We start from the raw sequence: 115343 nt of genomic DNA, 5'->3' as shown, positions 1-115343 counted from the left end.
GGCGCACGGCTAAATAAACTTCCACGGTGAAAATCCTCCGGCCCTCCCTGCTAAATCAGTGAGAGCAAAAGTGGACGACTTTTAAGCCGCCCGCACCAACACAATGCCGGCGCTACCGTGGCCTAATTTGCAACCGCCCTATACAGGACATGTAGCTTTAATCAGGCTTCCAGATCGTTTTGATCGTCGGGATGATGTTTGGGCGAGGGAACGAGCAGCGGAACCACGGCCAGGATCATCAGCACGATAAATGTCGATAGGACGGCAGTGGATTCCAACCCCAGACCTGCGACAACGCCAATGCCTGCGGTCGCCCAGATGCCCGCTGCGGTTGTCAGGCCCTGCACCTTTTGTTGCGCTGTGCGAACAATAATCGCACCAGCACCCAAAAAGCCGATCCCCTGAACGATCCCTTGCAAGACGCGGGACATATCGGAAAGGGGCATCCCGGCTTGTAATGGTCCAATGACAAAAAGAGCAGCGCCGACAGCGACGAGCATATGCGTTCTGACACCTGCACTTCTTGCCTTGAATTCGCGTTCATACGCTAAAGTCCCGCCGAGCGCCGCGTCAAGCTACGCATGGCTGAGCGCAGCGCTGTCGAATCCATACGTTGGTGACTGGTATCGACGGAAAGGCACGCACAAGGCGATCTGTCATACGGCGAAACAGAACTCCGTTGAACCCTTCGGCTATGAAAAGACGCCGATAATTCCGTAGGGTCTACTCACAGAAATAACAATCCGCCTCCACGCGCACATCAAGCGCGTGATGCCAAGCCCTGTTGAAGGTCAAAGCTTCAACCGTGGCCGCGTCGCTCAGATCATGCAGTTGCTGCAAGAGAAGCACGCCAACGACGATGTGCAAATCTCTCGAGGGGCGTCCCAAGCGATCATCAAAATGCAGCAACAATTCATCAATCGGAAGAGCATCGAGAAGGTGCTCTCAAAACACCCCGTCCAAATTCCCGCATAGCGCAGCGACGATATAGTCCATTTCGTAAGGGCTGGAATTGCAACTCCTTGGCTCAGCCGTTAATGGGTGGGGCAATAGTTCCTTTCCCGAGGGCAGGCGCTGATGCCACCAGAATCTACCAAGTCCACCTACTGGCAGGGTCTGCGCGCTGGCGCACCCTTTATCCTTGTGATTGCACCCTTCTCGATACTCTTCGGAGTCGTCGCGACAGAAGCCGGGTTTACCCTGCTAGAGACGTTTTCCTATTCGTTTTTTGTTGTGGCAGGCGCGTCGCAATTCACCGCCGTGCAACTCCTCTCTGAGCACGCGCCGACCGTGATAGTGATTGCAACATCGCTGGCTGTAAATTTGCGTATGGCGATGTATTCGGCGTCGCTGACGCCGCATCTGGGGAAGGCCCCTATAAGTATGCGGGCGCTGGTGGCTTATCTGATGGTCGATCAGGTCTATGCGAGCGCGATTCTGGCATATGAGAAACACCCCCAATGGAGCATTGCGCAAAAGCTGGCGTATTATTTCGGCGTGAGTTCGTCCATCATTCCGCTTTGGCTGGCTTTTACTATGGTCGGCGCGATCACCGGAAGCGCAATCCCAGCTGGATTCGCGCTCGATTTTGCGGTGCCGATCACATTTCTGGCGATGGTCGCGCCAATGTTGCGCAGCATTGCGCATGTTGCTGCGGCTTTTGTGGCCATAGCCGCCTCGCTGATGCTGACGTCTGCTCCCTATAGCCTTGGTTTGTTAATTGCGGGGGCGCTGGGTATGATTGTCGGCGCACAGGTCGAATTTTTGATGTCACGCAAGGCGGCGCTGGCATGAGGGATGTCGCCGCACTGGATATCTGGATCGTGCTGGTCTGCCTTGCCGTGGGCAGCTTTGCCCTGCGCTTTGTTTTTTTAGGGATTGTGGGGGATCGCGCAATGGCGCCGTGGGTGCTGCGGCACTTGCGCTATACGGCTGTTGCGGTGCTGCCTGCGCTCGTGGCTCCGATGGTGGCCTGGCCTCCGGCAATGGGCGGTGCGTTTGATGCGCCGCGTATGTTGGCGGCGGCAGCGACGCTTATCGCAGGCATTGTGACCCGTAATGTGCTGGCTGCGATCCTGTCAGGCGGGGTAACACTTTATCTGATGCTGTATCTGCTAGGATAAAGCCAATCGCCGCCGCGAAGCGGTGCCCCTTACGGCGCGCCTCCGGCCTGAAAAACAGCTCAGCCGATGGTAGCGGCTCTGAAGTATTCGTCGTTATAGGGCAGATAGCCGAGAGACCAAACGCTTTGAGAGCCGCATGCACACCGCAAAATTGCGCCATGTCGGTGCATCACCCGAGGACGTGGATTACAGATCCCGGCGCGGTCTCGACAAAACTCTGTTCCAACAAATGCTGACCAGTCGCTGGATCATGTGAACTCAGGCCGAAGCGCAATTTCTGTTTGTTCAGTTTATCTGAATCACGGCTCTCCTTCCATCAATTTTGCGCGGAAGACTTCGGCCGGTGTTTGATACCCCAGACACTTTCGCGGTGTTGCGTTAGGCGGTCGCAAATCGACCTTAAATATCGATTTGTGAACGCCGTGGGGTCGGCCTTGCGGGGGAGGTATAGGCGCAGGCGATTGTTGATGTTCTCGACCGTGCCCTTTTGCCACGGCGACTGAGGATCGCAGAACCACGGTTCAACGCCCAGACCATCTTTCAAATGCTGCCAGGCACTGAACTCTGTGCCACGGTCAAAGGTGATGCTGCGACATGCTTCAGCTGGCAGGGGAGAAAGGCTGTCGATCAGGCTTTCCATCACGAGTTTTGATTGCCTGTCCGGGGTTCTTCGAAACGACTGCAAAGCGACTGACACGCTCGACCAGCGATGGCGCAGCAGGCGATATGCCCCCTGAAGGGGACACTCAAACTGAATTTTGTCAGACATGATCGACATTAGTGCGGGGCTTGATCAGCGCGTTATTATTAAGAAATTCCTATGAGTAGGAGGCGCCGGTGAGCGGCAACACGGACAGGCCAAGGAGACAAGCACATGAATACTTCAGATGTTCAATTTGAGAAATTTGATAGCCAATTCGCTGAATGGAAGACGCAAGTTGCAAACCTTGAAGCCAAAGCTGCAGGTGCTTCTGAAGAGGCAAAGCCAGCTTATTTGCGCGATGTCGAAGATCTGAAGGAAAAATTCGCAAAAACCCAGAAGCAATATGATGATGTCTGCAAAATGCAAGAAGGCGCATCATCTGAGGCCATGGATAGCGTGAATTCTGCCTTGCATGATCTGGGCGTTGCCGTTGGGAAGGCGATGGCTCGTTTTAGCTAATTTTTGATCAGCCACCCTAGAAAATTTTTGAGGAAGGACTAAAACTCATGACCAACAGCGATACGAGTAAAAGCATCGAGAACCTTCAAACCGCGCTGTCGATGGAACTGACAGCGATACAGCAGTATCTGCTGCACACCCATGTTTTGGACGACTGGGGGCTTGACCGGTTGGCCAATAGGATGCGCGAAGAAATGGGCGAGGAACTTGGCCATGCTGGCCGTTTTATTGACCGGATTCTCTATCTTGAGGGATTACCCAAGGTAGAAGCTGCTAAGGCACCGACGCAGGCAAAAGGTCTCGACGCGCTGTTTCGCGCCGATCTTGGCGAGGAACGCGGCGCGGTGCAGTTCTACACACAGGCAGCCCAAGACGCGGCAAAGGACAATGACATCGGCACAGCGCGTCTGTTTGAGGACATAGCGATCGAAGAAGAAGGTCACGTTGATTGGCTGACCCGTCAGATAAGTATGCTCGAGAAAATGGGCGAGCCTACGTACATGCTTGCCCAGATGGAAGATCCACAGGCGGCTTGACCAACTACAGCTGTTTCAATGCCGCATGAACACAAACGATTGGCACTACGTTAGCATACTGCTTTTTCACCGTAGCGTTTCATCTGGTGAGCGATCCGTAGGGACGGAGCGTAATTTTGACCGCCGGACGAGACTCCCCTCATCCTGCTGCCGAACCAGTGGCGTTGTCTCCGGATTTACATTTGACCGGTTGTTGTTCGCCATTGGCGTCAGCACGTCCTTCGCGCCCGCTTTGACCAAAGACATCTTGGGCTACCCCCCTATCTTCACACGGCTCGCTTGTCCTCAAATCAAGAAGGAAATCGGAAAATGACTGCATTCACATCGAAAACCGCAAACAATTCCGCAGACGCCTCGGTGTCTCCGGCACTATTCGCAATGACCGACATGCTGCGTTATAATGCTTCCGCCAAGGGCGCGCGTTTTCCCCTCAAGGAACTTTTCTTTGATCCCGGGCAGGGTATTTTGCGATTTGTTGCTATCGACGTCGGCGGGTGGTTCGATAATCTCGAGGTGGTTGTTTCAACGCGTTTGATGGGCGAACCTGACAAAGGCAACCGCGAATGGCCAGTCGAAATCAGTCCCGACGCCATCAAGGCCGCACCGGAATGGTCTGACCCTAAGGTCTTGGGGCGCACGGCGATGGCGCCGATGCCGCCGATCATGTTTGGTCCAATAGGCGGGGGCTCTGCTGGTTTTACAGCTTTTGACCGGCATGAAGCGCAAGGCGATCCGGAGGGGCTCGGAAATCTGAAAGTGGACGGATTTGCGCGTCTAGGGGACTGGCTGGGCTTGCCCGTTTTCGGGCAGAAGGGCGAAGTCGGTACCCTGATCGATATCGTATTCGAACCTAAGACCGGAACCCTGGCGCATCTGGTGATCGATACCGGAGCGGCTATTTCTGCGCAGCAGATGGTCGTGCCATATGATCGGCTGCTTCATCTGGCCGAGGACGGCAGTCATGTGGTGATGGACGTGACTGAGAAGCTGCTACGCGAAGCGCCGCCGCTCGAGTACTTTGATATGCTCAATCGCTCGTGGCTGGACAACGTGCGGGCCTACTATCAGCTGGCGCCGAGGCTTTGAAGAGCGACGCTAAAACCCGCTTCGCCTTCATCGCGGCCTTGACGTTGAGTTCCCTCCAACCGAAAATGCACTCTTGTGCCGTTTCCTTGAGAGAATGAAATAGATTTCCCGCGTGCCGTATGGTCAGTGAATAAAAATGAAACCGAGTGACGGCTAGCTTGTTGAGATTCTGAAATAGGTTCCGAGAGGAAAGAAACAGACGAGTTTCCAATGACTTCAAGCGATTTCTGCCCATTACGAAGACCGGTAGGGTCGGCGATCGGGTAGCCCCTGACTGCCCCTTGAAACGAAGAGTTGAATCTAATCTCGTCGTCTGGATATCCGGTAGGAAAGACTGAAGGCCGGGAACCGACGCGGTCATCCTCGAAATTTGCGATAAGCGACGCGCACCCACTAAGCAACAGGGCGGATAGGATTGCAAAAAGTTGCATCGAAAACTCCTCTGAAGGGTGTGCTGCCGTGCGCATTTTGATGAGGGACGTAGCAAGCGTTCAATTGCCCGGGATTTTGGATTGGCGCGTGGAACGGTCGATAAGATGTGTGCGTATTCGGTTCCACCTGGTTATCGCCGGAGCCAGAAGGTTCGGCGGCCGACGCTCGAAGCATTTACCGATACAATAGACCAATGGCTACAGGATGATCAGAGCGGCCCGAAGAAGCAACGTCACACGGTGAAGCGGATCTTCGAACGGCTCCGGGACGAAGAAGGGTTCACTGGCGGTTATACGACCGTGAAGGACTATGTTCGGGGGCATCGTCAAAAGTCGCGGGAGATGTTTATACCACTCGCACATCCGCCGGGTCACGGGCAGGCCGGTAATCCCCCCCGAAAGTAAGGGGCTGCGGAAGTAGAATTTTCTCGGCAAGATGAACGAGGAGATTTTGAATGAAAATGACCAGATATAGCGAACCCCAGATCCTTGCGATCCTGCGCCAAGCCGAAGGTGGTGTGCCGGTGGCCGAGCTTTGCCGTGAACATGGCATGAGCAATGCGTCGTTTTACAAATGGCGTGCGAAGTATGGTGGCATGGATGCATCCATGGTCAGCCAGATGAAAGCCATGGAGGAAGAGAACCGCAGGCTGAAGCGGATGTATGCAGATCTGAGCATGCAGGCGGACTTATTGAAGGAAGCCCTCGGAAAAAAGTAACGGGGCCATCTCAGCGCCGCGAGATGGCCGAAACGGCGGTAGAGCGACGGGGCGTCAGCATCGCGCTGGCGTGCCGGGCCTTCGAGGTCAGCGAGACCTGCTATCGTTACAGCCCGAAGCTGAAAGACGAGAACGAGGTGATCGCCGATCTGCTGACAGGGCTGACGGATGCGCGCAAGACTTGGGGATTTGGCCTGTGTTTCCTGCATTTGCGCAACGTGAAGGGGCATCCGTGGAACCACAAGCGGGTCTACCGGATCTACTGTGAGCTGGAACTGAACCTGCGCATCAAGCCGCGCAAGCGGCTGAAACGGGAGAAGCCTGACGTTCTGGCGGTCCCGAACAGACCGAATGTGACCTGGTCCATGGACTTCATGGCGGATCGCCTCGGCGACGGCAGGGCTTTTCGGCTTTTGAATGTGTTGGACGACTTCAACCGCGAAGGGCTGGGGATCGAGGTTGATTTCTCGCTCCCTGCCGAACGGGTCATCCGCAGCCTTGATCGCATTATCGAATGGCGCGGAAAACCGGGCACGATCAGGGTCGACAATGGGCCGGAATATATCAGCGAAACACTGAGAAAATGGGCTGAGAAACATAGTGTTACGATCCAGCACATCCAACCCGGACAGCCCCAGCAGAACGCCTATGTCGAGCGCTACAACCGGACGGTTCGGCATGAATGGCTGGATCAATACATCATCGAAAGCATCGAGGAGGCTCAGGATCAGGCCACACAATGGCTCTGGACATATAACAACGACCGCCCGAACATGGGCATCGGCGGCATCACACCCGCTATGAAACTGAAAATGGCCGCGTAAGTTCTACAGATGCACCCCGTTAAAAAGGGGGCGATTACCGGCCGATTTCGGTGAGGCCGTTGTCATTCTCGGTGGCGTAGAACAGAAGATCCACTTCTTTGCCTTTGATCTTCCCTACAGCGATGCATGCTATGTGCGTGCTTATCATGCGGCGACAACAGAGGCTTGGATGGACGGCCACGTTCACGCCTTTGATTTCTTCGGGCGCGTACCGCTCTCGGTGGTATATGACAATGACAGCTGCCTTGTTGCGAAGATCGAAGCCGGCGGACGGCGTCGGCGCACACAGATGTTCACCGAGATGCTATCTCATTATCTCTTCGATGACCGTTACGGCCGCCCGGGCAAGGGGAATGATAAAGGGAACGTCGAAGGTCTGGTGGGGTGGTCGAGACGCAACCTGATGGTGCCGCTACCGGAGTTCCCGGATCTGGAAGGTTTTAACGCCTGGCTTGAAGAGCAATGTCGCGCGCGCCAGTCGGCAATCTTACATGGCCACCGAGAGACAATTGGGGAACGTCTGGAACGGGATCTGGCCGCAATGTCGCCCCTTCCCGCAACGCCTTACCAAGCCTGCCATAAGGCAACGGGCCGGGTGAGTTCTCAATCTCTGGTGCGCTATAGAACCAATGATTACTCTGTGCCGAGTACTTATGGCTTCTTATAACATGCAATGGATTCTGCGTGGTTGTAGCCAAAGCACCAAAGCATCCCGCGATCGCACCATTTTTGTGCCTCCTCGGAGTTTGTCGTGACCTTGCGTGTATGAGTTCCGAGGTTGAAATAGTCCATTTCGGGCATCCTTGTTGGGCGTCTTTATCTGGCGCGAGGATATAATATCGCGATCAATGGTAAAGCGAAGTATTATCAAGATGATTGTTAGAGAAAGTGCAGGAAGCTCCCGAATGCCCGCGTTGGCTTTGTAATATCCGCCGACAGGGGCCAAATATTAGATAAGACGCGAAATCATTGATAAATACTCATGCTAATACAACCTTAAAACCCGCGCCCCAACCAACAATCCGACGCAAGAGAGTGAGACACAAGATACGCAGAGAGACATCAAGACACAGCCCGCTCAATTTGGCGAAGGTCGTTGCAATTTCAGGCCGCATTCAGAAAGCGGGATCATATTGCCTGTCAGTTGTTCCGGCTTTGGCTTCTGCAATTCGATCAATAGCCCCTGGGCCAGTTTTTCACGTGGGTTATGTTTGCGGCTAATCATCACGATGTTGCGAACCGGCTGTGGGTTATCCAACGGAACAACTCTGATTTCGTCGCAGAAATCGTCAATGCCGCATGTTGACTTAGGTGCGATCGAGACGCCAAGCCCATGTCGGACAAGTTGCTCGACGGCCTCAAGGGAGTCGATTTCCACGCCGTCCTGAACCGAAATCTTCTGGCTTTGCAGGTAGCGCTGAATTTGGGATCCGGTCCAACTTGTGCGGTCATACCAAATATAGGGATGTGTCGACAGGATGGTCCGGACATCTCTGCCGAGCACGAAACTTGGCATCAGCAGGAACATGGGTTCAACACAAACCGGGTGGTATTCAAGGTCATCAATGAGATTGTCCGGCTCTGCGACGATGGCCACGTCCAATTCCTGCCGCCGCACGCGATCCGTCAAGTCCTTAGATCCGCCTTTGGTCAGCGAAATCGACAGCTTTGGGTGCACATGGCGTAACGATGCGAGGGCCGGTGGCACGAGGTTGATCAAGGCCGAGTGTATGACCCCGACAGTCAGCGACCCCATCAAGTTCTCTTGCGAGCTCAATCCCGAAATTTCGTCCAATATCGTCAGGAGTTTACGCGCATGAAGAACCAGTTCAACACCTTTTCCTGTAATCGTGGGCGGTCGGGATTTTCGATCAAACAAGAGTACTCCAAGCTCGTCTTCCAAGGCTTTGATGTGCAAACTTACTGCCGAATGGCTGAGTCCTATGACCTCGCCGGCCTCTACGAAGCTTCGGTTTTCAGATACGGCTACAAGCGTCTTTAGGTTCTGAATTTTCACAATCTCTTGCCCCCTGTAAAGATCGGTACCGGCACATATCCATATTTCCTAACGCTATACGTTACCAAATATCGCTTTCATTTAGAAATTACAACACTAGACTCTCCACAAGAACAGAGATGAAAGTATGAACATGAAGCCTTCCACTCCTCAGTCGTTCCCCGCGACTTAAGATGACGAAACCGTACAAACTTTATTACACGACAAAGACCTTCACCACTGAGTCAACCGGATTGATTCCACGGATCGCTCTTGAAGAGCTGGGGCTGCCCTATGAGGTGGAGGAGGTGGAGTTATCGCCTTCACCACCAGATTGGTATCTCGGTCTTAACCGACGGGGGCAAATTCCAACACTGGCGGTGGGCCACAACGATGGGCCTGTGGTGCATATCGCGCCGTCGCCAGCCATACTCCTCGCCTTGGCCGACAGGCATCCAGAAGGTGGCCTGCTTCCTGTAATTTGGGTGGAACGCGCAAAATGTTATGCGGCCTTGATTGATATGGTCGAAAATCTTCATGCGAGGTTCATGCCGCTGTTTACGCCTGAGCGATATTCAACCCAAGACACAGATGCCGGGTCCACTTCTCTCGCGAGCTGTAGGTCCATTTCTGCCTATTTCGCAGAAATGGACCAACGGCTGTCTCGACAGTCTTTTGTCGTTGGTACCGGGTATTCGCTTTGCGATATCTATTTCTATGTCATGGTGCGTTGGTACCTGGATATAAGCCCATCTGATGGTTTGACGCCCTTCGAAAGCTTCACCAACATTTCTGCATATTGCCGTCGCATAGAAGCACGCGGGGCAGTCCAAGCGTCTCTGCAAAAAGACGAAATTTCAAAAATTTCAACGCATGAATCATCGGAAATTCGCACCGGCACAGAGATTGATTTCACATGAGCGAAGACACCTTAAGACTAAGAGTATCAAAACACCTGTTTATTTAGCCTCTACGGCGGGTTCGAAAAAAGAGGCTACCAAATAGATAGGGAGATCTACATGACACGTCTCAAGTTCTTGAAATCAATTGCCACGCCATGCGGGCAGGGGGGAGGGATGGAGCGGCTTCGGCCATTGCACGCGCACGGGCAGGGGCGTTTGCGATCATATCGGGGATTGAAGCCGCTTCCGGCATGTTCTTCCAATATTTCTTTGGCATCTCCGATTGCATTGCTTTCACCATCAAGCGTGCGGGATTGAAAATGTTTTGAAAATAGGTGATCCAGAGCTGTTCAGCCGCGTCTTCGGGCAGGTCGGGCTTGGCGTGGCCTTTCTGAAACGACAGGGCCCCGTCTTCGAAAACCGCGGAAATATCGGGCGTAATGATGCGCCAATCCATATCGCCGAAACGCCGCACGAAAAAATCTGCTGTCGGCTCGACTGTGTGGTGGGTCGGCTCAAACCACGCGGCAAAGCTGCGTCGCCCGGCATCGGGTGCGCCGATTTCGCGGAAGCGGACGAACGCCTTCATCTTGTGCCGGCACCGCCGCACATTTTTCTCCATTTGACGTAATCGGGACAGATCCGCATCGCCGCGGTCCATCATCAAATGCGGCTTGTCTTTTAAGCGCCACAAGAACCCGTAAAGCCGCGCAAATCGTTCAGGGTCGCTGTGCCAGACAACGGTTTGCGCCATCGTGACAAAACCGCGCGGAACCGAGGACGCGCGCCCCGATCGCAGTGTAGTTTCACTGCCGAAAAGATCGGGTTCAGACGTGTGATCCCCCCACATAATCTGGTCCGGTGGCACATCGGCAGCAAGAAAGGCACGCGCCTGGTCCCGCCACGCTTTGGCGGCACCTATGGACGGTATATTCGCACGGTGCATCAGAACAGAACCAATTGCTCCGGTGGCGGGGTAAAGCGCGCACGCAGATCCGCGCTGTCGGTCAAGCCACGCGGGGACCATCCGACCGCCGTGACAAAGGCCCGTGCTTTCTTCATCGACGCGCCCATGCGCAATAAGTCTTCGTATCGCAGGGTCCGGTGTCGCCGCGTTGTCAGAATGCGGTTAACAGTTTTCACCCCGAACCCCGGCACCCGCAGCAGCATTTCACGGCTCGCACGGTTCACATCCAGTGGAAAAATCTCACGATGAACCAAGGCCCAGGCAAGTTTGGGGTCCACTTCCAGATCGAGATTGCCATCCTGCGTCACAGACGTAATTTCATCCAGCTGAAAATCGTAAAACCGCAACAGCCAATCCGCCTGATAAAGCCGATGTTCCCGCTGCAACGGCGGGCGGATCAGGGGCAGTTTCGACGATGCGTCCGGTATTGGCGAAAAGGCGGAATAATAGACCCGCTTCAGTTTATAGCTTGAATACAACCGCGTTGATTGACCCAAAACCGCAGCGTCGTTTGACCCGTCCGCACCAATAATCATCTGTGTCGATTGTCCGGCAGGCGCAAACCGTGGCGGACGTTTGCCGGTGAACGATGTGTCCCTGGCCGCGTCCTTGCGCATCCGGACGTCAGCCATCGCCTTGCGGATCTGTTCGGGCTTCTTCTCGGGTGCAAATTGTTGCACGGCAGAATCCGTCGGAAGTTCGACGTTGATCGAAAGGCGGTCAGCCAGCAATCCGGCCTCTGCAATCAGCTCGGGGGCCGCGTCGGGAATGGTTTTCAGGTGAATATAACCGCGAAAGTTTTCTTCGTGACGAAGCCTGCGAGCGATCTGCACCATATTGGACATCGTCGCATCAGGCGACTGGATCACGCCCGACGACAGAAACAGCCCTTCGATGTAATTGCGGCGATAGAATTCGATTGTCAGTTTTACAACCTCATCCACGCTGAAGCGTGCCCGCGTCACGTTGGACGACACGCGATTGATGCAATAACTGCAGTCGTAAATGCAGAAATTTGTCATCAGGATTTTCAACAGGCTGATACAACGCCCGTCAGGAGCATAGGCATGGCAGATGCCACTACCTTCGTTCGAGCCGAGCCCTTTTCCATCGCGAGAGTCGCGCCGTGTTGATCCCGACGATGCACAGGACGCATCGTATTTTGCCGCATCGCTGAGAATCGCCAGCTTCTGATCTAAAGTTTGCTTTGCCGTGCGTTCACTATATGTTCTCATGGCATGGTTGTCATCCACATAGGTTAAAGTGAATCACGTTTAGACATTATTTGCGATCGGTGCCCTCAAATAGCCCGGCTGACTGGGCGCACCTTTTGGTTTGTGCCGATGATCGAGACGCGGTTTGAAGCAACTTCCCGCCCACGACGCTTGGCGATTGGAACCGATCTTCCTCCGAGAGGTTAGTTTGACAGTAGCAACCACTGATGAAAGCGAGCTTAAAATGGATCATTCCAAGCACACACCACTGCGCCCTGAAGAACTTACGTCTGATGCCGTTGACGGTGCCAACGTCTACGGCCCCGGTGACAGCCATATCGGCGATGTTTCACATTTCCATGGCACCGGCCAGTCAGCGCAGGCTGTCGTAGACGTCGGCGGATTTCTGGGTCTTGGCGCAAAGCCGGTCTCACTACCGGTCTCCAACCTGAATTTCATGCGTGACGAGGCTGGCAAAGTTCATGCGACGACTGTTATGACAAAAGACCAATTGAAGGATTTGCCTGAACACAAGCACTGATCGCTTGTTGATAGGAATTTTCCGACGGCCGACGCATGTCACTGCGTCGGCCTTTTCCTTGGTCTTTATATATACCCATCTGCATCAAGCGGCATGAACGCATGGCAGGGCCAAATACAGCCGATTGAGGTGGAGGAAAACCGAGCCGCCTTGCTACCTCGACCGTGGCATCATAAAATTGCTCTCTGGGCAATGCCGAGAAGAGCCTGAAGGGAGCAAAGTAATGTATCTCAAGCTTTTGGGCAGCAGTGTTATGGTGATCCTTGTCGGTGCGCTATCATTTTATGGCGGGGTCAGCTATCAGGCCGCTCTCTACGACGACCTTTGCTTGGATCTGGGCGGGGGGCGGAACCCCGGCGATTATCCTATTTGCGTCATGGATGGTGCCGCAGAGGCCCTTTGGCTGGGCCCCATACGGGTGACCGCAGAGGACTTTAGCAGGGTCGAGACCGATCAAGCCACCGAAGGGCAGACGCAGGTTCACCTATCTCTAAATCCGGCGGTCGCAGCTGCTCTGAACGGGTTCACCGAACAGTCGGTGGGCGGGCAAATCGAAATCCGGATCGGGGGCGAGCTGATCAACACGGTTCGCATCGCCGAAGCAGTGACGACGAAAAACTTCACCATTGTGATGACCGATGCCCAGGCTGAACAGCTTGTCCTGTTGATCATGTCAGGCAATGGCTGACATAATGAAATTCAAATGGCTTAGTGTCCATAAATCCAATCAAGATTGAATAAGAGGTTATTATGAAAAACCGGCTTCGCGTTGCGGGTATTATCACCCTGATTATCGCTTCTTTGTTCTGGATGGCGGAAACGTTTTTTTATGGCGACATCAATGCCGAAGGTGTGCTTCAGGAGAGCCTTTTCCTGCCGTTCACGTTTCTTTTTGCGGTGGCTGGCATCGCCTTGCTGGCCGCGTCTTTCATCGTGCGCCACCGTCGGTAGAGTGGTTGCTACCCCTCGGACCCGTTCGCTGAAGTGCTCTGCCCGAAAAGAAATGACACTTTTCGCCTTCAATATAACCCTGGTGTTTTTGCAGCCACGCGATTGGGTGACACGATGAAACTCTCGTTTTTAACGGATGGGCAGCCCCAAACCGTCGTGACTGATACAATCACGATCCACCTGAACGATGGACGCATTCTGGAAATCGAAGAGGCGCCCGCCGGTCATTTCAGCAACGGGATAATGTTGCAGGTGCCTGTTGACCCCACAAACGACTGCCACGAGAGCCTTCTTTTACATCCGGGGGCGACAAATTTGGTCGTTATAGAAGTGCGTGAGGATAAAAGCCGGGATTGAAATCACCAGAAGCTGCGTCACAGAAGGCTGCTCAAAAGCGACCGTTTACTGAAGGCCCCGCCATTCCAGATCAGATGATTTCCACCTTTGGAACGACTACGTTCCCGACATGGCCGCCTGATTGTCGCGTACAGCGGCTATTGCTATCCATGTCTAACAACCTGGCACGATACCATCGTGGCCTGTGATTAAGAATTCGTTTGCACATTGACAGACGCACGCTTACCTACCTATTAGTCGGCAGATAGACGTGGCGCAGCCCAGATAGCCCGAGCGCCCAATCAATTTCAAGGCAGGGATGACCCATGAAAGCTGAACTTATCTACGTCACGGACGCGTATTGCATCTGGTGCTATGGCTTTGAAAAAGCCATCAACCAACTGGCAAAAGAATATGCCGCGTCCGTAACCATCCGCGTCGTGAACGGGGGCATGATCCCGTCGAACCTGCCTCTGGTCGATATGTTTAGCCGGTTCCCCGATCCAGTGGCGCTGCACCAGCATGTGACCGTTACATCCGGTCAGGCATTCGGGAAACGCTATCTCAGGGAAATCAAGGGCTACCGCACCTCGAAACGCATCCTCAACTCTTCGACACCGGCGCGCGCGATGACCGCGTTCAAACTGCTCGGCGTCAAGGACGAACTTGGTTTGGCCAGCGCCATTCAGCGCAAATACTATCTTGATGGCGATGATCTTCAGGATGTCGCAAGCTATCGGTCCATCGCTTCAGATTTTAACGTCGATTTTGGCGCGTTCAAAAAGGAGTTCAACACCCCTGCGGCCAAGCAAGGCGTGATAGAGGACCGCCGGTTTGTCGAAAAGCTTGGCGTTCAAGGCTTCCCTGCGGTTTTGCTCGGCACGCAAGACAACCGCTTTACCCCGATCGCCCGTGGCTTCATGCCATTCGACGGGATCAAAGCAAACCTCAACACCGCCCTCGCCCGGCATTTCCCTGATGCTTTGGCCGAAATGGATGGCCAGATGTGCGGCCTGGACGGTAAAGGCTGTTAACTTCCCCGTCAGAAATGCTGATACTGGGCCCAGGCGGGACAACCGCTTGGGCTTATGTACCTTTTACGGCGGGATAAATGGGCAATGATAAAACAAGGTCAGTCTGACACACGCGATTTGATCCTGAAACACGCAGAAACGCTTATCCGCACGCGCGGATATGCAGGGTTCAGCTATGCCGATCTGTCTGACTTGGTGAAGATCCGAAAGCCAAGCATCCACTACCACTTTGCCACGAAGGAGCAGCTCGTCGTTGCCACGTTGGACGTCTACTGCCAGCGCTACAAAGTGGCCTTTGTTCAGATATGCGCGCAGTATTCAAACGCGCTTGACCGCATTGACGCCTATAGCCGGATATATCTTGAGGGGCTAGATCAGGGGGTCGGCTGCCTTTGCGCCGCGCTGGCTGTTGAACGTGACATTATACCGCAAAGCCTGCGCGCGGCTCTTGCCAGCTTTCTCCGTGGCCACCTTGAATGGCTGCAATCGGTCTATGCCGATGGGCTGAAAAACGGTGAGGTATCAGCGGGGCGCGATCCGGCTGCCGCAGCGCAGCTTGTATTGTCTGCTTTGGAAGGATCACTGCTCGTGGCCCGCGCGCTGGATCAGCCGGGTGGCCTGAATTCCGTGCACGCGTCGCTACGCCATATGTTTCAGCCAGACCCGGATTTCTGACGTGGCATTGGGCGCCGACCTGCATCGGTTGGCCAATGTCTGCCGCAGCGCAGTTAGCCTAATCCTGTGTCTGGCGGGTTACCCGGTAATGTCGGGAAAGACATGCGTGCGCTTTACGACACCATAGACAAAACTGGTATCAATCGAACCGATCCCCCCGATGGGGTGCAGCCGTTCCCGGACAAAGCGCTCGTAGTCTTCCAGATCACTGACCACCACACGCAGCAAATAGTCCGACAACCCGCTCATCACGAAACATTCCAGTATCTCTGGAATTTCTTTCATCTGCGCTTCAAAGCGGCCCACCGAATCCTCGGTATGCCGCTCCAAGCTGATGCGTACCATCACGGTGACCGGTAGCCCGTAAATCTGTGCATCTACGTCTACGCTATAGCCGTGGATGGCACCGTTCAACTCTAATTGGCGCACCCGGCGCAGGCATGGCGACGGCGAAAGATTGACCTCCTGAGCAAGATCGAGATTCGTCATTCGACCGTTGCGCTGCAACGCTCTTAAGATTTTGCGATCGGCGGCGTCTAATTTGAGGTTCTTGGGCATAATATGCCAAACTTTCTGTATTTCACGCACAACATAGCAACTAAATGCCCATCGAAACAACAGATAATGCCTCGAGAGATAAAGGGGGCCACGATGAACAACAAACAGCAGGAATTTTCTACCCGCGCCATTCACCACGGGTACGATGCGCAATCACACCAAGGGGCGTTGAACCCGCCGGTCTACATGAGTTCGACCTTCACCTTTGACACCGCAGAAGCGGGCGGCGAGATGTTTGCCGGGGAAGCACAGGGGCATTTCTACTCACGTATTTCCAACCCTACGCTGGACCATTTGGAGCAACGGATTGCGAACCTAGAAGGGGCGCAGGCGGGGCTCTGTACGGCTTCTGGCATGGGGGCAATCACCTCGACCATGTGGACGTTTTTGCAAGCGGGCGATGAGGTGATCATCGACAAGACGCTTTATGGCTGCACCTTTGCCTTCATGACCCACGGGCTGCCGCGTTTTGGGGTAACGGTGACACTGGTCGATATGACCGACCCCGAAAACCTGCGCCAGGCGATCAGCGCCAGGACCAAAATTGTTTATTTCGAGACCCCGGCGAACCCAAACAACCGTCTGGTGGATATCGCCGCGGTTTCGCAGATCGCGCATCAGGCAGGGGCCAGGGTGGTGGTGGACAACACCTATGCCACGCCCGTGCTGACGCGGCCCATTGAACACGGCGCGGATATTGTTGTGCATTCGGCCACCAAATTCCTAAGCGGTCATGGCGATGTCGTGGCGGGCCTGATCGTGGGCCGCCAAGAGGACATGGCGCAGGTGCGCCTGGTCGGGCTAAAGGACATGACCGGCGCCGTGATGTCGCCGCTTACAGCGATGCTGCTGCTGCGCGGGATCAAGACGCTGGAACTGCGCATGGCGCGGCACTGCGAGACGGCGATGAAAGTCGCGCAAGCGCTTGAGGCGCATCCGGCGGTGTTGTCGGTCTGCTACCCCGGTCTGGACAGCTTCCCCCAAGCGGATCTGGCACGCCGTCAGATGGCGGATTTCGGCGGGATGATTCCGTTCGAGGTAAAGGGCGGCAAGGCGGGCGGCATCGCAATGATGAACCGGCTGAACCTGATCCAGCGCGCGGTCAGCCTGGGCGATGCCGAAAGTCTGATCCAGCATCCGGCCAGCATGACCCATTCCACCTACACCCCCGAAGAGCGTGCCGAACACGGCATCGCGGAAGGGTTGGTGCGATTGTCCGTCGGCCTCGAAGGGGTCCAGGACATCATAGACGATCTGTATGGCGCGCTTTCGGCGCATAACATGCAGGCTGCCTGACCTCCTCCTCCCTGGCAGACAAGGGCGCGCAGGATGGCAACCGTTTGCACCCTTTTTAATCCCACCCCATGCCGGAGCACCGCATGACCGATCATAAAATCCTGGGCGATACCGCCAGCAAGACGCCGAACCGCACCACCGGAGGCTGGCTGAATGATTTGAACCGGGCGCGCGGCGCCGGGCCGTTTCTGGCCGACCACCCCGCCCCCGGCACCGGCCTGTCGACCATGGCGGTTCATGCCGGCACCCATGACGACCCGCGCACAGGCGCTGTCGGCACGCCGATATATCAGGCCTCTACCTTTGTGTTGAATGACCACCAGTATCAATCCGTCGAAGACGGCTTTGCCCGGGATCGGTTCATCTATTCCCGCTACGGCAATCCCTCCCAATGGGCGGTCCAGGAAAAGCTGGCGGCCCTTGAGGGGGCCGAATCCGCGATTGTGTTCAGCTCTGGCATGGCGGCGATCACCAGCACCGTTTTGGCCCTGATGGACAAAGGTGCGCATGTGGTTGCATCAAGCGATCTGTATGGCGGTACGTTCAATCTGTTCAATCAGGAATTCCCGACATTGGGCATGTCCTGCACTATGGTGGATTCCTATGATTTCGCCGCAATTGAAGCCGCGATCCAACCGAATACTCAGCTGATGTATTTCGAGGCGATCACCAATCCGCTGCTCAAGATCATCGACATTCCGCGTCTTGCCGAGATTGCCAAACGCCGCAATGTGCGTCTGGTTGTGGATGCGACCTTTGCCCCGCCCATTGCCATGCGCACCCTTGAACATGGGGTCGATGTGGTGGTGCATTCCGCGTCAAAATACCTCAATGGCCATAGTGACTTGATTGCCGGTGTGGCAGCCGGCCCGCGCAAATTGATTGATATGATCTGGCCACGCCTGCTGAACTATGGCGGTTCGCTGGACCCGCATGCCTGTTTCCTTTTGGAGCGCGGATTGAAAACCCTCGCCGTGCGGATGCGCGCCCACGAAGAAAGCGCGCTGGCGCTGGCACAGTATCTGGAAAGCCACCCAAAGGTGAAAAAGGTGTTCTATCCATTCCTGCCAAGCCACCCGGATTACGCCACCGCCAAACGCCTGCTGAAAAACGGCACCGGCAATATCACCTTTGTGATCGAAGGTGGCGATGCGGCTGCGCTGCGTCTGGTGGATGCCCTGCGCATCCCGAAACAAGCGACCAGTCTTGGCGGGGTCGAAAGCCTGATCAGCCTGCCGTTCAACACCTCGCAGGCCACCTTTACCACCCGCCAGCGGGCAGATGTGGGGATTGATCCGGGCTGTGTGCGCCTGTCCGTCGGGATCGAGGACGCCGCCGATCTGATCGCAGATTTTAAAAATGCCCTTGGCGCCATCTATGCAACAAAGGAAAACGCACATGCGTAACAGCATCCCCACCGCCGCCCTTAGTGAATTTGTGAACGAAGTTGCGAACGCGCCCGAAGAGGCGCTGATGGACTATGGTATCGAAATCAACTGGGAAAGCGGCACCCGCTCGCGCACCGACACCAAGCCGATGAAGGTCGGGCCGCATCAGGTCAGCCGTTCGTTCAGCTGGAAGGCCGATGAGCCACGCCAGTTGATGGGCAACAACCACGGGCCGAACCCGCAGGAATTGCTGCTGTCGGGGCTCGGGTCATGCATGATGGTCAGCTTTATCGCCGGGGCCACCGCCGAGGGCATACAGCTTGAATCGGTAAAGATCGACTTCGACGCAACGCTCGACTTGCGCGGGTTCATGGGGCTGGGCACCAATTCGACCGTCGGGTTTCCCGAAATCCGCTACAAAATACACGTCACCGGTAACGCCACGCCGGACCAGTTTGCCGAACTGCACCGCAAATCCGTCGCGCACAGCCCAAATGCCCAAACCATCCTGAACCCGGTTGGCCTGAGCGGCGAAATCATCAGCACCCAAAGCCAAGGCTAGCACACGCTGCCATCCCGTCACGCCTTGCCCTCACAACCAGAAAGCCATCCCCATGTCCCAGATTGATCAAAGCCACCTCAAGACCATCGAACAGCGGCTGCTTTGGCTGTCGCATTGGATGATCCACAATGCCAACCACATCCGCCCCAAGGCGGACGGGATCAAGGTGGGTGGGCATCAGGCGTCTTCGGCCTCGATGGTGTCGATCATGACGGCACTCTATTATAGCGCGCTGCGCCCAGAGGACCGGGTGGCGGTGAAGCCCCATGCCTCGCCAATTTTCCACGCGATCCAGTACCTTATGGGCAATCAAACCCGTGACAAAATGGAAAACTTCCGTGGCTATCACGGCGTTCAAAGCTATCCCAGCCGGACCAAGGACATCGACGATGTGGATTTCTCTACTGGGTCGGTCGGGCTTGGGGTGGCGATCACGTCTTTTGCGTCAATCGTGCAGGATTACATTTCTGCTAAAAGCTGGGGCAATGATGTACCTTTGGGCCGTATGGTTGCCCTTGTCGGGGATGCCGAATTGGATGAGGGCAACATTTATGAAGCCCTGCAAGAAGGTTGGAAGAACGACCTGCGCAACACTTGGTGGATCATCGACTATAATCGCCAGTCGCTGGACGGTGTGGTGCGCGAAGGTCTGTTCAAACGCATCGAACAGATTTTTGATGCTTTCGGCTGGGACGTTGTCAAAGTCAAATACGGCGCGTTGCAGCGCAAGGCCTTCAAAGAGCCGGGCGGTGACAAGCTGCGCGATTGGATCGACAACTGCCCCAACCAGCTTTACTCGGCGCTGACCTTTATGGGCGGTGCGGTCTGGCGCAAACGCCTGATGGAAGCCTTGGGTGACCAAGGCGATGTGACCGCGTTGATCGACGCCCGTTCTGACGATGAATTAGCCGAGTTGATGGAGAACCTTGGCGGCAACTGTGTGCAGACCATGGCCGAAACCTTTGACGCCATCGACCATGACCGCCCGGTCTGCTTCCTTGCCTATACCATCAAGGGCTGGGGCACCCCGATTGCGGGTCACAAGGACAACCATGGCGGGCTGATGAACAAGACCCAGATGGCCCAGTGGCAGCGCCACATGGGGGTGGCCGAAGGTGAGGAATGGGAGAAATTCGCAACTGTCGCTGATCCGGCCGCATTGCAGGCCTTCCTTGATCAGACCGCATTCTTTTCAAAGGGCCGCCGCCGGTATTCCGACGATGTTATTGACGTCCCGGCGATTGAGCTGGCCACAGACCGCGAGATTTCAACACAAATGGCCTTTGGCAAGGTGTTGGATGATCTGTCCAAGGGCGATAGTGATCTGGCGGCGCGGATCGTCACCATGTCCCCTGACGTTACGGGCACCACCAACCTTGGCCCGTGGGTGAACCGGCGCAAGCTGTTTGCCCGCGAAGAACAGGCCGACACCTTTATCAACGAAAAGATCCCGTCGACAGCGAAATGGGAGTTCACCCCCGAAGGCCAGCATATCGAACTGGGCATTGCCGAGATGAACCTGTTCTTGCTGCTGGGCGCTGCCGGTCTATCCCATTCGTTGTGGGGCAAGCGGATTATTCCGATTGGCACGGTTTACGATCCGTTCGTTGCCCGTGGTCTGGATGCGCTGAACTATGCCTGCTATCAGGATGCGCGGTTCATGATCGTAGGCACGCCATCTGGAATAACATTGGCCCCCGAAGGCGGGGCGCATCAATCCATCGGCTCGCCCCTGATCGGGATGAGCCAGGACGGGCTGGCCAGCTTTGAACCCGCCTTTGCCGATGAGTTGGCCGTGATCATGAAATGGGCCTTTGAATATCTGCAAAAAGATGGCGAAGGCGACCCGGATGAACGCACATGGCTGCGCGATGAAACCGGCGGATCGGTTTATCTGCGCCTGACGACCAACCCGATCGAACAGCCCGGCAAACGCGTTGACGAAAATTTCCGCCAAGGCGCAATTGACGGTGCCTATTGGCTGCGCGAACCGGGGCCGAACTGTGAAATTGTAATTGCCTATCAAGGGTCTGTGGCCCCCGAGGCGATCAAGGCCGCAGGCATGATTTCCGAAGGGCGGCGCGATGTCGGCGTTCTTGCTGTGACCTCTGCCGACCGGCTGAACGCGGGCTGGACCGCTGCACAACGTGCCCGTTCACGGGGCAATGCAGCGGCAGAAAGCCACATCGAGACATTGCTGGGCGCATTGTCGCGCGACTGCAAGCTGGTTACAGTGATCGACGGCCATCCGGCAACCCTGTCTTGGCTTGGGTCGGTTAAAGGTCATCAAGCAGTGCCTTTGGGCGTTGAACATTTTGGCCAGACAGGCACCATTGCAAATCTTTACCGTCACTATGGGATTGATGCCCAGTCGATCGTCGAAAAGGTGCAGGGGCTGACACCAGGTCGCCAGATGCTGCACCGGGTGATAGGCTAAACGCCATTGCTGCATGATATGGCATTGCCAGGTTGTTAGACATGGATAGCAATAGCTGCTGTGTGCGACAGTCAGGCGGCCATGTCGGGAACGTAGTCGTTCCAAAGGTGGAAAGCATCTGATCTGAAATGGCGGCAGCTATAGTGTTTTCGATTGGCGGTCGGAGTTGCCGGGTTTTACCAATTTGCCGTTGTTGAACGCCAAACGCGTTCTTCAGGGTCCCAGATGCTGGCGACAGTACAGGGCGTCGGGTTGATGCCACCACAATCGGAACCGTGTACATCCGCAAGAAGCACGCGGTGCGGTCCAAATGTAACAACCTCCCAACCTTGATTGAGCAATGAATTCAGGTTTTCACCGATCAAAAAGTGCGACATGCAACCACCGGTCCCGCAATAGAGGGAGGCCGCATTCGAGCACGAGAACCCCGAATCGTTCAATATCCAGTCGCTTTGCAAGTCACCATCAAGGTCGGCCCGTTGCACGCTGCCCCAGTCCAGCGCAAATTCACCATTGTCGAATTCGGCGCAGGTTTGTGCCGCTTCATTGACGATCTTTTGCAGTGGCGCAGGGAGGTCCGATACGTCTGCTGACCAAGCCTGTACCGGAAGCACAAGCGCTATCAGCAAGACTGGCCTGGCCTGTAAAACACGCCAGTTGCGCAGATAAGAATAAGAGTTTGAAACCTTTTGGAATAATCGCATCTTTCGTACCTTTGTGCGTTGAAGCCGGTGATGCACCATACAAAGGTCTTGAAGAGGCCACCAGATCTCTTCAAGACCAATGAAGGTTAATCCTTCGATTCCAAAAACCACCGTCTTCGAATGGCTTAACTTATTCCGGAAACCAGGACTTTAGGCACCGCCCGAATGAACCGCCCCTTGTTTGCCGGAGAGCGTTTGTTTCGAATGTTAGGCTGCTTTTTCATTTGGGTTCAAGGTTGCATAGAACATCTCCTCTGCTTCATGCGGCGTGACATATCCGATGGCACTGTGCAGGCGCTTGGTGTTGTACCAATCGACCCATTTCAGCGTTTCCCATTCAAGCTGGCCCATTGATTTCCATGGGCCGAGCAACTTTGTAACCTCAGTTTTGAACAGGCCAATGATGCTTTCAGCGAGGGCATTATCGTAGGAATCTCCCACGGTTCCGACAGATGGATCGATCCCAGCGTCCGCCAATCGCTCAGTGTATTTAATGGACAAATATTGAGATCCGCGGTCGGAATGATGTATCAACCCGCCGCCTTTTTCAGGGCTGCGCTGACAGATCGCCTGGTTCAAGGCATCGAGCACAAAGGCTGTTGTCATCGATGTTGAGACCCGCCAGCCGACGATCCTTCGAGAGAAGACGTCGACAACAAATGCGACGTAAACCATGCCCTGCCATGTGGAAACATAAGTGAAGTCACTGACCCAGAGCTGGTTTGGGGATTGTGCTTTGAATTCGCGGTTCACTTTATCGTCCGGACACGGCTGAGAGGCATCGGGGTTCGTCGTGATGACTGGCTTGCCGCGAACAACGCCCTGTAATCCCATAACTTTCATCAAGCGTTCGACAGTGCATCGGGCGATGTCCTTGCTCTCACGGCGCAGTTGGTGCCAGACCTTTCTGGCGCCATAGCGGCCACGACTTTCATCGTGAACGCGCCGGATTTCCACGCTGTCCGTTACGTCTTGGCGCGCCCTGTTTGAGGCGAGCCGGGGATCTCGTCTGATCGCCGAATTTGCATAGTAGGACGATGGTGCGACCCGCAAAATCTTGCAGATCGACCCGACACCAAAGTCCGTGCGGTAATCTTCAATGAATGAAATCATTTCCTGAACGGGCGGTCGAGTTCCGCCTGAGCAAAATACGCAGAAGCCTTCTTCAGAATCTCATTTGCTTGGCGCAGTTCCCGAACCTCACGCTCAAGCTCTTTGATCCGGGCCTTCTCCTCACAGGTGGGACCGTTGCGGGCACCAGCATCGCGTTCAGACTGACGGCACCATCCCCGCAGGCTATCAGGAGCACAGCCCAGCTTGGGTGCAATTGCCTGATAAGCAGCATTGTCACTGCGATATTCCGAGCGTTGTTCATTGAAAAGCCGAACGCCGCGCGCGCGGAACTCAGCCGTATAAGACGGGATATGTTTGCGTTGTGTCATAAGGGTTATCCTTGGAGAGTTTTACTCTCCGGTAAACCCGGGGCGGTTCACGGTGGCTTTGGAGATCAGTTCAACACTAGACGTGCGCTTTATTCTGCGGACAAAAACCCTTGCCTTTTGGAACGGTCTTCTAGGCCCGTTCTGAGGGCTTTGTTGTCATTCAAAATTGGGTATACAGGGGCCATCACCAACTTTTAGCTATATCTCAATTGCGGCTCCTAATGAGCGCAATCAAGCGTTATAGGAGCAACATATAAACCGTGCGGGCCACGTGAAACGCACCCCAAATTAGAACCAACCCAATTATGATCCCTGCAAACCCAATTAGGGTTTCAATGGGGCTCAGCGTCGAGCGCTTGAAGTTCATTTTTTCCTCCACTTTATACTGAACCGAAAAAAAACTGCATCGCGTCAAAATCAGCGCCAACGTGGTGCGCGCCAACCGTTTGCGACAGCTTCCGCTTCGCTACAAAACCAACGCTCTCCTTTGGCTTCATTGATGCTCGTCTTCTTGTACCATGGTGACCAAGGCGCATGATATATCATTCCGTTTTTAGAAATATTTCCCTTAATGGGGCAGCCATCAGGAGCTTCTTGTTCAGCTACCGCCCATCTCGCGGCTCGGTACTCCCACGGTGGAATTGCCGTTGTAGCCCAGATTCCCAGCTTTTGCCGTCGCGCCTCAGCTTCATCAGGGGTGTATTCTTCTGAATACTTCACAAAAGCCCATGCAAGTCCGTTGCGCACCATTTCCCGGCCGAGGTCCACTTCACCAACGAAACAAGTCGCAATTTCGCGGCCCATCCCATCATCGCCAAGAACGTTGCATGTGACATTTGTGCTTCCAATCAGTCTAGCCAGTTCTTCAGTCGCGGCTTTTCCACATGCCCATTTCCCGCATTTCTGGCCATACTCGGGAGCATCAATTGCGTTGATCCGCATTCTAATACCATCAACGTCGATGGTGTCTCCATCCACGACAGATGTTTCAGAAGCGGCCAAGGATGCACACATCACTGCCGCAGAGAAAACCGACGAAAATTTTTTCAACACGCTTTGATCCAACATTATGTGAAGGCGAGGTTGCGCTGCCCCAACTGTTATAGCAAGATCAAGTCGCACTACATGCCCAGTTGAGTGGCCGTAATGCACCAAGGGGCGGGAGAGAGTTTCCTCACGCCCTTACCTTAGGTCAGATTAAGTTTTGGTTACAGTAAGTTGATAAGTTTATTGGCTGATGCTGCTATGTAACATCGCGAAACCAGCTTTTCACCTTAGGGTTAATAAGTGGTGAACCTTATAAATTTTCTGACACTCAATGGAGTATTGGAAACGAGCATTACCTACCCTGGCCGTATACGCAAAGCTGCAGTTTGCATTTTTCGCAGCATCACAATGTGGCAACGGATACCCCATCGGGTTCTTCCACATCGACATAGCTGAGGTTCAGACAGCTGAAGGCAAGCTCTATCTATTTGTCGGCATTGACCGCACCAGCAAGTTCGCTGTGACCCAACTCGTCGAAAAAGCTGACAGGCGCACTGCTTGGGAGTTCCTGCAGCACATGCTCGAAGCCGTGCCCTACCAAGTCCATACCATTCTCACGGACAACGGCATCCAGTTCGCCGAGCAAACACCCGCTGACGGCGCGTTGGTTGACGTCAGCGGGTAATCGCCCCCTTTTTAACGGGGTGCATCTGTAGAACTTACGCGGCCATTTTCAGTTTCATAGCGGGTGTGATGCCGCCGATGCCCATGTTCGGGCGGTCGTTGTTATATGTCCAGAGCCATTGTGTGGCCTGATCCTGAGCCTCCTCGATGCTTTCGATGATGTATTGATCCAGCCATTCATGCCGAACCGTCCGGTTGTAGCGCTCGACATAGGCGTTCTGCTGGGGCTGTCCGGGTTGGATGTGCTGGATCGTAACACTATGTTTCTCAGCCCATTTTCTCAGTGTTTCGCTGATATATTCCGGCCCATTGTCGACCCTGATCGTGCCCGGTTTTCCGCGCCATTCGATAATGCGATCAAGGCTGCGGATGACCCGTTCGGCAGGGAGCGAGAAATCAACCTCGATCCCCAGCCCTTCGCGGTTGAAGTCGTCCAACACATTCAAAAGCCGAAAAGCCCTGCCGTCGCCGAGGCGATCCGCCATGAAGTCCATGGACCAGGTCACATTCGGTCTGTTCGGGACCGCCAGAACGTCAGGCTTCTCCCGTTTCAGCCGCTTGCGCGGCTTGATGCGCAGGTTCAGTTCCAGCTCACAGTAGATCCGGTAGACCCGCTTGTGGTTCCACGGATGCCCCTTCACGTTGCGCAAATGCAGGAAACACAGGCCAAATCCCCAAGTCTTGCGCGCATCCGTCAGCCCTGTCAGCAGATCGGCGATCACCTCGTTCTCGTCTTTCAGCTTCGGGCTGTAACGATAGCAGGTCTCGCTGACCTCGAAGGCCCGGCACGCCAGCGCGATGCTGACGCCCCGTCGCTCTACCGCCGTTTCGGCCATCTCGCGGCGCTGAGATGGCCCCGTTACTTTTTTCCGAGGGCTTCCTTCAATAAGTCCGCCTGCATGCTCAGATCTGCATACATCCGCTTCAGCCTGCGGTTCTCTTCCTCCATGGCTTTCATCTGGCTGACCATGGATGCATCCATGCCACCATACTTCGCACGCCATTTGTAAAACGACGCATTGCTCATGCCATGTTCACGGCAAAGCTCGGCCACCGGCACACCACCTTCGGCTTGGCGCAGGATCGCAAGGATCTGGGGTTCGCTATATCTGGTCATTTTCATTCAAAATCTCCTCGTTCATCTTGCCGAGAAAATTCTACTTCCGCAGCCCCTTACTTTCGGGGGGGATTACCAGCGCGTACGGCCGACGGGATCGGCGATTCTATTCCATGGAAGCGTTTCCAAACGCGGTCAAGAAACCGATAACTCCGCTAAACGTAAGAGCCGCGACAAAGCAACGGCAGGGTGCTCGTCGGGCAAAGGACTGGTTGTTATCATGGCGAGATTCTGCCTTCGCGCAGTGTGACCTGCCCCTTGGTGAATCGAAACATGACGTCCTTGGATGCATCACCAATCTGGGGCAGGGGGCTTGCTGATCGCTTCCAGTTTTGCGCGCTGTTCGGCATCCCAATCATCGCGCAATCCGGCAACATAGGCGGCCTCTTGAGCCAGTTTCTGCCGCTCGGCCTTCACAAGGGTCTGCACGGCTTCTGAGATCACCTTCGCAATCCGACTGATCAGAGACCAGGCTGGCCTGATCTTCTTGAGAAGACCGTCCCTTGCTTCCTTGTCCTTTGGCGCGGCGGGCCCCCATTTGAGTGGCTTGTCCTGTCCGGGCATATCATTCCGGAGGATCATACCATCTGCTATTAGCTTGATACCGTCCTCCACGGCGATGATCATGCTTTCCACTTCTACCTTCTTGGCCTCGGTGTCTTTGAGGGCCAGTTGAACGTCCTCCAACGCTTCTTCCCCGGCAACCTTCCTGCGGTTGATTACCTCCAATGCCTCTTTCGCTGTCTGTACCGCCGCCTGTTCTGCGAGGACTTCGTCTTGAACTGTTTTCAGATCTCGTGCTGCCTCCTGAAGCCCCGCACTGACTCTGCCTTTTTCAAGGTTAATTGCCGTGACCTCTCCACTTGCCTGTTCATTTGCCAATTCGAGCTTTGACCTCTCCTCCTGTGCCGCTTTCAAGGCTTCTGTTTCGGCGGCTTTTTGAACAAGCGTCCGATCAAACCAGCCCTGTGCTTTGTCCTGTGCTGCAGACAGCTTGTTTACATATTCGATGAGCATCGCGGCGGCGGCCGCCTGTTCTTCCTCGGCAGCGCGGGCTGCGATGGCCTTTTGCGCCGCCAGTGCTTTCACCGTCTCCAGCTGCTGTGTTTCTGCCGCGTTCTCACGTTCCATTGCTGCCTTTCGCGCATGGGCTTCTTTAATCGCGCGTTTGCGCGATTTGCGGACCGTCGCCTTGGCGAGGGTCCGCCCGTCCTCAATAATAGTCTCTGCTGTCTGTTTTGAGGCCGCCAGCACTTGCTTGGCGTCAGATAGTGCCGCCTGTGCTTCAACTGAGGTCGCCTCCGCTGCTGACACGATTTTCCCAGCTTCCATGTGTGCCTGTTCGACCTGTTCACCACGCCATTGCGAAGGTGACACATGGCGCCGCTTTTCCGGCATTGGCTCATTTGCGGCTTTCGCGTCCCGCCGCGCCGCGGCACGGCGTTCGCCCCGCGTGATCCCAAGATCGGTGAACGCCTCTCCCGCCAGGTTTTGAGCATGCTCGTAGCTGGCGATGAGAGGATTCATCGAGGCCTGCAGCAGGTACTGAAGCCCGCGGTTGAGCGTAAACCGCTCTCTCCAAACCGCGACAACGAAGTGGATGTGATAGGCTTCCTCATCCGCATGACCGCTGGCATAGCGGAGTTCGCCGTTCGGGAAATGCTGTTCCAAAAACGACAGTGCGGCGTCACGGAACTGATCTACTTTTTCGGGATCCCAACCCGCGTGACCCGTGCCGCCGAACCAGCTCTTGTTGACCGTGATGATGCCTTCGCGCAGCGGGCCGTTGGCGCAGCGCTGCCACGGATCGAGCAAGCCTTCCAATTGCCTTTGGGACGCTTCTTTCTTGCGTGACTTTGCCTGCAGCGCCTCGATATGCACGCGCAGGTTAGAATGTTTGGCCTGCTTGATTTCAGCAAGCAGGGTCTTCTTCCAATCCGCTTCGCCGAAGAGGGGCTCGTTCAAACTCGTGGCATCAAGATCGACATGGGACAGATCACCGCCCTTGCGCTTATCATGCATCACGAACCGGCCCAGATTGCCGGGATGCAGTCCCTGAAACCGCAACACGATGGGTATTGTCCGGATGGCTGCAATCTGGGGGTTGTCAAATTCTGGCTGGATGGACATGATGGACCTCGGATATCTGTGCATCTCCAGTGTCACCGATGATCGCGAAAATCCCCGCGGCTAATTTCACAATATTTTTGAAGAATTGCTGGCCACCTACTCACTAGTCTTGTTGCAATTTCGGGCACCCCGAAATGACAACAAGACCGCTCGCTCGGGGGATACCCCCGAGACCCCTTCTCAAAATCCTTCAATGGGGCACCCCCATCTCACGATCCCTGCGACCAGCAGCCTGCTGGACCCTCAACGGCTTTGAATTTGTTTTTCGATTATCTTTTCTGAAATGAGGCTGACTGGGCATGCCTTGACCATCATATGGTGCAAAATCGCGCCCCGCGCTCGGCCTGACGGGGCTCCTTCATCGGGTCCATCAGGCCGGATCCGAGACAAGTCCACTGGCCAAATCCCCATAGCAACAAACGCCCCATCAAGCGCAAACCCGCGATTTCCCGCTTGAGCGCTTCTCCGACGCCAGGCAACGATCCGCGTCACACAAATGTTGCGCGTGGCGTCCGAGAAACCTACACCAATGCGGACTTTGACCGGCCATCCCATGCTGCGCTGCAGCTTCCCAGAAGCAAACATTAACTGGTCTTCTAATTTTTCCATCCACAAGCGGCTCTCTATGCGCAGTTGCACGACCCGCACACTGCATGTTAACTGGGACATAGCCATTCTTGGGTATGCTGCTCAGGTGTCGGTTAGGGCTGGCTCGGTGATTGCACACCTTGCCAGCCTGAACAGGGACGGCCCTTTGCCCAAACTTACCATTTTTCTGAACCGCAGCTAAAGTCCTCTTGGACGCGCCGAAGCGAAGCCTGCGCGACGAGGATTGTATTCATGTTAGATTGAACTGACGATTTCGCCAAGCGCATCTGCTCGACCTCATATTTCTCCAACGCTGCATCCACGTTCCATTTCTCGATTTCCTTGGCGACGAGTTTACCCTTTTCCTTGAAGTGTTCGGAAATGCGGCGTTTGACCGCGCCAACGGTCAGACATTCCCGTGCAGGTGGGCCGTTCAGGGCCACGTCTGGCGTCAGTGCAGGTCCGTAGATATCGATCAGCGCGTTACGTTCGACGGTTTGCAATCCGTTCAAGACCATAGGCCCGAGCAATAGGGATTCCGACAAACAGCCGTTGGCGGTTACAACTTCATGGCGGTCGCAGGCGAAATGAATCCATGTTATTTTGGCCTTGCTTTGCATGTGGCGGATGCCCTGCACACTTGTCAGAGATTTCGCGGGCGCAAACGCCTCGGTGGCAAAGACCTGATGCAGTTGTCCGACCCCGCCGACAAGGATGCGGTGTTGCGGAGATACGATCAAGTCATGGGACGGAAGACCGTACCCGATTGTTGATCGATCGTTGCATGGTCATCGTACACCTCGCATCCTGAGCCGTTCCGGCGTGACCAAACCCCGCCCCAACATGGTATCGCGCGTCGTGTTGCTGATTGTGCTGACCGGCAGATAATTAACAGGGGCCGATTTATCGGATGATAAAAGGGTTCTGAGGTGTGGTTTCGTGGGCAATCCAGACGGATTTGACCTGAAGAAACTCTTTGATTGCATCTTTCCCGCTTTCGCGACCTTCGCCTGAACGCTTGTAGCCGCCAAAGGGCGAGGTGAAGCTCACTGCGCGGTAGGTATTCACCCAGACGGTTCCTGCACGCAGCCGCTCAGACATGCGCAGGGCACAACCGATATCACTGGTCCAGACGCCGGCTGCGAGGCCAAAGTCGATGTCATTGCCAATTTCTATGGCTTCAGCTTCATCCTCGAATGGAATAACTGATAGAATAGGCCCGAACACTTCTTCTTGGGCTATGCGCATGTCATTGGTTACGCCAGTAAAAATCGTAGGTTCAATGAACTGACCGCCTTGGGCACCTTTGCCTGTATAGGGCTTGCCGCCCAACACGCAGGTCGCCCCCTCGTCTTTGGCTATGTCGATATAGTCGAGTACTTTTTGGAATTGCGGCCGCGTCGTTATTGGCCCCACATTGGTTTCGGTCGACATCGGATCACCAATTTTAGCAGCTCCTGCGACTTCGACCAATCTCGCGACGAACTTGTCGTGAATTGATCGTTGGACCAGTAGGCGCGAACCGGCGATGCAGGTTTGGCCGCTCGCAGCGAAGATGCCGGAGATCGCGCCCATGATGGCGGCCTCAAAATTCGCATTCGCGAACACGATATTGGGGGATTTGCCACCCAATTCCAGAGTAACCGGCATGATTTTGCGCGCTGCCGCTTCATAGATTTTCTGGCCTGCGATGTCGGAGCCTGTAAACGCTACCTTTTCCACATCGCGATGTGCGACCAGCGGCGCACCGGCTTCTAACCCGAAGCCGGTCACTACATTGACGACACCGGGAGGGAATCCCGCCTCTGCAAACAGTGACATGAATTCAAGGGTCGAGACGGACGTGAATTCTGACGGTTTGATCACCGTAGTATTGCCTGCCGCCAGTGCTGCGGCCAGCTTCCATGCCAAGAGCAGCAGGGGGGAGTTCCACGGTGTAATCAGCGCCACGACCCCAAGGGGTTCATACCGGGTAAAATTAAGGATATTGGGTTTATCGGTCGGGATCACCGCGCCTTCGATCTTGTCGGCTAAACCGCCGTAATAGCGATACCATTCCGCCATATATTTGGTCTGGGCACCCATCTCGGCGATCAGCTTACCATTATCGCATACTTCCAGCCCGCCTAGACGGGCGGCATCCCGTTCGATCAACTCGGCCAGACGGACCAGAAGCTTGCCCCGCTCAGTGGGCTTCATTGTGCCCCAAACTCCCTCGAAGGCGGCCTTTGCTGCGGCAACAGCGCGGTCTACATCCGCTGCATTCCCTTGTGCGATTTTTGCCCAAGCTTCGCCGGTATAGGGGTTTTGGGTGTCAAACCATATACCTGTGTCCGGATCGCTCCAGCTGCCATTTATGTAAAGTCCATAACGTTTCACCTGAGGCTCCTTTGTGAGGTTGGCGCGTGTCACGCGCAAATCGTCTCGCTGTGCTGATTTAGCGCGGGCACAGTTGTGGCGCGTTTACTGTCCGTCCGGATCAACTCGTTCTGCGGCGCTGTCGGCACAGATTGTTTTAGTATCGCCAATTAGAGCTTTTCGATCAGTTCCGGCACGGCCTCAAAAAGATCCGCAACTAGGCCGAAATCGGCAACTTGAAAGATCGGCGCCTCTTCGTCCTTGTTGATCGCAACGATGATCTTGCTGTCTTTCATGCCGGCAAGATGCTGGATTGCACCGGAAATACCGACCGCGACATAGAGCGCGGGGGCAACAACCTTGCCGGTCTGGCCGACTTGCCAGTCGTTCGAGGCATAGCCGGAATCGACGGCGGCACGCGAGGCACCGACGGCGGCGCCGAGCTTGTTCGCGAGCCTGTCTATCAGTGCGAAATCCTCTTTGGAGCCGACACCGCGACCACCCGAGACGACCACACCGGCCGAGGTCAGCTCGGGGCGATCGCTTGCGGCGACCTTGTCTTCGACCCAAGAGCTGAGGCCCGGAGTTTCGGGGACATTGATAGTTTGGAGCGAAGCCGCGCCACCGTCACTGGCCGCCTCGAAGGTCGAGGTGCGGAATGTAATGACCTTTTTCGCATCCTTTGATCTGACGGTTTGCACGGCATTTCCGGCATAGATTGGCCGCTCGAATGTATCGCCGTCAATCACGCGAGAAGCGTCTGAGATGATCATCACGTCAAGCAGCGCCGCGACGCGGGGCATTACATTTTTCGCATCGGTCGTGGCGGGGGCGACGATGTGCTCATAGTCACCGGCGAGGCTGACGATCAGCGCGGCGGTGGATTCGGCCAGACGGTGACCGAGCGAGGCGTCCTCTGCGACCAGCACCCTGGACACACCGTCGATCGTAGCGGCACTTTCGCCCGCGGCGGCAGCATGGGTACCACAGCACAGCGCGGTCACGTCACCTAGTTGCCTGGCAGCAGTCACAGCTTTTGCTGTTGCATCCATTGCCAGTTTTCCATCAGTCACTTCTGATAGGAGAAGAACGGCCATTACACGCACCCCGCATCTTTGAGTTTCGTTACCAGTTCATCAACCGAGCCGACCTTGATGCCTGCAGCACGGGCTTCAGGCTCGACTGTCTTTACGATTTCCAGGCGGCTTGAGATTTCCACGCCGTAGTCGCCCGGTGTCTTTTCATCTAGCGGCTTTTTCTTGGCCTTCATGATGTTGGGCAAGGAGGCATAGCGTGGCTCGTTAAGCCGGAGGTCGACAGTCACGACGCTGGGCATCTTGACTTCGATGGTTTGCAGTCCGCCGTCGACCTCGCGGGTGACCTTGGCCTTGTCGCCTTCGATCTCGATTTTTGAGGCGAAAGTCGCTTGCGACCAGCCGAGCAGTGCCGAGAGCATCTGGCCGGTTGCGTTCATGTCATTGTCTATCGCTTGCTTGCCGCATAGCACCAGACCCGGCTGTTGTTCATCAACGATCCCCTTGAGGATCTTGGCAACGGTCAGTGGTTCAATATCGTGATGTACGTCATCGGTGGCTACAACTAGGATCGCCCGGTCCGCGCCCATTGCCAGGGCTGTCCGCAGGGTTTCTTGCGCCTGTTTGACGCCGATCGAAACCACCACGACTTCATCGGCCTGACCGGTTTCTTTTAAGCGGATAGCGTGTTCGACGGAGATTTCGTCGAACGGGTTCATCGACATCTTCACATTGGTGAGGTCTACCCCCGATCCGTCCGCTTTCACGCGCACTTTCACGTTGTAGTCGATCACACGTTTGACAGGTACCAGTACCTTCATTTTGCGGTCTCCGTTTTGAGGCAGGACACACCTGCTGCACCTGTCTCAGGTGTGTGCCGGTCCGGGCTTCCAATGGATGTTTTTGCGCGGCTACATGAGAATTTCCGTGCATCATTTGATACCATCGGGCCTCAGGCCGTTGTGAGATGGGCGGTTTTACGAATGTCCGGGCATCCGCCGGATGCACCGTAAATCCGCCCGATCTGATGATGTTGTGCTAAGGCTGCTGTTATACGTCTGCCGGGTTCGCAACAGTGCGGCCCAAATCCTCAAGATCGCTGTAGCGATCCCCGATCCGGTGATGCGGGCGTCCACCGGTCGAGGCGCCGAGGGCGACCACGAGCTCATCTGCCGCCGGTGCGTCGTAGATCGAGAACTGCGACGTCAAATAATGCGACCGGCGACCGGAGTCATGTTTGTCCATTAGCGGGATCTGGATCTGGATGTTGGCCGGGCCGCGTGTGTTGGTAAAGCCAAGATAGGTTTTTGCACCGACCGCTTCGCGGTAGAAATTTCCAAACTTCAACGTGTGGATCAAGGCCGATGCATGTTCCAGTTCGCAATCGGTGCCAGCCACACAAGCTTTACCATAAGCTTCAATCGCATCGCCGGACCCGACCAGCGCGATCAAGCGATCGGTCAGGACCTTTCCCAGAACCGGCCCCATGCGGCTGATTTCCGGGCCTAGATCCTCGACATAGCCTTTGCCATGCCACGGGTTGCGGACGACGGCGGCAACGCCAATGACGCGCAGCACCGGATCGGCGGCCTTTTCACCATCGCGGTAGATATCTTCGTCAAAGGTCACAATTTTTCTGAGTTCGGGAAGCATAGTCGTCTCCTTTTGAAGTGGTATTATCGTGTTTGCGGGGTGACCGGGGCCAGTTGATGAACGGTGCCGGTGTCTTGATTGCCCTGGTAAATGCCAAAGCTGCCGTGCTCGTATTCCTTGGCATAGCGCTGCAACATTCTTCTCTCCGACGCGTTACTGATCCGGTCAAAAGGGAGGGCATTGATGGGGGCAAACTCGGCAGAGGCGGACGCGTTACCTTGCATGGTGCCATGATAAAAGATGCCGGTTGCGCCTGCAGCGGTGTCTTCATAAACGGCGTAAAGTGTTTGAGGCCCGGGTTGCAGCCCCTGATCCGTCAGATAGGCCAGCAATCCTTCGTGGCTATGGGTGCCATCGGGCGCACAGGGCAAAGCGAACGTGCCATCGGCGGCTTTGAGCAGCATGATTTCCTGATCACGGCGCAGAACTGCACCGATCCGTACATTGCTGGCGCGCGCTGCGGCCTTAACAAGCGGGTCTTCGGCCCCAACCCGGAAATAAGACCCGCCGTGATAGCCCAAAGGCGCGCCGACATTGGTGGCGTAATCCTCGACCCGCCCAATCAGGATGATGTGATCCCCTGCATCCACTGACTTTTCCTGTGAACAGACAAGGCTGGCGAGTGATCCGCTGATGACGGGCATATCGGCATGGCCCGCGTACCAGTCGGCGTTTTCAAACTTGTCAGGCTGCCGAGAGGCGAAAAGACCGGAGACATTCTTTTGATCTTCACTCAGGATGTTTACGGCGAAATGATCTGCGGCCATAAACGTTTCGCAGCTATACGCATTCTTGGCGATGCAGATCAGCAGCATTGGCGGATCAAGCGATACCGAAGTGAAGGAATTGGCGGTGAACCCGCGCGGCGTGCCGTCGGGTTGACGGGTGGTCACGACAGTGACCCCTGTGGGGAATGCGCCGAACGCATTTCGCAGAGACCGCTTTTCCTCGTCCGACATTGGAACGGGGGCTGGTTCGGCAAGATAGGTTTGCGTGTCCGCGCCGAGTGCCGAAGGCGTGCGGGCCGCCGGCAATGGTGCGCCGGTGAAGCGTAGCGGATTGGCGGCGACGGTCCAGGGTTTGGCGGCAGGATTGGGGTGCGGCACCTGCGTCAGCATCCGGCGCGCCGCTACATGCGGATCGGCGACGATATCGGCAATGGTGTTGAGTGGGCCAAAGGGTACGACACCGCCCAGTAGGGTTGCCAGCTGCGCCTTGCTGTGCCGAGCCGTCCAGCTTGCGACCAGATCGTTGATGCCGCGCCGATGCGCGGTGCGGTCGGCGCGGGTGGCATAGCGTGGGTCATCGGCCAGATCGGGCGTGCCCATCGCTCGCGTCAGGGCACGCCAGAACGTGTCATCGACAATTCCGATGGCGACCTGACCATCCCGCGCCGGGTACAAGGCAAAGGGTGCAAGGAACGGGTGCTCATTGCCCTCTGGCCCGGCCACTGTGCCTTGGATATCATGAAAATAGACCGCGCGTTCGCACAGACTTAGGATGGCATCATACATCCCCACATCAACGAATTGTGACTTACCGGTTGCTTCGGCCTGGCGCAGGGCGGCCATGATCCCAAAGCTCATCATCATCCCGGCGAAGACATCGCCGACGCCCGGACCGATCTTGGTTGGCGTGTCTGCATCTGGCCCGGTTTGGGACAAAATGCCACCCATCGCCTGCGCCACGATGTCATAAGAGGGCCAGTCGGCATAGGGGCTGGCGCCCGATCGCGGATCGCCAAAACCGCGGATCGCCGCATAGACCAGCCCGGGTCGGACCTCCGCCAGGGTTTCATAACCAAGCCCGAGGCGCTCCATCACGCCGGGGCGGAAGTTTTCGACCAGAATATCAGCGTTAGCGACAAGCTGTTTAAGCGCTGCTTTGCCTTTGTCGGACTTGAGATCCAGCACGACGCTTTTCTTGGAACGGTTGAGGCTGACGAAATACCCTGCCCATTCATGGTCAGGATCATCATCGCGGTAAGGGCCATTGTTGCGGCTGGTATCGCCCCCCGCCTCCTCGATCTTAATGACTTCTGCCCCGTGATCGGCCAGCATCATCGTGCAATAGGGACCGGACAGCATTCGCGATAGATCAAGCACCCGAATGCCATGTAAAATACCGTTTGGAGCAGATTGAGTGGTCATGCAGCGTTTCCCCGCGAAATCATTGTGTTCAGGAATGCGACAAGCGGTGTGTTCACCGCATCGGGCTTTTCGGCGAGCGCCATGTGGCGCAAGCCCCGCAGGATATGTATTTCGGCGCCGGGGATTTCGGCAGCGATGGCTTGGGACATCTCGGGGCCGTTGCCGTAATCTTCGTCGCCGGTCATCACCATCGCAGGACAGCTGATGGGTGGCTGTGTCGCGGTGATTTCGTCGATCCCATCCACCAGCACGCGGTAAACCGTGTGATAGATCGCGCGGTCATTGGCCAGCACCCAGCTGCGCACTAGAGCCATCGTTTCGGGGTGCGCCTGCCGGAATGTTTGCGTAAACCAACGCTCCAACGCGGCCTCTATGGTGGCGGCAGGGCCGTCAAGGCGGGCCTGAACGACGCGTGCTACGATCGCCTGCTGTGCCTCAGGCGTCCGCCGGTGGGGAGAATGCAGGATGGCGATAGCGGTGGTTCGGTCAAGGTGTTCTTGCGCAAAGTGCCGCGCGATCATGCCGCCCAAGGAAAATCCGGTGATTGCTGCTTTTTGAATGCCAAAATGATCCAGCACCGCCAAAAGTTGGTGGGAAAACAGCGTCAGCGATGGTGTTTCGGGCGGCGGATCGCTTTGACCGTGGCCATAGAGGTCATAGGCGATAACCTGATACCCTGCGGCCAGCAGCGCAGGCGTGGTCCATTGCCAACAGTCCCGGTTCAGTCCCAGGCCATGAATCAGAACAACCGCCGGAGCCGCCTTGGGGCCCAATCTTTGAACTGCAGTGCCGTTGATCATCTCAACCTCCGGCTTTCAGGGGCTTGTAAGCCACAACTTCGACCTCAACCCGCGCGTCAACCAGAAGATCGCTGACGATGGCCGAACGGGTCGGCGGTTCAATCGGAAAATATTCACCATAGACCGCGTTGAACCCGGCAAAATCGGTGCGATCGCACAGCCAGACCATTGCCTTGACCACGTCGTGCATTTCGCAGCCCGCCATTGCCAGCGTGGCTTTAATGTCCTCAAGAATTGCTCTGGTCTGCTCTTCGATGCTGCCGCGTGTCATCGGCACGCCGTCCTGCATCGGAATTTGGCCTGTTAGAAAAATAAAATCCCCTGCCCGAATGGCGCGAGACAGGGACAGCTTGCGCCCATCAATGACCAGTGGCCCCCCGATTACCTGTTTTGTCATGGCGCACCTCCCTGAGCAGCATTTCACCGAAACTACCGCATCCGCCGCGTCGCAATTATGGTTTTGCCGTCATGCGATGGCGAAAAAACGCAAGTTTCGATCTGGGACCTCACTCAGGATCATCCCAGCAACAGGGGAGATTCCGCAGTGAGCGACATTCAAAAGTATAAAATGTTGATAGATGGTGAATGGGTTCCTGCATCCGATGGCGGGACATTCACCAGTATCAATCCGACAACCGGAGATATCTGGAGCGAAGTGCCTGAGGCCACTGCAGAAGATGTGGACCGCGCTGTTCAGGCTGCCAACCGTGCTTTTCTGGGCGGACCATGGGCCGAGATGACACCAAGCGCACGGGGGAAGTGCCTGCGCAATCTGGCGGATCTTCTGGCCGATCAATCCGAGGCTTTGGGCCGCACAGAGTCCATCGATACCGGTAAAATGCTTAAGGAAACTCGCTGGCAGGCGAAATATATTGCCGAGTTCTTTCAGTTCTATGCGGGCTGTGCTGATAAAATCAGCGGAGAGACATTGCCCATCGATAAGCCGGATTTGTTTGTCTTTACCAAACGCGAACCTTTGGGCGTGGTTGCTGCGGTGGTGCCGTGGAATAGCCAGTTGTTCCTGGTTGCAGTCAAGATCGGCCCGGCGTTGGCCGCTGGCAATACGGTGGTGCTGAAAGCCAGTGAATACGCATCTGCGGCAATTTTGGAATTTGGTTCGCTGATAGAAAAGGCGGGTTTTCCGCCGGGTGTTGTCAACATTGTCACCGGCCATGGCGATCCATGCGGAAAATCACTGACCTCGCATCCGCTGGTGGCGCGAATTTCCTTTACCGGCGGGCCGGATGCGGCGCGTCATGTGCTGGATAATTCCAAGAACAACTTTGCCGAAGTCTCGCTGGAGCTGGGGGGGAAATCGCCGTTTATCGTCTTTGATGACGCAGATATAGAAAGCGCCGTGAACGGTTCCATCGCCGGGATTTTTGGGGCGGCGGGGCAAAGCTGTGTCGCCGGATCTCGGCTTTATCTGCATGAAGATATTGCCGATGCGTTTCTCGAAAAGATGATCGCCATCACCAGAAGCGTCAAAATCGGTGACCCGCTGGCGGAAGAAACCCAGATGGGGCCGCTTTGCACCGCTGGGCAGCTGGAGAACATCGAGCGCGAGGTCGCCTATGCCATTTCCGAAGGTGGTAAGGTTCTGGCCGGCGGTAAACGCCCCGAAGGCCTGGCTGGCCAGTTCTATGAGCCGACTATTATTGAATGCCCGCGTCAGGATTTGCGGATCGTTGATACCGAACTGTTCGGTCCTGTGCTTTGTGTGCAGCGGTTCAAATCCGAGCAAGAAGTGATTGCGCTGGCTAATGATACTGAACACGGGTTGGCCGCCGGTATTTTCACCACCAACAGTGCGCGGTCGCTGCGGGTCGCCAATGCGGTGCGGGCGGGTATCGTTTGGGTGAATACCTATCGGGCCGTGTCCCCGATTGCGGAATTCGGCGGGATTAAAGGGTCGGGTTACGGGCGCGAAAGCGGCTTTCAGGCCATGTACGATTACACCCGTCCAAAGACGATCTGGATGAACACATCTGATGAACCAATGGCAAACCCGTTCGTGATGCGTTGAAAACGCTGATCCACGACCACAGAAAAAAGAGGATAATGGAGAAGATATGAAATTTCAAATTGCCATAAATATGGAGCGTTTGGACCCCTCCCTCGATATGAAAACCGTTCGTGACCACACATTGGATATGGTCAAGATGGCCGAGCAGGGCGGCTTTGAAATTGTTTGGGCGGCGGAACATCATGCGATGGAAATGACCATCGCCCCGAACCCGTTCCAGTTGTTGACTTGGTGGGCTGAACACACCACCACCATCCGGTTAGGAACAGCTGTTGCGGTCGCACCTTACTGGTCCCCGATCCGTCTGGCGGGCGAAGCTGCGATGACCGATTTGCTCAGCAATGGGCGTCTGGAATTCGGTATCGGCTCCGGGGCCTATCAGCGTGAATTTGATCGGATGCATCCGGGTCTGAAGCAATCGGATGCCTGGCGTTACATGCAAGAAATGCTGCCCGCGGTCAAAGCGCTCTGGGCCGGTGATTATGCCCATGACGGCGAGTTTTGGCAGTTCCCTACCGCGACATCTGTACCCAAGCCGGTTCAGGCCGAGATGCCAATCTGGGTCGCAGCACGGGCCCCGATCACCTTCGATTATGCTGTCAAGAATGGCTATAATATCCAATCCTGGCCTTTGACCCGCCCCATGAGCGAGGCGGAGCTTTATATGTCGCGCCTAAACGAAGCGGTTGCGAATAATCCGGGCAAGAAGCGCCCAGAAATCGCGATGATGCGCCATACAGCGGTTTATGAACGCCCGGAAGATCGTGCGGTCCCGCTTGCCGCAGTACGCCGTCAGTTGGGACAGTTCGAGAATTACTTCAAGAATCTGGGCGATGTTGAAAACGGATTTGCAAAAGAAATCCCGTTGGACAGTCTGGAAAACCGGGCCGAATATGACGCGGACATGCTGACCGAAAACCTTATGTTCGGGACCCCCGAGCAGGTGATCGAGAAAATTAAGGGTTATGAAGCTATCGGCGTTGACAGCTTCATATATTACGCAAGCTTGGGCTTGGGACACAAAGAACAGAAGCGCTCGCTTGAACTGTTCTGTGAGCGCGTCATTCCGGCATTCGCCTAAATCAGCAAAATACTTAAGGAGAATAAATCGTGACAAACGGTGTTGAAGTCACTCGGCGCGGCCGGGTTCTTGAAATCAAAATGAACCGCCCAAAGGTCAATGCTATCGACATTCCGATGAGCCAGGCCCTGGGAGCGGCCTTCGCTGAACTGCGCGACGACCCAGATCTGTGGGTGGGTATTTTGACGGCGGAAGGGGATAAAATCTTTTCCGCAGGTTGGGACCTCAAGGCGCTGAATTCCGGTGAGATGCAGCTGGATAACTGGTGGGAAACTGCCGATTATGGCGACGGAGGGTTTGCCGGCCTGACCGAGAACTGGACCCTCAACAAGCCGGTGATCGCCGCGCTGAACGGTCTGGTCATTGGCGGCGGCTTTGAAGTTGCGCTGGGGTGTGACCTTTTAATTGCAGCCGACCATGTGGAGTTTGGCTTGCCTGAAATGCCGCTGGGGATTGTGCCAGATGCTGGTGCTCTGCAACGGCTTCCTCGTCGCATTCCGCACAACATCGCTGTCGAAATGTTCCTTTTGGGACGTCGAATGACGGCAAAGGAAGCCGCGCATTACGGGTTGGTGAACAAGGTGGTCCCCAAGGAAAACCTGATGGAAGCAGCGCGTGAATGGGCTGATTCCATCGCGGCATCTGCCCCGCTGGCGATGCAAAGCGTAAAGGAAGTGCTCCGCGCCATTGAATGCCAACCGCTTGAAACCGCGTTTGAGAAAATGCGCGGTGAAGACCTGACCACTTATCGCAAAATGCTGAAATCTGAAGATTCAGCGGAAGGCGTGGCTGCGTTCGTCGAAAAACGAGCGCCAATTTTCAAAGGACGTTGATTATGTTTTTGGCCCCTCAGGACGTAACCAAAGTCACCAGCATCGGAGGTGGTCCGATCGGTGGTGGTTGGGCTGCGCATTTTTTGGCGCGGGGATATGATGTTACCTTGTATTTGCACGACCCTAAGGAATTGCCGGCCTTTCAGGCGATTCTGGATACTGCCTGGGTTAGCCTGACCAATCTTGGACTGGCGCCGGGTGCATCGCGTGACCGGCTCAGGATTGTTCACGACCTTGAAGAGGCCGTACGCGACGCCCAGTTCATTCAGGAAAGCGCACCTGAAAATCTTGGCATGAAGCAGGCGCTTTATAAGAAGCTGGGCGAAATCGTGCCCGAGGGTGTTGTCATCGGATCGTCCACCTCAGGTCTAATGATGACGGAGATTCAGGCAAACTGCGCCACGCCCGGACGCTGTGTTATTGGCCACCCGTTCAACCCGCCTTATCTGCTACCGCTGGTCGAGATTGTCGGTGGCGAACAGACGGACCCGGAAGCGGTAGAATGGGCCGGCGAATTCTACAAGCTCGCGGGGAAGGCACCGCTTTTGTTGAAGAAAGAGATCCCGGGATTCGTAGCGACTCGCCTGCAAGAGGCGCTGTGGCGGGAGGCCCTGCATATGGTCGCCAATGGTGAGGCCACACCTGCAGACATTGATATTGCGCTTATCAACGGCCCTGCACCGCGAATGGCGGTGCAGGGGCAGTGCATGGCGTTTCATGTCGCCTGCGGGGCGGGGGGTATGGCTACCAATCTGGATCAGTTTGGCCCCGCGCTCAAACTGCCCTGGACGCGCTTAGAAGCCCCCGAGCTGACGCAGGCGCTGCGCGATCGTATGGTGGACGGCTGCAACGCTATTGCGGGGGGCCGCGGTTTTGAGGCCATGGCCGAACAGCGCGATCGTCAGATTGTCGCTATTTTGAACGCGCTTCGGGACAGCGCTTGAATCAAGGCTCGAAAAGAATGCGTCACGGTCGATCTGGATCGACCGTGACGCATTTATCTTTCTTATCAGAAGTTTTTCGGACTGAGTTGAGAAAGGACGACAGCGTGCCGGGCCATTTTGGGGCGGTTTCGCTGTCCGGCCAAGCCATACGGTAGTGTCTTGGTTTTCGTCCGAAACACTTTTTGAAAACCAGATTGAAATGCGACTGTGTGTTGAAGCCGGAGGCCGTTGAAATTTCACTGATACTTAGATCGGTAGAGACAAGCAGGACACGGGCGCGCTGAAGCCGCATCAACTGCCCAAACCGCGCGACCGAGCAGTTAAAGTTTGCAACAAACCGCCGTTCCAGCTGTCGCTGTGAAATGCCAACTTTTTTGGCGATATCTGCGACACGCAATGGGTCTTCGATATTCCTTTCGATAATCCGCACCGCCTCGCGCACCCCAAGTGGCAGTGAGTCAACGCCTCTGCCATGGGTGACCCGCTGCGGAGCGGCCGCAGGGCGCAGCGGATGATGCATTATCTGATCGGCGATCTCGCCTGCCAGTGTCTGGCTTCGGTAACGGCTGATGAAGCTGAGCATGAGGTCAAATCCTGCTGTACCACCTGCGCAGGTCATGATCTGGCCCATCTCCGTATAGAGTTGCTCAACTGCCTTAACCTCTGGAAATTTCTCCTGAAATCCCTGGAGATAAGACCAATGTGTTGTCGCTGTGTGATGGTTGAGGAGTCCGGCGCGCGCTAGGATATAGGTCCCAATCTCTACCCCGCAAATTTGAACGCCGTTACGTTTCTGGAGCCGCAGCCAGGCCAGTAACTTTGGGTTCGCATAGGCTTCGCCCCCCCAGCTGGCGAGCAAAAAAATTGTTGTGTTGCGCTTTACCGTCTCCGGCAAGGGCTGGCAGATCTGGCGCATGCCGTTGCTGGCAGAGACGGTTTCGTCGTTAATTGAACAAAATTCATGAGAATAAATCTGCTCATGCGAGAGGTAGTTCGCAATGCGTAGTGGTTCAAGTAATGCAGTCAGCGTCATCATGTTAAATCTGGGGATAAGCACAAAGAGGCAGTGCCATGGGTGGGTGTGTGATTCCATTTCAACTTCCATAGATAAGTCTTGCTTGGGGAGATGATATTACTCAGCTCTTTTACGCCACCCCTTCATGAATTACGTCGTAAAAAAAGAAGTTGCAGCGCCCGTTTACTTGAATTCTCGGTGCAAGCGAATATGGGAGGAAAGCGTGAACTACGAAGTAATCATCACATGTGCAGTCACCGGCGCGGGGGATACAAGAGGGCGCAGTCCCCATGTTCCTGTCACCCCAAAGGAAATTGCAGATGCCGCGATAGAGGCCGCGAAAGCCGGTGCGGCGATTGCCCACATTCACGTGCGGGACCCTGAAACGGGTAAAGCATCGCGTGATCCCAAGCTGTTTAAAGAAGTCGTCGACCGGGTGCGCGACAGTGGCACTGATGTCGTCATCAATCTCACTGCAGGTATGGGGGGGGACTGGGTTCCCGATGCGGACAACCCTGCGATGCCTGGTCCCGGCACCGATATGATTAGCGCCGATGACCGGCTCATCCATATCAAACAATGCCTGCCGGAAATCTGTTCACTCGATTGTGGAACGCTGAACTTTGGCGACGGTGATAATATCTATATCTCCACCCCGCCGACCTTGCGCCATATGGCTCAGAAAGTCCGTGAATGGGGCGTAAAGCCTGAGATGGAAGTGTTCGAGCTGGGCCATATTCGCTTTGCGCGCCAGATGGTCAAGGAAGGTCTGATCGCCGATCCACCGATGTTCCAGATCTGCCTTGGCATTCCATGGGGCGCGGATCAGAGCGTTGATACGCTTAAGGTGATGAAAGACCACCTGCCGCAAGATGCAAGCTGGGCCGGTTTCGGAATTAGCCGGATGCAGATGCCGATGGCTGCTGCTGTGGTCGCCATGGGAGGCAACGTTCGGGTCGGGCTTGAGGACAACCTGATGCTGGATCGCGGCGTTCTGGCCACCAATGGCCAGCTTGTCACCCGTGTCGTTGAGATCATTGAGCGTATGGGGGGGCGTGCGGTTACTGCGCAGGAAGCGCGCACTAAGTTGAAATTGCGCGGGGGGGATAGCTGAACCATGGAGGCAGGGCATGCCAACGGTAATCTTAGGCTGACGAAGCTTTCGAAAAGCTTCGGCGCATTCGAGGCAGTAAAGTCTGTTGATCTTGAAATTCGTAAAGGCGAGTTTCTGACACTGCTAGGCCCTTCAGGGTCTGGAAAAACGACGCTGTTGATGATGATCGCAGGATTCCTGGACGTCACCTCTGGCGATATTTCGCTAAGTGGTCACTCGATCGCGAATGTGCCGGCCGAAAAACGCAACTTTGGCATGGTGTTTCAAGGCTATGCGCTGTTCCCGCACATGACTGTGCGCCAGAACATCGCCTATCCGCTTGAAATTCGTAAACGGCCCCGCGCCGAGATAGCTGCGCGTGTTGAGGAGATGTTGGAACTGGTCCAATTGGTCGCGTTCGGCGACCGCAAACCTGACCAGCTGTCAGGCGGACAAAAACAGCGCGTGGCCCTTGCCCGCGCGCTGTCGTTCTCGCCCCCTGTGCTGCTGCTGGACGAGCCATTGGGTGCGCTGGATAAAAAATTGCGCATCGAGGTTCAAGAACAGCTCAAGGAGATTCATCGCCGGGTTGGCACGACCTTTATCTTCGTAACGCACGACCAAGAAGAAGCGCTGTCGATGTCCGACCGGATCGTCATCATGCAGCAAGGCATGATCGAGCAGGTTGGGTCACCAACCGAGCTTTACGAGCGGCCCAACACAAGGTTCTCTGCCGGTTTCCTTGGAAAGAGCAATTTCCTGCACCACAATAACGGCGTTTATGCGCTGCGCCCGGAAAAAATTGATCTGGCACCGCAGGGGCAGGGGGGGGATGACACCCGCCTAACGGGTACGATCCGCTCGATTACCTATTTCGGTCCGATGTTGAAATTCATGATCGCCGTGGAGGGTGAAGATGATTTCGAGGTCGACGTGGACGTGTGGCGCAGCAGGCATGATTTCATCCAAGGGCAGCAGGTCGACTTGACCTGGGCGCAGGATGCAATGGTCAGACTGCAAGACTGATAACTCATGAATGCGGATCGAACCGCATCACGCAAATCGGGCTGGATGCCCAGCTTTTTGATAAGGGAGTTTAAGATGACAGACCAAAAGATGATGCGGGAAACGCTCGTTGATGGCGCCAAAGCTTTTAAGGCCGGCAAGTTGGATCGTCGATCTTTCCTGGTGATGTGCGGGATGGCTGGTGTAGCCAGCTCGGCCGTGATGGTGGGCGATGCCCATGCCGCGGCGGATCAGGTCGTATTGTGGAACTGGGGCGGTGATGCCGAGCGCTGCCATGGCGAAGCCATTGGCAAGCCGTTCACCGATAAGACCGGTATCGCGCTGCGTATTGATACCTCTGGCCCGCTGCAGGGCAAGCTTCGCTCTATGGTCGATTCCGGGAATATCACGTCGGATGTGGCGGATGCGGATGCGTTTGACGCGATCGCTCTTGGTGCAACCGGGCATCTCGAACCTATTGACTATTCTGTTGTGGATAAATCCAAGGTTCTGGAAGGCTTTGCATGGGAGCATGGGGTTACGGTGGTCTTCTATGGCTATGCCTTTATGTACGACACCGAAGTCTATGGTGACACGCCGCCGACCAACTGGGCGGACTTCTTTGACACCGCCAAATTCCCGGGCAAAAGGTCGCTTTATAAATGGGCCAATGGTGCGATCGAGGGGGCTTTGCTTGCGGATGGCGTGGCCAAAGAGGCGCTTTACCCGCTGGATCTGGACCGCGCGCTGACCAAGATCAAATCAATTCGGGACGATACCATCTATTGGGGCTCCGCGTCCGAAGCGCATTCGATGATCGTTAATGGCGAAGTGTCGATGGCTATGGTCTGGCAAAATCGCGCCCGCTCTATCGAGCAGGATACAGACGGTCGTTTCAAGTTGGTGATGAACGAGGCGATCGCAATGCCCGGGGCCTATATCGTACCCAAGGGGAACCCTGCGGGTGCGGACGCGATGAAATTCATCGCACAGGCGCAGGCGGTTGAAAGCCAGTTGGCGATTCTTTCATGTCTGGGCATGACACCATCCAATCCTGATGCCTTTTCCCAGATCCCGGCAGATGCCATGCCGTATGCGATTACATCGGAACAGAACATCGGCAAGGTGATCTTTAACGATCCGGAGTGGTGGGCCGAACATGGTGGCGATGCGGTTAACGCATATCTTGAAGCCATCAGTTAATCCCGAACCAGCGGGGCTGTTTCTCCCGCCTCGCTGGTCTTTTGTACTGAGGTCGGCTGAGTATTTCATCCGCTTTCAGATCGACGAATTCACTGAACAATGAGGTCGTGTCCCTTGCCCCAAATGCTTCGCAAATACATCGCACCGGGTTGGTTGCTTATTGCCCCCTTCCTGCTGCTGCTGCTGGCTCTGTACTTTGGGCCGATCCTTAATATCCTTTGGCTTAGCTTTACGGACCCGACACCGGGTTTGGAAAACTATGAAAAGCTGATCACAAGTGATTCATTGGCCCGTATCATCTGGACAACGGTACGGGTCTGCCTGCTGACAACGGGTTTCAGCGTGCTGATAGGTTATTGCATTGCCTATGCGATGGTTCATGCAAACCAGAAAAAGCAAAACGCCATGCTTGCGCTGCTGCTCATTTCCTTTTGGATATCGGTGCTGGTCCGGACGTTTTCTTGGTTGATGCTGCTGGGGACCAATGGGCTGCTGAATAACTCTTTGGAGGCGCTGAATATCATCAGTGAACCCATTGCTTTTGTACGCAATGAACTGGGCGTCCTGATCGGCATGGTGCATTATATGGTGCCCTACGCGGTGCTTCCACTTCTGGCGAATATGCAAGGCCTTGATACCCGTGTTATTCAGGCGTCGCGCAATCTGGGCGCCACAGGGGGGCAGACGTTCCGCAAGGTCTATCTGCCGCTGACCAAGCCGGGCCTCGTCGCCTCGTCGCTGTTGGTCTTTATTCTCAGCCTCGGCTTTTACGTTACCCCTGCCATTTTGGGCGGCGGAAAAGTGTTGATGGTGGCTGAATATATCTCTGTCCAGCTTTTGGTGACGCTGAAATGGGGCACGGCTGCGATGCTGGCGGCGCTGATGCTCTTTGGTGTGATGGCACTGCTCTACATCATGTCGCGCTTTATGAAGCTTAGTACGGCGTTTGGGGGGGCTTCGTCATGAAGCGTTCTTTAATGTCCCGCGTAATCGACTTTCTTGCCTGGCTGTTCCTGGCGTTTCTGGTGCTGCCTGCGCTGGTCGCAATCCCCGTTTCGCTCACGCCCAAACGGTTCCTCTCTTTCCCTGAAGACAGCCTGTCGTTGCGGCATTTCGCGAACCTGTTCACAAGTTCGGAATGGCTCTCGAGCCTTTATCAAAGTGCGGTAATCGCGACCAGCACAGCGCTGTTTGCAACGTTTTTGGGAACCCTATGTTCGATTGGGTTGTGGCGGATCACATCAAAATACAGCGATGCTGTGCGGGCGCTGTTGTTATTGCCGCTGATTATCCCTCAAATCATCTCAGCGATGGCGTTCTATCGGCTGTGGATTCCACTTGGCCTTCTGGACAGCTATCTTGGTTTGATCTTGGCGCACACCATTTTGGCGACCCCAATGGTGTTGATCACGGTCAGCGCGTCCTTGGCAAACTTCGACCCCAACCTCGAACAGGCGTCGCGCAATATGGGCGCTAACGCTTGGACAACGATGCGCCGGGTGATCGTGCCGTCGATTAAACCGGGGATTTTGGCGGGCGGGCTCTTTGCCTTTATCCTTAGCTGGGACGAGATCGTGGTCACGCTATTCATCTCAAAATTCAATACCTACACCCTGCCGCGCCGTATGTGGAACGGTATCCGTGAAAACACTGACCCAACAGTGGCCGCCGCCGCGGTGGTCCTTATTGCAGTCACGCTCACCGCCTTTGGCATTTCACTTATGCTGGCGCGCCGTCGGGTGCGCGCGGCAGAACTATAAAACCTTCAGGAGAATCCCGTGAATATCGCTCTTTCCCATGAAAACGAGATGCTACGCGACACTGTCCGCAGCTTCTTTGAGAACGAAGTTATCCCGCACGAAGCACTGGTTGATACCTTGGGCGAAGTCCCTGAAGAGCTCGGCTTGAATATTGTGGCCAAGGCGAAAGAATTGGGCCTTTATGCGATGAACCAGCCGGAAAGATTCGGCGGTGGCGGGCTCAATCATACGCAGATGGCGATTGTCGAGCGTGAATTCGGCCGCACCAGCCATGCGTTGCATTCTTGGATCGCGCGCCCGACTGATCTGCTTTTGGCCTGCGAAGGTGATCAGGTCGAGACCTATCTGTTGCCCTGCATCACGGGCGAAAAACGCGAATTATTCGCCCTTACGGAGCCCGAAGCGGGTTCGGACGCCATGGGCATGAAAACCACGGCCAAGCCTGATGGCAGTGACTGGATAATGAACGGCTCCAAACACTTTATCTCGGCGCCAACCATGGCCGATTTTGCAATTGTGTTTGCTGTGACAGGTGTGGACGAGACGAAACGCGGCCCTCGCAAGCGCATCACGGCCTTCTTGGTGGACCGCGACATGCCCGGCGTGACGTTCCGCGAAGGCAATAAATGCGTCAGCAACCGTGGTTATAAAACCTATGAGCTGGTTTTTGACAAAGTGCGCCTCGGGCCCGGACAGGTTTTGGGCGAAGAGGGACGCGGGTTTGAGCTGGCCGGTAAATGGCTTGGCATGGGGCGCATCTGGGTGGGGGCCACCTGCTGTGGCAAGGCCGAACGTATGATGGAACTGGCCACGGACTGGGCCGCCAACCGCAAACAGTTTGGCAAGCCGATTGGCACATTCCAAGCGACTGGTTTCCGGCTGGCCGATATGCTCATCGGGCTGCGCACGGCTGATCTTCTTGTCATGGACGCGGTGCGCCGCGCCGATGCGGGTGAGATGCTGGACCAGGATGCGGCTATGGTTAAAGTCTATTGCTCCGAAATGCTGAACAAGGTTGCCGACGACACTGTGCAGATTTTCGGCGGTATGGGTCTGATGGAAGAGTTGCCTGTGCAGCGTCTATGGCGTGATAGCCGGATTGAGCGGATCTGGGACGGCACCAGCGAAATCCAGCGCCATATCATTACCCGTTCAATCCTGAGGCCTCTAGGCGCATGACCCCAGCACAGCGCAAGAATTTCAACCGGCTATTGAGACCGCGTCAAATCGCTTTCATCGGCGGGACGGATGCAGGGGTAGCCATTAACGAAGCACAGCGTCGCGGGTATGCGGGCGAGATATGGCCCGTGAACCCCAAACGCGCTGAAATGGCGGGGCTGCCTTGTTTTGCGTCGCTGGATGATCTGCCCGGAACGCCGGATGCGATCTTTGTTGCTGTGCCTGCCAATGCGGCCATTGACGTTATTGCCAAAGCCGCAGCCATGGGGGTAGGCGGTGTGGTCTGCTATGCCGCCGGATTTCGTGAGGCGGGTGACGGTGGCGTGAAACGCGAAGAGGCCTTGTTAGAGGCTGCGGGTGACATGGCGTTGATCGGTCCTAATTGCTATGGAATGATCAACTATCTTGATGGGGCTGCGCTTTGGCCCTTCGCCCATGGTGGATCATGTCCCGGATATGGGGCGGCGGTGATCACCCAATCCGGCATGTTCTCCTCCGACATCACGATGAGCCAACGCTCCTTACCATTAACCCATATGATCTCGGCCGGAAATCAGACGGTGCTGGGGATGGAGGATTTTGTCGATGTTTTGTGCGAAATCCCAGCCGTCCGAGCAATTGGCCTGCACATCGAGGGTTTACAAGATGTAGCACGGTTTGAACGTATGGCGTTAAAGGCGTTGTCACATAATACGCCGATTGTCGCCATGAAAACAGGGCGTTCGGCTATTGGAAGTGCGCTAACGCAAAGCCATACCGGATCGCTATCAGGTGCGAACGAGCTTTATGATGCCCTGTTTGAACGCTGTGGCGTGATCGCAGTCGACAGCCCGTCGCAATTCATAGAGACCTTGAAATATCTTTGCATTGCCGGGGCGCCCAAGGGTAATCGCGTAGCAGGCTTCACGTGCTCGGGCGGCGGGGCGGCGATGCTGGCCGATCACTCGGAAACCATCAATCTCAGCTATCCCGCGTTTGATGCGGACGCAAAAAAGATCTTGGAAGGTCTGTTGCCCGACATCGCAACCGTCTCGAACCCGCTCGACTACACTACGCCGATCTGGGGGCAGCCCGAGCGGACACTGCCAGTCTTTACCGAAGCGATTGCACGCGCCGGTGTCGATGCGGCCATTCTGGTTCAAGATTATCCGGCGCAGGGTTTGGACGAGACCAAACATTTCTATCTGGCCGATGCCGAAGCCTTTGGCGAGGCAGCAAAGCAGGCAGGTGTTCCAGCCGCCATCTGCTCGACAATCCACGAGAATATGGACGCGGATACCCGTGCAGCCCTGATGGCTGCGGGGATCGCCCCGATGCAGGGCATCCACGAGGCCTTGAACGCGATCAGCCACGGACGGGACTGGGCGCAAGCTCATGCACGCATTGTCGCGGCAGACCCTGCGCCACTGTTATCTGCACCGATGCCGGACGAGATTGAGATGATCAGCGAGGCGGAAGGTAAGGACCTGTTGCGCGCGGCTGGTCTGTCGGTGCCCCAAGGGGTGCTGGTCAACGGCGCGGGCGCCCCCGGAGCTGCTGAAAAACTGGGGTATCCGGTTGTGCTGAAGATGATGGGTCCAAAATTGGCGCATAAGACCGAGGCCGGGGCCGTGAAACTTGGGTTGGGCGATGCAGCGGCAGTGCAAGCGGCTGTTTGTGCCATGATAGACGCAGTGCAAGCCTATGACGCTGATGCCGTGACGGATGACTTTTTGGTCGAACAGATGGTTGCGCGACCGGTTGTCGAAATGATCGTCGGAATTCGCCGCGATGCGCAATTTGGGCTGGCCATGACAATTGGCAGCGGCGGCATTCTGGTTGAGCTGTTGGCAGATGCGGAAACGTTGTTGTTGCCCGCGAGTGCGGATGACATCAAACGGGCAATCTCTCGGCTAAAGCTTTTCAAGCTTTTGAACGGGTTCCGGGGCAATCCAGTGGTGGACCTTGATCGTCTGTCCCAGACGCTCGCAGCACTTGGTAATTACGCGATGGACCATGCCAGAACCGTCGCTGAGATCGAGATCAACCCACTGTTTGTCTATCACGATGGGGTGAGGGCGGTAGACGCTTTGATACATCGGATCAAACCCTGAAAGATCGCAGGAAAGCTAAATGACACAACCGCTTTGGGCGCCCGGCGCGGCGCGTATCAAAGGCAGCCTGATTGCTGCCTTTATGGAACAGTATTGCCCTGTCGCCGATTATGACGCTCTGTGGTCAGATATGGGCGATGCTAACGAAGAACGAAGATTACAGGGATCCGGCGCTGGTGGGCTCGGCATGATGTTCATGTCAACCTGCTAGCGACGGTGCCAAGGGAGTGTAAGAAGACGACGACCTGAATGGGCAAAACGATCGAACAGATCCGGATAGGGAAAACCAGTAAGACCCTGAGAGTAAGAAAGCTCGGTGTAGAGATTTGGACCCGATCCGCTGATCACCATCCCGGCCCGCGGCTTTTGAAAATGCCGTATCTTGAGGCCTGACAAAAGTTCGCACTCGATCACAGCCCAACAGGGTCAAAAACTTCTTGCAATATGGGCGGCAACCACAAAAGCGTCTTGGCAGGACCATACTCTTTCGGAGCGTCGCACTAAGGCAAACCATTGCGATTAATGAATATAATTCCGCTTAGAACCCGCCTATCATCCACGCGCGGCTTGCCGTGGCTCTTCGGAAAGAACGGCCGGAGCCGCGCCATCTGGTCTTCCGTCAGCCAGTAAAGATTGCTCATAACGCCCCCAAGATTTGGGAGCTTGAATCATGCAAGCCTGACGGGCTCAAGTCGATTAATGGGTCTGGAGCCTACGCAACAAAGCCCCAAAGGTAGTGAATTTCGTTGGCAAACCTTTGTTACCATTGTGCTCAGTCCTTCTCTGAATTGCGTTCCGATTTAAGGTCAGCAAGAACATCGTTGGCTGCCCTGAACGCTTCTACGCCCGTAGGGACACCACAGTAGACCGCAATTTGTATCAGCGCTGCCTGCAGCTCTTCCTCGGTCAGTCCATTGCGAATTGCACCCCGAAAATGGGTCCGAAACTCATGCATTTTGCCTGTCGCTGCAAGCATACCAAGGTTAAGGAGACTGCGTTGCTTGCGATCAAGTGAACCGCCCCGGGTTTACCGGAGAGTAAAACTCTCCAAGGATAACCCTTATGACACAACGCAAACATATCCCGTCTTATACGGCTGAGTTCCGCGCGCGCGGCGTTCGGCTTTTCAATGAACAACGCTCGGAATATCGCAGTGACAATGCTGCTTATCAGGCAATTGCACCCAAGCTGGGCTGTGCTCCTGATAGCCTGCGGGGATGGTGCCGTCAGTCTGAACGCGATGCTGGTGCCCGCAACGGTCCCACCTGTGAGGAGAAGGCCCGGATCAAAGAGCTTGAGCGTGAGGTTCGGGAACTGCGCCAAGCAAATGAGATTCTGAAGAAGGCTTCTGCGTATTTTGCTCAGGCGGAACTCGACCGCCCGTTCAGGAAATGATTTCATTCATTGAAGATTACCGCACGGACTTTGGTGTCGGGTCGATCTGCAAGATTTTGCGGGTCGCACCATCGTCCTACTATGCAAATTCGGCGATCAGACGAGATCCCCGGCTCGCCTCAAACAGGGCGCGCCAAGACGTAACGGACAGCGTGGAAATCCGGCGCGTTCACGATGAAAGTCGTGGCCGCTATGGCGCCAGAAAGGTCTGGCACCAACTGCGCCGTGAGAGCAAGGACATCGCCCGATGCACTGTCGAACGCTTGATGAAAGTTATGGGATTACAGGGCGTTGTTCGCGGCAAGCCAGTCATCACGACGAACCCCGATGCCTCTCAGCCGTGTCCGGACGATAAAGTGAACCGCGAATTCAAAGCACAATCCCCAAACCAGCTCTGGGTCAGTGACTTCACTTATGTTTCCACATGGCAGGGCATGGTTTACGTCGCATTTGTTGTCGACGTCTTCTCTCGAAGGATCGTCGGCTGGCGGGTCTCAACATCGATGACAACAGCCTTTGTGCTCGATGCCTTGAACCAGGCGATCTGTCAGCGCAGCCCTGAAAAAGGCGGCGGGTTGATACATCATTCCGACCGCGGATCTCAATATTTGTCCATTAAATACACTGAGCGATTGGCGGACGCTGGGATCGATCCATCTGTCGGAACCGTGGGAGATTCCTACGATAATGCCCTCGCTGAAAGCATCATTGGCCTGTTCAAAACTGAGGTTACAAAGTTGCTCGGCCCATGGAAATCAATGGGCCAGCTTGAATGGGAAACGCTGAAATGGGTCGATTGGTACAACACCAAGCGCCTGCACAGTGCCATCGGATATGTCACGCCGCATGAAGCAGAGGAGATGTTCTATGCAACCTTGAACCCAAATGAAAAAGCAGCCTAACATTCGAAACAAACGCTCTCCGGCAAACAAGGGGCGGTTCAAAGCGCAGTATCCGTCCAAACTTGGCCCCAGCAATATTCGTTCAGTAAATCCTGAAGCGGACCGGAAAATTCATTGGCCTGATCCTTGGCGCGATCAACATATTTATCGCCCAGAACCTCCCGCCGCACTTTCTCGCCGTCATTTCGAAGTTGATTATCCACTATTTTTTCCATTCAATTTCTTCAAGCAATATAGGGACACCCATCGATATGGAATGGATGCCCATGATTGATGTCAGTTGCATCACCTCAAGTATTTCTTTACGAGTAGCGTTGGCTTTCAAAGTATTCTGAATGTGGTACTGCACGCCCGAAGGCCAAAGATACGTCGTTGCGACATTGATCGCAATAAAGATCGGAAGAAGAAGCTGCGCTGGTGGAACCCACCGCTGTCGCCGTTTATGCTTGCGATCGGGGCGGCGTGACCGCCGGGTCCAGCGTGCTGGTCACTGGCGTCGGCCCCATCGGCATTCTCTGCCTCCTTGCTGCAAGGGCCGCTGGAGCGACGCAACGTCTCTGTCAGAAGAAACTGGCTTGAGCGGGGCAGGGTGGATGCGTAGGCTTTCTGCATGACCAAGCGCTCGCCTTTTCGATACTTCAAGACCAGCCCCGAGATCATCAGCCTTGTGGTGATGATGTATGTCCGGTTTCCACTGTCGCTTCGCAACGTCGAAGATCTGCTCCACGAGCGGGGCATCGACGTTTGCCACGAAACCGTCCGATATTGGTGGCTTCGGTTTGGCCCGATGTTCACGGCGGAAATCAAGAAGCGGCGGATCGAGAACCTGAAATCGAGCCGCTGGCATTGGCATCTGGACGAGGTCTTCGTTAAGATCAACGGCAAGCAGCACTATCTTTGGCGGGCCGTGGATCACGAGGGCGAGGTTCTGGAAAGCTATGTTACCAAGCGTCGTGACAAGAAGGCGGCGCTGAAATTCATCAGAAAAGCAATGCGTAAACATGGCCAGCCTGAGATTTTCGTCACTGATAAGCTCCGCTCATACGGTGCCCCGCTGAAAGAGACGGGTGGTGTCGAAAGGCAGGAAACTGGCCGCTGGATAAACAACCGCGCTGAGAATTCACACTTGCCCTTCCGACGACAAGAGCGGGCGATGCTTGGATTTCGGGGCATGCGAGGTCTGCAGAAGTTTGTCTCGGTTCACGCCTCCGTCTACGATCATTTCAACCAGCAACGTCACCTCTATTCTCGGGACACTTTCAAGACCAACCGTGCCGCTGCTCTGAACGAGTGGCGCGGCCTTTGCGCGGCGTAATAGGGAGAGCCTCCGCCATAGCTGAGGCTGGTTCGGATTTGTCTGACAACGCCGGCCTGTCTCATGCAAACCTGAATACGCTCGATATGGTCGCGTAACACGGACCAATTGCCCTGCGGTAAAGTCGGGACAGTTCGATCTTAGTATTTTGTCCATTCTGTTACCCCCTCTCGTGCATTTTCAATGCACTGCCGGGCAGCGGGCAGGCGAATTGCAATGCAATTCTGCCGAGAGGGCACGTATTATGAACGGCGTGCCATCTTGCGCGATACGGAGCGGGCATTGGCCCCGGGCCAAGTCTGATGCCGCCCTGAGCCTTAAGATCGATAAGGCTTGGACCCACAACCGCAGACTTTACGGCGCGCGGAAGTTTTGGCACATTCTGCGGCGAGGCGACGAAGATGTTGCCCCCCACGCGGCAGATTTGCTTTGCAAATCTCCGGGGCGCGCCGCCGAATTTGGGCAGCAAATAAGCGGCAATCCTTAGTTGATCAGCGACAATTTCCAAGCATCAATGCAGACAAAACCATATCTGCGGCATCCGGCTGGAGTAGCCTTGGGATGCATAATCAAAGGATTGCAGGCCCGCAGAAAAGATATTGGTCGTTAGGTGGGGCGTTTCGCCTAGCCATTTTAAGACATCGATACCGGTCGCGTGGCCGTAATCAGCCAGTCTTTTACTACGTCGCTTAGTTCCGGTGCGACGTTTGAGCAGACGCGGGCGTGATATGCATCAAGCCAATCCCGCTCATCCCGCGACAGGGCCGCAAGGTCAAAGAGGGAAAGATCAATCGGGGCCATGGTCATCGGGTCAAAGCCAAGAAAGCCAGGGCCGGTTTTTACCACTTCAACCTGATTTTCGATACGGATGCCCCAGTGGCCCTCTTCGTAATACCCCGGCTCTATTGTCAGCACATGACCGGCCATCAATCCAAATGAATTCGCGGCTTTACCGATGCGGTGCGGGTGTTCATGCACCAAAAGGTTGTGACCAACGCTGTGGCCTGTGCCGTGGTCATAATCCAGTCCAAGCGCCCAAAGTGGGGCGCGGGCCAATGCGTCAAGCTGGTGTGGCATGGTGCCTTCAGGAAAGCGGGCGGCGCAAAGAGCTATAAATCCTTGCAAAACCGCGGTTGCAATGGGGCGAATATCTCGCGGCACGGGCCCAAAGGCAAAAGTACGGGTGATGTCGGTTGTGCCGAAATCATACTGCCCGCCGGAATCGCACAGAAAAATCTGACTGCTGAGCAACGGGGCACTGCCTTGCGCTGGTGGGGCGTAATGGCAAAGTGCCGCATTTTCCCCAGAAGCGGCAATGGTAGTGAAACTCGGTTCTTGGTAGGCGGGGCACGCTTTGCGAAACTGCTCCAGCATGTTGGCTGCCTCGGCTTCATCAATTGGTTGATTGGTAGCTTCTCGCGCTGGCAGTTCCATTGACAGCCAATGTCCGAACCGCGCCAGTGCAACAGCATCCGCCAGATGGGCGCTGCGGAAACCGACAAGCTCGGCCTTGGATTTGCGGGATTTTTCGACCGTAATCAGGCCGCGGCTGGGGATTACCAGCGCACCTGCTTTCGTCAGGCACAGGCGCACCGCTTCCGGTGTAAATGTGGGGTCAAATGCTGCACGCTGCCCTTTGGTGTGGGTTTGCAGCCATGACAGGAAATGATCTCGCGGATGGGTTTGCACATTTTCGGGCAAAGGAATGGTCAGCTTGGCAGGGTCGATAAACCATTGCGCCGGGCCATAGCTTGGGAAGACTGCAAAAGACAGGGGCAGGGGATTCATTGCGATGTCGGCCCCACGCACGTTGAACATCCACGCGATATTGTCGGGACGGGTTTCCACCCAAAGATCGACTTGGAGTGCGATCGTTTCCCGCTGCAAGTGGCGTAACTTGTCCTCCGTGCTGCGACCTGTATCCAAGATGGGCAGCGCCCGCAACGGGGCGCAGGGTGGTGGCGGGCGGTCCTGCCAGATTGCAGCGAAAGGATCGGCAAAGGCGTGCAGGCTTACGCCTCGGGCTTCGGTTTGCATTTGCTCAATTTGGTTAACTGTCCAGCACATCGGATCAAACCCGATCTTGCCCCGCTGCCCTTTCAACCACTGCGCCAAGGGTTCGCTGTGTAGATGTCCAAAGTCCCAAAGCGCCGCTTCGACCTGTCGCGCGGCCTGGATCCGGTAGCGCCCATCCACCAAAAAAATCGCCCTGTCCGGCAAAACCAGTGCATGGGCAAGTGAGCCTGAAAACCCCGTCAGCCACGCCAATGTTCGGTCATGCGCCGGGGCTTCCTCATTCTGAAAGGCGTCGGCGGTGGTCAGGATCAAGCCGTCCAGCCCCTGCGCCGCGATTTCACGGCGCAAACACGCCAGTCGATCAGCCGATGAAGTGGTTTTGGCCTGCAAGATCATGCTCCATATCAAAAAGATGCTGCAAAACGCGGGGGCTTTGGCGCAAGCCGTTATGTTCAAATTCGCTGGTTTGCCACATCCGCACGTTGCCAAGCCCCCGCGCGGTTTTCAGCGAAAGCCCAGCATCAACATACATATCATCGGTATAGACTGCGGCCCAGACAGGCACCTCATTCGCGGCTAGTCTTGCCGTGTCATAAAGCGGGGCGTCCAGTGGCATTTCGGCCAGTGCGTGGGCAGCCGCTGCAAAAGGGTGCAGCGCGCGGATATCGTCAAACATCCAAGGATAGATCATCTCTCCTGTGAACAAGATCGGCCGCGCCTTGGCATCAAACGCGGGCAGATCGGCCAAGATCCTATCTGCCGCCCAGCGGGTGCGCGCGCCATTCTGGGCATAGATCGCCTCATGGACCGCCGCAAATAGCGGGTTGTGATCAAACCCGGTTTCGACCTGAATGGCGGCAAGGAAGCTGTCAGACAGCGCGCCGTCATCGCAAAACGCCTCTGCCAGCAGCCAATGGATCACCTCAAACCCGTTAGACATGCCAAGGTTCATGCCCAAATATTGCAGTCGGCGCACGGTCAGGCGGTCGTCATCGGGCAGCCGCACGTCATGCGTTTCAAGGTGATCAGCCAATCGGTCCAGTGCAGCCCGATCTTGCGGGTAGCGTTGGAAATACAGCGCATTTTTATGGGCCACGCGCGGATAGGTGTGGCGGTAAATATCTTCGGCACTGGCATTGATGCCTGCCATACCGCCTGTCACATAGCAGCCCAGCAAAGCCTCGGGTGCAAAGGACAGATAGCTAAGGGTCAGAAAGCCGCCATAACTTTGGCCCAAGGTGAACCAACGCGCGCCGTCGTAAAGCGTTTTGCGAATACGCTCACAATCCTTGATGATACTTTCGGCGCGAAAACACGCCAAATAGCGCCCGCCGGTTTCCCCATCCATCGTAGCCATTTTACGCCCCTGCACAGGGCTGGATTGACCCGTGCCGCGCTGATCCAGCAGCAGCACACGAAACCGCTTGGTCGCAATACTCAGCCAGCCCGGCCCCTCATTCGGGCGCGGCGATTTGCCGCCCGGTCCACCTTGCAAGAAGACCAGCAGCGGCAGGTTGTCCGACTCCCGCCCGCGCGCAGTGACTTCACGGGCGAAAACCTTGATGGTTTCGCCGTCGGGTTGGTTCCAATCCAGTGGCACTGACACCAGATGATCGCGGATAACGTAAGCGGGAATGTGATATTGCGTCATGTTTTGGTCTTTCTGTTAGCGCATTCTGGGGTCAAGTGCTGCATAAAGCAGGTCGACCACGATATTGGACAGGACGATGAACAACCCACCCATCAGCACAACACCGATGATAATCGGGCGGTCTTGGTTGCGCACGGCCTGCACCGCCAGCGCACCTACGCCCTGCAAGCCATAAACCTGTTCAATTACAATCGCGCCGCCCAACAAAATGGCGATATCCGCGCCAAGCTGTGTGACAAGCGGCGTCAGGGTGGCGCGTAAGCCGTGCTTGTAAACGACCTTGCGCTCGCTCAATCCCTTGGCACGGGCGGTGCGGATGTAATCCTCGCTGAGGACTTGCAGCAACTGCCCCCGGGTCAGCCGGGCATAAATCGCTGCTGTCACCAGCGCCAACGTCATCCACGGCAAAGCCAGATACCACGCCCAGATCAGGGGATCGTCAAGCAAGGGTCTATACCCGCCCGGTGGGAACAGCGTAAAACCCGCTTTGCGTGGCAGAAAATACAGCGTGTAAAGCGATAACATCCCCAGAACAAAAGTTGGAAATGACAGGCCCAGCAAGATGAACACTTGCCCCGCGCGATCTTTCCACGTTCCGGGATAGCGGGCCGACATGATGCCGATGGGCACCCCTAGCGCCAACCAAAAGACCACACCTCCTAGCACCAAGGACAAGGTGGCGGGGATCCGACGCAAAATAATTTCCGTCACAGGCTGCTGATTGCGATAGGAGAATCCCAAATCACCCTGCAAAGCGCGCCCGGCAAATCTGAAATATTGCTCGATCATCGGCTTGTCTAACCCAAGGTTCTGGCGCACCTGCTCCAACTGCGCCGCGCTTGCCTTTTCGCCCGCGACAATACGGGCCGGATCACCGGGTGCGACAAAGAACAAAAAGAAGACAAAGATGCTGAGCGTGAACAGCACCATCAGGCCAAAACCAAGGCGCTTTGCAATGAAACCTGCCATGCTTTTACCCCTTTGCCTTGGCCATGGCGTGCTTTGCGATACGGCGGCCTGCTGGGTCCAGCGCGTCGCGTAGTCCGTCACCCAAAATATTGAATGCCAAGGTCGCCCCTAAGAGCGCCATGCCGGGAAAGAACACCATCCACCAAGCCACAAGATACATCGAATTCGCCCCCGCCTCAGCCAACATGCCGCCCCATGACGGCGTAGGGGGGGCGATTCCCATGCCGAGGAAAGACAGTGTCGCCTCAAACACGATGGCATTGGGGATCATCATTGTAGAATAAATAATGATCGGCACCGACAGATTAGGAAGGATGTCTCGTAGCAGGATAGAGCTGTGACTTGCGCCTAGGGACCGACTGGCCTGCACAAAATCACGCCGCGCCAGCGATGCTGTTTCGGCTCGTATGACACGGCCTATCGGTGTCCATGTGAAAAATACGATCACACTGACCGAAAGCAAAAGCGATGCGCCAAACACTGATACCAGCGCCAGCGCGCACAACAGGAATGGCACCGACATCACAAGATCCATGAACCGGCCCAGCACCGTATCCAGCCAGCCGCCAAAATACCCCGCCGTCATGCCGATGGTAACCCCGATTGTCGCGGCTGCAATCGATGCAATCACTCCCACCAGCAAGGACACCCGCGCACCATACGCGATACGCACTAGGATATCGCGGCCAAGCTGATCTGCCCCGAACAGAAATTCCCCATTCGGGCCAACCGGCAGCCCAACAGGCGACATGGCAATGTCGCGGTATTGGTCAATCGGGCCATGTCCTGTCCATTCGGCAACCGATGGAGCCAGAAGCGCAAATGCGAACAGAAAGACGATGAAGAGAAATGCTGTCAGGCTAGCCGGGTCGCGCATTAACCTGCGAAACGTCAAGCTGGCAGAGGAACGCTGCACAACCACGGGGCCGGTTTCGTCTTCGGTGGCAACCTCTGTATTTGTCATGCTGTGCCCCCGTCTATGATTTCCAAAAGCTTGCGATCAGTGTCGAGCGTGGGCGTTGGTGGCACATGGGACGCCGCCAACAGCGTGCGAGTATAGTCTTCACGCGGGCTGTTGAATATGTCTTCGGTTTTGGCCATCTCAATGATCCGCCCGCCATCCATTACCGCAATCGTGTCACACATATGACGCACCACCGTCAGGTCATGCGAAATGAACAAATAGGTCAGGCCCATTTCGTCTTGAATATCTTGCATTAGGTTCAAAATTTGCGCCTGAATCGACACGTCAAGCGCCGATACCGGTTCATCTAGGATCAACAGATCCGGCTGCAACGCAAGGGCGCGCGCAACGCCGATCCGCTGCCGTTGCCCCCCGGAAAACTCCGATGGAAAGCGGTTGTAATGCTCAGGGTTTAAGCCAACCAATTCCATCAACTGACAGACCTCGCGCTTGCGCACAGCACCCGATGCAAGGTTGTGAATGCGAAACGGCTCGCCAATAATCGCCCCCACACGGCGGCGCGGGTTAAGCGAGCCGTAGGGGTCTTGAAACACCACCTGCACCCGCTTTCGCATTGCGCGCCATTCGGGGGCGGTCAAGCTGCCCACGTCTTGGCCATCAAACGAGATGTTGCCCGAAGTGATCGGTATAAGCCCGGCAATCGCGCGCGCCAGTGTGGATTTCCCACAACCGGACTCGCCAACAATGCCCAGCGTCTCGCCGCGGGCTACGTTCAGTGAAATGCCTTTCAACACCTCCAGTTCGCGGGCCCGCGCAAAGCCGGATTTGATCTTGTAGGTCAGCCGAACGTCTTTAACTTTTAAAAGTGTCGCTGCCTGCTGCGCTGGCTTTGGTGCCGCCTGTTTGGGATTGCCGGGGGCTGGTAGCTTTGCTTCAAAATGGCAAAGCGCTGCGGTGCCGTCGCTGTAAAGACGCAGGGGCGGCGGGTCGGTTCGGCAAATCGCAGCCACCTGGTCGCATCGTGGGGCGAAAATGCAGGCGTGGGGTCGTGCCAAAAGGCTGGGCGGACGCCCGGCGATGGAGACCAATGCATTGCGCGAGTCTGCGGCACCGGGTGACGAACGCAGCAGACCCATCGTGTAGGGATGTGACGGCGCGCGAAATACAGCGTTGGCAGGGCCAATTTCCAAAGGGCTGCCCGCATACATCACCATAACATGATCCGCGATCGAGGAAAGCAATCCCAAATCATGCGTGATCATAATGATGGTCACGCCCAATTCATGCCGCATCTGGCCCAACAGCGCCATGATCTGCGCCTGAACAGTCACATCCAGCGCGGTCGTCGGTTCATCCGCAATAATCAAGGCTGGCCGCAATACCAGCGCCATCGCGATCATCACGCGCTGGCGCATCCCGCCGGAAAACTGGTGCGGATAATCATCAAGGCGGTCTTCGGCATCCTGAATACCAACCTTGGTCAGCATTTCGGCCGCGCGACTCTGTGCGTCACGTTTCGACACGGTTTCATGGGTGTGGATCACCTCAGTGATCTGCTGGCCAATGGAATAATAGGGGTGCAGGCTGGACATCGGATCTTGAAAGACCATGCCAATATGCTTACCACGCAGGGCGCGGCGCTCTGCCTCGGTTATTTGCAGCATATCGCGACCGTCAAACAGGCATTCGCCCTCAATTTCGACGCCGGGAAGCAAGCCCATGATCGCCTGAGTCAGCACACTTTTGCCAGACCCGCTTTCGCCCGCGATACCAAACAGGCTGCCCGCCTCTACCGAGAATGAGATGTTCTTGGCAGCATAAAGCATGCCATCCTCGGTTGGAATTCGGATGTTGATATTGCGTGCTTCGATCAGGGGCATGAAAGCACCTTTGACTTTTTGGGAAAAGGGTTGCGCCGACAGGAGTTCCCCGTCGGCGCAATTTGATATCAGCGATCCAGCCAAACATTGGTCCAATCCCCATTCGCACTTAGCGCGTAGGGCTGGAAGTTTTGGGTGGCTTCGCTGCGATAGACTACCACGTTTTGCGAGTTGATGGGCACAATCGGTGCATCGCCCATCACGATGGCGTCCACCTCACCCCAGAGTTTTCCAACATCTTCGGGTGTGGTGGCATTGGTCGCTTCAGCTGCTTTGGCGTTGGCCGCGTCATTGTTGTAATCGGTGTAGTTGTAAGTTTGATGGCGGCCATCAAAGCTGAACTGCGGCTGGAAAACCGAACGCGCAGCACCGCCAGCCCAATCCGGCGACCAGCTGACCGGGGCAATATCCCAACCGCCAGACGTGGTGTTTTCCACACTTGTCAGGAATTTTGGGTAATAGTCAGCAGCCGAAACCGGGATCAGTTCCAGCTCAATCCCGGCCTTTTTATAGGCGGCTTGGATGGTCTGGGCGATAGCGGATTCGTTGTTCAGGCTGCGGAACGGCATTTTCAGGGTCAGCCCATCTGGAAAGCCTGCTTCGGCCAACAGCGCCTTGGCTTTTTCCGGATCGCCCTTGTGGTCCGGCGATGGATACAGATCAAAGTCATGATAGCCAAGGACGCCCGGCCCGAAGATCCCGTTTTGCGGCGCGGCCACATACGATCCGCCCAACTGCTGGACAATCGCCGCCTTGTCGATGGCATAGTTCAAGGCCTGACGTACTTTCACGTCGCGCAGCCCGCCGTTATTGTTATTTGACAACGTGTTGATAAAGATAAACGATGTGCGGCCAACGGCAACCGCCATCACCTTATCGTCGCCCGTAGCCTGCAGCATTGGCAACAGGGCAGGTGGCACCAGAATGTCAAAAACCATATCGGCATCGCCGGCTTGAATCTGTTGGATCGCAGCGTCTGGTTGCAGGCCCAGTGTCATCTCAATTTCATCGACATAGGCTTTGCGCAATGTATCGCTCTCGGCATTCCACGCGGCGTTACGCTTTAGCTTGAGCAGTGTATCGGGAATATATTCCGCAATGGTATAAGGGCCTGATGCAATAAAGTTGGACCGATACTCCGGGCCGTCGGGCATGTAATCCAGCACCTCGACCGGGGCAGGGGCAGCGGCGGAAAGCGTCATCATATAGATGAAATCGCCCGCCTGCTCTTTCAGATTCATGATGATTGTCTTGTCATCGGGGGTTTCAATGCCCGCGATATCATTGCCCTCAATATAGGCCTTCATTGCTTCAACGGTGGGTTCCACCTTTGAAAACCCGTCGCAGAACGTATCAAGCCCATCAATAAGCGAAATGTAATAGGTCAGGAACGGGGTGCCAAGTGCGGGGTTGCACGCGCGCTTAATACCGCGTTCAAAGTCAGCCGCCGTGATGGCCCGCGCGCCCGATGGGGCATCCCAAGCCACGCCATCGCGCAGCGTGAAGGTATATGTAAGCCCGTTGTTGGTGGGCTGCGGCACTTCGGTTGCAAGATCGCCCTGCGGGGCAATACGAGTCAACTCATCAGTAGAGGATTCGTAGCTGATCAATGTCCGCTGGGTCGCGCGCACGAAGCTGTTTGCGGTGGTGGTCCCAACACTTGTCGGATCATAGTGATCAAGATCGCCCGAACCCAAAATTCGCAATGTTCCCCCTGTCTGTCCATCCGCAAAGGCCGGAACGCTTGCGCCCAAGGTAAGCAGCAGAGCGCTGGTCATCATCAACGCCGATGCCTTTGATTGATCGCGTAATTTTGTATTGTTCATATTTGGCTCCCCCTACATATATTATATGTCGACACGCTTGCAGGATGGCGAGATTCTGTCAACAATTTTAATCGGCTCCATGGAAATGTCAGAGCAAAACAGCGTTGTTGCAGAACCCTGTCTGTGGACGATTCACACTGTGACTCCAAGGGGTTAGGCAGGCTGCATGAGCAAGCCATCACCCGCCCGCTACCGCACCACGAACTGGTCCAGCTACACCGCGTCACTGAAGAAGCGCGGGTCGTTGCTGATCTTGCTAGACAAGGAGATGACCTGGCTCGCGCCGCATGACGGGAGCCCCGGCCATCGAAGCCAGGATGGTTCACGCTGACGATGACGCGGCGTGCGCAAACAAAGCGTGAGGGGCGATCAAGGCCTGCGGCGTGGCAAGAGGCCGTCTGGTTGACCCGGACCTCATAGCCGCGGTTGGCTTTTGTGTGGGACGAAGTCCCGTAGGCAAGTTCGACGAAGTTGGTGCCGTTTATGTCGAAGACGTCGAGCACCAGACAGGGGCGGTGCTTGGGCAGACCGTCAGCGCTTCTTGATCCATTAGATTGTGTTGCAGCGCGTCGAGCACGCGCCGCTCCAGTTCGGACTGACCAATCGTTGCCATGTTGCTGCACACCGCTTTGCCCTTGTTGCGCGCGGTTGAGCAGCCAAATTGGCTTTGCGATACTTTGGCAAAGCCGCCGCCGCAGCATCCACACACCAACAAGCCTGAAAACAATGTCTTTGGTCTGCGCCGGTCCCAAACCGCCGTGCCTGTGTTCTTGACCTTCATCGCCCCCTGACGGGCGCGCACAGCGTCCCATAGATCTTGGTCGATGATGCGCAGTTCCGGCACCTCCGTGATGACCCAATCCGCTTCGGGATTAAGCCGCGAGATGCGTTTGCCGGTCTCGGGGTCTTTGACATAGGTAAGCCGGTTCCAGACCTAGCGCCCGATATAGAGAGGACCATCTCGTGGCACTGGAAAGATCCGACATGGCGGCGTAACAAAGACAAATCAGCCTCCGGAAATCCCGACACGGTTCAGTTTGGCAACCTGGAACTTAGCAACAAGTAACCATACAGTCTGTTGAGGTCGGCTGACTTTTTAGGCACATGCGAGGAACGTAATGTCACATCCATTGCAAGGTTTTCAAATCCAAGGCGTTAACATCAAGTGTTTTGATGACAGTGGGAGTGGGTTTTTCTCTTTTTCTCCGATCTCAGTCGTTATTGGAAAAAACAACTCTGGCAAGTCGACTGTTATTGATACTCGCGCCCGGCAGCGAGCTTACTTCTCGTGTTGCCAAGAACGCGGTCGAACCTTTACATGGCTCGAGGAAATTCTCGCGCCGGTTGGTCACCAACGTATTGACGGTGCCACAATCGTCTAATCTTGTTCAATTCCAGCCAACTGTATACTGCCCAGCTACAGTGCGAAAAAGCAGGCCTTTTTATGCCGGAAATGGGACCAACCAGTCCACCTGAGTATGTCACGGCACTTGACCGTTTATGCAAAGAACATTTGGCTAGGTATTCCATGACATGTGGCCACCACGATTAGGTGATCTGCGAGGCACATGATGTGATCACACCTCGTTGCTCAACGTTGGCGGCTGAGGTGGCTTTGTCTATGGGAGAGTCTACCCTCTTTCATGTGGCATATCCTTTTCTCAGCAGGGAATCGACGCCCCCTGAACTCCGCGATGTTATGCTGCCCCTCAGGGCATCACCAACTTTCGCGTGCTTTTCTTCGAGGGATTCAAGAAGGCTGTCCCGAAGCTTTCCCGCATGATCCAAGGCTCAACCTCGACTTTCGAACGCTGTAAGAAAGCCAGAAGCAACATCTGTTTCAACACTATGCTGAACAGCTTACCAGTGTTCCGAAACCGTCGTGGGGCGTTACTCGCTTACGATGTTGTCTCTTTCGACAAATCAGTTTCCTCAAGGCGAGAAACAATCCTCCGCAAAAGACTTGAAACATAGTCAACTTCCGACACTTCAATATCGTATGCGTCAACTCCATGCGCAATTCTATTGCGCATTTCTAGCGCGGTCAGGAGCGCGCGAAAATCACGATCGTCAATTTTTTCATCAACCCTGAGGCTTTCGAGCAGTCTGCGCACTGAAAAGTATCTTGGGTCTTCCTTATCCACCCGAGAAACAGAGCGAGCAATGCTCTCAAACTGCGCCCACTCGTTGATGAGTGCTAGCTTCATAATTTCGTCGGATTGCTCCAGGGAGACACGTTGAGTGCGGTCTCTAAGATATGATATCCCGAATAAGGACACCACGGACATTACAGCGCCAAAGAATGCAATCATCAACCCCATTTGTACTTCGCGAGACAGGTTGATGTCCAGAAGAATATAGGCAACGTAGAATACCCCAAAAAGGGCCGTCAATGCTCCCGCAAATGCGTAAAACTTTAGGACGAGCTCCATATAAGACCGCTTGCGCAGTTTTTGCCGGAGCATTTCCTGCTCAGCAAGTGCCATCTTAAGATCGTCTGAATCGCTAAACGGCATCTTATACATCCATGAGAACGGACACGGTGATAACCACCGCAGTCACGACTAAGAGCAAGGCAAAGAGCACGAGGTTGTTGCCGTCGGTCAATTTATCCGAATTGAAAAAGAAGCCGACCAACAACGGCAGTAATGATCCCGCAACTCTGGTTACCACTCTCCAAAATTTCCATTTCTTTTTTGTCGGCAGCCGCTTCTTGAAAACTACCGCGTCATTAACCATGCCCTGAGTTATTTCGGTGGGACCGTTATCTGAGTTCATGCTTGCTTCGAGGCGATAGCTTTCTGATATCAGTTCATCCAGGTAATCAACTGTGGCTGCACGCAAGCGGTCTTTGGCTGGCTGGCTGAAGCCGGCCAAAGATTCATCACTTAATGTAACTTCATTCGACATAGTTATATCCGAGCCAGCTATCCTTGCTACTTTCTTCGCAGAAAGTGGGTTGCAGGTGAAGCTATATCTTACATTCAACGCCTGACCGACCGCCAAGGGCCGTTCACGTCAGTTGATACCAAGCGCGGAAATCCCCCTTGCGCTCAGCACGTCGGCTCTATTATGCTCTGTGAGTGATACACAAGACCAAACCAAGCCCACTTTCCGACCAAAAATAAACGTTATATTTCAGACAATTGTGCGACAAGTACTCCGATCCCTACCGCTGGAGCTAAAGCTGGCAGTTTGACTATATCCCACACCTTAGCGCAGGTAGATTGCGGCGGTTGCGGCCCCCCGCAACCAACTTTAGCGAACTTTCGACTTTACCCAAACCCGCCTCTCCGGCGGGTTTTGCTTTGTTCAGCATCTCCAAGAGCTTACCGCGCAGCTCAAGCTCGTGATGCTTGGCCTCCGCGTTCCAGTTCACAACAACCGTGTCGATCATTTGGTGTAGCTCGTCGCTTGCGCGTCCCGCTACGGCCTCATTTGACAGGGTTGCCGCAAGATCATCTATGTGCGCTCTGTAGAGGGCAGGGAGGTCCGCCGGGAGCGTGACTGGTTCAGGGTTGATGGCCTCGCGTTTGGCGCGCGTTGCTTCGAGATCAGCTTCTAACTCTTTAAGGCGCTGTTTGAATGAAGCCAGGCCATCGCCATCCTCGACTGATCGCACGATGTTAGCGATCTTCGTCTCCATCTGGTGAATGTTGCGGTCGTGCAATTTGAGCACTTTGCCGTTCTCTTTGTCTTCCGCCTTTTTGCGTGCCAGAAACTTTTCCCGAAAATCTGCATAAGCCTCATCCTGCATTAGCCCAAACTTGAGGCCCGAGAGAATTGAGGTGGCCGCATCGTGCTCCTTGAGGCCACGCATTCCGGTGCAGACAGAAGCGCCTTTCTCTTTGGCGTTGGCGCAGTAGTAGCGGCGCGCTTTGCCGCTGCCCGCTAGACGAAGCGCACAACATACTTTCTCAGCAATCCAATCGCGAATCAGAGAGTTGGAAAGACTATCGTTTGGAGTTATTCGAAGAGATAATCAAAGAAGGCCGCAAGTTCGGCATATTCATCACGCTCGCGAGTCAAAGGCCCGCAGACATTTCTCCGACCATCGTTTCTCAGCTACACAACTATTTCATTCATCGCCTTGTAAATGACAGAGACCTCGCGCTCCTCGAAAATACGATTTCCACGTTGGATAGTATTTCCCGAGGACAGATACCCACTCTACCACAAGGCGCTTGTGTGGTCACCGGAACTACTTTTGATATCCCAATGCTTATGCAGATCGACAAGCTTCCAAAGGAACGCGAACCGGATAGTAGCGACGTGGACCTTGACGAAATATGGGGGAATTAAGAATGGTGAAAGAAGTTTAGATTAGCCACCTTACAGCCAGCACCAGATTTAATTTGTTAGGGGAGCGGTTCGGCTTTTGCCCGCGCGCATAACTTACTTCGCGCCAGCAGCGAATGGCCGCTTTCCGCCCAAACGAGCTAACGATTGATGGTCCAGTAGCACACCATCCCGGCAGCAAATTTTTTCTCCGGAAACTTTCGATCATTCAAATTATGGTCTCTGAATTGGCGTATCCATTTTCTCGTCTCCACCACCAAGGAGATGAAAAATGGATGGTTCACACTTTGAGACACGTTACCCTGTTGTCCTGCGCTTTGAGGGTATCGGCCCAGAAAACCTTGCGGGCTATGAGAAACATCGCAAGCGGGTTGGTGGCGATATTGGTCATGTCCTCAAGTATCCCACCGCCACGGACGCGGGGGCTAAGATCCTCCGACCAGCCGGCAATGTCGATCTCGGCGGTGCGTTCCGGCGCACCGGTCTCAGGGATGGGGTGATGGTGCATGTCAGGGAACACGGCATGTGCAGGCGCATGTTGCTGGTCGTAGCGGCGGGGCTGATAATCAGTCTACTGGAAGGCCGGGGGTGGGCCTTCGCGGCGGTGGTGAGCGAGGTCTGCAATGCGAACAACGTGTTGGTTCGCTGCAGTTGCTCCCCAGGCCACTGTGGACATCACTCCAAAAAGCGTCTTTTTGAGAGCGGATTTACTTGTGCAGAGGATGTGCCTCTGTAAGGGCATATTCAACTACACAAGTTATGCAAAAGGGCCAGCGTGATGCTGGCCCTCTACTCTTGTGTTCTGGCAGGGATGTACTCATGCCAAACAGGTATTAGCTAGCCAACGCAGTGTTCAGGCGTTGACGCAATTCGGAATCCAGAAAGTCCTTGCCGCCGGTCAGCAGGCCTTCAATGCGTGCAGCTTGGTCTGCTGTCAGATTATCGAAAGATGCGCTTGGCAAAATGTGATTTGCCTGTACTGCTGCAGCGTTCGACAGCGTGGTTGTCGAGGTCATTGCGGATACGGAACCAGCAGCTGCAAGGCTAAGGACAGTTGCGATCAAAATGCGTTTCATGGTGTTTTCCTTTTCATGTGTATATCTAAACAGCCAGCGTCTTTGGCTTGGTGATATACAGATGCGCCTTGCCGTATCGCTTTACAAATCACATGCCGCTCACGGCACATCACGCACATTTTTTCACACGTGTAGCCATCTACATGGTCAGGGTTTAAATAGCGCAAATACCTAAATTTACAGTGTAAAATGGAAATTTAAGTGCTGTAACTTGTTACAGAAATTCACAGCCCGATTGCTTTCAGGCATCAAACTTACCCGCTAACAGCGTCTGTGCATTTACGCACTCTTCAACGGATTGTCACTTGATACTTTGTGCCTATACCTCGGCACAAACCGCGAGCACGCAGATATAAGGCAAACCAATCTCACGCCGGGGACACGTAGGGATCGCGACACTAAGCTCAAGTGATGTGCAAGCGCAGTTTTGCGAAACGGGCAACGTTGTCTCGGCAACTTTCAAGACCGCAAGGCAGATTAGCTTCCACTCGAGTGCGCTTCAAGACGACCGTTCTTGAACGCAGTGAATGTCCACTCTGAGCCAAGCAAGTCGACCTTCTGTGAAGGTTCTCTTGTTACCTGACGTCTCTTTGGGCAATCATTCGCAGCGTTTCAGCCACCAGTATATCATAGCACTCATTCTCAAGGTCACGCTCAGTCTTGGAACGCAACCGGTCGGTTGGTTCCCACGGAGCATAATCAGTCGCAACTTTTGAGTTTATATTATTTGTATTCATATTCTCAGCCAATTTTTTCTGATGGTGCATGTCGGTTTTTAAAACTATGCCTAGCTGGCTCGCCTTTGGTAAACAAAGAGTTACAATGCCCGTCTAATATTCAGGTTGTTGTTTTATTGACTCTTTCTGTGTTTTTGTCAGCGGTCTCATCGGTGCCGATAGGTGGAAAATGATGTTCAGTGCCCTGCATGTTGTGCCAACACTTTCCATAAAAACTAAACTTGGAGCACCCCCACAACCCCTGCTGGTGGAATCCCTATACGGGGCAGTGGTTGTTCGGTACAAACCTTGAAGTGCAGCCCTCGGCTGTAACTCGCTCATCGCGCGTGTTTTGGCTGGACGATGTCGCCAAGCCTGACCATATCCAGCAACTGATTAATATTTGTGAGTTATAAAGTCAGGATGTTCAATGGTGGATGATCTACACAGCACTCAGTCTTTGGATGAACTGGTAACATTTGTTTGCGCGCAGTTAGGCTGTGCAGGCATATTGGTTACACACACGACGGCGGCGGGACAGGAGATCCTGGCCAACTCAGGCCTAACCGTGCCTGCGCGCTTTAACGGCTCAATACCCTTGAGCCATTCGATTTGTCATCATACCGTCGCAATGGATTTTCCACTGATTATCGATAATACTATCACCCATCCATTGTTGCGCGACAATTTGGCTTTTCAAGATTTAGGAATAGTGGCTTATCTTGGCGTACCGGTGCATGGACATGAGGGCAAAGCCATAGGCGTTTTTTGTGCGGTGGAGCTAAAACAACGGCGCTGGTCTGCCCGAGATATCGAAATTATTACACAAGCAGCCCAGCATGCTGAGAGACTGCTTGTCGGATATTTCAATCAAAAGATGGGTACAAAACTGACTTCTAAAGTCAGGCCGAAAATGGCGCCCGTTGATGCACAAAAGCTGGCGTGAAACTTATCTATCCGGACTATTCCAAATGCTACTTTATGGGACAGCCAGGTCCGACGCCTTCCCAAAATGGTCGTTTTTGACGTCTTATCCAGCTGCCTATGAAAAAGGTTTACCTCAAAGGCTTCGTAATAATCCTACGCTCAGCATCAAGCCGGATCATGCCCCCAAATTGAGTTTTGTTCCCAACGCTAAGCTCCGCGCCGGCTGGTAAGTAAATAAGCCAGCGATCCGAGGCGACAAACCCGTCGGTGTAAACGGTTCCATCTGTTGCTATAATCTCAGCCCCTTTTGGCAAAGGTTGATTTTCAATACGATTGCCAACTGCCGCCATGCAGCTTTCGAATGCTTTGACGCTGCCGTCACTGTGGGTTTGCAGGGTTATCGGATGAGTAGCATCACATCGCCATTCATTTTCCAGACCTTCACCAATACCCGTCAGGCGGATATTGAGAGGCGTGTAATCCAATATGCTAAATTCTTCATCGGTTTCTGTTGTGATGTAACGCTCTGCGAACAGTGCATCGGTACCACTAATGCGTACCGGATGAGGAAATTTGGCTTCTCTGAAGGTTTCGAAATCGTAGGGGGCATTTACTACCAGCTTAGTACCGGCTGGCATATCTATGCCTCCTATAAAGCTATTTTCAGACAGCACCGGTTCAAACTTCATTTTAAAGTCGGCAGCCTGCTGATGGAGATCGTAGTGATACAAAGCTGTGAGACAACTCATCGCCGCAAGAATGGCATAGACCAAAATACGCCATGGACCCAACCGACGTCGCGCCTTTGCGCTAAGAATGATACGTAGTGTCCAAACCAGCCAAGCCAGAGTGGCAGCGTAAAAAGCAAACATGATAAAGATGGCTTCGAGCGACAGAACTGGAATGGGTATCATAAGATGCTCCAAGAATAGACCTCGTGGCGAGGCCATCAGGTTTGGGCGTTCATTAGCTTCAATGTTTCAAGATGACAAATCTGCGTAACGAAGAACCGATTGGAGATGCCAAAAACCCTCGTTTTGGAACATGCGCAAACCACCCCGACTAACGCTGCCACAAACCCATCCCGTTGTTGAAGGTTTTTGGCTCTCTCGTGATAGCAGACCTTAGCTGCATAGCTGAAATTCGGAAAAGAGGCCTCGAACCTGCCGTTAGCCGCGCTGTCCATGAAGGTTCGATTCGGAAGCGGCGGCGCTATGTGCCGCATCGCGTTCGGCCCATTGGCGCTTTCATCGAGCGCGTATCGTTTTGTTCCGCTTCCTTCAGACGGCTACTGGACCTCACCCCAGAACAGAGGTGGTCCTGGATTTTCGACCAGTATGCAGCCTTGTTAAGATGGATCAGGATTTCATTTCAGGCCGCTAATCTCATTGGTTCTGTCTTGCTGGCATATGCCTCGTCAGGGGTCAAGATTCCGTGCGTCGAGTGCGGGCGTTCGCCGTTGTAATAGGCCAGCCACTTTCTGATACCAGCCTTTGTCTCTGAACCACTTTCGAAGGCATGCAGGTAGACGCATTCATACTTCAATGACCGCCACAGCCGTTCGATCATGCGATTGTCGCGCCATGCGCCTTTGCCATCCATGCTGATCTTTACCTTTGCCTCGGTGAGCACGTCGATCCAGTCGCCGCTGGTAAATTGGCTTCCCTGATCCGTGTTGAATATTTCCGGCGCGCCGTGTTTGGCCAAGGCCTCTTTCATGGCCTCGATGCAGAACCCCGCGTCCATGCTGTTCGATAATCGCCAGCTCAGAACCTTGCGATTGTGCCAATCCATGATCGCCACCAGATACAGAAAGCCACGCTGCATCGGGATGTATGTAATGTCAGCGCACCAGACCTGGTTCGGGCGGTCGATCACCAGATTGCGCAACAGATATGGCCAGATCTTATGCTGCGGATGCTTTTTGCTGGTGTTGGGTTCCTGATAAATCGGAACCAGACGCATAAGACGCATCAATCGCCGGACACGGTGACGGCCACATTGGTGATTATTGCGCTTCATGTATCGAGCCATCTGGCGTGACCCATACCATGGCGTTTCCAAAAACTGCTTATCAATGATCCCCATGAACCGCAGGTTCTCGGCACTCTCGCCCTTTGGCTCATAGTAAAGACTGGACCGCGTCAGCGTTAGCAGGGCACATTGGCGGCGGACGCTCAGCTTGTGGTCCTTGCTCACCATTTCTTGCCTCGCGTCCCGAGAAGTTGGTGCGAGGCATCGGCCAAAAAATCTCGCTCCACCACGAGCTGGCCAATCTTGGAATGCAGCTTATCGACTTCAGCCGCGTTAACCTGTTCTGGTGCAGCACCTCGGCGCGTGAATGCCGTCGCCATATTTTCTATCGCCGCCCGCTTCCATGTGCCGATCTGAGTCGGATGAACGCCGTATTTCTTGGACAGCTCTGCCAGCGTCATCTCCTCACGGATCGCTTCAAGCGCAACACGGGCCTTGAATTCTGGCGAATGGTTCTTTCGTTTTGTCATTTTGGATCGTCACTTTCATCATGCGATCCATCTTAACAGCCGGTCCGAATTTCCGCGACCACCTCTGATCGTGATGCCATGGTTGTTCCGGGCCATGATCCTGAAATCATGGAACGCTTTCCCCCGGCCACAGATGAGCTGAAAGGCATTGTGGCGCGGCTTGACTAGCAACTCTACCTATTAGGTCGTCGGGAGCCGCCTAAAGCCGCTGCATAGGCCGCCGGGGGTGAAGAGTGCTCACCTTGAGTGTTCCTGAAGGGCAACTTTCCTCTCGGCGTTTCCTGATTTGGAGAAAAGTTTCCGGTCAGGAACATTCCTTGCTATGCTGGTGAAAAGCTGATAAAAGTTCCCGATCGGTTACCTTTGTCGTGCTTGTGCTGCGACTAATGTAAATATTCCCGATTGGTAACATTCAGGAGGCCTAATGCAAACCATGGGCGAGGCGGAAGCACAGTCATTCGGGTTGATGATCCGGAGCCAGCGAAAGGCCATGGGCCTTCGGCAGGAAGATGTGGCTCTCGCAACGGGCGTAGGCAGGCGTTATCTCATTGATCTTGAGGGGGGGAAGCCTACCGCTCGGCTCGGTCCGGCCCTGATGATTGCCCGCCATCTTGGTATCATTCCCGGACTTGCCAATGCCATGTCCGCTAAGGGGGCTGACACCACGGCGACCATCTTGCCGTTCTTGGAGGACTGAATGCAGATATTCTTTGAGGGCAGGAAGGTCGCCATGCTTGTGCCGTCGGACATCGGCCCCTCCCTGATGTATGATCCGGAATGGCTGCGTCTGCCGGGGGCGTTTCCGATTTCCACGCGCATGCCGCTTAGAGAGGCGTCTTATGCGCCCTCGATCGTGCTGCCTTGGCTCGTGAATATTCTGCCCGAAGAGGAAAATCTGGAAGCAATCGCGCGGCTAACTGGGGTCGCCAAAGCAGACGCACTTGGCATTCTTGCCGAGATTGGCCGCGATACGTCAGGGGCGCTGTCTTTTGCCGAGCGCGGCACTGCGCGCATGAATTACCGCGCGGTGGAAACCAAGGACGAGCTCGAGCGCATCATCAATGAACTGCCAAGCAAACCCTTTCTGGCGGGCGATGATGGGGTATCTATGTCGCTGGCCGGCGTCCAGACCAAAATTGGCGTTCATATCGACGATCAAGGCCAGATCAGCATCCCGATCAACGGGTCCCCATCCACATGGATCCTCAAACCGGATACAGACCGGCTTTGGGGCAGCGTCTATAACGAGGCATACTGCCTAAGGCTGGCCTTGAATTCCGGCCTGAACGCTCCGGCAATCCGCATCGGGCGTGCGGTCACTCGGAAATTCATCCTTATCGAGCGCTACGACAGAGTAAGGGAGGGGGACGTTTGGCGCCGCATCCATCAAGAGGACATGTGCCAGGCCCTTGGTCACTTTCCTTCTACGAAATATGAATTGAACAAAGCTGGCCGCCGCGGGCCAGGTCTTCGAGACATCGTCGCGGTTTTGCGCGATCAATCAGGCCTGCCAGCGGTGCTATCGTTCCTGAAATATACGATTTTCAACATTCTGGTTTGCAACACCGATGCCCACGCTAAGAACTATTCGATCCTGATCCGTAGTGATGGCGTGGTCTTGACCCCGATCTATGACGTCATGTGTGCCGCGGTTTGGCCAAAGGTCACAAAGTATCTGGCCGTTTCGATTGCCACAAAACGGGACGGTAATCATTTGATGGGCAGACATTGGCAGCGTGAGGCGTTGCTCTGCTCCCTTGGTGCGCCCGCGCTTATCCGGATGGTAACAACACTTTGTAACGACGTCGAAAAGCAACTTGACCGCACCTTTGATGAAATCGTCGGGATGGATGCCGAGGCACGCGCCATGGCCGAATGTTGCCGCGACGAGATCCGCGCGCGCATCGGGCATGTCAGAGCTGGCCTGAAAGAGACAGAAGAGAACCTAGGCGCCTGGGTTGAAGCGTTCACCGCAAAACAAGCTGCGGCTGCAGAGGGCATGAAAAAGGCCTGACATGGACCAGCTGCACCGAGGAATGCCGGAAGGCACATACACTTCTGCCGCTCTGGCGGCTGCATCACCCAAGTCAAGCCTTCAGCCTCGTTTGCTCCCCCTGGGTTTACGTAAGGCGGGCCCGCAATGCGGTAGATGACGGCAACGTTATTTTGATCGTTCTAATCGCCCCCGTTCTCAGGTTGCGACAGCGCGAAGGGCAGCTTCGCCCATCATTTCTTCCATTGTCGCATGTCCGTGAGACCCCTATAAAGTGTGGCATCAAACTGTGGCTGCCCCGCAAGCATGAACGACACGATGCCCATATCTTTCAATAGTTTACATATAAAACAAGACGGATCCGTTCCCTACCGCCGCGGCAAAGTGTGGGCAGTTTGACTATATCCCACACCTTAGCGCAGGTAGATTACGGCGGTTGCGGCCCCCCGCAACCAACTTTAGCGAACTTTCGACTTTACCCAAACCCGCCTCTCCGGCGGGTTTTGCTTTGTTCAGCATCTCCAAGAGCTTACCGCGCAGCTCAAGCTCGTGATGCTTGGCCTCCGCGTTCCAGTTCACAACAACCGTGTCGATCATTTGGTGTAGCTCGTCGCTTGCGCGTCCCGTTACGGCCTCATTTGACAGGGTTGCCGCAAGATCATCTATGTGCGCTCTGTAGAGGGCAGGGAGGTCCGCCGGGAGCGTGACTGGTTCAGGTTTGATGGCCTCGCGTTTGGCGCGCGTTGCTTGGAGATCAGCTTCCAACTCTTTAAGGCGCTGTTTGAATGAAGCCAGGCCATCGCCATCCTCGACTGATCGCACGATGTTAGCGATCTTCGTCTCCATCTGGTGAATGTTGCGGTCGTGCAATTTGAGCACTTTGCCGTTCTCTTCGTCTTCCGCCTTTTTGCGAGCCAGAAACTTTTCCCGAAAATCTGCATAAGCCTCATCCTGCATCAAGCCAAACTTGAGGCCCGAGAGAATTGAGGTGGCCGCATCGTGCTCCTTGAGGCCACGCATTCCGGTGCAGACAGAAGCGCCTTTCTCTTTGGCGTTGGCGCAGTAGTAGCGGCGCGCTTTGCCGCTGCCTGCCACGGTAAGATTACCGCCGCATTGGCCGCAGCTCATCAAACCGGACAGCAAGTATTTACGCCGCCGAAATGATTGCCCGACCGAGAGGCCTTTCTTGTCCGTGGCCGGTTTGGCGCTGCGCACCTTTCTGTGTCCCGCTTGCACGGCTTTGACGGCATCCCAGAGATCTTGGTCGATGATGCGCAGGTCGGGCGCGTCTTGGATCTCCCAGTCTTCGACGGCGTTGAGACGTGAAACGCGCTCCCCTGTGTCGGGGTGTTTAGAATAGCGCAGCCTGTTCCAGACCCGACGCCCGACATAAAGCTCATTATTTAAGATGCCGGTGCCGCGGGTGGGGTTGCCGTTGATTGTGTTTTGCTTCCAGTGGCCGCTGGTCGCGCGTTTGGTGTTGGCGGCAGGAGACGGGATGCCGTCTGCATTCAGCTGTGCCGCGATCTTGAGTGGTGACACGCCGGACGCGTATTCAGTGAAGATGCGGCGCACGATGGCGGCTTCGTTGTCGTCAATATCGACGTGACCTTTTTGAACCAGACCATCTTGTCCGATGCGGAGGGCATAGCCGTAAGATTTGCCGCCTGCGCTTTGGCCGCGTTCAAACTTTCCGCGCAGACCGCGCCGTGTTTTGAGGGCGAGGTCTTCAAGAAATATCTGTGCCATCGTGGACATAATGCCGATGTCGAGCAGGCCGAGTTTGCCTTTGCCCAGTTGGTGAAGTTCAATGTCTGCGAAGGTCGCGGCCTTGTAGAAGTTCGAGGCCCGTTCAAGATCACGGCCAAGGCGATCGACGTGTTCGAACAGAACAATATCAAAGGAGCGTGCGTGAACTGCGTCCAGAAGCGCCTGAAACCCGGGCCGGTCCCGCAGGGCGCCAGACATCTTGGCGTCGGCGTATTCTTTGACCACTTCATACCCGTTGCGTTCTGCGTGTTTGCGGCATTCGCTGAACTGATCATCGACAGACTTGGGGTTTTGCATGTCCGAGGAGTAGCGCGCATAGATTGCCACGCGGGGCTTATCAGTCATTCAGATTCTCCTTGTGTCATGAAGCTGCGGCAGGTGCGGAAGAAATACAAATTCAATTTGAGCAAAGTATGGAGGCAGGCGCCTTAGTCCGGCCAGGATTGCCTCTATTATCCATGTCACTGCGTTCGGTGTTTCTTCCTTCGTTCCGTCCTTCTGGGTGGCCCGCTTGGCGGCGACTTCGGCAATCAGGTCGATCAGATTTGTGAGGGTCATGTGCTTCTCTTTCGGTTGTGGACACCGAAAACCAACAACACGATGAGAACACTGGCCTGCTACGGTTGGTCGTTTACGCCCGCACAGAGTTGATCTGTGCGGGCGTTTTTGTTTTGCGGGCGGCCGATATCTGTAGCAGCAGAAGGTGGGGGACCGGCGCGCCCTGACGCAGGATGTCTAATCCTGCGTGTCTCGGGAGGTCAGAGCGTTTGGCGCAGCTCTGATAAAGCAGTCTCGGCGTGCATAAGGTCGTGCACAGCCATCAGTGTCTCGTGCAAATCCAGCAGGATAAAAAATGCCCGCGCGCAGTCCTGCGCTTGTTGCGTCTGGCGCGCCTCATTCCAGCAGGCGGGGGCTGACACATTGCATTCGTCGTAGTCCACATGTGAGATCACTGTCGTGCCACCTTCGATATGGCGCGACAGAACGTCGATCTGCACATCGAGTTCGTCCACCATCGCTTGGGTGAAGATTTTGCGGTTCTCAATCGCATCGACAAGCCGCTGAAACCCGACGCGTTCCTTTGGGTGGATGTTGTGCAAGATGTCCTGCTGGATTGCGGTGAGGCAGTCACGCGACTTGGCAAAGGCTGATGCCGCCAGGGCGTCGATGTTGTCGTAAGTGATGGGAAGAAGTTGGGTCATGAAAGACCTCCTTTAAGTTTGGGTGGGGTGGCTTCGCGAGATGCGCGGTTCCGCAAAAGGAAACCGTGCTCTTCGCGCTGCCAGCGCTCTTGTTCTTCTCTATGCTCCCGCAGGGCCTCGGCGTGGATGTCTGCTTCTGCATGAATGCGCGCGCGCACATCGTTCATGCGCTCGATCAGCGGTGGATCAAGGCGACCGATGAGTGTGCCGCGATTATCACCGCCATCGAAGCCAGGATGGTTCACGCTGACGATGACGCGGCGTGCGCAAACAAAGCGTGAGGGGCGATCAAGGCCTGCGGCGTGGCAAGAAGCCGTCTGGTTGACCCGGACCTCATAGCCGCGGTTGGCTTTTGTGGGGGACGAAGTCCCGTAGGCAAGTTCGACGAAGTTGGTGCCGTTTATGTCGAAGACGTCGAGCACCAGACAAGGGCGGCGCTTGGGCTGTACGGACATGCGGTTGGTTTCCATTGCGCGTGGGTCAAATAAGCTGGTCGCGACGCTTATCAATGAACTGACGCGTCAACACACCGAACTGACGGTCGATCAGGTAATCGTCGATATGGGAACGGTCCCGGACAACGAGTTGTTCAACGCGTTGCGCGAGGTGGCCGGGAATGGCGGCGTTACCGATATCAAGTCGCTGATCGCGAACACGCCGCAGCCTCGCGGGCAATTAGGGTACGAGCTGCACCGAATTGGCGATGCTCAGGCCAGCCGGAACATCCACACCGCGATCTATGACGCGTTTCGGCTTTGCCACCAGTCATGATCCATTAACATTTTCGAAACGTAGTCGCCACGACTGAGCACCAGCCGGTCCTTTACCCAAATGATCTGCGACCGCTCATTGAGGAGCTGTGACTGAATCTGGTGTTTGGGCGGTTTGAAGGTTGGCGGCGTATCTGGTTGCTTTGTTGTTGAGAGACAGCAGCCCAACCAAAGGAGATACACCACCATGGAAACGACTAACATTGTTGAATTTGCGCGTCGAGACGGGGTGACGGACGCACTGACGGATTGCGGTGCGGGAAAGCTCTCAGTTCTCTCCGATGTCGGTACGGCGATTTTTGGGCTATCAGGAAGGCGACGCTATCGATTGGGTGGTCAGAGATCGCACGCGCCGGATCCGCATCGAGAAGGTGATCTACCAACCGGAATCCTTTGGTGACCTTCACCTCTAGGCCCTCATCCATCAATTTCCTCAAATCAGCCCCCTTGAGAATGACGATCGCTCATCCGCTGCCCCCTTCTCGGCGTGTAAACACGCCTTCCAGCCAACGGATGCTTCTGAACCCATTTGTTCAAAGTCGAAAGACCCACGCCCAAATCTGATGAAACTTACGGTCGTGGTAGGCGACTTGTAACCGCACTGCATCACGCCGAAACGCGTCTGTGTATCTCGGTGCCATTCTTAATCACTTTCATAGCAAACATTGCTCGAAAGAGACAGGAACTAAAACGGGGCACGACCAGAGGTTGCGTCAGAGTTAGGCGCTGGCGCCAGTCCGTTGCACGTTAATCAACCCAGCGGTGGCGAGAACACCAGCAATGAGTGCTAGGAAGAACGATAGGACTGCCCCCAAGGGTTCTAGCAGAACTGCAAGCACAAACGTGAACGCAACAGGGCTGAGAACCCCCAGTATAACAGCTCGCAAGGTCGATATTACCATAGCCGCGCCGGAGCGGTGATGAATGGTCATCGCAATGACGGTTAGGCCGATGGGATATGAAATAAGCAACCCTGCCCATACAGATCCCAGCCGCCATGAAGCTGCAGTGACCCCCGCTACGAGCAGGCCTGCTGCCACGCCTCGTACAACCAATAAGGTCAACGTGCCTCTGGCGCGGCCTGGCGTGAAGGGGCGCAGGAACCGCCGCGAACAAAAGCGAACGGCGATCATTGCAGGCAGGAAAATCAGCAATCCGGTCCATGGTGATGGTGGAATCCAGGATAAAACCCAAGCGCACACCACCCACGCCAGTGTGGCCGCGAAAATGGCCGCACGGGATTTGGCCGCAACAGCGATATACCCTATTAAAAATGCCTGTGTCGCAGTCAGAGATATCAGGGAAGCGGCCGCCGCATTGGCACTGAATGCAACACTGTGGTCGCGCACAATAAAGAAAAAAGCTGGACCGATAACGATCGGCAAGCCTGCAAGCGCGCCGCCGATCTTCGGGCCAAGCCGCTCAACCGCCAACGTAATGCCAATGACGATGCCCGCCGTTGAAAGAACGCGAACCAAAAGTTCGATGGCCAGATCAGTAGGCATAATGGTCAGTTCCTTATTGTGAAGTATGTGACGGTTTCATTCCAAATCCCGCCACCCTCTAGGCGGAGCGACGCTCGCATTTGCGAACAACCAGGCAGCCCAATGATCAGCCTACTTGGCTCATGGTGATTTGATGAGGTCCAATCCCTCAATGTTGTCGAAATCCCGTGCTTCGGCTGCGATCAACTCAATGCGCCGGTGTGGCACCGTGTTGCCAATTTTGCGCAAAGCGCTGTCGATCAAACTATAGACTTCGTCGCGGCAGTCTATATCTCGGTCGAAACGTGTCAGCCAATAGCGCAGCCCATAGACGATACCGCCTTCATCATATGAAAGAACGCGCACATCTGGGGACGGATCTTGCTGGATCAGCTTGGCTTCTTTGACGGCGTCTAGCATTACCCTTTTTGCCAGTTCAATCGGTATGACATGGTCAAGCATGATAGAGACTTGTGCGCGATATTGCGGCTTTGGGGCGGAATAGTTGGTGATGCGCTGGCGTGCGATTTCACTGTTGGGAATGATGAGGTAAGTTTGATCACGGGTCAGAACGCGGGTGGTTCTCCAGCCAATCTCAACGACTTTACCGCGCGCTAGCCCGTCGATATCCACCCAATCGCCAATGCGGAAAGGGCCCTCGACACCAAGGGCAATCCCCGACAGCGTGTCGGCCACAACGTTTCGTATGGCGAACCCCAGCATTGCAATAACCAGACCTGATCCTGCAAGTGCGCCGGTTGCGCCTTGTCCCATAAACAAGGCCACCGTCGCTGCAAAAGCGAACAAAAATAGCATTACGGCAATCAAATCTTTGAGCAGTCGTGGGTAGGGCCGCCGACGCGCCGTTGCTTGATCAAGCGCAAGCGCCAAAAGCCTGCTCGCAAACCATGCCGCGGCAAAATAGGCCAGTCCTGTGACCCCTAGCAGTAAGGTTTCATCGTCTTCGACAAGGGCGCTGATATCAGCGTAAAAGAGAAATAGGATCAACCCAAGCGTCAAAATGACAAGGGCGGTTGGCCACACGAGGCGGCGTGCATGTTGTTGCGCGGTCATTTCCGGCTCCTTTCACGGGTGCCTGCATGATTGAGGTTTGCGGCAGCGGTACATGGGCACTTTCCTGCATGTGCGCGTGGTATCGGATCCCTGCACAGATGGCAGATCTGGCCAAAGGACAGGTTTGCCGACTGAATACTCTCACGGCAGAAGGGGCATCGAAAAGAGGCCGATCTGGGAAGCGCTTGGTGACAAGAGGCACAGTAACTGCGGGCGAATTGTGGTGGCATTGGCCTTACTCCGGGATGTGATTGTTGGATGCAAAAGATGTTTGATATTGCCCCGAACAAACCCGCCAGTGAGGATGACAACGCTGGTTTGCTTGGTCGGGGTTAAGGAGGTCGGGTGGGGGTAGATGTTCGTGGTGGGCTCATAACGGATTGTCGCTTTCGTTCTCGGATGGCGGCACCACGTCGATAACAGTTAAGAGACGGCGTTGATCGCTGCGCGTATCGCAATAGGAGGCGGCCCCGACAGATAGCCCAAAAAGCGCAACACCGACCGGGGTCATAATCGAAATCCGATTGCGCAAGATGTCGGCATGTTCGGGATAAACCAGTGTTACAGTATTAGTCTGGCCGGTTGCTTCATCGCGGTATGTCACGGTGTTGCCGATCGACACGACATTCTTGGGTGCTGGGTTCGACTTGACGGTCCTTGCGTGGCCAAGCTCTTCCAGCATGCGATCCGCCAATGCGGGGTTGCGCAGCATGGCGCCTTCGGTCAGCGTTTTAACATGGATGATCTCGTCTTTACGGATCACGATTTTCGGGATTCAGACATTTGGATGTTCATGGGGTATGCCCTTGTAGCGATGACATGTTGATAAGTTCCCGATCCTAGGATCAGGCTGTGGAATGGTGCAAAAATTTCTGTAGTTTAAGTGGGAGGAGTCGTCTTGAAGACCGCCAGTGAGGACGTTGGCATGCGTCTCATCGGCGGGCCGCTATGGGCGGTGTTTGTCAAACGGAATGAATTAATGTTGGTCATTGCTACTCCTCGGACGTCGCAACGTCACACGCTCATTTCAAGAATTTGAGGAGGCCCCGGGGATGTCGTCAGGCGCAGACGCGCCTATGCCGCCCGGGGAAGCAGGCGGTTCAGTAAAGGAAACCGGAAATGAGCTGCATAAGTTATCATGGTTCCAATGTAGGAAGGCATGACGATTGTGTCAATTGGCGGCGTCTGCATGCGGGCGACCCTATCCGTTTGTCGCATAAATGGCCCACCTTGGGGCGCTTTCGGGCCGAAAGGTCGCAGGCAAGCCGAGACGGATTGAAAGCCGCACTCTCAAGCCGCATATTGGGTGCATGATGATGTTCAGTATTGATATGAGGTTCCTGCTTTACGCAGGAAACAGACTGAACCGCCGGTAACCCCGAGCGGGGACGGCGCGCGACGTCGGTTCCTACCTCGGGGGTCATTCCGATCTCTTACAGATCATACCAGAATGGATGCAAGCCTTGCGGCTAGCCCCCGCCCAGACGTGTCTTGTCCGGTCTTTGGACGGGTCGGTGTCGTCGATTCTGGATCCATTACTTTTACATAAGGAGCGTGACATGAATCCGGTTCAATCTTACCCACAAGCGATCTCCGTTCACAGGGCGAACGGCGGATTGATCCGCCGCTGGATGGGCCTTTCAGTTCGGAAATGGCAGCAGCGCAAAATGATTGCAGCCTTCAACGCACTGGACAACTGGATACTCCAAGACATTGGTATTGAGCGCTGTGACATCGAGCGCATCGTGAAGGGATTTGATGAGCGTGAACTTCAGATGATCCCGCTGGCGCCGCCAAAAGCAAACGCGCAGATCGATCAGTCTTTCAGGCGGGCTACCTGATCGCTGTCGTTGAGGGAGCGCCGTGCCGCCAATACGGCAAAGCGCGTCGTTGGCCCATTTTGCCCAAAACCCCACTTGCTAAGGAGACTGACTGATGATGATTTGCAAAGCCGACTTCCAAGAGCTGTTTCCACACATCTTTACGGTTGAGCCGCCTAGCCCTGCGAAAGCCGCGGCTTCGCGATCAGACAAGGAGTGTTTCGACCGATGGGAAAATGACGGAGGGCGCGTAGAACGCCTCCGGCGTGCGATCTGTATTTCAAAGCCAGATGCAGCTGCGTAGTCTTCATCTGACTTTATTTAACGTGTTGTGAATAGTGAGAAATAACTATGGCCTTATCAAGACAAACAGGTAAGGCGCGATGCGCTGTCAATGATGGCAGCCTTTTCAAAAGGAAGTGAATCATGGCCAAGGGTCTGAATAAACGACGACGTGACGAAAAGAAACCGAAGAAAGAAGTCGTGAAAACCATCGCCGCCGCACCGAGCATGAAAAACGTTGTCGCGACGACAGCGACAAAGCTCAAATCAAAGTAATACGATAGGTCGGCGGTTACTTCGGATTGATCTGTCAGAAGAAAATGTCGCCTGGAGACGCCGTCGACCACAGTCGGAAATACTGTTTGCGGTCTTGTTAGGCCCTGGACCCATTGATGTGGTTGCGGTCACCGCGCGATCTTGAGTCAATCTCGGCGTTGTTGCATAACTCTGTCTGCCGAGGATTCACATCGTGAATCCATGCGGTTAGATAGGCGGCATGAGCAAGCCATCACCCGCCCGCTACCGCACGACGAACTGGTCCAGCTACACGGCTTCGCTGCGCAACCCTGGGTCGCTGCTGATATTGCTGGACAAGGAGATGACCTGGCTCGCGCCGTATGACGGCGGCCTGGGTCGGCCTGCAGTATTCTCCGACACGGTCTGCACAACTCTGAAGGAGTAGGCGAATGAGGGATAGTCTTTTACTGATGGACAGATTATCGGGACGATCAAGGAACGGGAGGCGGGTTTGCCAACTGCTGAGCTGTGCCGAAAGCATGGATTGAGGCCTGCGAAGTTTTACAAAGTGAAGGCCAAGTATGGCGGGATGGATTTGTCCGATTCCAAGCGCCTGATTGCGGATGTATGGTACATGGCAGATCTTTCTCACGAGTATCCTACGCTGCGGCAAAAACAAATCCTATCGACGTCAACGCTCTATCTGAATTTGGCTCAATCTGGCGAAATAGTATCCAAATCGAGCCTCCGCAAACAAAAAATATATATAAAACAAATATTTAAGTGTTAAGCGTCTCGCTTGTGTATAAGCCTGCGCGTTTTACGTCAAGGTGCCCAACTCATTGACGTGCCGGGTGCACTGCGGGGCGTCCATTGCAACGATGATGGCGTATGCGGTTCGGTTCTTGGGATGGGTAAGGTCAATTCTTCCGCTTCGATGCAAGCCATCCTGCTGAACCCAAACTTTGATTTCTCCGAAGCCTACTACGTTCTTTCAGGTGTTGCCGGGACGCCTCCTTCGCGCGGCACCATCGCGGACGTAAGCTGGGCGACTTGGCTAGTCGATTATGACCTCGGCCATCGCTGGGCACCTGAGGAAGGGAATGCCGACGCGCCGGTCTTCATTCCCCGCAAGGGATATGAAGCCTACCGCTTGTTCGAAATGAACCCCGCTTTGGTAGCTGCGGCCGTCGACCTTCCAACGACGTTGAGCTTCAGGACTCAGAGTCGGCGCAGGCTTACCGCATGCGGTATCCCGATGCGGCGGCGCAGGCTGCGCCCTCGGTAAAGACTGGAACCCACATGACGGGCGATACCTTCTTCCATGGACCGGGCCTGTCGAACGAAGCACAGTATATCGCGAACCTTTATGGGGCGGACGATTACCTGATTACGGAAATGGAAGCTGCGGCCTTGGCTTTGGTCATTAACCGCACCCACGGCACGGAGCGGATTCTCAGCCTTCGCGGCGCAGTGAACTTCGATCAGGGTAACCCGAACGAAACCACGCAGCAGCATCTTGACCCCGCCCCGGGGGAAACGGCGGGTGGTTTCGCTGAAACCGTTGCCAACATCACCCTTGTAGGTGCGCCAGTAGTGGATGCGATTGTGTCGGATTGGGACAATTGGCGGACAGGCGCTCCAGCGCCAACACACAACTGAACGAGCTCTGATTAAATTACGCGGGCGGGCAGGTGGGATAATTTTTGCCTGCCCGCATTAGTCTTGCACTGTAATTGGAGCACGCAGTTGGAAAACGCCAAATGGCCGTGTTGAAGCGTCACTGGACGCGATAGCCACCGTTATACGCTATTTCGTAGCACAGCGAACGGCAACTAAGTCCCGCAGTGCGGTCACTCAAGCTGAATGCCCTGAATGACCGCACCGCTGTAACTGGCTCTACCTCGCCCGCTTGTATGCCACCGACCAGACCACCGACCCAATGGTCAGCAACGCGCCGATCACGGGCTCAACATCAGAGGCTTCGACATACCCCTTGGCGACGAGAGCAGTGCCAACGACAGTCAGGACTTGGCGCACCAGCGCCAGAATTGCAGGTTTCAGCATGGTTTTCTCCTGTTCAGCTTTCATTGGTGGTTGCGAGGTATTCGCCCGGCTTCATCGTTGGCAGGCGCTGCGGGCGGGGCGGAAAGGTTGCTGGCCAGCGCGCGCCGAGCAGGCGTGATTTGGCGATGCGGGCGATGGTGACGGCATCGGATTGGTTGCCGCCGAGCACGTAGAAATGCGTGTCGTCCTGACCGATGGCGAAGCCGACATGACCGCCAGACCCGCGTGCGAAGATCAAAACGGCGCCTGTCACCGGCTGGACCGCTTGCCCGAACAAGAGCCAGTTTCGCGCCCAATAGGGATTGATCCCCAGCGCACCTAGCAAAGGCTCGTCCGGTAACCCCATACGAATGCAGGTTTCCACGAAATCGCCGCACCAAGGGGTTTTTGACGGGTCGCCTAAACTTCGGCCATCGCGTTTGAGCCAAACCATCAACCAGGACCGATCGCGGGCCTCGTGGCGGCCAAACGCGGATTTGGCTTCCGTGATCCAGGGCAATGGGCCCAGCGGTGCCTGGGAGGCCGCGGGACCATTGGCGGCCAGCAGTGCTTTTATTGCGCGCGCCGTGCCCAAACCATCCGTGCCATCTTGTTTTCTAGGGCGACCGCGGCAACCATTCGAGGCTTGCGGGCGACAAGGCTGGCAAGCCAGCGGTTGGTGCTGTCCCCCCCGCGCACAACCCATCGGATCACGCTCATGGCTCCGATGATCAGCAGCTTACAGATGTCACATTGACCCATTGCGCTGACAGCGCCGAGGCGTGTTTTGCCTCCCGTCGCATGTTGTCGTGGGACGAGACCCAACCAGGCAGCAAAATTGCGGCCATTGTCGAATGTCTCAAGATCGGGGGCGATGGCAGCGATTGCGCCAGCGGTTACTGGGCCGATGCCGGGCACCGTGCAAAGACGGCGCAACTCGTCATCCGTTTTCGGTGCGACTTCAAGTTCATCAGCCAGACGCGTGATCACCTTGGTCAACTCGCCGATCTGCTGCAGATAAAGCTACTCCATCTCGCGCACTGTTGTGGGCAGATCAATCTGCGGTCCATTTAGAGCTGCTTGCAGAAGCTTCAGATAAATCGGACCTTTTGGGCAACCAGCAAGAACTCGGCCAGATGCCCCTGAGCGCATTGATCAGTTGCGTACGTTGCCTCACAAAGCACTGGTGCGTCCGAAAAGCCACGGCGCGCGCTTGTTTCTCAGCGCTCTGCACCGGGCCAGTGCCACATCGCCGAAACAGCGGCATTAAGTCCATGGCTGACAGGGCTACCTGGCCTGCGAAAACGGCGTCGTCGCAGTGAACAAGCCCGATGCCGGTCATGATTTTGAGTTTGCCGATCGCGGCCCAGCCCGCGATATCGGCAATGGAACAACACCAGCGGGCTGAGGCTTCGTGTAGAGTGAAGAAAACGCGTTGTGGGAGTGCCACGATGAATCCGCCCTCAAAAGGACCAAAGAGGGGAACGTGCCTGTGCCGCCTGCTGGTCAAGTTTTTTATGTTTAAAACAGGGCGCAACGGCAAAAGTGATCATGACGCCAAAGCGCCTTCTTCGACCTGATGTGCCGGATGATACGTCCTGTCATGCTTTTTGATTAAGGACTGCTCGCTCCATGCGTGCAAACTGCACGGGGCAACGATTCGGAACAAGAGGGGGGGGGCGATCAGGAAATGTTGAAAGAGAACAAATAATGAACTCGCCGCTTGAGCGAGGAACAAAGTTCCAAGCGGCTTGAGAGCTGACGAGTCGCAGGAATGGGTACGGTCTTGCCGTTTAAGATACCTTCACTGAGACTAGGAAGATCACTCTAAATAACGATTGCCCAAGCGAGCATTTCGGTCAAGTTTTGCGAATCAGTTGCTAAACTGGCAGCGGCGTTGCATAAGAACAGCTTAGGATCTGCGCGTTTCGTGCGGGGTGCTTTGTTGTAAGGTGGTGCCAGGTCTGGTGGGGTTCTCCGGTTTCAGACCATTTCCCTTCGGTCGCCGCCAAGGCGCTAAAATAAGGAAATCCGATGAACTTCATTCAAACGACAATCAAGAAATCATTAGGATTTATACTGGGTGCCACGATGGCTGCTACTACCGCGCAGGCTGGTCCGCTTGAAGACCGGGTCGAAGCCGGTGAGCCGATCCGGCTGGGTTTTGCCGCGGCTCCGCCTTGGGCCTATGCCGGTGATGACGGGGCCGCGAAAGGTTTCGTCAACGATATCACCATCGATGTCCTGAAGCGGATGGGTCACACGGATGTCGAACCCGTGTTGACCGACTGGGCTGGTCTTATTCCCAGCCTGAACGCGTCGCGCGTCGATATCGTGACCGGGGGCATGTATGTTCTGGCGGCACGCTGCGCCAACATGGATTTTTCCGAGCCGATCGGCGTGTTTGGTGACGCTTTTGTCGTGCCTGCCGGCAATCCCAAGGGTGTGAGCACCTATCAGGATATCATTGATCAGGATCTGATCATGGTCTCGCCCTCGGGCTATAACACCATTGCTGATGCGAAGGCGGCCGGCGTTCCCACTGGCAACATTATGGAAGTGCCGGGCACGACCGAAATGCTGGCAGCGATCCGCGCAGGCCGCGCTGATGCCGGTGCCACCAACGCGCTTGAGGCGCAGCGGGTGGCAGACATGTCGGACGCAGTTGAAATGACTGATCCGCTGGCCTTTCCGCCTGAAAGTCGCACGCCGGTCGCCGTTGGCTTCCATACCGACGACGATGCATTCCGCGAGGCGTTCAACGCAGCGCTGGCCGAATATCTCGGCTCGGACGAAATGATGGCCAAGGTAGCTCAGGAAAACTATATCCCGGCGTTCCTGCCTGACGGTCAGACCACCGCCGAGGCGTGCAAGGCAAACTAAGCCGCCCCGCACAGCACCAAACAGCCGGACGGCGATCACCGCCGTCCGGTTTTGCTTTTCCGAGTCAAGGGATTTGACCAGAGATGTCCTATCTGGATTTCCTCGCCGACCACAGCGATCGCCTGATTGACGGAACACTGATTACCATCGGACAGTTTGTTTTGGCTGCGCTTGTAGCCGTTACAGCGGCGGTATTGTCGGGGCTGATGAAACTTTCTCCATCAAAGACGGTGCGCGGCGCGGCCACCGTTTACATCGAGATCTTTCGCGGCACTTCTCTTTTGGTGCAACTGTATTGGATCTTCTTTGTTCTGCCCCTGTTAGGGATCAATCTCGACAAATTCACCGCCGGATTCGTCACCGTGGGACTTTGCTATGGCGCCTATGGGGCGGAACTGGTTCGCGGTGCCATCGTGTCGGTGCCCAAGGGCCAGTGGGAGGCGGCGCTGGCGCTGAATATGTCGCCCGCTCGCCGTATGTGGCGCATTATCCTGCCACAGGCATTGGTGGGGATGCTTCCGGCCTGGGGCAATCTTATGGTTGAAATCCTCAAGGGCACGGCACTGGTCGCGTTGATCTCGGTCACGGACCTGATGTTTGAAACCCGCCAGATCAACAACAACACTTTCTTGTCCGCACAGGCCTTTGGCACCGCGCTGATCATCTATTACATTTTTGCCCGTTTCCTGATCACCCCGCTCATGCGTTGGGTGGAACGGATCATGGCCCGCAAGATCGGGAGGGCCTGAACAATGCTGGGCTGGAAATGGGACTTTACTTGGGAGATCCTGCCGCGTCTTATAGTTGCGACAGGCAACACGCTTATGGCGGCGGGCGGCGGCTATGCTGTAGCGCTGGTGCTGGGGCTGGTGTTCGCGCTGGCGCAGCGCACGCCGTTTCGGCCGCTGACGGTGATCACTCGCGAGGTGGTGGAATTCATCCGCTCGACCCCGCTGCTGTTGCAGATCTTCTTCATCTACTATGTCGGCCCGCAAATCGGCCTGCGCTTGTCACCCTGGACCGCCGGGCTGCTGGCCATCGGGTTGCACTATGCGGCCTATCTGTCGGAGGTCTATCGCGGCGGCATCGAAGGCGTGCCGAAGGGGCAATGGGAGGCGGCGAAGGCGATCAACCTGTCGACGATGAAGACCTACCGGCGCATTATCATCCCGCAGGCGCTGCCTCCTGCCTTGTCGGGCATGGGGAATTATCTGGTCGGCATCTTCAAGGACACGCCGATGTTGTCGGTGATCGGGGTGGGCGAGTTGATGCACACCGCCAATTCCATCGGTGCCGAGAATTATCGCTATCTTGAACCTTACACAATTGTCGGCTTGTTGTTTCTGGCCATATCGCTGCCGACAGCATGGGTTATCCGCCGTTTTGAAATCTCCGTGCGCCGCAAACTGGGACTGATCAAATGACACACGACATGAGCCAATACCCCCTGACGCTGGAAGGCGACGACGCGCCTATGGTGCGGTTTCAAAACGTAACCAAGAAGTATGGCGATCTGACCGTACTCGATCGCCTGGATCTGGATGTTGCAGCGGGGGAAATGGTGACGATCATCGGCCCCTCGGGGTCGGGAAAGACCACTGTTTTGCGCATGTTGATGACGCTAGAAACGATTGACAGCGGCGTGATCTATGTGGACGGCGAACCGCTGACCCATATGGAAAAAGATGGAAAACTCGTGCGAGCGAATGCCGCACACATGCGCCGGATGCGCAGCAAGATCGGCATGTGCTTTCAGCATTTCAACCTGTTCCCGCACATGACCGCGCTTGGGAACTGTATGGAAGGCCCGGTGCAGGTTCTTGGCATCCCGAAGAAGGAGGCCGAGTTGCGCGCGCTTGAACTGTTGGACATGGTCGGCATGTCCGAAAAGCGTGATCAGCATCCCGCGCGCCTATCTGGTGGCCAACAGCAACGCGTTGCCATCGCCCGTGCACTTGCCATGCGGCCCAAGGTCATGTTGTTCGATGAGGTCACATCGGCGCTTGACCCGGAGGTAATTAGCGAAGTCACCGGTGTTATCCGCAAGCTGGTGGATCAGCACAACCTGACCATGCTGATGGTGACCCATCAGATGGGTTTTGCCAAAGAAATTTCGGACCGGGTCTGTTTCTTTTTTGACGGCAGCATCGAAGAACAAGGCTCCCCCGAAGTGCTGTTCGACAACCCCGAAAGAGAACGCACCCAGCAATTCCTAAGCGCTGTTCTGGAAGCAAACTGATCAGCTTCAGGCATGGGCCAGAGCTCGGAAGTCACCGCCTAGGGCATCCTTGCAATGCGGCGGACGAACGTCACTCAGATATTTAATGAAACGGACGGCCAGGGTCCAGGGGCTTGCCCTTGGCGAATGCGTAGCTCGCACGCAGAACCGAAGGGCCGAAGTGCGAGCTACTTAGTGAGTAAATGACCCGCGCTCCGTAGAAGTCGACGCATGTCGTTTCCGGCCCAAAGCCGACACTCCCTGTGATCGGTGTGCTCGGTTGGGGCTCTTCAAAGCAGCCGTTCGTTCAGCGTTTGGTTGCGCGCGTCCATGAATGGATTTTAGCTGCAACGTTTTGTTAACCGTGATGTGGGAAGAGTAGGCATGATATTACAGGTATGGAAAATTGAAGTCCCCTCAGCAGCCGCCAACAGCCTATCTATCCACGGTTGGGCATTGGCGCATACTGCGGACGAGGCGAAGTCACTGTCAGGCTTTAAAAACGCGATCATTCAACAAAAACCGGAGCATATTTGGGTCGCGCGAAAGCGTGTCGTATGGGAAAATCAACTCACCGGTTAACGTTGATTGGCGATTTCGGCCCAAAGCTGCCGTTCGCTTCATTGCCGAGCGCTACGGTGCAGCTTCACCAGACCGGCCATTCGTCCACCGTGCAGCATTTTCGGTGGGTGAACGTCGGTCTGCTGGACTTAGCGCGAATTCGCCGCGTGTGCATGAATGGCCGCTCACGGAAGTGTATGTCTGAACCGACGGCTATCTCTGTTGACTTAATTCGGATGAAATCTAAGAACTTAGGATTGAGCCAACCAACGGCCGGCCCAAACTGTATTGATGATTACCGCTAGGCAAAATCTGGTGCGTCCAGGGTTTCGCCGTTCATGTTGCCAGTTACAGCGGCGACATAAGCTTTGGCAGTGTCCGCAGCAGAAAGACCGGATCTTGGGTCCATGCCCATTTTTACCATTGTCTCTTTAACAAACACCGGGCTAACGGTGTTGACACGCAATCCCCGGTCAAGTTCCAGCGATGCCGCTTTTGCGAAAGACTCCAACGCGCCGTTTGCCATGCTGATCACAACTGATCCGGGCATTGGTTGACGAGACAGAATGCCCGCAGTCAGGACAAATGACCCGTCGTCGCTGACATGATCCTGTCCAACCCGAACCAGATTGACCTGACCCATCAGCTTGTTGCTAAGTGCCAGATCATAGGCCGCATCGTCGAGCTCGTTGAAGGGGGCGAAACCCGCCAGACCTGCAGTGCTAATGACCGCGTCAACCTTGCCAATCGCGGTAAACATCGCATTGATAGAAGCTTTGGAACCGAGGTCAACTTTGACGTCGCCATCGCTGTATCCAGCACTGATAATTTCGTGATTTGCGGACAGGGCATTTGCAACAGCGCCGCCGATAAGACCAGTTGCGCCTACGATAAGAATTTTCATGGTATTTCTCCGAATTGATATGTGGTCAGCGCTGCCCTGTAGGTTACTGGACAACGGTAGGTGTTTGAGGGCGATTACGGCTTGACGCTGTAGTCCATGTCGAGCGGTGCAGGTCCGGTGGCGGGGTAATCCCCCCCGAAAGTAAGGGGCTGCGGAAGTAGAATTTTCTCGGCAAGATGAACGAGGAGATTTTGAATGAAAATGACCAGATATAGCGAACCCCAGATCCTTGCGATCCTGCGCCAAGCCGAAGGTGGTGTGCCGGTGGCCGAGCTTTGCCGTGAACATGGCATGAGCAATGCGTCGTTTTACAAATGGCGTGCGAAGTATGGTGGCATGGATGCATCCATGGTCAGCCAGATGAAAGCCATGGAGGAAGAGAACCGCAGGCTGAAGCGGATGTATGCAGATCTGAGCATGCAGGCGGACTTATTGAAGGAAGCCCTCGGAAAAAAGTAACGGGGCCATCTCAGCGCCGCGAGATGGCCGAAACGGCGGTAGAGCGACGGGGCGTCAGCATCGCGCTGGCGTGCCGGGCCTTCGAGGTCAGCGAGACCTGCTATCGTTACAGCCCGAAGCTGAAAGACGAGAACGAGGTGATCGCCGATCTGCTGACAGGGCTGACGGATGCGCGCAAGACTTGGGGATTTGGCCTGTGTTTCCTGCATTTGCGCAACGTGAAGGGGCATCCGTGGAACCACAAGCGGGTCTACCGGATCTACTGTGAGCTGGAACTGAACCTGCGCATCAAGCCGCGCAAGCGGCTGAAACGGGAGAAGCCTGACGTTCTGGCGGTCCCGAACAGACCGAATGTGACCTGGTCCATGGACTTCATGGCGGATCGCCTCGGCGACGGCAGGGCTTTTCGGCTTTTGAATGTGTTGGACGACTTCAACCGCGAAGGGCTGGGGATCGAGGTTGATTTCTCGCTCCCTGCCGAACGGGTCATCCGCAGCCTTGATCGCATTATCGAATGGCGCGGAAAACCGGGCACGATCAGGGTCGACAATGGGCCGGAATATATCAGCGAAACACTGAGAAAATGGGCTGAGAAACATAGTGTTACGATCCAGCACATCCAACCCGGACAGCCCCAGCAGAACGCCTATGTCGAGCGCTACAACCGGACGGTTCGGCATGAATGGCTGGATCAATACATCATCGAAAGCATCGAGGAGGCTCAGGATCAGGCCACACAATGGCTCTGGACATATAACAACGACCGCCCGAACATGGGCATCGGCGGCATCACACCCGCTATGAAACTGAAAATGGCCGCGTAAGTTCTACAGATGCACCCCGTTAAAAAGGGGGCGATTACCGCGGGACCGACAAGTTGCTCCATTTGCAACCGGAAACGCTCAACCAGATCACGTTTCAGCATGAAACGATGGAAATCTGCGGGCGACGTGTTGTAGTGGCGGACGGGCTTGTAACCGCCGGGTGCCTCAATATCCATGCGCGCGGGAAATTGCAGCCATTTGCCTTGGAACTCCTCAGACAGCATCCAGTTCAGATAGAGCTTGGCCGCCGCTTTGTTCTTGGCATCCGTTGGAATGGCGGCAACCTGGAACCATGTCAGGAAGAAGTCCTCTTCGGGCAGCACAAGTCGCGTATCACTGCCATCCCATGGTACAAACGCCCAGGATGTGGTGAAGCTCGCGCCGTACCAGCCATTGTCAATTGCGACATAGGGCATGGAGGTGCCACGCACCCAAGTTGGATCAGTCGCGACCAGTTTTTCCAGATACTCCCAGCCGTATTTTTCTTTGAGGTTCCAGAATTGGTAGAGTACCGCGTCATCCGTGTGTGGGTAGGTCAGGATCAGTTTGCCCTTCAGTGCTGGATCAAGATAATCCAACGCATCATGCGGCGCGTCAGCATCAGCAATGACGCTGTTGTTGTAAACGTTGGTAAACGCAACGCCAAACAGACCTGTCCAATTGCCGTGGGGATCTTTGTAGTCCGGATAGACCATCTCCCAGTTCTTTGGCTTGTACCGTTCTAGCAAGCCACGCTCAGCATAGTAATCAAAGTCGTGCAGGGTTTGCAGCTGGATGATGTCTGGCACATCTGATGTGTCGTCGTCTTTGCGCGCATTATCATAACGTGATGCATGATAAAAGCTCAGATCAACGCTGTGCGTCAGCTTGATATCTGGGAAACGTTTCTTGAACATATCCAGATAGTAGTCAGCCTGATCGTCCTTATCGCCACCTGCGCGGATGACAAGTTCGCCACCCTCCGCAATCGCGTCGGCATAGAGCTGATCCAGTGATTTGGTTTCGATCTCCTGTGCAAAGGCGCTTGGCACCAAGAGCACTGAGGTCAGTATCGCTAGAGCAATCCGTTTCATGATCTTTCCTTTTGTTTCAGGGGTTACGCTGCAAGTCTCGTGCCGGTCGCATAGTCATATGAACGACCAAGAATAGATTTGATGATGGCCAGATCGGCCTCATCGCGGGGGGAGTAGACCATCACAAGACCAACAGGACGGCGGCCTAAATCAACCAGCGTGTGATGTTCGCCCCAGCCTTTTTCGACGACTTCCAATGCGTCGTCTTTCGGAAGCTGTACATGCATGCTCCCATTGTCGGGATGCGGGTGGATATGGGCGATCTCGCGACCGATCATAAAGGCGTCGTGATTGCACTCAGCGCCCTCGTGCATGACCATGGCACGTGCTCCGGGAACAGAAGCGAGGCTGTGTTGATTTTCAACGTCCGGCAGCGCAAATGCCCAATCGCGCATTTGATCCACGATATGGTTGAGGCCGTGCTGCGTGACTTGGGAGTGCGGTAGCCCATGTGTCGTCTTTGGCCTCGGGCCAACACGCTGAGGGAGGTTCAATGTCTGTGTAATGGCGTATCTCCAATTCGGTGTACGCCGTAGATAGATTGATTTTTTTCGCAAAGTAATTCACTGATGACGCAAGGAGATATTGCATGAACGCACAGACATTGGATTGGAGTGACATACCGTTTGTCCTTGCCGTCTGCGAAGCAGGCAGCCTGTCAGGCGCGGCGCGTCAACTAGGTGTCAATCATTCGACCGTGTTTCGTCGTATCGAAGCTGTCGAAGCTCGCTTGGGCGTGACCTTGTTCGAGCGGTTAAGCCACGGTTACGTCATGACCGCAGCTGGAGAGCATTTCCAAAAGAATGGGCTGCAGCTTCGTGATGGAGTCAACAGTATTCAGCGGGAATTGGGTGGCCAAGATCTGCGTCTTGAAGGGGCGTTGACGATCACCACAACGGATTCACTTCTATACTGTCTGACACCGGTTTTTGCAGCCTTTCAGCTCAAATATCCTGACGTTGAGTTACGACTTCTATCTGGATCACGCCCTCTCGACTTAATGCAAAGAGATGCCGACATTGCAATGCGGCCAACCCGCAATCCGCCCGAACACTGGATAGGTCGCAATCTGTGTTCGATCGGCTATGCGACCTACGCGCGTGGCGAGTATGCAGATGTGTTGCTGGATCTGCCTGATCAACAACACCGTTGGATCAGATTGAATGACAGCCTTAATCAATCCCCGATGAGCCAGATCACAGTGTTGCAGCAGGCCGAAGGCGCACCAATAACCGTTGCTAATACGATGATGGGCCTGTTTGATCTTGTCCGGGCAGGTTTGGGAATTGGCGTACTGCCTTGTTATCTGGGTGAGACATGCCCTGAACTTGTCAAAGTCAGGGATCCTGACGCAGGGTTTGGATCTGACCTTTGGATGCTGGCGCATCCCGACATGCGTAGAAACGCCAAAGTTCATGCATTCTTTGAGTTTGCTGCGAGGAGCATTCGAGAAGACGTGAAAGGTTTCCACTGAATACATCGCCGGGTATGAGTCATCTCTCTTGGAAATGAATCTCGGATCCTCCACGGCGATGATCATGCTGTCCACTTCTGCCTTCCTGGCCTCGGTGTCTTTGGGGTCGTGGGTGTCGGAGGTCATGATATGGTTCCTTTCTCCCGTCGCCGGGCAAGAAAAAACCCGCCTTGCGAGCGGGTTCGGGGGACGTGTGAATTGGTGCTGCGCGCGGCTCTTTAGGTAAGCCACCAATCCGATTTTCGCCAAGCTTTGCGATAGAACCAGCTTGATCAACCCGCTTGGTGAAACTTTAGGCGGCCTGCTCTTACCGCCGCAGCGATGGCGGTGCCGGTGGAGGGGGGCGCGTCCGAAACCAGAAAATCGACATCAGAGAGTGAGCCGAGGCGCACGAGGCCGCGATGGCCGAACTTGCTGCTGTCCACTGCCAGCAGGATCTTTTGTGACCGAGCCATGGCTGAGCGTACTGTCTCCACCTCGGCCTGATCATCGTCACCGAGATCCCCCTCGTCATCGACCCCGGAGACCGACAGGATTGCCAAGTCGAAATTGAAGCCGGTGATGAATGACTGTGACTGTTCCTGGAAAACACCGCCGTCAACCTGACGCACGAAGCCTCCCGGAACGGCGATGGTGAAATCGGTCACCTCACTGAGATAGGCGGCGATGCGCAGGCTATAGCTGACCACGCGCAAGTTCCGGCGGCGAACAAGGGCGCGGGAAACGGCTTCGCAGGTGGTGCCGGTATCGAGAAAGAGAGATGCCCCGTCCGCAACAAGGTCGGCCACACAGGCGCCGATCCGTTCCTTGGCCTGAGCATTGCGGATACGCCGACAGCGCAGTTCGCTCGGCTCGATTGAATTTGAAATCATCGCACCGCCATGCAGACGGCGCAATTTGCCATGGCGTTCCAGTTCCATGATATCGCGGCGGGCAGTTTGCTGGGTCACGCAGAACCGGCGCGCCACCTCGTCGAGCGAAATGTAGCGTTGTGCCTCAAGTTGCTCTAACAACAGGCGCTGCCTTTGGCTCTTTTTATCTTCGACGACCATATCAGGGCCACTCATCTCGACCTCGGACCAACTATTGCCTGTATCGCAAGCTTTTTCAATCAAAGGGCCGCGGCAGTGTCCTGCCGCAGCCCCTCTCTGTTGTCTTCTGCAGGATCAGAAGTTTACTTGCAAGCGCGCTGCAAGGCTATTGCCACGCCCGCCGTCACCGAATTCCCCGGCATAGCCGAGCGAAAGCGCCGTACTCTGCGTCAGGTCGATGCCGACCGAAAGGTTCACCTTGACCACATCTTCGGCAAGGCTGGTGCCGCTGATGTTGAAGGCATCGCCACCCGCAAAGGCCATGTCGGCCGCCGGGGCATTCGCGTCAAAGACATGCCGCCACCCCAGGCCACCCGACAGGCGCACAGGCATTGCACCGTCAGAAAGTTGCATCTGCCCGCGCACACCCAGTTCGCCCACCGTGGCGTCAAAGTCATTGCCCTGAACGTTCAGCGCCGCGTCGCCGCCATTTTCCGAAACAGCGTCGGTTTTAACCGCAACATGGGCGATGCTGCCATAGGGTTGAATAATCGATGTGCCAACCGCGAAGTTATAGGACGCCTCGGCAAAGATCTGCTTTGTGTCCGCGCCGTAATCTGCGGTTAATGTATCGGCGAAGTCAGGGAAGGCGACGCCGCGTGTGCTGTCGATCTGGCTGTGGGTCCAGCTCGCCCCGGCCGTAAGGCGCGCCGCGCCGAAATCACGGCCGGCAATGACGCCAAGAGTGGTGAAGTCGTTCTCTGACGTGTTGTGTGTGCCGTCCAGGCTGGTCGTGCCTTTGCCATAGCCAAGCATCGCGCCATAAACCCATTCACCCCCGAGCATACCGTTGACCCCAACGAGTGTGCCAAAGGAGGAATGGCTCAGGTTACGTGTATCATCGCCGTCAATATCGGACTGGCCGCCATAGCTTTGCATCCAGAAAGTTGGTGCCTCACTGCCCTTATAGCCGCGCAGTTGCGACAATGCCGTTGCGCGCAGATCGTTCCCCTGATCGACGAGGGACGTCATGGTGGCGGCGTAAATCTCTCCCGAAAGAGCGTCAAAAGCCTGATCCGCAGATGCGGCATCGAGCATTACGGCCTTGTCGAAAAGCGCATTGTCAAAGCCGAGGCTTTCGACAGCTGCCGCCGTGGCCGCCCGGTTTGCCGTTGTCGCGACCCGGTCAAAGGCCGTGTCGTTGCGCTCAAGGCTCAGGGAGACATCCTGCTCTCCATAGCTCAGATCGGCATCCAGGAAGGCAAGCGAGGATGTCACCTCCGCAAAGCGGCCGGTTACAGCGCCCCCGGATTGCAAGACGACATAGCTGGTGCGCGGGGCATAGTCGCCCGCTGCGGCCATCGCCAGCGCGGTTGCATCACCGATTGTAATGTCGCCAGTGGCCGTCACGATGTCAGAGTCGCCCTCGGCGTTGACTTCGATTTCAAAGCGCGCACCGGACCCGATGGTCAGATCGCCGTCAATGTTCAACGCGCCGATGCTGTTGCCTGCGGCCAAGGTGGCGCCACTGCCCAATGTCAATGAGCTGATCGTGCCACTGCCGCCGATAGTTGCACCATCCATGAGGCTGACGCCCGAAGATTGGGCGATCGACCCGTTGACGACCAAAAGGCCGGCCGATGCAACGGTCGCCCCGGTGTAGCTGTTGTCGGCCTCAAGCGTGAGTGTGCCCTCGCCGCGCTTTTCAAGCGCCCCATCGCCCGAAATCTCCTGGAGTGCCACAACTGTGGCATTGGCGTCGCGGATATCGAGCCAACCGCCCGTGGTGCCCTCAAGGCTGACGTTGCGATCCAGCGTCACCATTTGCGTGCCGGAGATTGCAAGACCACCATCGTTGAGGCGCAATGTCGCGGCCGAGGTGCCAAGGGCTGCGTCTTCGTCCACACGCAGCGTACCGCCATCCTGAACGAGCGTTTCGGAGATAAAGCTGTGATCGTCGATGCAATAGTCGCTGACAGCTTGGGCCAGACGGGAATCCGTTGTTTCACAGTCCAGCAAGGTCTGCTTTTCGCTATCACTAAGCCAGTCGAGGATCGGGTTGCCCTCGGCGTCAGAAACCTGACCGAGATACACATCCTGGCGCATGTTGTTGCGCGACAGATAGAATTCGCCCTCGCTTTCGTCAAAGACCGCGACGTCTTCGCTCCACACGAGGCGGGTCAATTCGACATCACCCTCAGCCGTTTCATATTCCAGCTTCGGGCCGACCCAGGCAAGATCATGCGCAACAAGCTCGTGATCAGAATAGGCTTTGCCGCTGGCGGTTACGTCGGTTTTGCCCAGAACGCCTGTGTATGGGTCATCTTCTTCGTTGACGATTTTCCACCATTTCCCAAAGGGGCGCGATACCATGAAGTGATCGATCGCGCTACGATCCCAGCTTGGCCAGACGTTGGTATGATCCTCTTCAACCGAGGTCCAGGTTGTGCTGCCGTCGCCCAAAGTGTGGGGGGCGAAGGGCTCTCGCTGTGCTTCGGTCTCAAGCATGATGAAGTCGTGCTTCATCTTGTTCATCGTGACAGGCAGGTTGTCCTGAACGGGGTACATCTCATCCGTAAAGAGCGTATCGGGAATGTCGGTGAGTGCGAGATATTCCCCGCTGTGGTCGGAAATGAACTGTGTCATCGCGGCTGGATCAACGGCGTATTGTTCAAGCAAGGTGCCGTAGAAACTGTTGCCCGACTGCAAGTAGTTTTGCAGGATCAGCTTCTGCTGGCTGGCCCGGTTGAGGCCGCGCTCCGAGGTATCCGCGGCGTTATAGTCGCCCACAAGCACCACGGAGCGATTGGTCGACTTGGCCCATTCCGCGAGGCCCTCTACTTCGTCCAACCGCCGGTCAGAGGTGTCGCGGTAGTCGAGGTGAACAGATCCAAAGACGGTTTCGGGGATGGCACTGCTTTCGTCCGTTATCTGATAGGCGACTGAATCCCCCGAAGAATTGGTTCCGGTGACGCCCTCCACGCGGCTGAGAATCCCCGTATCCCCCATTTTGACATAGGCATACTCGCCAAGGCCCGCATCGCGCAGGCGTTGTTGCAGGCCGCTTAAATAGGTCTCACTGTACAGCTCCTGAAATGCGATTACATCGTAGCCGCCATCGACGAAGAGCGGAGCGATGTCATCGAGGTTATTTCTGAACTGGTCGAACCACGTGTTGAAGGTGAGGACGCGCAGTGCCGCGCTATCCTGTGCCATCGCGGGCGTGCCGAGTAGGCCGATGGCCGCGACTCCGCTCAACAGGGCAAGTTTCAGGGAAGTGTGTGAGTGGCGCAGCTCTGGCGGCGCTTGGGGGGCTTGTTGGGTCATTGGATCCTGCGAGATTTAACTAAAAAGAGCGGTACCAAACGTCAAAGCGACGTGGCGTAATGCTCTTTTAACCAATTTTTATGTAACTTTCATTACATAATGTTAGTTTTATTACATTATTTGCCCCCTGTGAGCCGCAGTAGCAGGACTCATTGATTTTCAAAGCCAGAAGAGGATCGTTGCTGCGAGAGCTATTGCGGAGAGGAAGGCATCGGGATATCGGTCGTATCGTGTTGCGGCGCGTCGCCAGTCCTTGAGGCGGCCAAGCATGATCTCGATCCGGTTGCGCCTTTTGTACCGCCGCCTGTCATATTTCACGGCTTTCTTTCGGAACTTTCGGCTGGGGATGCAAACTTTTATCCCTTTGTCTTTCAAGGCTTCCCGCAGCCAGTCGGCATCGTATCCACGATCCCCCAAGAGCCAATCCGCCTTCGGCAGGCTACTCAGCAGCGCCGCTGCACCGGTGTAATCGCTGACCCGCTGCCCGGCAGCGGTTTGCATGCAAACCGCGAGAGAGGGTCTAGCCGACATGAAGATCCGGATCGGGCGGCCCTTCGCATCAGTGACGGCATGTAACTTCGTATTCATGCCGCCCTTCGCGCGCCCGATTTGGCGAGCACGCCCCCCTTTTTGCCCGTAGGCTCGAGGCCGTGCGGTGCGCTTTCAAATATGTCGCGTCAATCATGATGGTCTTGTGTTCGGCGCCTTCAGCGGCCAGGCCCGCCATGATCCGGGCGAAGACGCCCTTTTCATTCCAGCGTTTCCAACGGTTGTAGAGGGTTTTGGCCGGACCATACGATGCCGCGCTGGTCGCTAGGCTCCAGGCTCGTTAAACTCCATAGCCAGAACAGAACCGTTGCTGTCAAGGCGACGGCTGAGAGGAAGACTTTCGGGCATCTGTCATAGCGCGTTGCCACACGACGCCAATCCTTCAGGCGGCCGAACATAATCTCAATTCTGTTGCGACGCTTGTATCGCCGCTTGTCGTATTTGAGGGGCTTTGTTCGAGACTTACGACCTGGGATGCACGGCTTTATCCCCTTGTTTTCGAAAGCTTCCCGGAACCAGTCCGCATCATAGCCCCGGTCGGCCAGAAGCCATTGCGCCGGAATAGTCACTGATCTCGCCCGCGGTCATGAAGAAACGGATCGGGCGGCCGTTTTCATCAGTGACTGCGTGTAATTTGGTCCCTCTCGCCGATTGTTCCAATCCTCTGCCGGGCAACGGTTCATGCCCCCCTTGGTGCGACCAATCAGACGACCGCGCCCCCCTTTTTACCCCAAGGCTTGAAGCCGTGCGGTGCGCTTTGAGATAGGTCGCATCAATCATCACCGTCTTTGGAACGGTGGCCTCGGAGGCGAGACCTTCCATCATTCGGGCAAAAATTCCCATGTCGCCCCACCGCTTCCAACGGTTGTAGAGCGTCTTGGCAGGACCATACTCTTTCGGAGCGTCGCACCAACGCAAACCATTGCGATTGATGAATATAATGCCGCTCAAAACCCGCCCGCTCTCACGGTTTGAAAACAAACCGTTGCCGGGCAACGGATCATCCACCCGTGGCTTGCCATGCTTCTTCGGAAAGAAAGGCCGCAGCCGCGCAATTTGGTCTTCGCTCAGCCAGTAAAGATTGCTCATAACGCCCCCAAGATTTGGGAGTTTGAATCATGCAAGCCTGACGGGCTCAAGTAAATTAATGGGTCTGGAACCTTATGATCTAGGTCGGTCCCCCGCAGTCAAGACCACGACTTCGCGTATCCGCGGGTTCCTGGACGTCTTTGGGCAAGCCTATGGTCTCATCCGCAACTGCGTCGGCCAAGCGTTTGACCTGGATGGCTCGCTTTGGCGCAACGACGCCGTGCGTTGATCGTCTGGGTGCGCTGACCGATAAACATCTGTCGTGTACGAAACAGCATGGCGCGCGCCTGTTGATCCTCGGACTTCAACGCAACAAACCGCATTGTTGGCCGTGAGGCTGCTTTAACGATGGATTCAGCAACATCGTTCTTCTGTCTTTTTACAAACGTCTTCACATAGTTTGGTGCAATTCAGCCGCACCGTATGGCCGAGCTTCTCAATTTCGCGGCCCGAGCTATGGGCTGTCGCACAGGCCTCCATCGCAACAGTGCATTCGGCTCATAAATGCGAGAAGCTGAACACGCGTCAGTTTCTTGCGAAAAATAACCGCTCCGTTTGCGCAAGACCCGTGAAGTTGAAACACGCGTTTTACAAGGTTCATGCCGATTATGCTAACGTCTGACATGGATGCTCTCCCTTGGCGTGATGCTTTCTGAAACATCATAGTGGCACATTACGATGCCGGTAGGTGGGGGCGACCACTTCAAACAAAGCCACGCCCAGCTACCACTTTGGATTCACATGATGAATCCTCCCACACGGATTTGCGCAACAGAGCCCCCCTTCTACGATTGGTGCGACCGTAGGGCACTCATTTGCAACAATCTACCAGAGCCGGGTTCGGCGTCTAACACGCCATCTTTTACTATGATCCGCCCGCCTGAAAATATGGTGATTGGCGCACCTTTGACCATCGTGCCTTCGAATGGGTTATAACCGACGTTATCGTGCAGATCATTGGCCCCATAGGTACGAGTAAGGTTGGGATCCCAGATTGCTATGTCTGCGTCGAACCCTTCAGCCAGTTGCCCCTTGCCTGGCAGCCCGAACACTTTTGCAGGTGTCGTTGCCGTCAAAGCCACAAATGCTTCTAGCCCCATGCGGCCCTCGGTGACCATCGCATTAAACATCAGCGGAAGCCGTGTTTCCAAGCCGGGCATTCCATTGGCGATCCGGTTGAATGCCACGTCTGTGCCATTCGCAAACTTGCCGGTTTTATCCATCCGGTATGGGGCGTGGTCAGACGTTATCATTTCGATCGTGCCATCTTCCATTGCAGCCCAAAGGGCCTCCTGATCTTTGACCGTTCGCTGTGGTGGAGAGCATAGAAAACGGGCAGCAGCATCGCTATTCAAGATGTCGGTTGTCATGAACAAATAGTGGGGACAGGTTTCGGCTTGAACCTTCACCCCACGCGAACGGGCCTTGCGAATGATCTCGGCCCCCTCAACGGTCGAGACGTGGAAGATTACGATCCGTGCTCCGGTGAATTCGGCAAAGCGGCACATGCGTTCGATTGCTTCGATCTCGGCCTCGCGCGGGTGCGACTCTGCGTGGTACTTCGGCGCGGTTTTGCCCGCTGCCAGAAGTTTCTCGGTCATATTTCGGATGAGCCCGTCATTTTCAGCATGAAAACACACAACCGCCCCGTCACGTTTGGCGAGATCAAGAATTTCGAGGATGGATTTATCGTCTTGGCGAACTTTATCATAGGTGGTGAAGATTTTGATGGACCGATGGCCCTGGGCGATCAGCTGCGGGATGTCTTTGGCAAGGTTGCCGTCGCCTGTGTCCGCCACAATCATATGAAAGGCGTAGTCAATCATCGCGCCTTTGCGGGCGAGCTCGGCATAGTCACCAACCACCTGTTTCATCTTTTGACCGGGGTGCTGGGCTGCAAAAGAGACGACCGTCGTCGTACCACCATAGGCTGCCGACCGTGTTGCGGTCTCGAATGTATCCGCGTTTAGCAGGCCCGCGCCAGAGATCTGCTCGATATGACAGTGGGTATCCACGCCGCCGGGCAGGACGAAATGACCTGTTGCATCGATCACTGTCTCGGCTGTGCCCGCCAGGTTTTCGCCAATTGCGGCTATCTTGCCGTCAATAATACCGATACTGGTTTGCGACGTTTTTTGGGGCGTTACAGCAATGCCGCCATGAATGATTGTATCGAATTTTGTGTTTTGCATGTGACTCTCGACGCTTTGGCTTGGCTATTGATATACCAAGTGTATACCATGTGAGACGAAATGGAAGGCTGTACGCAATAAAGAGACCAAGTGTCCTATGCGGGGAGGAGATTGATTGATGACTGATATCATAGAGACATTGGGTGATTCCACGTTCAAGCAACTTAAGGCGATGATTTTAGATGGTCGGCTGAAGGCGGGGGCGCGGCTGAGCGAAAAGAAATTTGCAGACAGCTTGGGGGTGTCCCGTACGCCCGTCCGTGAGGCGATCGCGCAGCTTGTTAGCGAAGGTCTTGCTGTCCGGAGCGCGGGAGGCACGCCGGTTGTTAACAGCATTTCCCTGAACGACATTATGGAAATTTTGCATGTGCGCAGCTTGCTTGAATGCGAAGCCGCTAGAAAAGCAGCACTTTCGGCGCAGCCAAAGGATGAGCTTTTATCGCTAAAGTCCATAATTTCGGGCTTTCTTACGGGGCCGCGGCCAAGTGCCGAGGACCATACTGCCATAGACATGCAGTTGCATTCTGCGATTGCCCGGCTTGCCAATTCGAAGCTGCTGACCGAGTTGATTGACGGCCTCAAGATAAAGACGAGGATGTATGATCAGGGCTCTTTGCCGGATCGCATGATCCCGGGTTGCCATGAGCACATTGCCCTCATCGATGCGATTCTGGATCAGGATCCCGATTCGGCTGCCTCATTGATGAAGGCCCATCTTGCGAATGCCCGTTTTTCGATCATCTCGCACATTTATCACCCATTTTGAGGTGCCAACCCATTTTGCGGGGAAATTTCCGACTGGGTTCTTGACATTGTATACCGTGTGTATACCACTTGGGTTCAAGCGATAGAAATTTGGAGAATCCGGGATGTCAGTACAGGCGGCTCAACGGCCAGCGGGCGGAATCGTTCTTGCGATTACCTTTCAGTATTATCGTGACCTGCCCGTCGCGATGGCGTTCTATGAGAACGTCTTGGGGTTTGATCTGGCTATCGATCAGGGATGGTCCAAAATTTACCGGATTGATGGCCAGGCCCATGTTGGGCTGGTTGATGAAACTCGCGGCATGCAGAAATGGGCCGAGGTCAAGACCGTGCAGTTGTGCCTGCGCGTGCCGGATGTGGATGCCTGGTATGACTGGGCAGTCGCAAATAAGGTCGATGGCCTGACAGAGCTTCGCGACAGTGAAGAGCTTGGAATCCGTGCATTCGCGATGAGCGATCCCGAAGGATACCAGATCGAAGTGCAGACTGCGAAGCCCGGTCATTGAAGCGTTCATAACCAAATTGAGAAGGGCGGCGAACCGCCCCGCAAATAATTCAAAAAAACAGTCGAAAACAGAGGGGTTATTATGAAATATCTATCTCAGACTTCGCTCGGTCTTGGTGCGCTGGGTGTGGCCTTGCTTGCCACGACAGCCTTGCCCGCTTTTGCGCAGGAAAAGTCCGTCACGATCGGATTGACCTCCGACCCAAGCCACCTTTACCCGTTGGCGGGTGAGGAATTGTCCTCCAATATCATGTACTATCACCTTTATGACCCGCTGGTGAAGCGCGGCCCTGATCTGTCTTTTGATCCGGGCCTTGCCGAAAGCTGGGAAAATGTTGACGAGACGACGTGGCTTTTTAAGCTGCGCCCGGGCGTTACTTTCCACAATGGCAACGCATTTACCGCATCAGACGTGGTGTTCACCATTGAAAAGGCGCGTGCTTCTATCCGCCCTGATCTGGTCGCCAATATTGCCGAGGTCCGCGCGGTCGATGACCTGACCGTCGAAATCAAAACGCCGAAGCCCTATGCCGTATTGCCCAACGACCTGGCCGAAATCCTGATCCTGGATGAGGAATATACGACCGCAACCGGCGATGAGAAAATGGACCTGATGCCGATGGGCACGGGGCCTTATATGCTGGGTGAATGGATCAAAGAAGAGAAGCTGACCCTTAACGCATTCGACAATTATTGGGCCGGTGCGGCAGGCATTAAAAACGTAACCTTCCGGCCGATCACGAACCCTGCAACCCGTACCGCGGCATTGCTGACGGGTGAGGTTGACGTGATCCAGGATCTCGCCGTGCGTGACGTGGACCGGGTAGAACGGGAATCCGGGTTCACGGTGATCACACGCCCCAGCCTGTTGAACATCGTGCTTGCGATGGACATGCGGGAAAAGTCGCCAACCATTGAGGGCAAGAACCCGATGATGGACCAGCGCGTGAGGGAAGCTATTGCACGGGCGGTGGATGTAGAGGCGATTGACAAGATCGTTATGAATGGCTTGGCAACGCCAAGTGAACAATTCGTTCCGTCGTCCCATATCGGCTATGTCGATGGCATGAGCTTCCGTGAGATGTATCCGGTAGATATTGAGAAAGCCAAGGCGCTGATGGCCGAGGCGGGATATCCGGATGGCTTTACGATGACGCTGGATGCGACCAACAACCGTTACGTGAATGATGCGCAAATCGCGCAGGCGCTCGCGTCGATGCTGGCCAAGATCAATGTGACGCTTGTCTTGAACATCATGCCGAAATCCAGCTTTTGGGGCTATATTCGCGTCCCGACCGAGCAATCCAGCTTTATCATGAGCGGTTGGGATGTTCCCTCGGGCGATGCGGGATCCATGTATGGGGCGTTGTTCTATACGCGTGATACCAAGGATGGCTACGGTCAGGTGAACCGCGGCTCCTATTCCAACCCTGAAATGGATGCGCTGGTCGACAAAGCGGACTCCTCTGCGGATGTCAATGAGCGCGACGCTTATCTGCAAGAGGCGACCAAAATCCTGATGGCCGATATTCCGATGATCCCGGTTCACTATGAACAGGACATCTATGCCGTTCGGGATGGCATCACCCTCTCGCCGCGCGTGGATAAGTTCCTGTCGGCCTATGAGATGGACGTCGACTAGGTTGCAATAGAAGTTAAGGCCCCGGCGGGTATCATCGCCGGGGCTTCATTTTTTCCAATTCCCGCCAATGATTGGTGCTAACTGATGTTCGGATATCTCTTAAGGCGATTGATGCAGATGACGTTTGTCCTCTGGGTCGTATCAGTCATTGTCTTTCTGATGATGAGCTTTACCGGCGATCCCGTGTTCATGATCGTCCCCATTGACGCAACTGATTCCGAGATCGCTCAGGCCCGCCGCCTGCTTGGTCTGGATCACTCCTTGGCGGTGCAATACTGGCGTTTCCTGACAAGTCTGCTGCAGGGCGATTTCGGCTACTCTTACGTCTTCCGCCAGCCCGCGATGACCTTGATCCTTGAACGCCTGCCTGCAACCGTTGAGATGGTCCTTGTTGCCATGGTGATGGCGATTGCAGTCGCGATCCCGCTGGGTGTTTATGCCGGTGCAAACCCGGATGGCCGGGTAAGCCGCGTTATCATGGCGGGCTCCCTTTTGGGGATATCCCTGCCGGGGTTCTGGGTCGGCATGGTACTGATCTATCTGTTCGCTGTGCATTGGGGCATTTTCCCATCCTCGGGGCGGGGCGACACGGCAGAGCTTTTCGGTCTGCGCATCAGCTTGCTAACCTGGGACGGCTGGCACCACATTATCTTGCCTGCGGTTACGCTGTCGCTGGGAACAATGGCGATCCTGCTGCGTATGACCCGTGCCGGCATGATGGAGGTTGGCCGACAGGACTTCATGAAGTTTGCACGCGCTAAAGGGGTGTCACGCCGCGATGTATTGTACCAGCACGGGTTGAAAAATGCCCTGATCCCGGTGGTGACCATTTTTGGATTGCAGCTTGGGGATCTGATCGCCTTCGCCACTATCACCGAGACGATCTTTTCCTGGCCGGGTATGGGCAAGTTGTTGATCGATTCCATTTATCGCGCTGATCGCCCGGTGATCGTTGTCTACCTGATGTTGGTGGCGCTGATTTTTGTCGTGATCAATTTCCTTGTCGACATCGTCTATACGTTGATCGACCCGCGCATCACGTTGAAATGAGGTGCAGGCCATGATGACAGGTTTCTTCAAGTCAGAGTTTTTTCACAACTACAAGCACAGCGCATCTGCGATCATTGGCAGCGCTTTGATGATAGGTTTCGCGTTTGCCGTGATTTTCGGGCCGTTTTTGGTTGATCAGAATCCATATGACATCGCCTCGCTTGATCTTATGGACAGTTACAAACCGCCAATGTGGCTTGATGGCGGCGACCCGCGTTTTATTCTTGGGACAGACGGGCAGGGCAGGGATGTCTGGGCGTCGATCCTTTACGGTGCGCGCATTTCGGTCTTCATCGGTTTGGTCGCTATGATTGCCTCGTGCATCATTGGCACGCTTTTGGGGCTTCTTGCGGGGTTCTATGGCGGGATTGTCGATTCCGTCATCATGCGGATTGCCGATATTCAATTGTCGTTCCCGTCCATCCTGATCGCGCTGTTTTTGATGTCGGCGGTTGGAACGGGCGTGGATAAGGTGCTGATCGCACTGACAGCGGTTGGCTGGGTTGTTTACGCACGAACCGTGCGCGGATCCACCCTGTCCGAGATTGAAAAAGAATATGTGCAAGCTGCCAAAGTTGCGGGCCTGCCTAATCGCAAGATCATTCGCAAACACGTGTTGCCGAATGTGCTGACCCCGCTGATCGTGATCGCGACCATCCAAGTTGGCACATTTGTCCTGATCGAGGCTTCGTTGAGCTTTCTGGGCGTGGGCGTGCCGATCACCCAGCCGTCACTTGGGTTGCTGATCAAGAACGGGTTTGACGTTTTGTTCAGCGGCTTGTGGTGGACATCGGTCTTTCCGGGAGTGGCGATCATGATGCTGGTCTTTGGCATCAACCTGTTTGGTGACTTTCTGCGCGATGAATTAAACCCGAGGCTGAAATGATGGTGGATATGACACAAAAACCGTTGTTGGCAGTGCGTGATTTGCGGACATATTTTCATACATTTTCCGGCGTTGTGAAGGCCGTTAACGGCGTGAGTTTTGAGATCAGCGCAGGCGAGGTCATGGGCTTGGTCGGCGAAAGCGGTGGCGGCAAGTCGGTTGTCGGCTTTTCTATCCTCGGGTTGATCGACAGCCCCGGCAAGATCGAGGGCGGCGAGATTTTGCTGGATGGGCTGGACCTTGTGACCGCAAGCGAGGCCGCGTTACGCAAGGTGCGCGGGCGTGAAATCTCGATGGTTTTCCAGGACCCGATGACATCGCTGAACCCGCTGCACACTGTTGGGCGGCAAATGGATGAAGTGCTTCGGTTGCACTCTGATCTGGATGCAGATGCGCGCCAGCAGGCCTGCATCGAGATGCTGGAAAGCGTTGGCATCAGCCATGCGGCGGAACGGTTGCGGGCCTATCCACATCAATTTTCGGGCGGTATGCGCCAGCGTGTCGTGATCGCGATTGCGCTGTTGGCGCGGCCTCGGCTGATCATCGCGGATGAGCCGACGACAGCGCTGGATGTTACGATCCAAAGCCAGATCTTGAAACTGATGCGCCAGCAGATTGCCGAAAAAGGCGCGTCGATGATCCTGATTACCCATGATCTTGCCGTGGTGTCCGAGATGGCGGACCATATCACGGTGCTGTACTGTGGGAACGTGGTTGAGCGTGGCAAAACACGGGATCTGATAGAGGCCCCGTCGCATCCTTATACGCGTGGGTTGATCGACAGCATCCCCGATACGTCCAACCGGCATGAACGGCTGATGCAAATACCCGGCTCTGTGCCAGACATCCGGAACTTGCCCAAGGGCTGCAACTTCCGCGAACGCTGCCCGCGGGCGCAAGCCCTCTGCGCCGAGGTCGAACCGGTGTTGACCAAACAACATACGTCCCTGTGGGCGGCCTGTCATTTCCCCCTGAAGCCGGGAGACCCCGCATGACCAATAGCCTTCCCCCTATGTTGGAAGTTCGCGATCTGAAAATGCATTTCGCCATGGACGCCGGATTTCTAAGTTCGCTTGGGTTCGGCAAAGCCGGTGCGCAGCGGCCGGTGGTGCGTGCTGTGAATGGCGTGAGCTTCAAGATCGCACGCGGTGAAATCATGGCATTGGTTGGCGAAAGCGGTTGCGGAAAATCGACTGTCGCCAAAACGATTGCCCGGATTTACAAGCCAACCGCCGGCGAGGTTCGTATTGATGGTGAGGATGTGGCGGGTTACGGTTTTGCCGACATGCTGCCCGTGCGCGCCAAGATGCAGATGATCTTTCAAGATCCCTATGCCTCTCTCAATCCGCGGCAACGGGTGCGCGACATTGTTGCCGAACCTTTGCTGGAACAGACAAAGACTGCCGAAGAGCGCAAGGATGTACCGGCGCGGATTGCGGCACTTTTGGCCAAGGTGGGCCTGAATGCCGAGCATGCAGGCCGCTATCCGCACCAGTTTTCGGGCGGTCAGCGCCAGCGTATCGGTATTGCGCGCGCGCTTTCTGTTACGCCCGGCTTGATCGTGGCGGATGAGCCGGTATCTGCGTTGGACGTATCCATTCAGGCGCAAATTCTGAACCTTATGAAGGATTTGCGCGACGAGTTTGGTCTCGCGTATCTGTTCATCAGCCATGATTTGTCGGTCGTGCATCACATCGCTGATCGGGTGGGCGTGATGTATCTGGGCTTTATGGTCGAAAATGCACCGCGTGACGTACTGTTTGCAAAGCCGCGCCATCCTTACACGCGCGCCCTGCTGTCGGCGGCGCCCAGCATTCGGCCAAAGCGCGATGTCGAAGAGATTGTGCTAAGTGGCGAGGTGCCTTCGGCCCTGCATTTGCCATCAGGCTGTTGTTTCAGAACGCGCTGCCCATTCGCATGGGACCGCTGCGCCAGCGAGCGCCCGAGGCTGCAAGACGTGGGCGATGGGCAAACGGTGGCTTGCCACCTTGTTGATGAGCCGGAAAGGGACAAGGCATGACCATTATCGCACAGGCCAGATTGGGAATTCACGATCCGCATGATTGTACCGATGCCAATGACGAGCTGACTGTTCTGCATGCCATCTATGACACGCTGGTGCGGCGTGTCGGGCAGGATTATGTACCGCATCTGGCACAAAGCTGGACTGTTTCCGATGATGCGCGGGTCTGGACGTTTCATTTGCAGGCCGGTGTTTTGTTCCATGATGGAACTGTTTGCGATGCAAAGGCCGTGGCGCGATCATTGGAGCGTATGGCGCGGCAGGATAAGGGTTATACGCTTGGGGCGCCTGCGGTCTGGCGGCAGTTTCTGGGCGATGCCGGGCTAAACGCCGTAGATACGACGACATTGATCGTCACGCTGGCGGCCCCGATGGCCGATCTTCTGGACGTTTTGGAACAGGGGTTTATCGTATCACCCGCAGCTTTTGCGGCGCTTGATGCCAAGGACTATACGGTGCAAATCGGGTCCGGGCCATATCGCCTGACGTCCGTCATGGCAGAGCAGATTACGGTTACACGGGTGGGCGCGCATTTCGCAGGCTTGCCTGCCAATGCGACGATCACATGGAGGCTTGTTCCCGATGGTGCGGACCGTTTGGCCTTGTTGCAACGTGGTGAGGTGGCGGTTGCCAATGCGCTGGATTTTGAGGGCTCGCGCAGTCTTGGCCAGATGCGGCATACGTTCTTGTCACCCGTTGCAATCATCTATTTGCTGAACGCGGCCAAAGGCCCGTTGGCCGACAGCCGCGTGCGGCGTGCGCTTAGCCTTGCCGTTGACCGCGAGGCGATTGTGGAAACGGTGATGGCAGGGGCCGCTACGCCGCTACGTGGCTTTGTCAGCCCCAACCATTTTGGCGCAGGGCAGGGCAGCGGTGCCAATATGGACCGCGCGCTGGCGCGGCAGTTGTTGGCCGAGGCCGGGTTCGCCGACGGCTTGACGTTGGAGGTGGATTGCCCGACGCGGCTGCCCGATGAGGCTGAACGTCTTACCGCCGCCTTGGGCGCGCAGCTGGCTGAGGTAGGCATCCGCCTGAACGTCCACATCCATGCTGAGCGCGAGGATTACGCCCATATGGTGCGGCGCAAGGAAATTCGCGACATGTGCGTCTTTGATTCTAGTCCGATGAGTACCTACCGCGTCCTTTATGAAAAGATCGACTCGCGTGTGGCGGGGTCATGGTGGCAAGGCTATGCAAACCCGAAGGTCGAGGCGCTGATCGACCAGGGCCGTGTGACCACCGACCGCGCGGCGCGGGCCGGGATTTGGCAGCAGGCCTATGCGCTTTTGCAAGATGATCCGGCCTGGCTGACGCTTTACAACCCGATCCGTGTTATCGGGCTGGCGGGGGAGCATCCAGATTTCGCGATGCCTGCAGACGGGGTGATCGATGTCGCGCGGCTTCCGCTTTTGGAGGGGTCAAGCGCATGAAGGTCGACACGCTTTTAACCGGAGGGACCATCGTCACGATGGATGCCGCGCGCAATGTGATCGAAAATGGGGCCGTGGCGGTTGCTGATGGCAAAATCGTTGCGGTGGGCGCGGCGGCTGCAATGCTTGATCAGGTGCAGGCCGATCATGTCATTGATTGTACGGGCCATATTTTGATACCGGGACTTATTGATGTGCATGCACACGCAGGTCACGGGTTGATCAAGTCGTTGGGGATGCATGGCGGCGACCGTTGGGAAGATATTTGCGGCGAAGTTTACACCCAAGCCTCCCCGCCAAAGTTCTGGTATGCCGAGGCGCGGCTTGCGGCGCTTGAACGCCTGCGGTTCGGGGTGACAACAGGCGTGTCGCTGCTGGGCGGTGGTGATACGATCATGCGCACGGACCGGCCCGAATATGCCGCCGCGCATTGTCGCGGCGTGGTAGAGGTTGGCACGCGCAGCGTGGTTGCCGTTGGCCCGACACGCGCGCCGCATCCCCGCAGCTATGCCGATTGGGCGCAAGGTCAGCGCCACCCCTATCCTGTCACGTTCGAGCAGCAGTTTCAGACCTGCAAAGCGATTGAGGGCGAATGGCACAACACACATGCAGGCCGCATTCATATTGCGATGCTGTATCCCGTCTTGCGCGATGAGCATGAGCGCGACATGACCTCTTCGGATTATGCTGATGCTTGTGCGCAGTCGCAGGCGGTGCGCGATCATGCCTATGAGAAAGGCCTTGTGTTCACCCAGGACGGCCATTGGCGTGGCTCTATTCGGCGGGCAAATGCGCTTGGCCTGTTGGGCGCCAACACGCTGTTGTCGCATTGCATCGACCTGCATGAGGATGAAATCGCGCTGGTCGCCGCAACTGGTACCAAGATTGCCCATAACCCTTCGGCCAATGCCTCGATTTCCGGTCGTTGCCCCGCGACCGAGATGATGGCGGCGGGGGCCTGTGTGGCGCTTGGGTCTGATGCGACGGCGCCCGACCGGTCAGGGGATATGTTCCGGCATATGCAGCAGGCCATGCATTATCACCGCAGGCATTTCCGTGATGCCAGCGTGTTGCCCATCGGCAAAGTGCTGGAGATGTGTACCATCGGCGGGGCACAGGCGCTTGGGATGGCGGACCGTGTCGGCTCTCTGGAGGTTGGCAAGCAGGCCGACATTGTGACGGTCGATCTGCGCCGTGCGCATCTTTACCCGCCAAACATGGCGCTTCATCGTTTGGTTTGCTTTGCCAATGGCAATGACGTGACCAACGTCATGGTTGGGGGGGAGCTTGTGCTGCAAAATGGCAAAGCTGTGCGCGTCGATGAAGACACCATTTTGCAAGATGCCGCAGATCAGGCGCAGCTTATGATAACGCGTATCGGTGCGGAGCGCGACCTTGCATTGCCACAAGATTTTTGGGGAAATGAAGGAGCACGGGCATGACAATCTATGTGGTGAACCCCAACAGCAGCCAGCATGTGACCGATGGCATCAGCCGCGCAGTAGACCCGATGCGCAGTAGCAGTCCCGTCCCCATCGAGGCGCGTACCCTGACCGAGGGGCCGCCCGGAATTGAAAGCCAAGCCCATGTGGACGGCGTTGTTCTGCCTCTTTTGGCGCATTGTGCCGCGCTTGAGAGCCAGGCAAGCGCCTTTGTCGTGGCGTGTTATTCTGACCCCGGCCTTGCGGCGCTGCGCGAACAGTCATCCCGCCCGGTGCTGGGCATTGCCGAGGCGTCGATTCTGACGGCCATGTCGCTTGGC

Annotated in this window: 105 protein-coding genes, 16 pseudogenes and 2 other annotated features (2 of these 123 running past the window's edge); of the genes and pseudogenes, 62 read left to right on the top strand and 59 right to left on the bottom strand. The window is 55.5% G+C overall.

What is annotated here, in order from left to right; genetic code table 11:
- The 3 pseudogenes from istA (EOK75_RS06910) to EOK75_RS06900 all read right to left on the bottom strand — a co-directional run.
- Positions 1 to 25: pseudogene (gene istA / locus EOK75_RS06910) on the bottom strand (IS21 family transposase) (its annotated part extends 1022 nt beyond the left edge of the window); the annotation flags it as partial.
- A 136-nt stretch (positions 26 to 161) separates the two neighbouring features.
- Positions 162 to 557, bottom strand: a pseudogene (locus EOK75_RS06905) (MgtC/SapB family protein); the annotation flags it as partial.
- A gap of 166 nt (positions 558 to 723) precedes the next feature.
- A pseudogene (locus EOK75_RS06900) lies at positions 724 to 927 on the bottom strand (transposase); the annotation flags it as partial.
- Between the two features lie 150 nt (positions 928 to 1077).
- On the opposite strand from EOK75_RS06900, the gene EOK75_RS06895 reads away from it, so the two are divergent.
- The 3 genes from EOK75_RS06895 to EOK75_RS06885 all read left to right on the top strand — a co-directional run bounded on the left by EOK75_RS06895 (position 1078) and on the right by EOK75_RS06885 (position 2379).
- Complete coding sequence (locus EOK75_RS06895) at positions 1078 to 1794, top strand: AzlC family ABC transporter permease (protein WP_137193171.1); 717 nt, start codon at positions 1078 to 1080, stop codon at positions 1792 to 1794.
- The gene (locus EOK75_RS06890; protein WP_137193170.1) at positions 1791 to 2123 is read left to right on the top strand and encodes an AzlD domain-containing protein; all 333 of its coding nucleotides are present in this window, start codon (positions 1791 to 1793) and stop codon (positions 2121 to 2123) included. The genes EOK75_RS06895 and EOK75_RS06890 overlap by 4 nt, the downstream gene beginning before the upstream one ends.
- A 136-nt stretch (positions 2124 to 2259) precedes the next feature.
- Entirely contained in the window at positions 2260 to 2379 is a 120-nt protein-coding gene (locus EOK75_RS06885; RefSeq protein ID WP_240793939.1) for an ATP-binding protein, read from the top strand.
- A gap of 43 nt (positions 2380 to 2422) precedes the next feature.
- On the opposite strand, the pseudogene EOK75_RS06880 reads toward EOK75_RS06885, so the two are convergent.
- Positions 2423 to 2833: pseudogene (locus EOK75_RS06880) on the bottom strand (IS30 family transposase); the annotation flags it as partial.
- 164 nt (positions 2834 to 2997) lie between these two features.
- Between EOK75_RS06880 and EOK75_RS06875 the strand changes: the two are divergent.
- The 3 genes from EOK75_RS06875 (at position 2998) to EOK75_RS06865 (ending at position 4907) form a co-directional block, all read left to right on the top strand.
- On the top strand, positions 2998 to 3285 hold the full coding sequence (locus tag EOK75_RS06875; protein WP_137193169.1) for a sll1863 family stress response protein: 288 nt from the start codon (positions 2998 to 3000) through the stop codon (positions 3283 to 3285).
- A gap of 47 nt (positions 3286 to 3332) precedes the next feature.
- Positions 3333 to 3821 carry a bacterioferritin gene (locus tag EOK75_RS06870; protein ID WP_137193168.1) on the top strand — a complete coding sequence of 163 codons (489 nt, stop codon included), beginning with the start codon at positions 3333 to 3335 and terminating at the stop codon, positions 3819 to 3821.
- A 309-nt stretch (positions 3822 to 4130) separates the two neighbouring features.
- Positions 4131 to 4907: a PRC-barrel domain-containing protein gene (locus EOK75_RS06865; protein ID WP_137193167.1), complete on the top strand. Its 777-nt coding sequence runs from the start codon at positions 4131 to 4133 to the stop codon at positions 4905 to 4907.
- Here the strand turns inward: EOK75_RS06865 and EOK75_RS06860 are convergent.
- On the bottom strand, positions 4886 to 5338 hold the full coding sequence (locus EOK75_RS06860) for a hypothetical protein (RefSeq protein WP_137193166.1): 453 nt from the start codon (positions 5336 to 5338) through the stop codon (positions 4886 to 4888). The genes EOK75_RS06865 and EOK75_RS06860 overlap by 22 nt on opposite strands.
- 455 nt (positions 5339 to 5793) lie before the next feature.
- Here EOK75_RS06860 and EOK75_RS06855 point away from each other — a divergent pair.
- A protein-coding gene (locus EOK75_RS06855; RefSeq protein WP_137192138.1) for an IS3 family transposase occupies positions 5794 to 6881 on the top strand; the annotation gives its coding sequence in 2 pieces (ribosomal slippage) (positions 5794 to 6055 and positions 6055 to 6881; 1089 coding nt in all).
- A gap of 28 nt (positions 6882 to 6909) precedes the next feature.
- Positions 6910 to 7539 (top strand): annotated as a pseudogene (istA, locus tag EOK75_RS06850) (IS21 family transposase); the annotation flags it as partial.
- A 420-nt stretch (positions 7540 to 7959) separates the two neighbouring features.
- Here istA (EOK75_RS06850) and EOK75_RS06845 read toward each other — a convergent pair.
- Positions 7960 to 8898 (bottom strand): LysR family transcriptional regulator, encoded by a 939-nt coding sequence (locus EOK75_RS06845; protein ID WP_137193165.1) that lies wholly within the window; start codon positions 8896 to 8898, stop codon positions 7960 to 7962.
- Between the two features lie 173 nt (positions 8899 to 9071).
- Between EOK75_RS06845 and EOK75_RS06840 the strand changes: the two genes are divergently transcribed.
- The gene (locus tag EOK75_RS06840) at positions 9072 to 9797 is read left to right on the top strand and encodes a glutathione S-transferase family protein (RefSeq protein ID WP_137193164.1); all 726 of its coding nucleotides are present in this window, start codon (positions 9072 to 9074) and stop codon (positions 9795 to 9797) included.
- A gap of 133 nt (positions 9798 to 9930) precedes the next feature.
- Here EOK75_RS06840 and EOK75_RS06835 read toward each other — a convergent pair.
- A pseudogene (locus EOK75_RS06835) lies at positions 9931 to 10725 on the bottom strand (TIGR03915 family putative DNA repair protein); the annotation flags it as partial.
- Positions 10725 to 11981, bottom strand: a complete 1257-nt coding sequence (locus EOK75_RS06830) for a putative DNA modification/repair radical SAM protein (RefSeq protein WP_137193163.1) — start codon at positions 11979 to 11981, stop codon at positions 10725 to 10727. The gene EOK75_RS06830 and the pseudogene EOK75_RS06835, both read right to left, overlap by 1 nt.
- A 187-nt stretch (positions 11982 to 12168) precedes the next feature.
- Between EOK75_RS06830 and EOK75_RS06825 the strand changes: the two genes are divergently transcribed.
- From EOK75_RS06825 to EOK75_RS06800, 6 genes are all read left to right on the top strand, one after another.
- Positions 12169 to 12501 (top strand): PRC-barrel domain containing protein, encoded by a 333-nt coding sequence (locus EOK75_RS06825; RefSeq protein ID WP_240793938.1) that lies wholly within the window; start codon positions 12169 to 12171, stop codon positions 12499 to 12501.
- A 223-nt stretch (positions 12502 to 12724) separates the two neighbouring features.
- On the top strand, positions 12725 to 13189 hold the full coding sequence (locus EOK75_RS06820) for a SecDF P1 head subdomain-containing protein (protein WP_137193162.1): 465 nt from the start codon (positions 12725 to 12727) through the stop codon (positions 13187 to 13189).
- 62 nt (positions 13190 to 13251) lie between these two features.
- Positions 13252 to 13452 (top strand): DUF3955 domain-containing protein, encoded by a 201-nt coding sequence (locus EOK75_RS06815; protein ID WP_137193161.1) that lies wholly within the window; start codon positions 13252 to 13254, stop codon positions 13450 to 13452.
- Positions 13453 to 13566: 114 nt separating this feature from the next.
- A complete protein-coding gene (locus EOK75_RS06810; protein ID WP_137193160.1) occupies positions 13567 to 13809 on the top strand; it encodes a hypothetical protein in 243 nt (80 codons plus the stop codon).
- A gap of 305 nt (positions 13810 to 14114) precedes the next feature.
- On the top strand, positions 14115 to 14822 hold the full coding sequence (locus tag EOK75_RS06805) for a DsbA family protein (RefSeq protein ID WP_137193159.1): 708 nt from the start codon (positions 14115 to 14117) through the stop codon (positions 14820 to 14822).
- 84 nt (positions 14823 to 14906) lie between these two features.
- Positions 14907 to 15497 carry a TetR/AcrR family transcriptional regulator gene (locus EOK75_RS06800; protein ID WP_168199171.1) on the top strand — a complete coding sequence of 197 codons (591 nt, stop codon included), beginning with the start codon at positions 14907 to 14909 and terminating at the stop codon, positions 15495 to 15497.
- A 78-nt stretch (positions 15498 to 15575) separates the two neighbouring features.
- On the opposite strand, the gene EOK75_RS06795 is transcribed toward EOK75_RS06800, so the two are convergent.
- Positions 15576 to 16055 (bottom strand): Lrp/AsnC family transcriptional regulator, encoded by a 480-nt coding sequence (locus EOK75_RS06795; RefSeq protein WP_137193157.1) that lies wholly within the window; start codon positions 16053 to 16055, stop codon positions 15576 to 15578.
- A 93-nt stretch (positions 16056 to 16148) separates the two neighbouring features.
- On the opposite strand from EOK75_RS06795, the gene EOK75_RS06790 reads away from it, so the two are divergent.
- The 4 genes from EOK75_RS06790 (at position 16149) to EOK75_RS06775 (ending at position 21738) form a co-directional block, all read left to right on the top strand.
- On the top strand, positions 16149 to 17351 hold the full coding sequence (locus EOK75_RS06790; protein ID WP_137193156.1) for a methionine gamma-lyase: 1203 nt from the start codon (positions 16149 to 16151) through the stop codon (positions 17349 to 17351).
- An 83-nt stretch (positions 17352 to 17434) separates the two neighbouring features.
- Positions 17435 to 18757 (top strand): trans-sulfuration enzyme family protein, encoded by a 1323-nt coding sequence (locus EOK75_RS06785; protein WP_137193155.1) that lies wholly within the window; start codon positions 17435 to 17437, stop codon positions 18755 to 18757.
- On the top strand, positions 18750 to 19301 hold the full coding sequence (locus EOK75_RS06780) for an OsmC family protein (RefSeq protein ID WP_137193154.1): 552 nt from the start codon (positions 18750 to 18752) through the stop codon (positions 19299 to 19301). Before EOK75_RS06785 ends, EOK75_RS06780 begins: the two co-directional genes overlap by 8 nt.
- A gap of 52 nt (positions 19302 to 19353) precedes the next feature.
- Positions 19354 to 21738: a 1-deoxy-D-xylulose-5-phosphate synthase N-terminal domain-containing protein gene (locus EOK75_RS06775; RefSeq protein WP_137193153.1), complete on the top strand. Its 2385-nt coding sequence runs from the start codon at positions 19354 to 19356 to the stop codon at positions 21736 to 21738.
- A 176-nt stretch (positions 21739 to 21914) separates the two neighbouring features.
- Here EOK75_RS06775 and EOK75_RS06770 read toward each other — a convergent pair whose 3' ends face one another.
- From EOK75_RS06770 to EOK75_RS06760, 3 genes are all read right to left on the bottom strand, one after another.
- Positions 21915 to 22442, bottom strand: coding sequence for a hypothetical protein (locus EOK75_RS06770; protein WP_137193152.1), 528 nt, complete (start codon positions 22440 to 22442; stop codon positions 21915 to 21917).
- A 207-nt stretch (positions 22443 to 22649) separates the two neighbouring features.
- Positions 22650 to 23884 (bottom strand): IS3 family transposase gene (locus EOK75_RS06765; protein WP_137192325.1). Its coding sequence is split into 2 segments (ribosomal slippage): positions 22650 to 23590 and positions 23590 to 23884, totalling 1236 coding nucleotides; the frame shifts between segments, so codons are not numbered across the junction.
- Positions 23481 to 23597: a sequence feature (AL1L pseudoknot), on the bottom strand. (Overlaps the previous gene by 117 nt.)
- A gap of 417 nt (positions 23885 to 24301) precedes the next feature.
- Positions 24302 to 25006, bottom strand: a complete 705-nt coding sequence (locus EOK75_RS06760) for a thermonuclease family protein (RefSeq protein ID WP_240793937.1) — start codon at positions 25004 to 25006, stop codon at positions 24302 to 24304.
- Between the two features lie 286 nt (positions 25007 to 25292).
- On the opposite strand from EOK75_RS06760, the pseudogene EOK75_RS06755 reads away from it, so the two are divergent.
- Positions 25293 to 25517, top strand: a pseudogene (locus EOK75_RS06755) (DDE-type integrase/transposase/recombinase); the annotation flags it as partial.
- Between the two features lie 73 nt (positions 25518 to 25590).
- Here the strand turns inward: EOK75_RS06755 and EOK75_RS06750 are convergent.
- From EOK75_RS06750 to EOK75_RS06695, 11 genes are all read right to left on the bottom strand, one after another.
- Positions 25591 to 26678, bottom strand: a protein-coding gene (locus EOK75_RS06750; protein ID WP_137192138.1) for an IS3 family transposase whose coding sequence is annotated in 2 segments (ribosomal slippage) — positions 25591 to 26417 and positions 26417 to 26678 — 1089 coding nt in all. Because the reading frame shifts where the segments join, the coding sequence is not laid out codon by codon here.
- A 285-nt stretch (positions 26679 to 26963) separates the two neighbouring features.
- Positions 26964 to 28802: a plasmid recombination protein gene (locus tag EOK75_RS06745; RefSeq protein ID WP_168199170.1), complete on the bottom strand. Its 1839-nt coding sequence runs from the start codon at positions 28800 to 28802 to the stop codon at positions 26964 to 26966.
- 243 nt (positions 28803 to 29045) lie between these two features.
- On the bottom strand, positions 29046 to 29411 hold the full coding sequence (locus EOK75_RS06740; protein ID WP_137193149.1) for a hypothetical protein: 366 nt from the start codon (positions 29409 to 29411) through the stop codon (positions 29046 to 29048).
- Between the two features lie 155 nt (positions 29412 to 29566).
- A complete protein-coding gene (locus tag EOK75_RS06735) occupies positions 29567 to 30157 on the bottom strand; it encodes a Hint domain-containing protein (protein ID WP_137193148.1) in 591 nt (196 codons plus the stop codon).
- A 136-nt stretch (positions 30158 to 30293) separates the two neighbouring features.
- Positions 30294 to 31802, bottom strand: a complete 1509-nt coding sequence (locus tag EOK75_RS06725) for an aldehyde dehydrogenase (protein WP_240794040.1) — start codon at positions 31800 to 31802, stop codon at positions 30294 to 30296.
- Between the two features lie 116 nt (positions 31803 to 31918).
- Entirely contained in the window at positions 31919 to 32845 is a 927-nt protein-coding gene (locus EOK75_RS06720) for an electron transfer flavoprotein subunit alpha/FixB family protein (RefSeq protein ID WP_137193147.1), read from the bottom strand.
- On the bottom strand, positions 32845 to 33603 hold the full coding sequence (locus EOK75_RS06715) for an electron transfer flavoprotein subunit beta/FixA family protein (protein ID WP_137193146.1): 759 nt from the start codon (positions 33601 to 33603) through the stop codon (positions 32845 to 32847). The genes EOK75_RS06720 and EOK75_RS06715 overlap by 1 nt, the downstream gene beginning before the upstream one ends.
- 229 nt (positions 33604 to 33832) lie before the next feature.
- Positions 33833 to 34435 (bottom strand): amino acid synthesis family protein, encoded by a 603-nt coding sequence (locus tag EOK75_RS06710; protein ID WP_137193145.1) that lies wholly within the window; start codon positions 34433 to 34435, stop codon positions 33833 to 33835.
- Positions 34436 to 34458: 23 nt separating this feature from the next.
- Positions 34459 to 36585 (bottom strand): CoA transferase, encoded by a 2127-nt coding sequence (locus EOK75_RS06705; RefSeq protein WP_137193144.1) that lies wholly within the window; start codon positions 36583 to 36585, stop codon positions 34459 to 34461.
- A complete protein-coding gene (locus EOK75_RS06700; protein ID WP_137193143.1) occupies positions 36582 to 37385 on the bottom strand; it encodes an alpha/beta fold hydrolase in 804 nt (267 codons plus the stop codon). Before EOK75_RS06700 ends, EOK75_RS06705 begins: the two co-directional genes overlap by 4 nt.
- A 1-nt stretch (position 37386) precedes the next feature.
- On the bottom strand, positions 37387 to 37782 hold the full coding sequence (locus EOK75_RS06695; protein WP_137193142.1) for a RidA family protein: 396 nt from the start codon (positions 37780 to 37782) through the stop codon (positions 37387 to 37389).
- Positions 37783 to 37953: 171 nt separating this feature from the next.
- Here EOK75_RS06695 and EOK75_RS06690 point away from each other — a divergent pair, with 171 nt between their 5' ends.
- From EOK75_RS06690 to EOK75_RS06675, 4 genes are read left to right on the top strand one after another with little or no spacing between them, the layout of a single operon-like run.
- Positions 37954 to 39411: an aldehyde dehydrogenase gene (locus tag EOK75_RS06690; RefSeq protein ID WP_205965497.1), complete on the top strand. Its 1458-nt coding sequence runs from the start codon at positions 37954 to 37956 to the stop codon at positions 39409 to 39411.
- A gap of 46 nt (positions 39412 to 39457) precedes the next feature.
- Positions 39458 to 40492: an LLM class flavin-dependent oxidoreductase gene (locus tag EOK75_RS06685; protein ID WP_137193140.1), complete on the top strand. Its 1035-nt coding sequence runs from the start codon at positions 39458 to 39460 to the stop codon at positions 40490 to 40492.
- A gap of 29 nt (positions 40493 to 40521) precedes the next feature.
- Positions 40522 to 41325: an enoyl-CoA hydratase-related protein gene (locus EOK75_RS06680; RefSeq protein ID WP_137193139.1), complete on the top strand. Its 804-nt coding sequence runs from the start codon at positions 40522 to 40524 to the stop codon at positions 41323 to 41325.
- A 2-nt stretch (positions 41326 to 41327) separates the two neighbouring features.
- Positions 41328 to 42269: a 3-hydroxyacyl-CoA dehydrogenase NAD-binding domain-containing protein gene (locus EOK75_RS06675; RefSeq protein WP_137193138.1), complete on the top strand. Its 942-nt coding sequence runs from the start codon at positions 41328 to 41330 to the stop codon at positions 42267 to 42269.
- 22 nt (positions 42270 to 42291) lie between these two features.
- On the opposite strand, the gene EOK75_RS06670 is transcribed toward EOK75_RS06675, so the two are convergent.
- A complete protein-coding gene (locus tag EOK75_RS06670; RefSeq protein WP_137193137.1) occupies positions 42292 to 43374 on the bottom strand; it encodes a GlxA family transcriptional regulator in 1083 nt (360 codons plus the stop codon).
- Positions 43375 to 43507: 133 nt separating this feature from the next.
- Between EOK75_RS06670 and EOK75_RS06665 the strand changes: the two genes are divergently transcribed.
- The 8 genes from EOK75_RS06665 to EOK75_RS06630 all read left to right on the top strand — a co-directional run bounded on the left by EOK75_RS06665 (position 43508) and on the right by EOK75_RS06630 (position 51828).
- On the top strand, positions 43508 to 44398 hold the full coding sequence (locus EOK75_RS06665) for a beta-keto acid cleavage family enzyme (RefSeq protein WP_137193136.1): 891 nt from the start codon (positions 43508 to 43510) through the stop codon (positions 44396 to 44398).
- Positions 44399 to 44401: 3 nt separating this feature from the next.
- A complete protein-coding gene (locus EOK75_RS06660; RefSeq protein WP_137193135.1) occupies positions 44402 to 45403 on the top strand; it encodes an ABC transporter ATP-binding protein in 1002 nt (333 codons plus the stop codon).
- A gap of 75 nt (positions 45404 to 45478) precedes the next feature.
- Positions 45479 to 46585, top strand: a complete 1107-nt coding sequence (locus tag EOK75_RS06655) for an extracellular solute-binding protein (protein WP_137193134.1) — start codon at positions 45479 to 45481, stop codon at positions 46583 to 46585.
- Positions 46586 to 46708: 123 nt separating this feature from the next.
- A complete protein-coding gene (locus EOK75_RS06650) occupies positions 46709 to 47551 on the top strand; it encodes an ABC transporter permease (protein ID WP_240794039.1) in 843 nt (280 codons plus the stop codon).
- Positions 47548 to 48345, top strand: a complete 798-nt coding sequence (locus EOK75_RS06645; protein ID WP_137193132.1) for an ABC transporter permease — start codon at positions 47548 to 47550, stop codon at positions 48343 to 48345. The genes EOK75_RS06650 and EOK75_RS06645 overlap by 4 nt, the downstream gene beginning before the upstream one ends.
- Positions 48346 to 48363: 18 nt before the next feature.
- Positions 48364 to 49524 (top strand): acyl-CoA dehydrogenase family protein, encoded by a 1161-nt coding sequence (locus EOK75_RS06640; RefSeq protein ID WP_137193131.1) that lies wholly within the window; start codon positions 48364 to 48366, stop codon positions 49522 to 49524.
- Positions 49521 to 51617 carry an acetate--CoA ligase family protein gene (locus tag EOK75_RS06635; protein WP_137193130.1) on the top strand — a complete coding sequence of 699 codons (2097 nt, stop codon included), beginning with the start codon at positions 49521 to 49523 and terminating at the stop codon, positions 51615 to 51617. Before EOK75_RS06640 ends, EOK75_RS06635 begins: the two co-directional genes overlap by 4 nt.
- Positions 51618 to 51636: 19 nt before the next feature.
- On the top strand, positions 51637 to 51828 hold the full coding sequence (locus tag EOK75_RS06630; RefSeq protein ID WP_137193129.1) for a hypothetical protein: 192 nt from the start codon (positions 51637 to 51639) through the stop codon (positions 51826 to 51828).
- Between the two features lie 292 nt (positions 51829 to 52120).
- On the opposite strand, the pseudogene EOK75_RS06625 reads toward EOK75_RS06630, so the two are convergent.
- Positions 52121 to 52258, bottom strand: a pseudogene (locus tag EOK75_RS06625) (transposase); the annotation flags it as partial.
- A gap of 131 nt (positions 52259 to 52389) precedes the next feature.
- Positions 52390 to 52626: pseudogene (locus EOK75_RS21840) on the bottom strand (carboxymuconolactone decarboxylase family protein); the annotation flags it as partial.
- A 53-nt stretch (positions 52627 to 52679) separates the two neighbouring features.
- Between EOK75_RS21840 and EOK75_RS06615 the strand changes: the two are divergent.
- Positions 52680 to 53914, top strand: a protein-coding gene (locus EOK75_RS06615) for an IS3 family transposase (protein WP_137192325.1) whose coding sequence is annotated in 2 segments (ribosomal slippage) — positions 52680 to 52974 and positions 52974 to 53914 — 1236 coding nt in all. Because the reading frame shifts where the segments join, the coding sequence is not laid out codon by codon here.
- Positions 52967 to 53083: a sequence feature (AL1L pseudoknot), on the top strand. (Overlaps the previous gene by 117 nt.)
- A 38-nt stretch (positions 53915 to 53952) precedes the next feature.
- Here the strand turns inward: EOK75_RS06615 and EOK75_RS20785 are convergent.
- A complete protein-coding gene (locus EOK75_RS20785) occupies positions 53953 to 54117 on the bottom strand; it encodes a carboxymuconolactone decarboxylase family protein (protein WP_168199168.1) in 165 nt (54 codons plus the stop codon).
- 407 nt (positions 54118 to 54524) lie between these two features.
- Between EOK75_RS20785 and EOK75_RS06600 the strand changes: the two genes are divergently transcribed.
- Positions 54525 to 55229, top strand: coding sequence for an IS6 family transposase (locus EOK75_RS06600; RefSeq protein WP_137193127.1), 705 nt, complete (start codon positions 54525 to 54527; stop codon positions 55227 to 55229).
- Between the two features lie 633 nt (positions 55230 to 55862).
- On the opposite strand, the gene EOK75_RS06595 is transcribed toward EOK75_RS06600, so the two are convergent.
- The 6 genes from EOK75_RS06595 to EOK75_RS06570 all read right to left on the bottom strand — a co-directional run bounded on the left by EOK75_RS06595 (position 55863) and on the right by EOK75_RS06570 (position 64496).
- On the bottom strand, positions 55863 to 57635 hold the full coding sequence (locus EOK75_RS06595) for an aminopeptidase P family protein (protein ID WP_168199167.1): 1773 nt from the start codon (positions 57633 to 57635) through the stop codon (positions 55863 to 55865).
- Entirely contained in the window at positions 57607 to 58896 is a 1290-nt protein-coding gene (locus EOK75_RS06590; RefSeq protein WP_137193125.1) for an alpha/beta fold hydrolase, read from the bottom strand. The genes EOK75_RS06595 and EOK75_RS06590 overlap by 29 nt, the downstream gene beginning before the upstream one ends.
- 15 nt (positions 58897 to 58911) lie before the next feature.
- Positions 58912 to 59865, bottom strand: a complete 954-nt coding sequence (locus tag EOK75_RS06585; protein WP_137193124.1) for an ABC transporter permease — start codon at positions 59863 to 59865, stop codon at positions 58912 to 58914.
- A gap of 4 nt (positions 59866 to 59869) precedes the next feature.
- Positions 59870 to 60829, bottom strand: a complete 960-nt coding sequence (locus EOK75_RS06580; protein WP_137193123.1) for an ABC transporter permease — start codon at positions 60827 to 60829, stop codon at positions 59870 to 59872.
- Positions 60826 to 62670: an ABC transporter ATP-binding protein gene (locus EOK75_RS06575; RefSeq protein WP_137193122.1), complete on the bottom strand. Its 1845-nt coding sequence runs from the start codon at positions 62668 to 62670 to the stop codon at positions 60826 to 60828. The genes EOK75_RS06580 and EOK75_RS06575 overlap by 4 nt, the downstream gene beginning before the upstream one ends.
- Before the next feature lie 68 nt (positions 62671 to 62738).
- A complete protein-coding gene (locus EOK75_RS06570) occupies positions 62739 to 64496 on the bottom strand; it encodes an ABC transporter substrate-binding protein (protein WP_205965438.1) in 1758 nt (585 codons plus the stop codon).
- 166 nt (positions 64497 to 64662) lie between these two features.
- Here EOK75_RS06570 and EOK75_RS06565 point away from each other — a divergent pair.
- Positions 64663 to 64800: pseudogene (locus EOK75_RS06565) on the top strand (IS5/IS1182 family transposase); the annotation flags it as partial.
- A gap of 177 nt (positions 64801 to 64977) precedes the next feature.
- Here EOK75_RS06565 and EOK75_RS06560 read toward each other — a convergent pair.
- The 4 genes from EOK75_RS06560 to EOK75_RS21060 form a co-directional block, all read right to left on the bottom strand.
- Complete coding sequence (locus EOK75_RS06560; RefSeq protein ID WP_205965437.1) at positions 64978 to 65340, bottom strand: recombinase zinc ribbon domain-containing protein; 363 nt, start codon at positions 65338 to 65340, stop codon at positions 64978 to 64980.
- Between the two features lie 1054 nt (positions 65341 to 66394).
- Positions 66395 to 67012 carry a hypothetical protein gene (locus tag EOK75_RS06555; protein WP_168199166.1) on the bottom strand — a complete coding sequence of 206 codons (618 nt, stop codon included), beginning with the start codon at positions 67010 to 67012 and terminating at the stop codon, positions 66395 to 66397.
- Between the two features lies 1 nt (position 67013).
- Entirely contained in the window at positions 67014 to 67406 is a 393-nt protein-coding gene (locus EOK75_RS06550; RefSeq protein ID WP_137193120.1) for a hypothetical protein, read from the bottom strand.
- Between the two features lie 289 nt (positions 67407 to 67695).
- Positions 67696 to 68316 carry a hypothetical protein gene (locus EOK75_RS21060; protein WP_205965436.1) on the bottom strand — a complete coding sequence of 207 codons (621 nt, stop codon included), beginning with the start codon at positions 68314 to 68316 and terminating at the stop codon, positions 67696 to 67698.
- Positions 68317 to 69066: 750 nt separating this feature from the next.
- On the opposite strand from EOK75_RS21060, the gene EOK75_RS20775 reads away from it, so the two are divergent.
- Entirely contained in the window at positions 69067 to 69531 is a 465-nt protein-coding gene (locus EOK75_RS20775) for a hypothetical protein (RefSeq protein WP_168199165.1), read from the top strand.
- A gap of 97 nt (positions 69532 to 69628) precedes the next feature.
- Here the strand turns inward: EOK75_RS20775 and EOK75_RS06530 are convergent, their stop codons facing one another.
- Positions 69629 to 69871 carry a hypothetical protein gene (locus EOK75_RS06530; RefSeq protein WP_137193118.1) on the bottom strand — a complete coding sequence of 81 codons (243 nt, stop codon included), beginning with the start codon at positions 69869 to 69871 and terminating at the stop codon, positions 69629 to 69631.
- 1146 nt (positions 69872 to 71017) lie between these two features.
- On the opposite strand from EOK75_RS06530, the gene EOK75_RS06525 reads away from it, so the two are divergent.
- Positions 71018 to 71533 carry a GAF domain-containing protein gene (locus tag EOK75_RS06525; protein WP_137193117.1) on the top strand — a complete coding sequence of 172 codons (516 nt, stop codon included), beginning with the start codon at positions 71018 to 71020 and terminating at the stop codon, positions 71531 to 71533.
- 109 nt (positions 71534 to 71642) lie between these two features.
- Here EOK75_RS06525 and EOK75_RS06520 read toward each other — a convergent pair whose 3' ends face one another.
- Both EOK75_RS06520 and EOK75_RS06515 read right to left on the bottom strand, forming a co-directional pair.
- Entirely contained in the window at positions 71643 to 72428 is a 786-nt protein-coding gene (locus EOK75_RS06520) for a hypothetical protein (protein ID WP_137193116.1), read from the bottom strand.
- Positions 72429 to 72885: 457 nt separating this feature from the next.
- A protein-coding gene (locus tag EOK75_RS06515) for an IS3 family transposase (protein WP_137193115.1) occupies positions 72886 to 74018 on the bottom strand; the annotation gives its coding sequence in 2 pieces (ribosomal slippage) (positions 72886 to 73739 and positions 73739 to 74018; 1134 coding nt in all).
- A gap of 424 nt (positions 74019 to 74442) precedes the next feature.
- On the opposite strand from EOK75_RS06515, the gene EOK75_RS06510 reads away from it, so the two are divergent.
- Together EOK75_RS06510 and EOK75_RS06505 are read left to right on the top strand one after the other, a co-directional pair.
- On the top strand, positions 74443 to 74715 hold the full coding sequence (locus EOK75_RS06510; RefSeq protein ID WP_205965435.1) for a helix-turn-helix domain-containing protein: 273 nt from the start codon (positions 74443 to 74445) through the stop codon (positions 74713 to 74715).
- Positions 74716 to 76032: a type II toxin-antitoxin system HipA family toxin gene (locus EOK75_RS06505; RefSeq protein WP_137193114.1), complete on the top strand. Its 1317-nt coding sequence runs from the start codon at positions 74716 to 74718 to the stop codon at positions 76030 to 76032. It begins immediately after the preceding gene.
- Positions 76033 to 76410: 378 nt separating this feature from the next.
- On the opposite strand, the gene EOK75_RS06500 is transcribed toward EOK75_RS06505, so the two are convergent.
- From EOK75_RS06500 to EOK75_RS06485, 4 genes are all read right to left on the bottom strand, one after another.
- Positions 76411 to 78126: a recombinase family protein gene (locus EOK75_RS06500; RefSeq protein WP_137193113.1), complete on the bottom strand. Its 1716-nt coding sequence runs from the start codon at positions 78124 to 78126 to the stop codon at positions 76411 to 76413.
- Complete coding sequence (locus EOK75_RS06495; protein WP_137193112.1) at positions 78127 to 78339, bottom strand: hypothetical protein; 213 nt, start codon at positions 78337 to 78339, stop codon at positions 78127 to 78129.
- 200 nt (positions 78340 to 78539) lie between these two features.
- Positions 78540 to 78983, bottom strand: coding sequence for a hypothetical protein (locus tag EOK75_RS06490; protein ID WP_137193111.1), 444 nt, complete (start codon positions 78981 to 78983; stop codon positions 78540 to 78542).
- On the bottom strand, positions 78980 to 79438 hold the full coding sequence (locus EOK75_RS06485) for a hypothetical protein (protein WP_168199164.1): 459 nt from the start codon (positions 79436 to 79438) through the stop codon (positions 78980 to 78982). The genes EOK75_RS06490 and EOK75_RS06485 overlap by 4 nt, the downstream gene beginning before the upstream one ends.
- Here EOK75_RS06485 and EOK75_RS06480 point away from each other — a divergent pair.
- Complete coding sequence (locus EOK75_RS06480; RefSeq protein ID WP_137193109.1) at positions 79437 to 79754, top strand: hypothetical protein; 318 nt, start codon at positions 79437 to 79439, stop codon at positions 79752 to 79754. The genes EOK75_RS06485 and EOK75_RS06480 overlap by 2 nt on opposite strands.
- 718 nt (positions 79755 to 80472) lie before the next feature.
- Here the strand turns inward: EOK75_RS06480 and EOK75_RS21055 are convergent.
- From EOK75_RS21055 to EOK75_RS06460, 3 genes are all read right to left on the bottom strand, one after another.
- A complete protein-coding gene (locus EOK75_RS21055; protein ID WP_205965434.1) occupies positions 80473 to 81258 on the bottom strand; it encodes a hypothetical protein in 786 nt (261 codons plus the stop codon).
- Positions 81259 to 81378: 120 nt separating this feature from the next.
- Positions 81379 to 82311, bottom strand: coding sequence for a mechanosensitive ion channel family protein (locus tag EOK75_RS06465; RefSeq protein WP_137193107.1), 933 nt, complete (start codon positions 82309 to 82311; stop codon positions 81379 to 81381).
- A 370-nt stretch (positions 82312 to 82681) separates the two neighbouring features.
- Entirely contained in the window at positions 82682 to 83074 is a 393-nt protein-coding gene (locus EOK75_RS06460) for a GreA/GreB family elongation factor (protein WP_240793936.1), read from the bottom strand.
- Between the two features lie 796 nt (positions 83075 to 83870).
- On the opposite strand from EOK75_RS06460, the gene EOK75_RS06455 reads away from it, so the two are divergent.
- The 5 genes and pseudogenes from EOK75_RS06455 to EOK75_RS21830 all read left to right on the top strand — a co-directional run bounded on the left by EOK75_RS06455 (position 83871) and on the right by EOK75_RS21830 (position 86312).
- Positions 83871 to 84152, top strand: coding sequence for a DUF1127 domain-containing protein (locus tag EOK75_RS06455; RefSeq protein WP_168199162.1), 282 nt, complete (start codon positions 83871 to 83873; stop codon positions 84150 to 84152).
- Positions 84153 to 84557: 405 nt separating this feature from the next.
- Positions 84558 to 84689 (top strand): hypothetical protein, encoded by a 132-nt coding sequence (locus EOK75_RS21555; RefSeq protein ID WP_276612480.1) that lies wholly within the window; start codon positions 84558 to 84560, stop codon positions 84687 to 84689.
- A 220-nt stretch (positions 84690 to 84909) separates the two neighbouring features.
- A pseudogene (locus EOK75_RS06450) lies at positions 84910 to 85089 on the top strand (IS5/IS1182 family transposase); the annotation flags it as partial.
- A gap of 39 nt (positions 85090 to 85128) precedes the next feature.
- A pseudogene (locus EOK75_RS21835) lies at positions 85129 to 85266 on the top strand (transposase); the annotation flags it as partial.
- Positions 85267 to 85497: 231 nt separating this feature from the next.
- A pseudogene (locus tag EOK75_RS21830) lies at positions 85498 to 86312 on the top strand (purine-nucleoside phosphorylase).
- Positions 86313 to 86549: 237 nt separating this feature from the next.
- Here EOK75_RS21830 and EOK75_RS20765 read toward each other — a convergent pair.
- The 3 genes from EOK75_RS20765 to EOK75_RS21305 are packed head-to-tail and all read right to left on the bottom strand — an operon-like array spanning position 86550 to position 87686.
- Positions 86550 to 86717 carry a Pam3-gp28 family putative phage holin gene (locus tag EOK75_RS20765; protein WP_168199161.1) on the bottom strand — a complete coding sequence of 56 codons (168 nt, stop codon included), beginning with the start codon at positions 86715 to 86717 and terminating at the stop codon, positions 86550 to 86552.
- A gap of 13 nt (positions 86718 to 86730) precedes the next feature.
- A complete protein-coding gene (locus EOK75_RS06435) occupies positions 86731 to 87291 on the bottom strand; it encodes a TIGR02594 family protein (protein WP_240793934.1) in 561 nt (186 codons plus the stop codon).
- Positions 87270 to 87686, bottom strand: coding sequence for a transposase (locus EOK75_RS21305; RefSeq protein WP_240794037.1), 417 nt, complete (start codon positions 87684 to 87686; stop codon positions 87270 to 87272). The genes EOK75_RS06435 and EOK75_RS21305 overlap by 22 nt, the downstream gene beginning before the upstream one ends.
- A 1044-nt stretch (positions 87687 to 88730) precedes the next feature.
- Here EOK75_RS21305 and EOK75_RS06425 point away from each other — a divergent pair.
- The 5 genes from EOK75_RS06425 (at position 88731) to EOK75_RS06405 (ending at position 92379) form a co-directional block, all read left to right on the top strand.
- Positions 88731 to 89579 (top strand): transporter substrate-binding domain-containing protein, encoded by an 849-nt coding sequence (locus tag EOK75_RS06425; protein WP_137193104.1) that lies wholly within the window; start codon positions 88731 to 88733, stop codon positions 89577 to 89579.
- A gap of 83 nt (positions 89580 to 89662) precedes the next feature.
- Positions 89663 to 90328 (top strand): ectoine/hydroxyectoine ABC transporter permease subunit EhuC, encoded by a 666-nt coding sequence (ehuC, locus tag EOK75_RS06420; RefSeq protein WP_137193103.1) that lies wholly within the window; start codon positions 89663 to 89665, stop codon positions 90326 to 90328.
- 3 nt (positions 90329 to 90331) lie between these two features.
- Positions 90332 to 91003, top strand: coding sequence for an ectoine/hydroxyectoine ABC transporter permease subunit EhuD (gene ehuD / locus EOK75_RS06415; RefSeq protein WP_137193102.1), 672 nt, complete (start codon positions 90332 to 90334; stop codon positions 91001 to 91003).
- 8 nt (positions 91004 to 91011) lie between these two features.
- Positions 91012 to 91818 (top strand): ectoine/hydroxyectoine ABC transporter ATP-binding protein EhuA, encoded by an 807-nt coding sequence (gene ehuA / locus EOK75_RS06410; protein WP_205965433.1) that lies wholly within the window; start codon positions 91012 to 91014, stop codon positions 91816 to 91818.
- A gap of 363 nt (positions 91819 to 92181) precedes the next feature.
- Positions 92182 to 92379: a hypothetical protein gene (locus EOK75_RS06405; protein ID WP_137193100.1), complete on the top strand. Its 198-nt coding sequence runs from the start codon at positions 92182 to 92184 to the stop codon at positions 92377 to 92379.
- Between the two features lie 280 nt (positions 92380 to 92659).
- Here EOK75_RS06405 and EOK75_RS06400 read toward each other — a convergent pair whose 3' ends face one another.
- A complete protein-coding gene (locus tag EOK75_RS06400) occupies positions 92660 to 93262 on the bottom strand; it encodes a short chain dehydrogenase (protein WP_137193099.1) in 603 nt (200 codons plus the stop codon).
- Positions 93263 to 93457: 195 nt separating this feature from the next.
- Here EOK75_RS06400 and EOK75_RS06395 point away from each other — a divergent pair.
- Positions 93458 to 94545 (top strand): IS3 family transposase gene (locus EOK75_RS06395; RefSeq protein ID WP_137192138.1). Its coding sequence is split into 2 segments (ribosomal slippage): positions 93458 to 93719 and positions 93719 to 94545, totalling 1089 coding nucleotides; the frame shifts between segments, so codons are not numbered across the junction.
- Here EOK75_RS06395 and EOK75_RS06390 read toward each other — a convergent pair.
- Positions 94449 to 95618, bottom strand: a complete 1170-nt coding sequence (locus EOK75_RS06390; protein ID WP_137193098.1) for an ABC transporter substrate-binding protein — start codon at positions 95616 to 95618, stop codon at positions 94449 to 94451. The two genes, EOK75_RS06395 and EOK75_RS06390, sit on opposite strands and share 97 nt — an antisense overlap.
- Before the next feature lie 23 nt (positions 95619 to 95641).
- The gene (locus EOK75_RS06385; protein ID WP_240793933.1) at positions 95642 to 96013 is read right to left on the bottom strand and encodes a luciferase domain-containing protein; all 372 of its coding nucleotides are present in this window, start codon (positions 96011 to 96013) and stop codon (positions 95642 to 95644) included.
- A gap of 194 nt (positions 96014 to 96207) precedes the next feature.
- Between EOK75_RS06385 and EOK75_RS06380 the strand changes: the two genes are divergently transcribed.
- Positions 96208 to 97092: a LysR family transcriptional regulator gene (locus EOK75_RS06380; protein WP_137193097.1), complete on the top strand. Its 885-nt coding sequence runs from the start codon at positions 96208 to 96210 to the stop codon at positions 97090 to 97092.
- 272 nt (positions 97093 to 97364) lie between these two features.
- Here the strand turns inward: EOK75_RS06380 and EOK75_RS06375 are convergent, their stop codons facing one another.
- The 6 genes and pseudogenes from EOK75_RS06375 to hydA all read right to left on the bottom strand — a co-directional run bounded on the left by EOK75_RS06375 (position 97365) and on the right by hydA (position 105280).
- Positions 97365 to 98144: a DeoR/GlpR family DNA-binding transcription regulator gene (locus EOK75_RS06375; protein WP_137193096.1), complete on the bottom strand. Its 780-nt coding sequence runs from the start codon at positions 98142 to 98144 to the stop codon at positions 97365 to 97367.
- A 114-nt stretch (positions 98145 to 98258) separates the two neighbouring features.
- Complete coding sequence (locus EOK75_RS06370) at positions 98259 to 101450, bottom strand: autotransporter domain-containing protein (protein ID WP_137193095.1); 3192 nt, start codon at positions 101448 to 101450, stop codon at positions 98259 to 98261.
- Between the two features lie 159 nt (positions 101451 to 101609).
- Positions 101610 to 102246, bottom strand: a pseudogene (locus EOK75_RS06365) (IS5 family transposase); the annotation flags it as partial.
- Positions 102247 to 102289: 43 nt separating this feature from the next.
- A pseudogene (locus EOK75_RS06355) lies at positions 102290 to 103088 on the bottom strand (IS5 family transposase); the annotation flags it as partial.
- A 215-nt stretch (positions 103089 to 103303) separates the two neighbouring features.
- Positions 103304 to 103713: pseudogene (locus tag EOK75_RS21300) on the bottom strand (transposase); the annotation flags it as partial.
- 160 nt (positions 103714 to 103873) lie between these two features.
- Positions 103874 to 105280: a dihydropyrimidinase gene (hydA, locus tag EOK75_RS06345; RefSeq protein WP_137193092.1), complete on the bottom strand. Its 1407-nt coding sequence runs from the start codon at positions 105278 to 105280 to the stop codon at positions 103874 to 103876.
- 118 nt (positions 105281 to 105398) lie between these two features.
- Here hydA and EOK75_RS06340 point away from each other — a divergent pair, with 118 nt between their 5' ends.
- The 10 genes from EOK75_RS06340 to EOK75_RS06295 form a co-directional block, all read left to right on the top strand.
- Positions 105399 to 106046, top strand: coding sequence for a GntR family transcriptional regulator (locus EOK75_RS06340; RefSeq protein WP_137194313.1), 648 nt, complete (start codon positions 105399 to 105401; stop codon positions 106044 to 106046).
- 103 nt (positions 106047 to 106149) lie between these two features.
- Positions 106150 to 106551 (top strand): VOC family protein, encoded by a 402-nt coding sequence (locus tag EOK75_RS06335; protein ID WP_137193091.1) that lies wholly within the window; start codon positions 106150 to 106152, stop codon positions 106549 to 106551.
- A gap of 81 nt (positions 106552 to 106632) precedes the next feature.
- Positions 106633 to 108192: an ABC transporter substrate-binding protein gene (locus tag EOK75_RS06330; RefSeq protein ID WP_137193090.1), complete on the top strand. Its 1560-nt coding sequence runs from the start codon at positions 106633 to 106635 to the stop codon at positions 108190 to 108192.
- Between the two features lie 84 nt (positions 108193 to 108276).
- Positions 108277 to 109242, top strand: a complete 966-nt coding sequence (locus tag EOK75_RS06325; RefSeq protein WP_137193089.1) for an ABC transporter permease — start codon at positions 108277 to 108279, stop codon at positions 109240 to 109242.
- Between the two features lie 10 nt (positions 109243 to 109252).
- Entirely contained in the window at positions 109253 to 110128 is an 876-nt protein-coding gene (locus EOK75_RS06320) for an ABC transporter permease (RefSeq protein ID WP_240793931.1), read from the top strand.
- Between the two features lie 8 nt (positions 110129 to 110136).
- On the top strand, positions 110137 to 111123 hold the full coding sequence (locus EOK75_RS06315) for an ABC transporter ATP-binding protein (protein WP_137193088.1): 987 nt from the start codon (positions 110137 to 110139) through the stop codon (positions 111121 to 111123).
- On the top strand, positions 111120 to 112148 hold the full coding sequence (locus tag EOK75_RS06310) for an ABC transporter ATP-binding protein (protein ID WP_137193087.1): 1029 nt from the start codon (positions 111120 to 111122) through the stop codon (positions 112146 to 112148). Before EOK75_RS06315 ends, EOK75_RS06310 begins: the two co-directional genes overlap by 4 nt.
- Positions 112145 to 113581: an ABC transporter substrate-binding protein gene (locus EOK75_RS06305; protein ID WP_137193086.1), complete on the top strand. Its 1437-nt coding sequence runs from the start codon at positions 112145 to 112147 to the stop codon at positions 113579 to 113581. Before EOK75_RS06310 ends, EOK75_RS06305 begins: the two co-directional genes overlap by 4 nt.
- Entirely contained in the window at positions 113578 to 115023 is a 1446-nt protein-coding gene (locus tag EOK75_RS06300; RefSeq protein WP_137193085.1) for an amidohydrolase family protein, read from the top strand. Before EOK75_RS06305 ends, EOK75_RS06300 begins: the two co-directional genes overlap by 4 nt.
- A protein-coding gene (locus EOK75_RS06295; protein WP_137193084.1) for an aspartate/glutamate racemase family protein crosses the window boundary here: on the top strand, positions 115020 to 115343 show its 5' end (the start). It continues 336 nt past the right edge of the window; the window shows 324 of its 660 coding nt (coding positions 1-324); its start codon is at positions 115020 to 115022; its stop codon lies off the right edge, out of view. The genes EOK75_RS06300 and EOK75_RS06295 overlap by 4 nt, the downstream gene beginning before the upstream one ends.

The sequence above is a fragment of the Pseudorhodobacter turbinis genome (genome assembly GCF_005234135.1).
In the GTDB taxonomy this organism is placed as follows: Bacteria; Pseudomonadota; Alphaproteobacteria; order Rhodobacterales; family Rhodobacteraceae; genus Pseudorhodobacter; species Pseudorhodobacter turbinis.
This window is presented reverse-complemented; position numbering and strand designations above follow the sequence as displayed.

Coding starts and splice junctions, on each gene's coding strand:
- EOK75_RS06895 (WP_137193171.1), top strand. CDS start 1,078: ATGCCACCAGAATCTACCAAGTCCACCTACTGGCAGGGTCTGCGCGCT.
- EOK75_RS06890 (WP_137193170.1), top strand. CDS start 1,791: ATGAGGGATGTCGCCGCACTGGATATCTGGATCGTGCTGGTCTGCCTT.
- EOK75_RS06885 (WP_240793939.1), top strand. CDS start 2,260: ATGCACACCGCAAAATTGCGCCATGTCGGTGCATCACCCGAGGACGTG.
- EOK75_RS06875 (WP_137193169.1), top strand. CDS start 2,998: ATGAATACTTCAGATGTTCAATTTGAGAAATTTGATAGCCAATTCGCT.
- EOK75_RS06870 (WP_137193168.1), top strand. CDS start 3,333: ATGACCAACAGCGATACGAGTAAAAGCATCGAGAACCTTCAAACCGCG.
- EOK75_RS06865 (WP_137193167.1), top strand. CDS start 4,131: ATGACTGCATTCACATCGAAAACCGCAAACAATTCCGCAGACGCCTCG.
- EOK75_RS06860 (WP_137193166.1), bottom strand. CDS start 5,338: ATGCAACTTTTTGCAATCCTATCCGCCCTGTTGCTTAGTGGGTGCGCG.
- EOK75_RS06840 (WP_137193164.1), top strand. CDS start 9,072: ATGACGAAACCGTACAAACTTTATTACACGACAAAGACCTTCACCACT.
- EOK75_RS06830 (WP_137193163.1), bottom strand. CDS start 11,981: ATGAGAACATATAGTGAACGCACGGCAAAGCAAACTTTAGATCAGAAG.
- EOK75_RS06820 (WP_137193162.1), top strand. CDS start 12,725: ATGTATCTCAAGCTTTTGGGCAGCAGTGTTATGGTGATCCTTGTCGGT.
- EOK75_RS06815 (WP_137193161.1), top strand. CDS start 13,252: ATGAAAAACCGGCTTCGCGTTGCGGGTATTATCACCCTGATTATCGCT.
- EOK75_RS06810 (WP_137193160.1), top strand. CDS start 13,567: ATGAAACTCTCGTTTTTAACGGATGGGCAGCCCCAAACCGTCGTGACT.
- EOK75_RS06805 (WP_137193159.1), top strand. CDS start 14,115: ATGAAAGCTGAACTTATCTACGTCACGGACGCGTATTGCATCTGGTGC.
- EOK75_RS06800 (WP_168199171.1), top strand. CDS start 14,907: ATGATAAAACAAGGTCAGTCTGACACACGCGATTTGATCCTGAAACAC.
- EOK75_RS06795 (WP_137193157.1), bottom strand. CDS start 16,055: ATGCCCAAGAACCTCAAATTAGACGCCGCCGATCGCAAAATCTTAAGA.
- EOK75_RS06790 (WP_137193156.1), top strand. CDS start 16,149: ATGAACAACAAACAGCAGGAATTTTCTACCCGCGCCATTCACCACGGG.
- EOK75_RS06785 (WP_137193155.1), top strand. CDS start 17,435: ATGACCGATCATAAAATCCTGGGCGATACCGCCAGCAAGACGCCGAAC.
- EOK75_RS06780 (WP_137193154.1), top strand. CDS start 18,750: ATGCGTAACAGCATCCCCACCGCCGCCCTTAGTGAATTTGTGAACGAA.
- EOK75_RS06775 (WP_137193153.1), top strand. CDS start 19,354: ATGTCCCAGATTGATCAAAGCCACCTCAAGACCATCGAACAGCGGCTG.
- EOK75_RS06770 (WP_137193152.1), bottom strand. CDS start 22,442: ATGCGATTATTCCAAAAGGTTTCAAACTCTTATTCTTATCTGCGCAAC.
- EOK75_RS06745 (WP_168199170.1), bottom strand. CDS start 28,802: ATGTCCATCCAGCCAGAATTTGACAACCCCCAGATTGCAGCCATCCGG.
- EOK75_RS06740 (WP_137193149.1), bottom strand. CDS start 29,411: ATGGAAAAATTAGAAGACCAGTTAATGTTTGCTTCTGGGAAGCTGCAG.
- EOK75_RS06720 (WP_137193147.1), bottom strand. CDS start 32,845: ATGGCCGTTCTTCTCCTATCAGAAGTGACTGATGGAAAACTGGCAATG.
- EOK75_RS06715 (WP_137193146.1), bottom strand. CDS start 33,603: ATGAAGGTACTGGTACCTGTCAAACGTGTGATCGACTACAACGTGAAA.
- EOK75_RS06710 (WP_137193145.1), bottom strand. CDS start 34,435: ATGCTTCCCGAACTCAGAAAAATTGTGACCTTTGACGAAGATATCTAC.
- EOK75_RS06705 (WP_137193144.1), bottom strand. CDS start 36,585: ATGACCACTCAATCTGCTCCAAACGGTATTTTACATGGCATTCGGGTG.
- EOK75_RS06700 (WP_137193143.1), bottom strand. CDS start 37,385: ATGATCAACGGCACTGCAGTTCAAAGATTGGGCCCCAAGGCGGCTCCG.
- EOK75_RS06695 (WP_137193142.1), bottom strand. CDS start 37,782: ATGACAAAACAGGTAATCGGGGGGCCACTGGTCATTGATGGGCGCAAG.
- EOK75_RS06690 (WP_205965497.1), top strand. CDS start 37,954: ATGTTGATAGATGGTGAATGGGTTCCTGCATCCGATGGCGGGACATTC.
- EOK75_RS06685 (WP_137193140.1), top strand. CDS start 39,458: ATGAAATTTCAAATTGCCATAAATATGGAGCGTTTGGACCCCTCCCTC.
- EOK75_RS06675 (WP_137193138.1), top strand. CDS start 41,328: ATGTTTTTGGCCCCTCAGGACGTAACCAAAGTCACCAGCATCGGAGGT.
- EOK75_RS06670 (WP_137193137.1), bottom strand. CDS start 43,374: ATGGAAGTTGAAATGGAATCACACACCCACCCATGGCACTGCCTCTTT.
- EOK75_RS06660 (WP_137193135.1), top strand. CDS start 44,402: ATGGAGGCAGGGCATGCCAACGGTAATCTTAGGCTGACGAAGCTTTCG.
- EOK75_RS06655 (WP_137193134.1), top strand. CDS start 45,479: ATGACAGACCAAAAGATGATGCGGGAAACGCTCGTTGATGGCGCCAAA.
- EOK75_RS06650 (WP_240794039.1), top strand. CDS start 46,709: ATGCTTCGCAAATACATCGCACCGGGTTGGTTGCTTATTGCCCCCTTC.
- EOK75_RS06645 (WP_137193132.1), top strand. CDS start 47,548: ATGAAGCGTTCTTTAATGTCCCGCGTAATCGACTTTCTTGCCTGGCTG.
- EOK75_RS06635 (WP_137193130.1), top strand. CDS start 49,521: ATGACCCCAGCACAGCGCAAGAATTTCAACCGGCTATTGAGACCGCGT.
- EOK75_RS06630 (WP_137193129.1), top strand. CDS start 51,637: ATGACACAACCGCTTTGGGCGCCCGGCGCGGCGCGTATCAAAGGCAGC.
- EOK75_RS06600 (WP_137193127.1), top strand. CDS start 54,525: ATGACCAAGCGCTCGCCTTTTCGATACTTCAAGACCAGCCCCGAGATC.
- EOK75_RS06590 (WP_137193125.1), bottom strand. CDS start 58,896: ATGACGCAATATCACATTCCCGCTTACGTTATCCGCGATCATCTGGTG.
- EOK75_RS06585 (WP_137193124.1), bottom strand. CDS start 59,865: ATGGCAGGTTTCATTGCAAAGCGCCTTGGTTTTGGCCTGATGGTGCTG.
- EOK75_RS06580 (WP_137193123.1), bottom strand. CDS start 60,829: ATGACAAATACAGAGGTTGCCACCGAAGACGAAACCGGCCCCGTGGTT.
- EOK75_RS06575 (WP_137193122.1), bottom strand. CDS start 62,670: ATGCCCCTGATCGAAGCACGCAATATCAACATCCGAATTCCAACCGAG.
- EOK75_RS06570 (WP_205965438.1), bottom strand. CDS start 64,496: ATGAACAATACAAAATTACGCGATCAATCAAAGGCATCGGCGTTGATG.
- EOK75_RS06555 (WP_168199166.1), bottom strand. CDS start 67,012: ATGCCGTTTAGCGATTCAGACGATCTTAAGATGGCACTTGCTGAGCAG.
- EOK75_RS06550 (WP_137193120.1), bottom strand. CDS start 67,406: ATGTCGAATGAAGTTACATTAAGTGATGAATCTTTGGCCGGCTTCAGC.
- EOK75_RS21060 (WP_205965436.1), bottom strand. CDS start 68,316: ATGCGTGGCCTCAAGGAGCACGATGCGGCCACCTCAATTCTCTCGGGC.
- EOK75_RS20775 (WP_168199165.1), top strand. CDS start 69,067: ATGGATGGTTCACACTTTGAGACACGTTACCCTGTTGTCCTGCGCTTT.
- EOK75_RS06530 (WP_137193118.1), bottom strand. CDS start 69,871: ATGAAACGCATTTTGATCGCAACTGTCCTTAGCCTTGCAGCTGCTGGT.
- EOK75_RS06525 (WP_137193117.1), top strand. CDS start 71,018: ATGGTGGATGATCTACACAGCACTCAGTCTTTGGATGAACTGGTAACA.
- EOK75_RS06520 (WP_137193116.1), bottom strand. CDS start 72,428: ATGATACCCATTCCAGTTCTGTCGCTCGAAGCCATCTTTATCATGTTT.
- EOK75_RS06510 (WP_205965435.1), top strand. CDS start 74,443: ATGCAAACCATGGGCGAGGCGGAAGCACAGTCATTCGGGTTGATGATC.
- EOK75_RS06505 (WP_137193114.1), top strand. CDS start 74,716: ATGCAGATATTCTTTGAGGGCAGGAAGGTCGCCATGCTTGTGCCGTCG.
- EOK75_RS06500 (WP_137193113.1), bottom strand. CDS start 78,126: ATGACTGATAAGCCCCGCGTGGCAATCTATGCGCGCTACTCCTCGGAC.
- EOK75_RS06495 (WP_137193112.1), bottom strand. CDS start 78,339: ATGACCCTCACAAATCTGATCGACCTGATTGCCGAAGTCGCCGCCAAG.
- EOK75_RS06490 (WP_137193111.1), bottom strand. CDS start 78,983: ATGACCCAACTTCTTCCCATCACTTACGACAACATCGACGCCCTGGCG.
- EOK75_RS06480 (WP_137193109.1), top strand. CDS start 79,437: ATGCGGTTGGTTTCCATTGCGCGTGGGTCAAATAAGCTGGTCGCGACG.
- EOK75_RS06485 (WP_168199164.1), bottom strand. CDS start 79,438: ATGTCCGTACAGCCCAAGCGCCGCCCTTGTCTGGTGCTCGACGTCTTC.
- EOK75_RS21055 (WP_205965434.1), bottom strand. CDS start 81,258: ATGCCTACTGATCTGGCCATCGAACTTTTGGTTCGCGTTCTTTCAACG.
- EOK75_RS06465 (WP_137193107.1), bottom strand. CDS start 82,311: ATGACCGCGCAACAACATGCACGCCGCCTCGTGTGGCCAACCGCCCTT.
- EOK75_RS06455 (WP_168199162.1), top strand. CDS start 83,871: ATGAATCCGGTTCAATCTTACCCACAAGCGATCTCCGTTCACAGGGCG.
- EOK75_RS21555 (WP_276612480.1), top strand. CDS start 84,558: ATGGCCAAGGGTCTGAATAAACGACGACGTGACGAAAAGAAACCGAAG.
- EOK75_RS20765 (WP_168199161.1), bottom strand. CDS start 86,717: ATGCTGAAACCTGCAATTCTGGCGCTGGTGCGCCAAGTCCTGACTGTC.
- EOK75_RS06425 (WP_137193104.1), top strand. CDS start 88,731: ATGAACTTCATTCAAACGACAATCAAGAAATCATTAGGATTTATACTG.
- ehuC (WP_137193103.1), top strand. CDS start 89,663: ATGTCCTATCTGGATTTCCTCGCCGACCACAGCGATCGCCTGATTGAC.
- ehuD (WP_137193102.1), top strand. CDS start 90,332: ATGCTGGGCTGGAAATGGGACTTTACTTGGGAGATCCTGCCGCGTCTT.
- ehuA (WP_205965433.1), top strand. CDS start 91,012: ATGAGCCAATACCCCCTGACGCTGGAAGGCGACGACGCGCCTATGGTG.
- EOK75_RS06405 (WP_137193100.1), top strand. CDS start 92,182: ATGATATTACAGGTATGGAAAATTGAAGTCCCCTCAGCAGCCGCCAAC.
- EOK75_RS06400 (WP_137193099.1), bottom strand. CDS start 93,262: ATGAAAATTCTTATCGTAGGCGCAACTGGTCTTATCGGCGGCGCTGTT.
- EOK75_RS06390 (WP_137193098.1), bottom strand. CDS start 95,618: ATGAAACGGATTGCTCTAGCGATACTGACCTCAGTGCTCTTGGTGCCA.
- EOK75_RS06385 (WP_240793933.1), bottom strand. CDS start 96,013: ATGCGCGATTGGGCATTTGCGCTGCCGGACGTTGAAAATCAACACAGC.
- EOK75_RS06380 (WP_137193097.1), top strand. CDS start 96,208: ATGAACGCACAGACATTGGATTGGAGTGACATACCGTTTGTCCTTGCC.
- EOK75_RS06375 (WP_137193096.1), bottom strand. CDS start 98,144: ATGGTCGTCGAAGATAAAAAGAGCCAAAGGCAGCGCCTGTTGTTAGAG.
- EOK75_RS06370 (WP_137193095.1), bottom strand. CDS start 101,450: ATGACCCAACAAGCCCCCCAAGCGCCGCCAGAGCTGCGCCACTCACAC.
- hydA (WP_137193092.1), bottom strand. CDS start 105,280: ATGCAAAACACAAAATTCGATACAATCATTCATGGCGGCATTGCTGTA.
- EOK75_RS06340 (WP_137194313.1), top strand. CDS start 105,399: ATGACTGATATCATAGAGACATTGGGTGATTCCACGTTCAAGCAACTT.
- EOK75_RS06335 (WP_137193091.1), top strand. CDS start 106,150: ATGTCAGTACAGGCGGCTCAACGGCCAGCGGGCGGAATCGTTCTTGCG.
- EOK75_RS06330 (WP_137193090.1), top strand. CDS start 106,633: ATGAAATATCTATCTCAGACTTCGCTCGGTCTTGGTGCGCTGGGTGTG.
- EOK75_RS06325 (WP_137193089.1), top strand. CDS start 108,277: ATGTTCGGATATCTCTTAAGGCGATTGATGCAGATGACGTTTGTCCTC.
- EOK75_RS06320 (WP_240793931.1), top strand. CDS start 109,253: ATGATGACAGGTTTCTTCAAGTCAGAGTTTTTTCACAACTACAAGCAC.
- EOK75_RS06315 (WP_137193088.1), top strand. CDS start 110,137: ATGACACAAAAACCGTTGTTGGCAGTGCGTGATTTGCGGACATATTTT.
- EOK75_RS06310 (WP_137193087.1), top strand. CDS start 111,120: ATGACCAATAGCCTTCCCCCTATGTTGGAAGTTCGCGATCTGAAAATG.
- EOK75_RS06305 (WP_137193086.1), top strand. CDS start 112,145: ATGACCATTATCGCACAGGCCAGATTGGGAATTCACGATCCGCATGAT.
- EOK75_RS06300 (WP_137193085.1), top strand. CDS start 113,578: ATGAAGGTCGACACGCTTTTAACCGGAGGGACCATCGTCACGATGGAT.